This is a genomic window from Rhodanobacter sp. MP7CTX1 (assembly GCF_014205795.1).
Classification (GTDB): domain Bacteria; phylum Pseudomonadota; class Gammaproteobacteria; order Xanthomonadales; family Rhodanobacteraceae; genus Rhodanobacter.
In genome coordinates this window covers 173,015-288,357 of sequence record NZ_JACHCN010000005.1, presented here as the reverse complement: position 1 = coordinate 288,357, position 115,343 = coordinate 173,015, and the positions used below count along the sequence as shown (strand labels likewise).

At 57.2% G+C, this 115,343-nt stretch carries 84 protein-coding genes and 2 pseudogenes (2 of these 86 running past the window's edge); 43 read left to right on the top strand and 43 right to left on the bottom strand.

Translation table 11 applies throughout. The features are described from left to right. From glmS to HDE77_RS09345, 8 genes are all read left to right on the top strand, one after another. A protein-coding gene (gene glmS / locus HDE77_RS09380) for a glutamine--fructose-6-phosphate transaminase (isomerizing) (protein ID WP_184416998.1) crosses the window boundary here: on the top strand, nt 1-316 show its 3' portion. The gene continues 1,514 nt to the left of window position 1, outside the view; the window shows 316 of its 1,830 coding nt (coding positions 1,515-1,830); its start codon lies off the left edge, out of view; its stop codon occupies nt 314-316. A 608-nt stretch (nt 317-924) separates the two neighbouring features. Beyond that, entirely contained in the window at nt 925-2,034 is a 1,110-nt protein-coding gene (locus HDE77_RS09375) for a DUF262 domain-containing protein (protein ID WP_184416997.1), read from the top strand. Then, a complete protein-coding gene (locus HDE77_RS09370; RefSeq protein ID WP_184416995.1) occupies nt 2,031-2,753 on the top strand; it encodes a HEPN domain-containing protein in 723 nt (240 codons plus the stop codon). The genes HDE77_RS09375 and HDE77_RS09370 overlap by 4 nt, the downstream gene beginning before the upstream one ends. A gap of 682 nt (nt 2,754-3,435) precedes the next feature. Then, a complete protein-coding gene (locus HDE77_RS09365) occupies nt 3,436-4,920 on the top strand; it encodes an N-6 DNA methylase (RefSeq protein ID WP_221444197.1) in 1,485 nt (494 codons plus the stop codon). Nucleotides 4,921-5,237: 317 nt separating this feature from the next. Next, nucleotides 5,238-7,697 (top strand): hypothetical protein, encoded by a 2,460-nt coding sequence (locus tag HDE77_RS09360; RefSeq protein WP_184416994.1) that lies wholly within the window; start codon nt 5,238-5,240, stop codon nt 7,695-7,697. Between the two features lie 24 nt (nt 7,698-7,721). Next, nucleotides 7,722-11,924: a DEAD/DEAH box helicase gene (locus tag HDE77_RS09355; protein WP_184416992.1), complete on the top strand. Its 4,203-nt coding sequence runs from the start codon at nt 7,722-7,724 to the stop codon at nt 11,922-11,924. A 16-nt stretch (nt 11,925-11,940) separates the two neighbouring features. Next, nucleotides 11,941-14,187, top strand: a complete 2,247-nt coding sequence (locus HDE77_RS09350; RefSeq protein ID WP_184416990.1) for a hypothetical protein — start codon at nt 11,941-11,943, stop codon at nt 14,185-14,187. Then, nucleotides 14,159-15,037 (top strand): phospholipase D-like domain-containing protein, encoded by an 879-nt coding sequence (locus HDE77_RS09345; RefSeq protein ID WP_184416988.1) that lies wholly within the window; start codon nt 14,159-14,161, stop codon nt 15,035-15,037. Before HDE77_RS09350 ends, HDE77_RS09345 begins: the two co-directional genes overlap by 29 nt. Before the next feature lie 209 nt (nt 15,038-15,246). Here HDE77_RS09345 and HDE77_RS09340 read toward each other — a convergent pair whose 3' ends face one another. The 3 genes from HDE77_RS09340 to HDE77_RS09330 are packed head-to-tail and all read right to left on the bottom strand — an operon-like array spanning nt 15,247 to nt 18,583. Next, nucleotides 15,247-16,164, bottom strand: coding sequence for a plasmid partitioning protein RepB C-terminal domain-containing protein (locus HDE77_RS09340; protein ID WP_184417056.1), 918 nt, complete (start codon nt 16,162-16,164; stop codon nt 15,247-15,249). 2 nt (nt 16,165-16,166) lie between these two features. Then, nucleotides 16,167-17,048 (bottom strand): plasmid partitioning protein RepB C-terminal domain-containing protein, encoded by an 882-nt coding sequence (locus HDE77_RS09335; RefSeq protein WP_221444195.1) that lies wholly within the window; start codon nt 17,046-17,048, stop codon nt 16,167-16,169. Nucleotides 17,049-17,062: 14 nt separating this feature from the next. Continuing rightward, the gene (locus tag HDE77_RS09330) at nt 17,063-18,583 is read right to left on the bottom strand and encodes a recombinase family protein (RefSeq protein ID WP_221444194.1); all 1,521 of its coding nucleotides are present in this window, start codon (nt 18,581-18,583) and stop codon (nt 17,063-17,065) included. Between the two features lie 1,459 nt (nt 18,584-20,042). Here HDE77_RS09330 and HDE77_RS09320 point away from each other — a divergent pair. Genes HDE77_RS09320 through HDE77_RS09310 form a run of 3 tightly spaced genes read left to right on the top strand, consistent with a single transcriptional unit; the run spans nt 20,043 to nt 24,669 of the window. Then, nucleotides 20,043-20,951: a hypothetical protein gene (locus HDE77_RS09320; protein ID WP_184416983.1), complete on the top strand. Its 909-nt coding sequence runs from the start codon at nt 20,043-20,045 to the stop codon at nt 20,949-20,951. Continuing rightward, entirely contained in the window at nt 20,948-23,188 is a 2,241-nt protein-coding gene (locus HDE77_RS09315; RefSeq protein WP_184416981.1) for a hypothetical protein, read from the top strand. Before HDE77_RS09320 ends, HDE77_RS09315 begins: the two co-directional genes overlap by 4 nt. After that, nucleotides 23,185-24,669 (top strand): TniB family NTP-binding protein, encoded by a 1,485-nt coding sequence (locus HDE77_RS09310; protein WP_184416978.1) that lies wholly within the window; start codon nt 23,185-23,187, stop codon nt 24,667-24,669. The genes HDE77_RS09315 and HDE77_RS09310 overlap by 4 nt, the downstream gene beginning before the upstream one ends. A gap of 24 nt (nt 24,670-24,693) precedes the next feature. On the opposite strand, the gene HDE77_RS09305 is transcribed toward HDE77_RS09310, so the two are convergent. The 4 genes from HDE77_RS09305 to HDE77_RS09290 form a co-directional block, all read right to left on the bottom strand. After that, a complete protein-coding gene (locus HDE77_RS09305) occupies nt 24,694-25,368 on the bottom strand; it encodes a hypothetical protein (RefSeq protein WP_184416976.1) in 675 nt (224 codons plus the stop codon). Between the two features lie 581 nt (nt 25,369-25,949). Beyond that, a complete protein-coding gene (locus tag HDE77_RS09300; protein ID WP_184416974.1) occupies nt 25,950-27,440 on the bottom strand; it encodes a TnsD family Tn7-like transposition protein in 1,491 nt (496 codons plus the stop codon). A 426-nt stretch (nt 27,441-27,866) separates the two neighbouring features. Further along, complete coding sequence (locus tag HDE77_RS09295) at nt 27,867-28,184, bottom strand: hypothetical protein (protein WP_184416972.1); 318 nt, start codon at nt 28,182-28,184, stop codon at nt 27,867-27,869. An 86-nt stretch (nt 28,185-28,270) separates the two neighbouring features. Beyond that, nucleotides 28,271-28,798: a hypothetical protein gene (locus HDE77_RS09290; protein WP_184416971.1), complete on the bottom strand. Its 528-nt coding sequence runs from the start codon at nt 28,796-28,798 to the stop codon at nt 28,271-28,273. An 829-nt stretch (nt 28,799-29,627) separates the two neighbouring features. Here HDE77_RS09290 and HDE77_RS09285 point away from each other — a divergent pair. Then, nucleotides 29,628-30,356, top strand: a complete 729-nt coding sequence (locus HDE77_RS09285; RefSeq protein ID WP_184416970.1) for a hypothetical protein — start codon at nt 29,628-29,630, stop codon at nt 30,354-30,356. Between the two features lie 292 nt (nt 30,357-30,648). Beyond that, nucleotides 30,649-35,109, top strand: a complete 4,461-nt coding sequence (locus tag HDE77_RS09280) for an AAA family ATPase (protein WP_184416969.1) — start codon at nt 30,649-30,651, stop codon at nt 35,107-35,109. Between the two features lie 328 nt (nt 35,110-35,437). Here HDE77_RS09280 and HDE77_RS09275 read toward each other — a convergent pair whose 3' ends face one another. Then, on the bottom strand, nt 35,438-36,637 hold the full coding sequence (locus HDE77_RS09275) for a hypothetical protein (RefSeq protein ID WP_184416968.1): 1,200 nt from the start codon (nt 36,635-36,637) through the stop codon (nt 35,438-35,440). Nucleotides 36,638-36,947: 310 nt separating this feature from the next. On the opposite strand from HDE77_RS09275, the gene HDE77_RS09270 reads away from it, so the two are divergent. Continuing rightward, nucleotides 36,948-37,802 (top strand): hypothetical protein, encoded by an 855-nt coding sequence (locus HDE77_RS09270; RefSeq protein WP_184416966.1) that lies wholly within the window; start codon nt 36,948-36,950, stop codon nt 37,800-37,802. A gap of 74 nt (nt 37,803-37,876) precedes the next feature. Here HDE77_RS09270 and HDE77_RS09265 read toward each other — a convergent pair whose 3' ends face one another. From HDE77_RS09265 to HDE77_RS09255, 3 genes are all read right to left on the bottom strand, one after another. After that, entirely contained in the window at nt 37,877-39,112 is a 1,236-nt protein-coding gene (locus HDE77_RS09265; RefSeq protein WP_184416964.1) for a hypothetical protein, read from the bottom strand. A 272-nt stretch (nt 39,113-39,384) separates the two neighbouring features. Beyond that, nucleotides 39,385-39,909 (bottom strand): hypothetical protein, encoded by a 525-nt coding sequence (locus HDE77_RS09260; RefSeq protein WP_184416961.1) that lies wholly within the window; start codon nt 39,907-39,909, stop codon nt 39,385-39,387. Between the two features lie 147 nt (nt 39,910-40,056). Further along, on the bottom strand, nt 40,057-40,827 hold the full coding sequence (locus HDE77_RS09255; protein ID WP_184416959.1) for a hypothetical protein: 771 nt from the start codon (nt 40,825-40,827) through the stop codon (nt 40,057-40,059). 574 nt (nt 40,828-41,401) lie between these two features. Here HDE77_RS09255 and HDE77_RS09250 point away from each other — a divergent pair. The 3 genes from HDE77_RS09250 (at nt 41,402) to HDE77_RS09240 (ending at nt 45,163) form a co-directional block, all read left to right on the top strand. Beyond that, a complete protein-coding gene (locus tag HDE77_RS09250; RefSeq protein WP_184416957.1) occupies nt 41,402-42,028 on the top strand; it encodes a DUF2278 family protein in 627 nt (208 codons plus the stop codon). 341 nt (nt 42,029-42,369) lie between these two features. Then, complete coding sequence (locus HDE77_RS09245) at nt 42,370-43,698, top strand: hypothetical protein (protein WP_184416955.1); 1,329 nt, start codon at nt 42,370-42,372, stop codon at nt 43,696-43,698. A 347-nt stretch (nt 43,699-44,045) separates the two neighbouring features. Continuing rightward, nucleotides 44,046-45,163, top strand: a protein-coding gene (locus tag HDE77_RS09240; RefSeq protein WP_184416953.1) for an IS3 family transposase whose coding sequence is annotated in 2 segments (ribosomal slippage) — nt 44,046-44,298 and nt 44,298-45,163 — 1,119 coding nt in all. Because the reading frame shifts where the segments join, the coding sequence is not laid out codon by codon here. Between the two features lie 342 nt (nt 45,164-45,505). Here HDE77_RS09240 and HDE77_RS09235 read toward each other — a convergent pair. Genes HDE77_RS09235 through HDE77_RS09225 form a run of 3 tightly spaced genes read right to left on the bottom strand, consistent with a single transcriptional unit; the run spans nt 45,506 to nt 46,463 of the window. Beyond that, on the bottom strand, nt 45,506-45,868 hold the full coding sequence (locus tag HDE77_RS09235) for a hypothetical protein (protein ID WP_184416951.1): 363 nt from the start codon (nt 45,866-45,868) through the stop codon (nt 45,506-45,508). Beyond that, entirely contained in the window at nt 45,865-46,086 is a 222-nt protein-coding gene (locus tag HDE77_RS09230; RefSeq protein ID WP_184416949.1) for a hypothetical protein, read from the bottom strand. The genes HDE77_RS09235 and HDE77_RS09230 overlap by 4 nt, the downstream gene beginning before the upstream one ends. Further along, on the bottom strand, nt 46,086-46,463 hold the full coding sequence (locus HDE77_RS09225) for an SOS response-associated peptidase family protein (RefSeq protein WP_184416947.1): 378 nt from the start codon (nt 46,461-46,463) through the stop codon (nt 46,086-46,088). The genes HDE77_RS09230 and HDE77_RS09225 overlap by 1 nt, the downstream gene beginning before the upstream one ends. 319 nt (nt 46,464-46,782) lie before the next feature. Here HDE77_RS09225 and HDE77_RS09220 point away from each other — a divergent pair, with 319 nt between their 5' ends. After that, a complete protein-coding gene (locus HDE77_RS09220; RefSeq protein ID WP_184416945.1) occupies nt 46,783-46,995 on the top strand; it encodes a hypothetical protein in 213 nt (70 codons plus the stop codon). Between the two features lie 357 nt (nt 46,996-47,352). Then, a complete protein-coding gene (locus HDE77_RS09215; RefSeq protein ID WP_184416943.1) occupies nt 47,353-49,194 on the top strand; it encodes a hypothetical protein in 1,842 nt (613 codons plus the stop codon). Nucleotides 49,195-49,409: 215 nt separating this feature from the next. On the opposite strand, the gene HDE77_RS09210 is transcribed toward HDE77_RS09215, so the two are convergent. Beyond that, complete coding sequence (locus tag HDE77_RS09210; RefSeq protein WP_184416941.1) at nt 49,410-50,162, bottom strand: LytTR family DNA-binding domain-containing protein; 753 nt, start codon at nt 50,160-50,162, stop codon at nt 49,410-49,412. Continuing rightward, nucleotides 50,159-51,358, bottom strand: a complete 1,200-nt coding sequence (locus HDE77_RS09205) for a histidine kinase (RefSeq protein ID WP_184416939.1) — start codon at nt 51,356-51,358, stop codon at nt 50,159-50,161. Before HDE77_RS09205 ends, HDE77_RS09210 begins: the two co-directional genes overlap by 4 nt. A gap of 51 nt (nt 51,359-51,409) precedes the next feature. On the opposite strand from HDE77_RS09205, the gene HDE77_RS09200 reads away from it, so the two are divergent. The 8 genes from HDE77_RS09200 (at nt 51,410) to HDE77_RS09165 (ending at nt 60,296) form a co-directional block, all read left to right on the top strand. Then, entirely contained in the window at nt 51,410-52,423 is a 1,014-nt protein-coding gene (locus HDE77_RS09200; RefSeq protein ID WP_184416937.1) for a rhodanese-like domain-containing protein, read from the top strand. A gap of 2 nt (nt 52,424-52,425) precedes the next feature. Then, a complete protein-coding gene (locus tag HDE77_RS09195; RefSeq protein ID WP_184416935.1) occupies nt 52,426-52,935 on the top strand; it encodes a YeeE/YedE thiosulfate transporter family protein in 510 nt (169 codons plus the stop codon). Then, the gene (locus HDE77_RS09190; protein WP_184416933.1) at nt 52,932-53,471 is read left to right on the top strand and encodes a YeeE/YedE thiosulfate transporter family protein; all 540 of its coding nucleotides are present in this window, start codon (nt 52,932-52,934) and stop codon (nt 53,469-53,471) included. The genes HDE77_RS09195 and HDE77_RS09190 overlap by 4 nt, the downstream gene beginning before the upstream one ends. Further along, complete coding sequence (locus HDE77_RS09185; protein WP_184416931.1) at nt 53,468-54,052, top strand: rhodanese-like domain-containing protein; 585 nt, start codon at nt 53,468-53,470, stop codon at nt 54,050-54,052. The genes HDE77_RS09190 and HDE77_RS09185 overlap by 4 nt, the downstream gene beginning before the upstream one ends. 8 nt (nt 54,053-54,060) lie before the next feature. Beyond that, nucleotides 54,061-55,422 (top strand): aminotransferase class V-fold PLP-dependent enzyme, encoded by a 1,362-nt coding sequence (locus HDE77_RS09180; RefSeq protein ID WP_184416930.1) that lies wholly within the window; start codon nt 54,061-54,063, stop codon nt 55,420-55,422. A gap of 1,273 nt (nt 55,423-56,695) precedes the next feature. Continuing rightward, complete coding sequence (locus HDE77_RS09175; protein WP_184416928.1) at nt 56,696-59,116, top strand: class I SAM-dependent DNA methyltransferase; 2,421 nt, start codon at nt 56,696-56,698, stop codon at nt 59,114-59,116. A gap of 258 nt (nt 59,117-59,374) precedes the next feature. Further along, nucleotides 59,375-59,719 carry a hypothetical protein gene (locus HDE77_RS09170; RefSeq protein WP_184416926.1) on the top strand — a complete coding sequence of 115 codons (345 nt, stop codon included), beginning with the start codon at nt 59,375-59,377 and terminating at the stop codon, nt 59,717-59,719. Continuing rightward, nucleotides 59,712-60,296, top strand: coding sequence for a hypothetical protein (locus tag HDE77_RS09165; RefSeq protein WP_184416924.1), 585 nt, complete (start codon nt 59,712-59,714; stop codon nt 60,294-60,296). The genes HDE77_RS09170 and HDE77_RS09165 overlap by 8 nt, the downstream gene beginning before the upstream one ends. Before the next feature lie 1,198 nt (nt 60,297-61,494). Here the strand turns inward: HDE77_RS09165 and HDE77_RS20475 are convergent. The 8 genes and pseudogenes from HDE77_RS20475 to HDE77_RS09130 all read right to left on the bottom strand — a co-directional run. Beyond that, a pseudogene (locus tag HDE77_RS20475) lies at nt 61,495-61,644 on the bottom strand (DNA-formamidopyrimidine glycosylase family protein); the annotation flags it as partial. Nucleotides 61,645-61,650: 6 nt separating this feature from the next. After that, nucleotides 61,651-63,198, bottom strand: coding sequence for an NADP-dependent phosphogluconate dehydrogenase (gene gndA, locus HDE77_RS09155; protein WP_184416920.1), 1,548 nt, complete (start codon nt 63,196-63,198; stop codon nt 61,651-61,653). Between the two features lie 381 nt (nt 63,199-63,579). Continuing rightward, nucleotides 63,580-64,275 carry a dienelactone hydrolase family protein gene (locus HDE77_RS09150; protein ID WP_184416918.1) on the bottom strand — a complete coding sequence of 232 codons (696 nt, stop codon included), beginning with the start codon at nt 64,273-64,275 and terminating at the stop codon, nt 63,580-63,582. Between the two features lie 167 nt (nt 64,276-64,442). Then, nucleotides 64,443-65,189, bottom strand: a complete 747-nt coding sequence (locus HDE77_RS09145) for a glucose 1-dehydrogenase (protein ID WP_184416916.1) — start codon at nt 65,187-65,189, stop codon at nt 64,443-64,445. Nucleotides 65,190-65,313: 124 nt separating this feature from the next. After that, nucleotides 65,314-65,745, bottom strand: a complete 432-nt coding sequence (locus tag HDE77_RS09140) for an SDR family oxidoreductase (RefSeq protein ID WP_221444193.1) — start codon at nt 65,743-65,745, stop codon at nt 65,314-65,316. Between the two features lie 407 nt (nt 65,746-66,152). After that, entirely contained in the window at nt 66,153-67,103 is a 951-nt protein-coding gene (egtD, locus tag HDE77_RS20470; protein ID WP_343206085.1) for an L-histidine N(alpha)-methyltransferase, read from the bottom strand. Between the two features lie 3 nt (nt 67,104-67,106). Next, nucleotides 67,107-68,312: pseudogene (gene egtB, locus HDE77_RS20465) on the bottom strand (ergothioneine biosynthesis protein EgtB); the annotation flags it as partial. A 59-nt stretch (nt 68,313-68,371) separates the two neighbouring features. Continuing rightward, a complete protein-coding gene (locus HDE77_RS09130; RefSeq protein ID WP_221444191.1) occupies nt 68,372-69,034 on the bottom strand; it encodes a glutathione S-transferase in 663 nt (220 codons plus the stop codon). A gap of 208 nt (nt 69,035-69,242) precedes the next feature. Between HDE77_RS09130 and HDE77_RS09125 the strand changes: the two genes are divergently transcribed. The 4 genes from HDE77_RS09125 (at nt 69,243) to HDE77_RS09110 (ending at nt 74,691) form a co-directional block, all read left to right on the top strand. Beyond that, entirely contained in the window at nt 69,243-71,339 is a 2,097-nt protein-coding gene (locus HDE77_RS09125) for an efflux RND transporter permease subunit (protein WP_184416912.1), read from the top strand. A gap of 12 nt (nt 71,340-71,351) precedes the next feature. Then, nucleotides 71,352-72,890: an efflux transporter outer membrane subunit gene (locus tag HDE77_RS09120; protein WP_184416910.1), complete on the top strand. Its 1,539-nt coding sequence runs from the start codon at nt 71,352-71,354 to the stop codon at nt 72,888-72,890. A 491-nt stretch (nt 72,891-73,381) separates the two neighbouring features. After that, on the top strand, nt 73,382-73,684 hold the full coding sequence (locus HDE77_RS09115) for a DUF2384 domain-containing protein (protein WP_184416908.1): 303 nt from the start codon (nt 73,382-73,384) through the stop codon (nt 73,682-73,684). Nucleotides 73,685-74,061: 377 nt separating this feature from the next. Next, nucleotides 74,062-74,691 carry a response regulator transcription factor gene (locus HDE77_RS09110; protein WP_184416905.1) on the top strand — a complete coding sequence of 210 codons (630 nt, stop codon included), beginning with the start codon at nt 74,062-74,064 and terminating at the stop codon, nt 74,689-74,691. Between the two features lie 106 nt (nt 74,692-74,797). On the opposite strand, the gene HDE77_RS09105 is transcribed toward HDE77_RS09110, so the two are convergent. The 4 genes from HDE77_RS09105 to HDE77_RS09090 all read right to left on the bottom strand — a co-directional run bounded on the left by HDE77_RS09105 (nt 74,798) and on the right by HDE77_RS09090 (nt 82,419). Beyond that, the gene (locus HDE77_RS09105) at nt 74,798-76,795 is read right to left on the bottom strand and encodes a M13-type metalloendopeptidase (protein WP_184416903.1); all 1,998 of its coding nucleotides are present in this window, start codon (nt 76,793-76,795) and stop codon (nt 74,798-74,800) included. 1,740 nt (nt 76,796-78,535) lie between these two features. After that, nucleotides 78,536-78,994: a DoxX family protein gene (locus HDE77_RS09100; protein ID WP_184416902.1), complete on the bottom strand. Its 459-nt coding sequence runs from the start codon at nt 78,992-78,994 to the stop codon at nt 78,536-78,538. 556 nt (nt 78,995-79,550) lie between these two features. Beyond that, a complete protein-coding gene (locus HDE77_RS09095; RefSeq protein ID WP_184416901.1) occupies nt 79,551-81,239 on the bottom strand; it encodes a thiamine pyrophosphate-binding protein in 1,689 nt (562 codons plus the stop codon). A gap of 286 nt (nt 81,240-81,525) precedes the next feature. Further along, nucleotides 81,526-82,419, bottom strand: a complete 894-nt coding sequence (locus HDE77_RS09090) for a LysR family transcriptional regulator (protein ID WP_184416900.1) — start codon at nt 82,417-82,419, stop codon at nt 81,526-81,528. A gap of 114 nt (nt 82,420-82,533) precedes the next feature. Here HDE77_RS09090 and HDE77_RS09085 point away from each other — a divergent pair, with 114 nt between their 5' ends. From HDE77_RS09085 to HDE77_RS09075, 3 genes are read left to right on the top strand one after another with little or no spacing between them, the layout of a single operon-like run. Beyond that, nucleotides 82,534-83,676, top strand: coding sequence for an HlyD family secretion protein (locus HDE77_RS09085; protein WP_221444190.1), 1,143 nt, complete (start codon nt 82,534-82,536; stop codon nt 83,674-83,676). Nucleotides 83,677-83,707: 31 nt separating this feature from the next. Further along, the gene (locus HDE77_RS09080) at nt 83,708-85,366 is read left to right on the top strand and encodes an MDR family MFS transporter (protein ID WP_221444189.1); all 1,659 of its coding nucleotides are present in this window, start codon (nt 83,708-83,710) and stop codon (nt 85,364-85,366) included. Between the two features lie 39 nt (nt 85,367-85,405). Then, nucleotides 85,406-86,944 (top strand): efflux transporter outer membrane subunit, encoded by a 1,539-nt coding sequence (locus HDE77_RS09075; protein WP_184416899.1) that lies wholly within the window; start codon nt 85,406-85,408, stop codon nt 86,942-86,944. Nucleotides 86,945-87,257: 313 nt separating this feature from the next. On the opposite strand, the gene HDE77_RS09070 is transcribed toward HDE77_RS09075, so the two are convergent. Together HDE77_RS09070 and HDE77_RS09065 are read right to left on the bottom strand one after the other, a co-directional pair. Next, nucleotides 87,258-87,734, bottom strand: a complete 477-nt coding sequence (locus tag HDE77_RS09070) for a cytochrome P460 family protein (protein ID WP_221444188.1) — start codon at nt 87,732-87,734, stop codon at nt 87,258-87,260. 560 nt (nt 87,735-88,294) lie between these two features. Continuing rightward, nucleotides 88,295-89,266 carry an enoyl-CoA hydratase/isomerase family protein gene (locus HDE77_RS09065; protein ID WP_184416897.1) on the bottom strand — a complete coding sequence of 324 codons (972 nt, stop codon included), beginning with the start codon at nt 89,264-89,266 and terminating at the stop codon, nt 88,295-88,297. A gap of 987 nt (nt 89,267-90,253) precedes the next feature. On the opposite strand from HDE77_RS09065, the gene HDE77_RS09060 reads away from it, so the two are divergent. Next, nucleotides 90,254-90,784 carry a DUF3455 domain-containing protein gene (locus tag HDE77_RS09060; protein ID WP_184416895.1) on the top strand — a complete coding sequence of 177 codons (531 nt, stop codon included), beginning with the start codon at nt 90,254-90,256 and terminating at the stop codon, nt 90,782-90,784. Between the two features lie 206 nt (nt 90,785-90,990). On the opposite strand, the gene HDE77_RS09055 is transcribed toward HDE77_RS09060, so the two are convergent. From HDE77_RS09055 to rfbB, 5 genes are read right to left on the bottom strand one after another with little or no spacing between them, the layout of a single operon-like run. Then, nucleotides 90,991-92,412, bottom strand: coding sequence for a mannose-1-phosphate guanylyltransferase/mannose-6-phosphate isomerase (locus HDE77_RS09055; protein WP_343206084.1), 1,422 nt, complete (start codon nt 92,410-92,412; stop codon nt 90,991-90,993). Next, nucleotides 92,408-93,343 (bottom strand): dTDP-4-dehydrorhamnose reductase, encoded by a 936-nt coding sequence (rfbD, locus tag HDE77_RS09050; protein WP_184416891.1) that lies wholly within the window; start codon nt 93,341-93,343, stop codon nt 92,408-92,410. The genes HDE77_RS09055 and rfbD overlap by 5 nt, the downstream gene beginning before the upstream one ends. Then, nucleotides 93,340-93,897, bottom strand: a complete 558-nt coding sequence (gene rfbC / locus HDE77_RS09045) for a dTDP-4-dehydrorhamnose 3,5-epimerase (RefSeq protein ID WP_184416890.1) — start codon at nt 93,895-93,897, stop codon at nt 93,340-93,342. The genes rfbD and rfbC overlap by 4 nt, the downstream gene beginning before the upstream one ends. Then, entirely contained in the window at nt 93,894-94,784 is an 891-nt protein-coding gene (gene rfbA / locus HDE77_RS09040) for a glucose-1-phosphate thymidylyltransferase RfbA (RefSeq protein WP_184416887.1), read from the bottom strand. Before rfbA ends, rfbC begins: the two co-directional genes overlap by 4 nt. A gap of 11 nt (nt 94,785-94,795) precedes the next feature. Further along, entirely contained in the window at nt 94,796-95,866 is a 1,071-nt protein-coding gene (rfbB, locus tag HDE77_RS09035) for a dTDP-glucose 4,6-dehydratase (RefSeq protein WP_343206083.1), read from the bottom strand. A gap of 272 nt (nt 95,867-96,138) precedes the next feature. Between rfbB and HDE77_RS09030 the strand changes: the two genes are divergently transcribed. The 8 genes from HDE77_RS09030 to HDE77_RS08995 all read left to right on the top strand — a co-directional run bounded on the left by HDE77_RS09030 (nt 96,139) and on the right by HDE77_RS08995 (nt 106,667). Continuing rightward, nucleotides 96,139-97,305 (top strand): PLP-dependent aspartate aminotransferase family protein, encoded by a 1,167-nt coding sequence (locus tag HDE77_RS09030; RefSeq protein ID WP_184417042.1) that lies wholly within the window; start codon nt 96,139-96,141, stop codon nt 97,303-97,305. Beyond that, nucleotides 97,262-98,167: an ABC transporter permease gene (locus HDE77_RS09025; RefSeq protein ID WP_343206082.1), complete on the top strand. Its 906-nt coding sequence runs from the start codon at nt 97,262-97,264 to the stop codon at nt 98,165-98,167. The genes HDE77_RS09030 and HDE77_RS09025 overlap by 44 nt, the downstream gene beginning before the upstream one ends. Next, the gene (locus tag HDE77_RS09020; protein ID WP_184416884.1) at nt 98,157-99,569 is read left to right on the top strand and encodes an ABC transporter ATP-binding protein; all 1,413 of its coding nucleotides are present in this window, start codon (nt 98,157-98,159) and stop codon (nt 99,567-99,569) included. The genes HDE77_RS09025 and HDE77_RS09020 overlap by 11 nt, the downstream gene beginning before the upstream one ends. Before the next feature lie 35 nt (nt 99,570-99,604). Beyond that, nucleotides 99,605-100,876: a hypothetical protein gene (locus tag HDE77_RS09015; protein ID WP_184416882.1), complete on the top strand. Its 1,272-nt coding sequence runs from the start codon at nt 99,605-99,607 to the stop codon at nt 100,874-100,876. A gap of 68 nt (nt 100,877-100,944) precedes the next feature. Then, nucleotides 100,945-102,264: a glycoside hydrolase family 99-like domain-containing protein gene (locus tag HDE77_RS09010; protein WP_184416880.1), complete on the top strand. Its 1,320-nt coding sequence runs from the start codon at nt 100,945-100,947 to the stop codon at nt 102,262-102,264. Further along, nucleotides 102,252-103,937: a rhamnan synthesis F family protein gene (locus tag HDE77_RS09005; protein ID WP_184416879.1), complete on the top strand. Its 1,686-nt coding sequence runs from the start codon at nt 102,252-102,254 to the stop codon at nt 103,935-103,937. The genes HDE77_RS09010 and HDE77_RS09005 overlap by 13 nt, the downstream gene beginning before the upstream one ends. Before the next feature lie 42 nt (nt 103,938-103,979). Continuing rightward, entirely contained in the window at nt 103,980-104,831 is an 852-nt protein-coding gene (locus HDE77_RS09000; protein ID WP_255482618.1) for a class I SAM-dependent methyltransferase, read from the top strand. Nucleotides 104,832-104,906: 75 nt separating this feature from the next. Continuing rightward, nucleotides 104,907-106,667 carry a hypothetical protein gene (locus HDE77_RS08995; RefSeq protein ID WP_184416877.1) on the top strand — a complete coding sequence of 587 codons (1,761 nt, stop codon included), beginning with the start codon at nt 104,907-104,909 and terminating at the stop codon, nt 106,665-106,667. Between the two features lie 165 nt (nt 106,668-106,832). Here HDE77_RS08995 and HDE77_RS08990 read toward each other — a convergent pair whose 3' ends face one another. The 8 genes from HDE77_RS08990 to HDE77_RS08955 all read right to left on the bottom strand — a co-directional run. After that, complete coding sequence (locus HDE77_RS08990) at nt 106,833-109,163, bottom strand: hypothetical protein (RefSeq protein ID WP_184416875.1); 2,331 nt, start codon at nt 109,161-109,163, stop codon at nt 106,833-106,835. Nucleotides 109,164-109,678: 515 nt separating this feature from the next. Then, the gene (locus HDE77_RS08985; RefSeq protein WP_184416873.1) at nt 109,679-110,341 is read right to left on the bottom strand and encodes a class I SAM-dependent methyltransferase; all 663 of its coding nucleotides are present in this window, start codon (nt 110,339-110,341) and stop codon (nt 109,679-109,681) included. A gap of 96 nt (nt 110,342-110,437) precedes the next feature. Next, nucleotides 110,438-110,842: a GtrA family protein gene (locus HDE77_RS08980; RefSeq protein WP_255482617.1), complete on the bottom strand. Its 405-nt coding sequence runs from the start codon at nt 110,840-110,842 to the stop codon at nt 110,438-110,440. 30 nt (nt 110,843-110,872) lie between these two features. After that, entirely contained in the window at nt 110,873-112,177 is a 1,305-nt protein-coding gene (locus tag HDE77_RS08975; protein WP_184416871.1) for an NAD(P)/FAD-dependent oxidoreductase, read from the bottom strand. Further along, nucleotides 112,174-113,475: a hypothetical protein gene (locus HDE77_RS08970; protein WP_184416869.1), complete on the bottom strand. Its 1,302-nt coding sequence runs from the start codon at nt 113,473-113,475 to the stop codon at nt 112,174-112,176. The genes HDE77_RS08975 and HDE77_RS08970 overlap by 4 nt, the downstream gene beginning before the upstream one ends. Nucleotides 113,476-113,484: 9 nt before the next feature. Then, entirely contained in the window at nt 113,485-114,435 is a 951-nt protein-coding gene (locus HDE77_RS08965) for an NAD-dependent epimerase/dehydratase family protein (protein ID WP_184416867.1), read from the bottom strand. A gap of 7 nt (nt 114,436-114,442) precedes the next feature. After that, nucleotides 114,443-115,180 carry an SDR family oxidoreductase gene (locus HDE77_RS08960; protein ID WP_184416865.1) on the bottom strand — a complete coding sequence of 246 codons (738 nt, stop codon included), beginning with the start codon at nt 115,178-115,180 and terminating at the stop codon, nt 114,443-114,445. A gap of 2 nt (nt 115,181-115,182) precedes the next feature. Continuing rightward, nucleotides 115,183-115,343: the end of an FAD-binding oxidoreductase gene (locus HDE77_RS08955; protein ID WP_184416862.1), read on the bottom strand. 1,144 nt of this gene lie beyond the right edge of the window; only the last 161 of its 1,305 coding nucleotides appear in the window; its start codon lies beyond the right edge, outside the window — the gene reads right to left on this strand; its stop codon occupies nt 115,183-115,185.

Genomic DNA, 115,343 nt, shown 5'->3' with positions numbered 1-115,343 from the left:
GCCGCTGGCGTTGGTCGATGAAGACATGCCCGTCGTGGCAGTAGCCCCGAACGGCCCGCTGCTGGACAAGCTCAAATCCAATCTGCAGGAAGTTCGCGCCCGCGGCGGTCGCCTCATCGTGTTCGCAGACGGTGCCGCCGGCATGGATGACATGGCCCACTACGGCACCATGCTGCGAGTGGAGTCCGGCGGCAGTTTCATCGCCCCGGCCGTGTTCACCGTGCCGCTGCAGTTGCTCGCCTACCACGTCGCCGTGCTGCGCGGCACCGACGTCGACCAGCCACGCAATCTCGCCAAATCGGTGACGGTGGAGTGACCCCGACCAAATGAAAGCGTAGTTGGTGGTGAGACCTAATAGAGATGCCAACTCCGTAATAGAAGTTCCAACTGGCCTAGAAATTTGTCTAGGTCGCAAATAATAGTGATCCCAACTGCACCGTTACTCTCAACTGGATTCCAGTGGTGGGCTTTTCATGACTTTGGCCGCGAAGGCTGCCCGAATAGTTCATTAGGGTCCAACTAAGGCGTTTTCACTGTATCGGCCCGCAGATAGCGCTCCTTCTTGGGGGGATTCATTTCTGTGCATCCGTGCACGCACCTGCGTGCGCACGTCACCTGGTGCGGTCAGTGGGGCAGATCTAGTGTCACCATCTATCACGTCGGCTCGTTAGCCGTGAAATGCACCTACTGAGCAGTCTCCGCTGCATCGATGCGGAAAAAGCAAACCAACAAGCGCCTTGTGCACTTCGGCGGAGACCCGCCCTGGAGTCGTGCTAAATTGCAGCTTTGCTGAAAGCGACGCGTATTGCTCATTCGGAGCTATTGCGTTTGGTGGCATGTTCAGGCGAACCGGGATTTTTAGCTGTGCGCTAATCTGCTTAGGTTTGAGATATTTCCGTCACACTGCACGGCGAGAGGAGTGGTATGGCCACCAAGAAGATTTTGAGTCAAGATCAAGAGTCCCTTGCAGACGCATTGTTCCCTGTCGAACTTGAGGATGAGTTTGAAGAGGCCATTCTTTCAATTCCTCCCGAAAGGCGCATCCTACGCACTGAGCAGTACGATTTTTCGGTGTCGACACTGGTTGGTATGATGGATAAAAAAGAGGTCACCATCCCTGAGTTTCAGCGGCGCTACGTTTGGAGCGACCGTCAAGCTTCAAGGCTTGTTGAATCTCTCATTATCCAATGCCCTATTCCCGTCATCTATATGAACCAAGAGCGCGATGAGACGTTCTCAGTCATCGACGGCAACCAGAGGCTCAACAGCCTTAAGCGGTTTGTTGAAGATGCATTTCCTCTGTCCGGTCTCACAAGTTATCCAGAACTAGCCGGGCTCAAATACTCTCAGCTCGACAAGCGATTTCAGCGGCATATTGGTAATAGAGCTCTGCGCTGCACTGTCATCCTCAAGGAGACCCACCCTCAGGTCAAATTCGACGTGTTCGAACGTTTGAACTCTGGCGCGGTTGCATTGACACGGCAAGAGCTAAGGCATGGTCTCTATTATGGGACCCTCCTTAAAGCAGCTTCTGCCGTTGCTAAGGAACTCAAGCTCGATGGTCACTTCAGTGCCCGCAAGGACAAGCGCATGAAGGCTGAGGAGCTAGTCGTCCGTTACTGGGCCTTGAGCGAGAGCATCGGGGCGTACGAGAAGCCGCTCGCTTCCTTCATTTCGAACTATGCGGAAACGAACCGGAATCCCGATGAGGCTGATCTTAAAGAGCTGAGCGAAAACATTCGACGCGCTCACAAGCGCGCCGTTCAACTCTTTGGTCCTTATACGTTCACGTTCTCAAGAGACGGCAGGTCGCGTTTCAACGCCGCAGTTTTCGACGCGCAGATGGTGGCGTGCTCCAAACTCACGCCAACGAGGTTCAACACACTCCTCGCCAACAAGGAAAAAGTTCGAGCCAAGTATGAAGAGCTGCAGGAAAACGCCGAATTCGGGAGAAGTGTCACATTGGCAACTAGCGATAAAGCAGCTCTTCAGGGGCGCATCCATAAGGTTGCCAGTCTTCTTAAAAGCATATGACCTACCAGCGCAGCCGTGCTCGCCGAGAATTTGAATTACAGATCGACCAAGCACTTAAAGAGCTTGTACCTCTGTACAAATTTGCTAAAAAAAATGGTGGTGCAGGTGGTACGCGCTTACTGGGCGCTTACTATGTATTTGCCTTCAGCCAACTTGAGGTCTATATCAAGAGTTTCGTGGAAGATTCACTCTCTGCAGTAAACGCATCAAGTCCGACGTTCGATAAATGGCCAGACCTCATGTTGGCCTATCTTCTGCACAAAGGTGAAAATTTAGGTGCTGATTATCGGAAGTTCAGCACTAGCGAGGATGAGGGGGCCATCTTAGAGAGGGTTGCACAAACGGCACGAAAGATTGCTGCTTGGGGTGCTGGTGGTCCGATAACAACAGTCGTTGACACCGCTGATTTCCTTGAGAAGAAAAAGTATCCTTCCCCCAAGAATCTGCCACAACTCTTTAAAAGGCTAGGCGTGAAGAAAATTTGGGCAGTGGTGAGTGCCGCCGGCAAGATGAATAGTGAATTGATTCTCACGTCATTGAACGACCTTCGGACGAACATAGCGCATGAAGGTAAGGTGCCGCCCGGCTTCAGTGTTGCGGATCTCCGGGACCGGTTAGACCAGATGCTTCGCTTTGTCGCGGCCCTAGACCGTGGAGTGTCAAAATACTTCTGCACGGACGTGATGACCCGCTCTACTTGGAACGGATCTATGGTTTAGGAAAGCTAAAGATAGTTACAGCCGAAAATGGGGCAATCTGCCTTTCGGCGTCTCAGTCGGGCGACCCTTTAGAGTCTCGCGCAATCTACAAACTCTGGACAGATCCAGCCGCTTGAGGTGATCTGGCGAAGTTCGTCTTTCTAGCGAGGATTTAGGAATGGAGTTCTGTAACGTCCGCAGGCGAAAGGACGTGCTGTTTGCGATGGCGGCACTTCTTCCTGTCCGCACGCAGGTCGTGAATGCGTGCCCTCAGCCCAAAGGCAAACAATGCTGGGCTAGAGTTCGAGAAGTCGATAGAAATAGCTTAGGATGGCACCCACTGCTCCCGCAGAGGCCCACCAGGAAGGCGCCCGATGGTCGAAGAATGGATATCAGCTATCTATGTGCCGTCCGAGCCGGGTAGCGATCGAGCGGCGTCTTGACAACATCGCACTCAAAACTTGCGATCAAGCGGCGCATTCGGATGCTCGGGGAAGCAGCTAGGCGCCGAAAGTGCAGTGCATCTTGTGCTGTAGGAACGCTGTTAAAAGCGTGGTGTGACATTGCTTACTCATCAGTTCGACCTCTTAGTCTGCCCTTCTCTAAAGCGTTCGCCGCAGATCCCGAGGCCATAGCCTTCGTCAAGCTACTTTGTCAGCTTGATTTTCTAGAGGCAACTTATTGGCTCAGCTCAGTCTACGCAATGTTGTCGGAAGATGCGTATCGCAAAGAGCTGGCGATGTTCTTCACACCAACATCTCTGACCAAGGGATTGCTGGATGACTTAGGTGAACAGGGCGTCGATTTCGGAAGCCAGTCCTTCTTTGATCCAGCGTGTGGGGGCGCAGCTTTTCTTGCGCCTATCGCGTTGCGCATGCGGAGCGCGCTGCTGGCCAAAGGTGCAACGCCTATCCGATTGCTGAAGCACATCGAGGCGAACCTCTACGGCACGGATTTGAATAAGACGCTATGTGAGCTATCCCGGCATTTCCTGTGCATGGCATTAAACGATGAAATCAAGAAGACGGGCTACGCGCCAACCTTCAAGATTCAACATGTCAATTCTCTGACAAACCTTGGGTCTCGGCTGGGCAAGATTGACGTGGTCGTCTGTAATCCTCCCTACCGAAAGATGTCAGCTGAAGAGCTTCGGCCGCTTCGTGTTGCCTACGGAGAAGTGATTGATGCCCAGCCGAATCTTTACGGTCTCTTCATCGCACTTTGCGTCAACCTGCTTCGCATTGGTGGCTACGCAGCGATGGTTACGCCCACAAGCTTCTTGTCCGGAAAGCAATTCGGTCGGTTACGTAGGTTTCTTATGCGCCACACCGATATCGCCCACGTCGGAATGGTAAGTGACCGATTTGGCGTCTTCATAGACGTCGAGCAGGAGACGGCGCTAACGATATTGCGGCGACGTGTCGAAGAGGACCGCGCCACTACGCGTGCCAACGTCTCCGTCGTCTCGGGGACTGGCAAGTACAAGAATGTAGGGGAATGTGTTCTTCCCAATGCAGGTAAAGTCTGGCCCATCCCACGATCTGTGGGCGACGTTGAGCTCCTTAAGGTCGCCACACTCTCAGAATTCAGGCTTTCGGACTACGGTTACAGAGTACGAATTGGTGCATACGTCTGGAACAGAGACAGGCGGCCAAAGTACGAATCTTTAAAGAAAGCCAAGAAGGCCAAAGCGCACGCTCCGATCCCTTTACTATGGTCGCGGGATATTTCCGTCGCTCGTACCGTGCAACTGGGGGGGGCGAATGCAACTCAGGGAGAGCCGAGCTTCATCGACGTTGGCCAGAAAACGCATTCCTCGGTGGTGACTGCTCCAAGTGTGGTCATACAGCGGGTCACTTCAAACGACCAGCCCCGCAGATTGGTCGCAGCGGCTGTCTCCCCGAGCGTTCTTGCAACGTTTGGAGGGTTCATCGGAGAAAACCATGTCGTTATAGTCGAGCAAGTGGTCGACAATCCCGAGCTATCACCTAGCAAGCTTGCCAAGCTCCTCAGTACGCATGCAATTGATCGCTATTTCAGATGCATCTCGGGCGCGACGAACGTTTCGGTCTTCGAGCTCAATCAATTGGCACTGCCAAACCCGCGCGATCTGAAAGTGGCCCTGGCCAAGGGCAATTCTATGGAAGAAGCTGCAGCCCAGTCTTTTGGCGTTGCTAACGGACGTTGAACTCAGGAGGCGGCCCAGCTCGGGCTTGACAGATGCGACCATTCAAATCGTTCACCGATCGTCAAGCCGACCAAGCGAAATCTCGTGAAAAGCTTGTTGAGCGAGCCCGGAAGCTCGCGGCCCGCCCAGTCAATTCGACGCAATTGCCCGCCAAGAAAAAGGCGGCAAAAGTTGTGTCCGCACCGCCGGCTCCGCCCGAACCAACAATACGAATGAGGCGTCCGTGGGCGTTGGTCCGGGCCGGGAGTGCACAGCTCGAACTCAACTCACGAACGACAAACGAGAAAGTATTTCTCCAGCCCTGGACGAAAAGTCTAGTGAGCACACTACTGGAGGCGGCGGACCTTGGGGGTGTGACTCTCTGCCTCGTTTGGCCGGCAAAGTTGACCTCACTGACACTACTGCACGCGATGGCAAACCTAGAGCGCATTTTTGCCAAGGACCTTCGGGGCATGCGGACTCTCTTATGGCCAGGTACACATTCGTCCAAAGCTGCGTTAAACGGTGTGCTGGCAGATAGGGTGCAATTGAGTGTCTTTTTTCGCTCCCTTTGGGCTCGGCAAAACGGGCAAACCGAGTCTACTGCGTGCACTTCGTCGCCCGCATTTTTGGCGGCCCTTGAAGCTCTGAACGACCTCCACTTTCAGCATCCAGAATTACCCAATCCGTCCCTCGCGGAATTGGTTCCAACTTTCGTCTTCGACCCAAGGAAGCAGCTCTGGACCACGACAGTCGAGCATCCACTTGAGCGCACGTTGCGCAAGGTGGACGGTCCTTCAAATCGACGAAACCTGAAGCAAAAGGTTGGTCAAGAGTGGGGTACGCCCGAAAGGGCACCCGGAGCACTCATGGTGCTTCACCACACGGCGAATAAAGAGGCTTGGCAAACCGCCCTCGGCGCGCCGGGCCTACGTAATTCAGGTCGCCCAGAAATACTGCTGTTGGACGCGACTCACACTGCATTGCAAACTAATTACAACGCTGTCAGCCGCATTCCTGATTTTTTGCAGGCTTCGTTCCAGAACGGCCTTAGCGACGTTGGCGCAGTGATTGTGACAGATGACCCAAAGACATTTTTCGTGCTGCGAGCACGATTGCTTGGCCTCAAACTGCCCCCCGTTACCAAGGTATGGCTTGCGGAAGCACAAGATTCGCTTCTGTCCGCAAATCCTGTAGACGAAGCCTGGAGGGCTGACCAACGTAGCAATTCGAATTTCAAAGTCAGCATTGTAGACAGGGATGCTTCCCAGGTCGCCCTCGCGTTCCAAGGGTTGACGGCGTTGACCGGCGGCGAGGAAAGTCCCGCGTACCAGGCATTGATCGACGCATGCAGGTATATCCTTCGGTTATCAAACATGCCAGCAGGTTATTCGGATCTCACAGCGGCTTCGACCGAAGCCGGTGGTGCCGACTTCAGCAGTCAGTTGAACGCCTGGACCCCGGTCAGCCTGGCTCTGAAGCAAGTCCTTGCTACCGGCGAGCTCAACAATGCGCGCGCCCAATTAGAGAAAGGGATACGTCGGGCCGAGGAGCTTATTGATGACTGGAGTGATGCAACACCCATGGCCTCTCGATTGCTCGCAGAGATACAAAAACATGCGGTGGTCAGGCGCCAGTCGATATCTCTCGTCCTGCCTGGTAAAAACTACGTATTGTTGGTGCACCGCTTCCTACAGCGGAAGCTTGGCGCTGACTGGCCTGTAGTGGAGGCGAGTTTGGAATGGCATACCTTGTCGTCGGTGGCCGAGACCTTAACCGAGGACCAGAAGGGGAAACACTTCATTTTTATTGGCATGAGTCCCGACGTGCTGCGAGTTCTTCTTACACATCCAGACGCGCCGCACGGTACAGCAATTCTAGTTGCCTATCGTCAAGCTGAGTCGACATTGAAGACCCTCGAAGATATGAAGGGGCTCGAGGCATTCAAGCCTTATCGAGGACGCATTGGCCTGTTAGCTCAGGAGTTAGAACGTCGGCTCAAAGACGTCCCGAATCCGATTGCCATCGGGAAACTCTATGAGATGTCGATGACATTTAAATTCCATAGTGACGGACAACTTAGCGCGGGTAGTGAGCAGACCTACTACAAGTATGAGTTGGAAAACGGTGGCCACGCTTATGCATCGGGGTGGGTTTACCGCTTCGATCTTGATGAGGACCCTCCATTCCGACGAGCTCCGGCCGGTGCTATTCATTCCGGCGATTTCATATTCGATATGAGTGATGAGCTTCGGGCGAAGATCGAATCTTCTCTGAGACTCAATGGTGATGGCTTCAGTTCAGTTGTGGACCCCGTGCGCATGCTGCTCAAGCTCTATCACGATGATGTCCAAACGCGCTGTGACCTTCTGTTCAAGGAGACAAAACGCTCATTTCTCGCACGTGCTATCCACGCGAAGATGATAGAAATTGATCCGTGGGCTGCAAATTGCAGTCCAGCACGCGTGTACTACTGGCTGGCGTTGAAACCAGAAGGTGACACGCGGCCTCATGCATCGAAGGATGAAAAGTCTTTCAAAGTATTTTGCAAGGCTCTAGATATCAGCGATGAGAGCGCCAAGCGCCACTGGGGGTTCATTCGCAACGCCCGCCGTATTAGCCAATATATGGGTCGGGAGCTGGTGGCGCGCTACGCTGAAATCTTGTTCCAGCCCGAGAGTGCTGCGACTTACCGTAAGGTGCCTGAGGAAGTCATTCGGCAGTTGCAACAGGACGCTTTGTATTGCGTGTATCGCGTAGAGAAGGTCGGTCCGCCTGCCGGGCACGTCTTGGCCTGACTCCAAACATCTAGGATAATGAACATGCCCGTCCTGAGTAGGAATCCGCGCGAAATCCATCCAGCCTATAAAGAGGCTGTGGTTGACAGCCTCTTAAACGGCTTATCCGCGCGACTTGCTGGTCGAGGAGATTTCTACAAGGTTATATACGGCGCAAAACCAAGCGCTACTCTTATGTCGGAGTTCGTCGTCCCGATGCCTTTCGAGGAGCGTGAAGGGGATGAGGAGGCAGACCCGATTCGCATTAGTGCGCATGGGCTGGATTTTCAGATTTGTTCAAGTGCGGGGTACACGGAGCTAGAAGTCTCGGTAACTGGCACGGTCTATGTGCGAATCCTGCCCACGCAAGATGAAGTGATGCCTGGTGGGCGCCTTGAGGCTACATTTCCGCTCACTCGAGAGGCGCGAGTAGAAATCCGTGGAAAGGTTCGTGAGGCGCTAGCGAAACTCGCATCCGCTTTGCCAGGGGGTAAATCGCATCCCGAGTGGCAGACCAAAAGTTACGAGGCTCGTAAGTACGTCTACGAAGGGATGAAACTTCCTTTCGACAATCACCTTGATCGAACTTCTAGCGCAGACGAAGACGTAGCCACGGATGAACACGACGAGAATGCGTTTGATGGTGAAGGTGAATCACGCGCTACCCAAGAGGTCCCCGTGGACACGGGGACTCCGGATGCCTTAGCTGAACACATCCCCCCGCCTGCCAAATGGCTTCGACTGGAACTCAGCCTTCCTTCGTTTCGATTCACCCCGGCTAATGCCGAAAGGGATGCTAGGGCGGCAACAGATGCTCTTAACGCAGCAATCGCGCAACAGCTCCAAGAATGGGCTGCTAGTAGTGAGCCAAACTTTGGCGGCCAGTCGTGGGGTTATCGTCGCGGTCGCCCAGTACGGCCATCGGACATACGCAATTGGCAGCAATACCTCGAGTCGATTCGCGCATCGAACCTTGCAGTAGTAGTTCCGAATATCGAAATGCGGTGGGTCATCCAAGCGCTGCCAGATCCCGTCGATCTTGGTCGCCTGACGATTCACGTGGCCCTGGAAAATTGGACGCCGCCGCTGACCCAATCGAATTTCAAAGAGCTCGAGCCAGCCCTATTTCACGTGTCGGTCACCACCACAGTTCCGGCAGACCTACATCGATTTTTGCGCCTCGACCGTGTTAAGCCTTCCTATCGCTATAACGATCACCTCAAGTACCCGGCGATTGGCTTCAACGGTGGAGTGATCCTTAGGCGGGAGGGCAACACGAATCGTCTCACCACCACTTGGTCGCCTCGGTACGTACTCCCCCGAATTGTTCCCACTGAGGGCGCCGTCGAGAGCAACATTGAGAAGCTTGCTCAACCGGACTGCCTCTTGGGGTTGCAGCCGCTCATTGGCGCCTATGAGGCATGGCTGGCCGCACTCGAGAAGTCACCTATCGATCGAGGCCCGGATGGACCAAATGCCAGTGTTGAGGAGGCGGCAGAGAGAGGCAAGTTCCTTAAGGACTTAACGGCTTGGAGAGCTGAGCTATCTTCCATTCGCTGTGGCATCGAGATCCTCACGGTGTCACGCGCGCATTGGAGCGGACCAGGAATTCAGAAATCCCCCATGGGAATTCCATTCGAGGCTTGGATCTCAATGAACACTGCCATGGCGAGGGTTGCGAAAGCCAAAGGATACGACGAATGGCGATTGTTCCAGCTCGCGTTTATCCTGGCATCTATCCCAGCGTTCGCAACAAGAATTCCCGACTTCCACGACTTTTACACTGCAGAGGTCGCGCAGTACGCCAACTCAGTCACCCTGCTGTATTTTGCGACTGGCGGCGGCAAATCGGAAGCCTTCTTAGGTCTTCTTTCGTTCGTCCTCTTTCTCGATCGCTTGCGCGGTAAGCACCGGGGCGTTTCTGCCTTGATGCGATACCCTTTGCGCCTTCTGACCCTGCAGCAAGCACGACGCACTTTTTCTGTCATGGGGGCCGCTGAGGAAGTACGCCATGCCCGAGGACATCCGGGCGATGCCTTTTCACTTGGCTTCTGGGTAGGAGGAAGCAACACTCCAAATTGGCATTCCGAAGACGGGTACAAGGAGGTTCCCACTGAGTCTGAGGTTCCTCCCGGCGCTGAGGCGCAGCATAAGAATATACAGCCCTATAAAAGCGCCAGGGAGCGCTGGCTAAAACTTTCTGCGTGCCCGTTCTGCGGAAACAAGGACGGTAGCCAGCTCGCGCTAAGGCGACATTCTGGATCCGGTGCGAATGCATTAGGTCATTTCTGCACAGCTCTTAAGGAGCAGTGTTCATGGAATGCCCGCTTTGCGACACCCATGCCACTGCCGTTCTACATAGTAGACGAGGATATATACGACCTTGCGCCCTCTGTCCTCCTGGGTACCGTAGACAAGCTCGCAGCAATTGGGCAGTCGCAGGGCACAATTCGGAAATTTTTCGGCATGTTCGGCTTTGCACCACTGATCGAAAATGGTAGTGAGCGTCTACTGGTACCCGTGAAATTCCGGGATTGGGACAATCATCCAGGGGCCGACTCACGTGCGCTCTTCCCGTCATTTGCTTCCGGTGAGAAGAGATTCTTTGACCCGTTTCCAGCGTTGTTGATTCAAGACGAGGCTCACCTACTCGATGAATCTCTAGGCACATTCTCCGGTCTGTTCGAGTCTGCTCTGGAGGCTGCGCTCGACCAACTTGCCCCGCTGTTGAAGGGCTATCTATCCTATGAGCCGGACTCGATTGTGCGCCGAAAAATCAAGGTCATCGCCGCATCGGCAACGGTCAGCGAACCGCAACGGCAGATGCGAAACCTCTATCAAAGGGATAACACTGTTCAATTTCCCTATCCCGGCCCGTCCCTTTACGAGTCGTTCTATGCGACGCCCATGAAGCCTGACGACTCGTTGGATGATCTTGAGCGGGCGAGCATGCAACCGAGTGACGCAGATCTGCGAAGTCACTGGGCACGTGTCTATGCATCGGTTCTCACGAACGGACACCGCCATACCGTGGCAATGGCGTCCGTTCTTGGCCACTACCACCTGATGATAACTGGACTCTATGAAGGCCTCAGAAGCGGAGATCCCATCCAAGTGGAGGCTATGCGCAGTGAGCTAGTCCGCTGGACCTCTCCGGGCCCCACGCAGGCGCAGTTCATACGCCTTCTCAATCAAGCCGATGCGGCGACATTGCTAACTCTCGTAGACTTGCATCGAATATCACTGACTTACGTAACAAATAAGAAGGGCGGTGACCAAGTCATTGATACAGAGAAGATGCAGTTCGAGAAACTCCATCAGGCTGAGGGCTATGTAGGACATGTACTAAATTCGGAGCTTCTATCGGGAGCGGTGTCCGCAGCGGAAATTCAAGACATCGTTCGCCGCGCGGAAGCACGTGTTGGTGTTCAAAAGCCGTTTCCTGATCTTAGCGAAACACTTCGATCGATTATTGCGACATCGGCGATTTCGCACGGTGTCGATGTCGAAGAGTTTAACGCGATGTTCTTTGCAGGCATTCCATCGGACATCGCCGAATACATTCAGGCCTCGTCACGAGTTGGCCGCACGCACGTTGGGTTTTCGCTCCTTGTTCCAGTGCCGCAGCGATATCGAGATCGCTTTGTACTCGAAATCCACGACATATTTCACCGATTCCTGGAGCGGATGATCCTTCCTGCTGCCGTCGATCGGTGGGCCGAAAAGGCGCTAGCACGGGTGATGCCGAGCTTTTTCCAAGAGTACGTCTGCGGAATGCATGCTATCGAGGCGTTGTGCGCAGCTAACGATGACCAGAAGCGCAATTGTCCAATGCTTTCTATGGCTGCCGATGTTCGTGATTTTTTGGCCTTTCCAGTCAACCTAAAGGCAACGGATGCATTTATGCAAAAGGCGCTCGGTTTAGCTTTTTCGCCGTCTCCTGAGGGGAAAAATTACTATCGATCCTTACTAAAAGATCAACTGACGCTATACCAACAAGACCTTGGAGTTGACCGACTGGTGAACGCTACTCGCCTAGTCCAGTTTTTTGCGGCCCGCAACAGCTCGCTGCGCCCTATGACATCGCTTCGGGATGTCGATCAACCTGGATTAATTCGCGAATCGGGCGTTGATGCGTCATTCAAGCGAGTCAGCGAGGGTGTGACCGCAAGGACAATGACATTCATTCGCAGAGGATCAGGTGCTGATATCGATTCAACGGACGCAGCGACTGAAGCGCGAGACTGACTAGGGGATTGGAAAGATGGCAAAGGCTAAGATCATGAATCGCTCTCGCAATCAACTTGCGACAGCATACGCGCCCGAAAGCTTTTTCACCTTTGAAGGCGGTTTGGGTGCTTGCATAGCGCGCTCGTCAGTGGGTGAGTCCTTACAGCTTTCCGAATCGACGAAGGATCTAATATTCGAGCGAATGAACGAGCTAGGGCGCGCTTGGTTCGGTGCTGCCATGTCGGCAAGAGACGGCGACCCCAACAGGCCACGTATAGTTCCAGCCCAGTGTCTGGATCAAGTCTTACTCGACTCAACGCGAACCGAGTTTCAGCTGCCCGGCCAAGACCGCATTTATCTTTGTCGTCCATCGCACATGGAGTACACGCCCGCGCCGTTGACCTTCGTATGCCGTACTTGCGGTATTTTTAGGGACTACGAAACTCTAAGCGAGCTAGACAGAAACCTGGACAGACTTTCTTCAGCGAATTGCCTGAATCCGAAACAGGTGGGCCGATGCGATTGGGAGCAACTGGACGTAATTTTTGTTCACTGGTCGGGTCATTGGGAAGCCGCGTTTCCCGGTCAGTGGCACTGGAGTGATCGTGATAACAAAGTTGTCAAACGTCGCGATAGCTGCGTATGTGGCAGTCAGCTGTTCAAGCTGAACCGGCGCTCGGCTGGAATTGGTGATTGGTTTTTTGAATGTGCGGAATGCGACAAGCCCTTGTCTCCGAAGTGGCTCCAAAACGACCGAGACACACTTCGTATTCTTGGTCCAGAGATGAGACCAGACCGGTTGACGGAAGTACGTATGCAAGCGTCCCCCTATCGAGCATCGAGCGCTTACTACGTCAAGTCTGATCTCTTCATCGATTTTAAAGATGGGGGCCAACAACTACTGCTGCGCTTACGCCCGGGTCGCGAAGATGAACTCAAAGACTTTGTTTCCAAGCAGTATGGTTTCGATGTGCAGCCGATTTCGGACGAAGACGTGCGGAACGCATGCGATGGAAAGTCCGAATGCGCAAGGGATCTGGCAGATTACTTGGCCGCCATAAATCAGATTCATGTTGCTGAGTCGCAGCTAGTCAATGTACCCGAAGCATTCTTGTCGGCGTTTAAGGGACTCTTGGATCAGGCGTATGGAAATCGCGGGCGCATCATCGATGATCTTCGTCAGCGCAGAATACTAATCCCTAAAGTCGATTTACCCGTCGCCGTTGTCTCCAACATTCGTGACCGGCAGTCGAAATTCGCTTCGAAATTTGACCCGTTTCGACTGTCTATTGAACACGCGACACTCAGAAGTAGTCGGCTCGATGTAGAGAATACGACCAACGGCAAGAGACCCTATGTGTCCTTTACACGGTTGGACGAGGACCTGGCCCCCGAAGATCGGGAGCAGACCGATCAGGCGCAGGTGAATACTCGGGGCCTACTAGACAAACTTGGCATCGAGGATATGGGGCTCATCCGCGAGTTTGATTTATGTCGATTTAGCTTCGGCTACTCTCGCATGGAGTCATCGCCCATCCTTCGCGACAAGCGAGGAATGGATATGCCCGTTCGTTTGAACCTCTTCCCGCCAGTTCGACAAAACGACAGCACGAAGTACCCCGTTTACGTTGTACAGCAGGGCAATGAGGCGATCTACGTTCGACTCAATGAAGAGCTGGTGCTGAGTTGGATGAAGGAGTTGGGATGCCAAGATATGTTCTCGCTAAATCCCGGCGAAAGGGTAGGTGCTGGCCTGCTAGGCGCTGCTCAGTCGATGGACCCATTTTTGAATAAGCTTCCTGAGACGACCAACCCTCCTGCTTACTTCTACTTGTACACACTTCTCCATAGCTACTCCCATCTTTTGATGAAGCATCTATCGGAATATTCTGGCCTTGATCTTGGCTCCTTGGGCGAATATATCTTTCCGGCGGATTTGGCTTTCGTCGTCTACAGAAACGGTACCACGATGGATTTGGGCAACCTATCTGCCCTTTGGCGCAACTCAGGTACCGCCATGTTGACCGCGATGTTGGGCTCGAAAGCGACTCTGTGCGGGACCGGATCGCTCTGCACTCATCGTGGCGCAGCCTGTCCGGATTGCATCATGATGCCGGAAACGGCATGCATTGCAGGCAACAAATTGCTCAGTCGCGCAGTGCTTCGTTCCATTGGTGGGCGCCCGCGCCTGGACAAGCGTGTGGGGCCGATATCAGGTTACCTGGACACGATCAACTGCTTGGAGCACGCTGATGTCCGAGCAAAAGCTGACGGCGTTTGAGCGTAAAATCGTGGCTGGTCTTGCTTGCAAGGCTGGCCTGGCGGCTGCGCTGTTCGATGCTTGGGCCAACGTGCCACATGATTCGGTGCAATCCGTTCGATCCTTGATTGACGATGCACAGCTTGGCATCACAGAAGAAAGTGCAACAAGGGAGCTGCTCGATCTCTCTGTTGGTCTTGGTCTTGTTGACGCTGTGCCGACGGGATTTCAGGCTCGGGGAAATAGTCACAGTAGGTTTCGACGACTGGCATTTGCGCTAAACGCCATCGATTACTACGTCTGCGATGTGCATCGCGATGCCACGCTGGCCAAGATCGTGCTAACGAAGCCGCCGCGGCCGAGCATTCTGGAGCAAAAGCTGTCCGCATTGGGCTGGAGAACTGCAGATCTTGAGCCAACGGATCACGCCTTCCAGGGGATGGTTCGGTCAGCGCGGCGCCGGGTGGTGGTCATGACGCCATTTTTTGACACCAGGGGAGCATCGTGGCTACAAGAACTTCTCTCATATGTAGCACCAGGGGTTGAACGCATCCTGATTCTCAGAAGCCTGGAAGATTCCGCTCGAAAGGACTACCCAACTGGATTCGATGCCATCGGTCCCTGGCTTAAGACTGAAGAATTCCGAGTATTCAACTACTCGATTCCGCGGGTGGTTGGTGGTGGTCGCGAAACCTTCCATGCAAAGGTTGTGCTTTGTGACAGAGATGCCGCTTATCTTGGATCATCGAACGTCACTGCTGGCTCGCTCGAGTATTCAATGGAGATGGGGGTGGTTTTGCAAGGGCGCGCGGCTGCCAGCGTTGCTGAAGTCGTTGACGCGGTACTCGCGTCTGCCACACAAATGTTGTGATCATTGCTTCCTACAATTTTCCGTTCTTGAGAAAAATATGTGTGCAGTTCCGCGTGAGCAATGTATGTGGCGTTACGGCCCCAAATCCACGACGAAGCCAGTGGAAATGTAGGTGGCCAGGAAGGTCAATCGATCGTTCCGTTTGACGTTTCAAGATGTGTATGAATTGCGATCACGCGGTGATACTGCCCCGTTCCGTTTGCCGAAATTTAGGACGTCATTTTTTCATCATTCGCAACCAACGAGACGATCTCTGCAATCTCCTGAAATTCGGCCAGGTACTCCGGCTGATGGACCTCCAGCCAGCGCACAATGGCTTGCTTCTTCAATAGCTTCGCAAGATAGGTCTTGGCGATCGTCAGCTGTAAGTTGTCTTCGCCGTATGTGTCCTCGACATACTTTGTACGACTCTGGGCCACCGCCAGTTCGCGTTCGAGTCGGGCGATCTGCTCGCGTGAAACATCCCGGTCTTTCTTTCCCAATCGGGGCGCGACCAATAGTTCATCCGGTGTCGCTGCCAGAATGGTTCTGATGAAGGGCGATGAATAGTTCTTCTGCCCCACCATCAGCTCGGTTGCTTCCATCTGACGCATGGGCTTCATGCGCTTGAGCAACTCGAACATTAATTTGGGGCATGGTTTATCCGCCAATTGCTCAACCGCTTCCTTGCAAATGCCGTCGAGCAGCCGGAAACGACGACGAATGGCGCCCACTTCCAGGTCCAGTGCCTCTGCGATCTTTTCTTCCGGAACGCCGTGCTCCACGGCGCGAACAATCATCCGATGCTCCTGCACGGAAGCGAGACGGCTGATGCGCTTGTTGTAGGTATAGGCCTCGTCATCGGTTGAGATAAGACATTCGACCTCTGACCAGCCGAGCTCCGTGATCGCCTCTAGCCGCATCAGGCCATCCAGCAAAAGGTATGTGTCACGTTTCTTGGTGTTGGGTACGACTACCAGGCATTCCACTAATCCAATCGCACGAATCGAGGCTACGATTTGTCTGTACTTCTGGCTCTGCTTTGTTGTTGGTCGAAGGACTTTCAACGGAAGAATTGCGGATATAGGAATAACACGCGTCTCGGACTCGAATCCGGCCCGTGTTCCCTTGGTTGGCTTTCTTGGCATGTTCACTGAGCAGTACCTCGCGTCATCCTGTGCTCCAGCGGGCCGGGGATGGTTTCCATCCCTTCTTTGCGCAGAAGCGAGACGAAATCTGCGTTTTGGAGGAGCGTCTGAAGTGCCTGAATGACAAATAGCAGGCGCTTCTGGGTGAAGTCAGCCTTTTTTATGAGCAACTGTTGTTTGCCGACTTCCCGCTGGAAAATGCGCCGAAGGTTTTCGGCGTTGAGCCTTCGACTACCCTTCCGGCCAAAAACCGAAGGCCGTTCAATTTTTCCACGCACCGCCCGTTGCTCCAGTAACCGACGCAGCAACGTGAGCTTCTTTCCCTTGACCACGCCTTGGGTATAAGCGTCGGCAAGGGCCTCTTGAATACCCGCATCGTCACTACGGGCGATAGTTACCGCCAAGTAAATCGGAATCAGCCCCGTCTCGACGGCGGCGACGAGCCGTTCCTCGCCATGTTCAAGTAGCCCGAGCAGCATACCGACCCACGAGTTTGTGACGCCCAGCTTCAGTCCGATCTCGGTTTCGTTGTATCCACGCTTATGCAGACTTTCGATCTCCCGCATTAGCTCAATCGCAGGATGTTGTCGTCTGGCAATGTTCTCCACCAAGCTCATCACCAGGCAGTCTTCTTCCCTGGCTGAAACGACGATCGCTGGGATGCTTTCCCAGCCAAGCGTTCGGTAGGCCTCAAGTCGCCCTTGCCCACAGACCAGGTCAAACTCCATATCTCCTTCCGGCTTTTCCCGGCGGCTGACGGTGATGGGCCGCTTCAATCCGATCGTGTCAATGTTATCCACGATCTCCCGATACTGGCGCTGGTTGCGGGCCCGCGGATTGAGCACCTGGATCCGGTCAATCGGAATCATTTCGATGGGTCGCATAGCATGCCTCCACACTAGGCCACGTTGCTCAGGGGCCGCCGAGCGGCCAGTTGGTAAAGCGCATCGAGTACATCGAACCGATAGGCATCGAGGGTGACTTCGTTGTTTTCCTCGGCCAGACGGAGCGGTCGCAATGGCAGATCGATTTGTGGAAACAGGTAGTAGTCGAGGACGGTGTGCTGATCGGCAGCCATGCGAACCACCACGGTGATGTCCGGTGCGAGGCTGGTATCAAAGCGCAGTCGCCACCGGAAGGTTCCGCTAGGCAATTGCAGACACCGTGCGATGACAACGGAAAGCGTGAATTCGTCATTGACTAAGAGAAGGCCAGTTCCCTCATCAAGAGATACAGACGCGTCCAAACCCTTCAGCCCCGTGACGACTTCCGCGATGATGTTCGGCACCATGGCCCGCAGCGCTTGGTTGATCTCCAGGTAGCGATAGTCGCGGCGCGGCCGGAAGCCAATCAGTGAGTAGGCGCGGACCAGTCCGCCGAAACGCGCTCGATAGGCGCTGCTCGATGGCATCCCTTCCTGTTCATCAATCAACAGTCCCGACAGGACGCCGGTTTGCGCATAGAGCGATTGAAGGAGCTGCAGCATGGAAGCGTCGTCCATGCGCTGTGATCTGGCCGCAATCGCTTCCTGCGCCCGGGCAAACCATTCCACTGGGATTACGGGGTCGAACGCGCCGTCCCGCCGAATCCACATGTCCGGGTTGTTGCGTACCCGGCGCTGCTTGAGCTTGAACGAGGTGCGGTTGTAGACGTTGTTGCCAATATATTTTTCGTTGGTCAGGATTTGGTGAACCGTGCCCCGTGTCCAGGCACGCTCCTGGTTCGTCTGCTGGCCGGCTGCGTTCAACGCGTCGGCAATGGTCCGCTCCGGTTTTCCCGACTCCAGGAACTCTCTGTAGATGTATCGGACGGTAGCCACTTCGTCCTCAGGGCCAGGGACAAGCACTACACGATCGGTTTGCAGGCTCTTCTTCTCGCCATGCCGCAATGCGCCTTTTGGCATCCGGTATTCATCCAACAACATGCGACGGAGCCCAAAACCCGGCGCACCCCCTTGCCGGAAGCCCAGTTCAATGAGACGACACTGCCCCTGGAAGACCTTGTTGGAGAGCTCACGGCTGTATTCGCCGGCCATTGCCCGCTTGACGCTCTTCATGATGGTCGCCATGGGGCTTCCATCGTTTTCGAAGGGCTCGGTGCAGTAACGCACTTGGATGCCGGAGCGACGGCATAAGTATTCGTAGTAAGCGCTCTCGTCGGCGTCCTGGAATCGCCCCCAGCGACTGATGTCATAGACCAGGATGGCGTCGAAGTTGGGACGGCCCGACTGAACATCCTGAATCAATTGCTTCAGGGCAGCGCGTCCCTCGAGGCTGAGTCCGCTCTTGCCCTCATCAGCGTAGGTCTGGACGATGACCATTCCGCGCTGAGCCGCGTATTTACCGATGGTTTCGCGCTGGTTCTCGGTTGAGTAGCGCTGGTGATCGGTAGACATACGGACGTACTGGGCAACGCGCATTGGTTGTCCATCGTTGCTCTGACGCGGAGTGCTTCCTCGCCGGCCCATTTTGGTGCCTGGGACGGATCCCATTGCCGTAGTGGACTGCGATGATTAGGCAATCTGTTGGATATTGTCAAGCTATTCCAACATTTGTAGAAGTTGCTACTTAGATGGGGCGGTCTTGCGACGACGAGGAGCGGATGTCGACAGCGTCTCCAAGAATTGCAGTAGCGCGTCTTGCTGGTGCTCTCCCAGCCCTCGAAACCGATCCAGTAAACGGATATCTCGTGGGCGCAGGGGTTCGGGCAGATTTCCGGCGACCAACTCCCAAGGGTGGCAAGCCAGCGCCTTTGAAAGGCGAATCAACCATTCGACCGTTAGACGACGCTTCCCGTTCTCAAGGAGGCTAATTTGCTGGTTGGTGGTGCCGGTTCCGGCAGCCAGCTCGTCAAGCGATAAGCCCCGCGCTTCGCGGAGCACTCTAATAAGATTGTCCACGCTTTGAGGAAGTCCTGTTGAGATCCGCCATTGTTCACCAAGGTATCAGTTCATCAATTCCGATATTGCCTGGACCGCTGAATATCAGCATTCAATTGCCCAGGCTAGTTCCCCAAGAGCGCTCGTAGCGCCATTCGAACTACTGCACGGGAGCCTCCGTCGAACGGCATGGTCCACCTATTAGACGATGGCTGGCATACAGCCAAGTTGGGAAGGGCTGGTTAGCCGCGGAATGCGTGGCGCACGCACCACGGGGTTATGGCTATCAATGCAGAGTGATCCGGATTTGCGGGAAACTTACTAGGAAGCGCAACAAAATCAATGGGTTGACTGACGTTGTTTGAGAGAGTACGGTCGACGCAGACCCTCCCCGGGACGTACGAAACGTGACAGACCGCAACGTCGACCATGATTCATCCACGGCGCGATGGCTGATGCAAATGCACGGCCCGCTCTTGCCCGCTGCCGTCGCTGCGAGGATCTTGGGGTTCAGCGGCACCGACGCACTGCGGCAGGCGAGAATACGTCACCGTTTGCCCATTCCGATGTTCCCTATCAAGGGCCGACGTGGCTGGTTCGCCTCGACGGCCGCAGTGGCCGCTTGGCTCGAGCAGACCGTAGGTCCAAACGTCATCGACCCATTTGCAACTGAGGAAGCCGTCTCTGAGGCAGCTTTGCAGCGTGGGGAGGGTGTGGCCGAGAGGTGAACTCGGCGTAACGACAATTTCCGGGAAAAAGAAAAGCCACCCTGTGGCGGGGTGGCTTTCTGGCGTGACTTGATTGCTCAAGCTTGAGTCGCCTGAGCGGCAGTGTGTTCCCTGCCCATATTCGAAGTCAAGCCTCCGGTCTATCAGACATTCAGCGCCGCAACGAGGCGGCGGGAGGCGTGTGTGCGAACGAAGCATGCAGGTTGGCTGTGGATTGCTGGGTGGCGGCTAGCGCGGCCCACAGGGACAGAGCGTGGGCGATGGGGGGCAGCATGAAGATGACTTTCAAAAAGCTAGAGGAGATGATTCTGGAAGGGCGTGGGCTGGGGGTGGGCGACAAGTACCAGCCTTGGGAGCAAATCACTCGGCGCCGCTCATCGCCCCGCTCAAACCTCAATCTCATTCCGGTGCCTCATCTCATTCGGCTAACTCACTTTCTGTCGCGGGGCGAGCGTGAGTTTGGATTGCTTCTCTGGTGGATTGGTGCCGAGGATGTGCGTGAGCAGTATCCGCTCTGGCCATGGGCTCATCGGCAGCCCCTCGATCAGATCAGTGGCGTAGAGCCAAAGATGGCTAAGCATCCAGGAATGGCCTGGGTGGCAAAAGAGGCCGGAATAAAGCTGAACAATTATCTCGGACTGCGTGTCCCCGTCGTCCTATCCATTGATCTCATCGCTACTGTCCCCCCTGCTTTGGGACCAAGCCGGTTGGTGGGTTTCAGTTGCAAACCGTTGGATTTGTTCAGGAGCGCCGGGCCAAGGGATTGGTTGCGAGAACGCTTAGAACTGGATCGGCGCTACTGCATTGCTGCTCATATGCGGCATCACCTCATCCACCCCGAACAGATCTCCAAGACATTGGTAGTTCAGTTGCACTGGCTCGCTCCCATCGAGCCATGGCCACAACTCAAGCAATTCATTGGTTCCGAAAGCTATCAGATCTATTTGGAAATGATGGGAGCGACGGCATATGCAATGCCTGCTTGTGCGGCCTCGCGAAGCGCAGGGATGGCAGCGGGGTGGTCTGAGGGAGAAGACAGACGTGCGCTGGAGATCGCGATTTGGTACCAACATCTGGATGTTGACCTCCTACAGCCAGTGCACACAACACGTCCCCTGAGACCGGGCGGTATCGCGCTGAGAGAGCAGCTTCAACGCAAATGGCTTGGAGAGCATTCATGACTCTTCTCCTTGGCTACATCATTCGCGCGGGCGTGGGAGAGTCATTGCTCTCGGGGGCTCAGCGCGTGCTGGCGGTATCCGTGCCTGGCGACGCTGTCTGGCTTATTTGCCTCCCGCGAGAATTAGCAATCGAAGGCGTCAAGAAGCACCACGTGCTCGCTCCTCGACGATATCGCCTCTCAGCAATATCCGACGCGATCGAGCAGGGAATGCTCGTCATGGAGGATGTTCCCCTGCCGGGAATTTGGCAGATGACCGACACGGACTACGCGCAAGAGGCGGCCAGTGAAAGCGAGAGAAAACTTAGAGAGAGACGACTCCAAAAGAGGGACGCGCGCTGGAACGTGATCGAGCCCATTGTAGGGACGCAAAGGGCTCAGGATATCGTGCCCGTGGTATACCTTCTTCGAAGGGAGATCGAAGCTCAAGCCAAAGCTCATCACGTAAGCATCCCCACAATATATAGCTGGATTCATCGATTCTGGGCGGGGGGCAGTTGTCTCAACAGCCTACTTCCCAACACCAATTACTGCGGAAATCCCGGGAAGAGAAAGAAGCAGTCGGTGCGCCGACTGGGGCGCAAGTCACGGCTCTTTAAGGCAGGTCTCATAGCAACCGAAGGCTACGTCCTGAAGAGTGGCGACGGTGAGCGTCTCGCTTGCGGATACGCGCTGGTGAAGCCCTCACTGACGGTTCACGACGCGTATCTGCATACCATGGATGCCTTTTGGTCCACGACGAACCAGAACGAGCATGGGTATCTTCGGCGCGAAATGCTGCCTGAACTTCAACGCCCCACACAAGTACAGTTCGAGTACTGGGGTAGGCAGCTTTACGGCGACCCGCTACGCCGCCAGCTCATGGGTTCAGATCGGTGGGCCACATCCACACTGGCCGTCGCGGGAAGTGCGCAAGACCAGGTCCATGTCATCGGGCAGATGGGCATGATCGATTCGACATCTACGGATGTCTACCTCACCTCGGTACTGTCGCGGCTCAAAGTTCTGCCGCCGATGCACCGGACCATCATCGTCGATGTGAGATCGACGATGATGGTGGGGTTCTATCTTGGGTGGGAAGATCCCAGTTCGGCGACATCCCTGCAGGCCATTTTCTGCGCCGCTAGCGACAAGCGAGAGATCGCGGCGAGATTCGGGATCGACCTCGAAGATGATGAGTGGCCAGGAATGTTGCATCGCCTCTACCTGGCTGACAACGGAGAGATGAAGTCGGCCGCCCTGATGGAGGCAGAACGACAATTCCGATTCGGAGTGGAGTACGTCCGAGCCTATAGCGGCCAAAGTAAGAGCCAGGTCGAGAATCAGCATCACACCGATCACAAAGCCCTGGACCACAAGCTTCCCGGAACCACCCGTGGCAGGCAGCGCAAGCGTGGCGAAACCCCGCCCTCGAAACTGGCACTGTGGAACTATCAGGAGTACATGCATGAGTTCATTCTTGCTGCCCTCCACCATAGCAAACAGGAAGTTCCTGACCGCGCGCCAACAGATATGAAGCTCGCGGGTGTGCCGCCGACTCGGGCGAACGTCTTTCGGTGGCTGCGTGATCACCACGCGCGTGCTGACATTCCATGCAGTCTTGACCAGTTGAGGGCTTTCACCCTTCCCGATCGCTGTGCAGTAATTCGTAGGGAAGGCATTTACTTGCTAATGGACGATGGGATAAGACAACTGTCCGGTCATCGTTATTTCACCGAAGCACTGACTCGCGACGTTCGCTGGCAGAAGGCAGCCGCGAGCCATAGTGTCGTTAAGTTGACCGTAAAGCTCGATGCGCAGGACCTAAGTCACATTTGGCTACCTACGGCAGCCGGACTCTTGCGAATTGCCAATGTGCAGGCAGAGCAAATCCTTCTGGAGGGCATAACCCTCACGGACTGGGTTCAACATATAGAAGATGAAGATCTTCGAAAAGACCAAGGACGAGACGCTCGTGATCAGGGTGATTTGGACACGCTGAATCGGAGGGGGCAGACCTCACGCAAGGCTGCGACCGAAAAGCGCGCAGAGGAAGCGCAGCTTCCGAAAAAGCCCAGCAGAAAAAATCAAGCGACAGGGCTGCGGCAAAATAAGGCTGACGAAATGGCGCATATGAATCCCTCCGTCTTCCATAAGACCAACGAAACCGCGTTGCATGAAGGCGTCAGCTTGAGTCAAGAAGCGGCGGAGGCTGCAAATCGAGCCATGGATACTTTCCACGAAGGAAGCGAACGATGAGTGCGCTAAACCTTGTTCATCCTGAGCTGATCAATGGTCCCAACCCCCTCCTAGAGGCAGCGGCGCCTTTTCTGACATTCGCCAAGTTACCAGCCGCTCTGAAGCATGAGCCCTTGAAGGCCATAGATTGGCGTTCGCTCCCTCCGGAGTACCGTACCACTTTGCTCAGTCAAGCCGATCAACACTACTGCCCAAGCCGACTCATTCTCGACTTCGCCGATAGCGTTCAAAGCATGCTTCGAGGTGGACTGATGGCCCGCAATCCGCTATCGGTGGCCGAGCAGTGTCGGATTAACGCTCTGGCTTTGGCAGATAATATGGAAAAGGTGCACCTTCAGTCGCTCCGTAAGCGGGCCGGCGGTGGGATTCTCTCGGCTATCACGGGCATGGGAAAGTCAGTCGGGTCGGAAAGAATATTAGAAGCCATTGCTCCCCAGCAGGTGGTCGTTCACAGCAAAAGCGAAGTATGCGGATGGTCATCCCTGACACAAGTTCTCTATTTGGTCATCGACGCGCCTTTCAACGGTACCCCGGGAGGGTTGCTTGCGCGCATCGTCGAGGGCTTGGATGCGCTGCTGGGAACGGACTACTCCGAAACGCTTCGCAAGCTCCGTAACCTGGATGCGGCGCTCTTGCTTGTTCACAAGACCCTCTCGAATCATCGTGTCGGGATGTTGGTCATCGATGAGAACCAGCAGGATAACTTTGATCAAAGTGTGTGGCAGCGCAGCTTTATCCTATTTTTTCTAAGCGTCATGAATCTAGGTATTCCTGTAATGCTTCTGGGAAACCCGCAGGCATTCGTTCGGCTGGAAACGGTGTCCCAAAACGTGCGACGTTTCTCCACAGTCGGTTACTACGAGCTGATACCTGCGGCCTCTTCCGGCGAAGACTGGTGGTCCAAAGACTATGTTCCTAAGATGTGTCAGTTCATGCTTTGTGACGAAGCCCCGCCGATGACTGAAATTATCGAGGCCACTTTCGGGATGTCGGCCGGTGTTCCAGGGCTATTTGGTCCGATATGGGTCGAAGCTCAGCGCATCGCTCTGCGTCGGGGAGGCGATCGTACGTGCGTGACTCATGCCGATTTGTTGGCGGCAGGCACGACGTCGCGAGGTAAAGGGCTTCTCGCTATTGCTTCCCAGATTTCTGGCGCGACATCGCTTCAACGCTTCATCGACATTCCCGCGAAAGTGGCCGTTTGCCGATCTGAGTCAGGCGAGCCTAACGCGGCGGGGCCAAAGGCTTCGGCTGAGGGTGAGAGGGGGGTGTCGGAGCAAATGGATCCGATACGGGCAAAACTTGAGAGAGACATGAAAGCGAAGGAGAAGGCTGCGGCGAAAAGAATGGAAAAGGCAAACCACTTAAACCCTGACGACCTGAGAGCCTACGAACTTAAAATGGAGATATACGCTGGATTTGAGGGGGCGCAAGAGCCCCTTCTAACGAGTGGTGGGCGCGCTCCGCCGAAGCTGCGCTGATTCGGTCGAGGGTCCCCCTGGAGTTCATTGCCGCTCACTAAGCGACCAAGCCACTTCCCGGCGCCGGATCTCTTTTTTTAGCCACGACGATCGGTCCCAACTCTGCTCCTTGGACATCCGGTCGAGAAGTTCATCAGGGAGGGTCTGAAAGAACTTTCCGAGGACTAAATGATTCAGATGCAATCGCTCGTCAACTTCGTGGATGTCCAAATCTTCAGTCATCGTTCGAAACAGCGCCGGTGGAAAGTTGGCATCTATAACGAGCCTGCGCAATTCGGCTTGTGTTTGAGGCGTCAGCCAAGAGCCAAATGGCGCAACCGGCGCCAGTTCTAAGGGAGAGTGCCAGGGCGAGCTATCGCATCTCGGCGGACTGATTTTCAGTTCATCAAGGGCTCCGCAGATAACAAGGCGAGAGGCGACATAGCTCGCCTGAACTCGTTGCTCCAGCTCGGCCTGAACGAAAAGTGGGCCATCAGCAATCCCCAGGGCGCTGGCGACCTCAACGAGCGGCACGCCCCACGACTTCTGGATGGTTCCAGATATTTTCTCAGAAGCATGAGCGATGGTGCCGAAGCGACGGACGACGGCGTCCATGACCAGCATCCACAGATCAGGAGCTATGCCTGTCAGATTTCCCTCGAAGGCTTCGATCCAGAGCCGCAAGTAGGCGGCGTATCCATCCGAAACCGGAAGGTTCATCGCCTCAATGCTGGTTACCGTTGAGGGTCGCTCTCCCGGGAGAGATAAAGGCAAAAGTCCACCAGCGCGCTCTCTCTTGGCTTCATCACGAAGCGGCTCGCCATGATAGGGGCAGTGTCCTATGGATGGCAGTAAATGAAGCACGTGCCATGACGCAAAGCCTTGCAGGCTAATGTCTTCTGCAATGCATTTTTCGCACGATCGCATGCACGTGGTCGCGAGTCTCGGGATCTGCCGTCCCCTATGGCCGCGGAAGGCCGAGCGGAATTTCCCACCGTTGCCCGCGATTAGCTGTCCAGCCAAGGTGCTTGCGACCTGAGGCGCCATTGCGCGCGAGTAGGCACCAAAAAGAGTGTGCTGTTCGAGCACCTGCCGCTGGGAAGCCGTAGGCCCGAATATACGTTTAGCGGCCTCGCCAACTCCAGATCCAAGAAGACTCATTGCGTGGTTCTTTATATCCTGGCCATATATCGCGTGAAGGGAAGAGGTAAAGCTGGATGATTGAAACATCCGACTATGGATCACTACCGCACTGTATAGAGTCGCGCCTGCCTTCAGCAGGGGCATGTAACCGATAGCGGTCATGAGCGGGCAGCGCAGGCGATGTTCATGGGGCTCTCTCGCCAGATCGCCGGCAGCTGCTCGCGTAACCAGTCCCGATCGTTCCGGTACAGCCACATATAGCAGTTGTCAGGTAGCCGCCGGATCTGCCCGGTCACGAGCCCTGGGTTCTGTTTTACGACCTGTTTGAATCGGCGTCGGGCTGCTTTGCGGCGAGCGACGAAGCGAGCGACTTTCCATGCGTAGAGAAGATCGCTTTCAGAGGTAAGCAATCGATCGATCGTGGCGCGTGATAGACCCAATGCTTCGCACACGACGATCGCATCGTTTCCGGCGCGCAGCATTTTTCTGGCCGTGGCTTTCTTATCCTCGGAGAAAGTTTTAGTACGGGTCACATACTGGAGGCCGAGTCGCTGCGCCCACTTCACTCCCGTCGAAGTGTCGATACCCAGTTCGGTCGAAGCACAGCGGATGGACTTCCCATTCGAAACGAGTTTGTAGAACGCTTCAGTCCGGGATGGGTCGGGCTCTTCGGCGGCGGGGCTGGCAGGCGGTTCGGTAGAGGTCCTGCTTTCATCGTAGGCGGAAAGAAAGTCATCCCAGCTTTCGAACAGCATAGAAATCAACAATAGATGCTTGAGCGGGTGACCTGGCCGCGGCTTGCGCCGTGTGAGTGCCCCGGCCAAGCCGGGCCAGTCGGGAGTTACCGCCTGAAGCGCCTCAAATCCCGGTACGGTCTCGACGCCAGAGTAGTGCGATCGTGTTAGTTGGATCAGTGCAGAGAGCCTGAGGCTGCCGTTTGCAGTTGCTATACCTCTCCCGCGCAAAGCGCCTTGGTAGGTTTTTGCCAAGAGAGCGCTCTCAATGGAGCCCGGAGGCAGCGTGCTGAAGGCGCCCGAGAATGCGGCCAAACGCATCAGGCGCTCCATTTGCATACTGCCGTCGACAGGGATATCGATCCAATGTCTGGCCAGTCCTCCTCTCGGCAGGAGCCAGCCACGCCGGTGTACGGGAGTGACCGGATCCCAAGCAATCACCAGAGGACGTTGGTGTCTTTGGCAAACCATCACCGAAGGGAATTGGTGTGGCACATGCCAATAGGCAAAGCCAGTGGCTGCCTCGTCTTCATCGAAGCAGGCAGGGCATCCCTTGAGGGGATGATGCCCGCCTATGCGGCTGGCAGTAATTCCCAGCTTCATCTTCAGTTCTGGCATCGCTCCTTCACGGGTGCGCCTCAGTACTGCCGCTGCCAGGTCAACGTGAACGAGCGGCAAAAAATAGCCGAGAAGCGTGTGGTTCAGAGCAAGTCTGCGCGGAGATCCTAGGTGCCCTCCTGTACGCGTGTTGAGCGCTGCGAGGTTAGCCGGGAAGTCGTGCATGAGGGCCGCGAAGCTCGAACCAAACAGCTCTTGGCTGGTGGCTATTGCGCTCAACCCATTCCACGCGTGCACCAGTCCGCACCAGCTATACAACGTCTGGTCGTGAGCGAGGTTTGGCAGGTTGTGTAGCATGCATCCAACCTAGGAGTTCGCGCATTTCGCGATCTAAATAAGATACCGGGCTACTAGTAAACCACGATTTGAGCGTGACATTGTGTTGGATTTTCTATTGCTAGAATCAGCCAAGCGATCTTTAGTGGTAAATCGAACTGGTGGTCGGCCACGTACGAAGAAAAGGCCTCTCACTCGGCGATCTCAATGGCACCACCCCTTACCGCCCCTGGCTATGGCCATGGCATCGTCTGCATCCGCTGCGACCACCCGTGTCCAGTAAGAGTAAGCATGCGTCGGTTCATGCAGAAAACCCGTGGGACACTAATCCGAACGTGAAAAAATTGGCGAGGGACTTAACGGCGCAGGTGGAAGAGATCTATCAGCTGATCGACCTGTATCAATCCGCGTCTGGGTCAGATCCAAGGCGTTCGCACTGAGCCTGTATCACGATAAGTTGTAGTAAAACTCCGAGAAATAGTGCCCCGCGCCACGAGGCATTAGCCGTAGAGAGTCTTTCACATCGTCGGGAACACGGGCGAGCATTCTACGGGCGTCCTCATCCATTTCCCGATCGATGGGCGCTGTTTCTACCCCTCGATGGAAGTATTCGTCTATGCGCTTCTTGAGCACGACTTCCGCGTGCCTGCGAGAACTTCCCACGGCGACGCACGATGTGGCTCCTTCGCCCGTCGCGAAGTAGTTCATGTAGCTGATGTACAAGCCGCAGTCGAGCAGGTCCAGTTTTGGAGGGTCGGAGGTCATCGGCATAGCTCCTGGAAAGATTTAAGGTCATTACGGGGTGCTGGGCAGCACCGAAGGCATCTGTTATCTAACGGTTGGCAAAGGGATCAGGCCCTACATTGCTCCCTGAGCGAGTCAGCAAGCTGCTGCCGAATGTTCGGATAGGACAGCGATCCACAGACCAAATGCCTCATCTCCTCATTCGGCCAATCATCCAGCTGACGTCCCATGTCAAGGGCGAGCCAGTCATGCCTGCGGTTAGGTCGACGACGAGCCAGCCACAATTGGATGCACGCATAGCGCGTGGCGAGCGCAGAGTGATAGTCACTCCAGGAGGAGTCGGTTAACTCTTCCAGATAAAGAGAATCGACAACCCGTGCCGCGACGGACTCGGGAAGGCGTCGGCAGAAATCCGCCAGCGGCGAGTGCACCGCAGCCCAATCGGTGATCACGATCTCCATGCGATCAGAGTAAGGCGCGATGATCTCGGCGAACACTTCTGCGTTGGAGAATACGGCGCTCTTCCCGAAAGAAGGCGCGGACTCTCGCTCATGTGCGTCGATCCGGCGTAACCCAAGGTCGCTATAGACCACGCATTCGAGCTCTAGAAATAGAATGATGGGCTGAGTATTCATCTGCGTACCCGCGTTGCAGTTGGTCGCCGTCTCGCAGCAGCATTCGTCTAGCGAGCGCTGTCTGTAGCCCAGGTATGCAGCGCGCGTGAGTTCCGGCCGGCAAGCGATCACCTAGGCGCGGAAAGTTAACCACGGCGGGGTCTCAAGGATTAAGACAGCCCTAACGAACGGCATCTCACCGTTTGGTTGATGCTCGGTACGGCATCACTCTCGGCGTGAGAGCACCGAGGCGTGCCAGCAAAAGCTCTGGGGGACAGTTGGCATGCTGACTGATTCGTCACTCGAGATAGCTGTGGGCGGCATCGGCGGCATCTGTACTTGTTCGACGGTTTCAGAATGCCACTGCAAATAATGTTGCAATAGTCCGCGCTGTTCCAGCTGCGAGGCTCTCACTCGTCTGCACGTCGGTTTCACCCATGTGCACCGGTAGCTTTCTCTGGTGCCAAGGCAATCGGTAGATCTCCCACGAACCAATCCGACCTGCGACGCCCGAAAGCTCAACGTGCACGCTACGGATGCGAACCAAGCAGTTGCCAACTGCGGCCTTTTGAAGATCATCAAACTTCATCTATCTCCCCCCGGCTTCGACTAACGGTACGCGGCGGACCCCGAATTGGACGAGCTGTCGATCAAATAGGGCCCCTCCGTGTGCTCAGCACCATAGACATTAGGCGTTGCTTTGGTATATTTCGTTCAGGCGGGATCGGCGCCTGCTGCTCACCCTGGCAAACCCTCGCGGGACGATATACATCCTGACTTCGTCTGATTCCCTCCCTGTGGCGAATCTGGGCAGTGAGCACCTGGCGTTTGCCCGCAGAAGGAGTCAGTCATGAAGTTCATCCCGACCTACCCATCCAAAGTCAAAACCCTTAAGAAGCAAGCTAAGCGCCTTCAGCGTGAGGGTGCCGGGTCCCATGTTGCGCTACTCGATCGTATTGCTCAGAGTGCGGGCTATGACCATTGGAACCATGTCATCCAGTGTCTGGACGAGACCGAGAAAACCGTGTCCGTTCGGGGAATCATCGCCGAGATCGAAGCGATCGTTATAGCCGAGTTAGCCGGCGAAGTGCGGATCGTTCGCACGGGCCCAGAAGCAACGAGGACCCAGCCTTTTGTATTGTTCTCAACGGGCATTGGCGATGCGTGGATGCTCGAACCCCTACATGACCGGGCCGTCTGTTTGGTCTGGCGAGGCAAGCGCCAGTCCCCACAGGTCCGGGATCTCCCGTCGCGCATCGAAATCATGTGGGACGGAACTTTCGAACTGCGCGGGCAATTTTTCGTCGTCGAAACCGAGCACCCGGAAATTGGTTCGCGAGCCATCGCCGGGTTTCCGCTAGATCAGCTGCGTCCGTTTTTGGAGGCATTGAGACCGATCGCACGCAAAATCGGGGATGTGTTCGGTCAGGAAGATGCAGTAGCGCTCACCCCCGATGTCATCGCACAGCTCTCCAAATCCGGTTGGGAACGAGAACAACTCGAACTTGCCGCACGGCAAGGCGCCCTCTACTCACCGACGAGAAATACCGTGCTGTTTTCACCAGCGGTGGAAGACTAGCGCGGGGTAAATGAGTGGGTGTTCCCGTTTACGAAGTATCAAAAGGCCTGCACCGAATGCTCATGGGTCATCGGTAGGGAGGGCGGTGTCGCGTGCGACAGCCAGGCCCGGCTCGGTGCCGGGCCTACCAGGAGAGACCGAAAGACCATTTCACTGTCCATTTTTGCCTTGATCTTTATCAAGGAGTTCTGGCAGGTACGGACAAAATTTACGCCAAATGCAGGACGGAATTGGTTGCGCTTCCTTCTCGTTGCCTTAAATTGAACGTTCACTAGAGTCGAAAAGCCAGGCAATGTCCCTACCAAACATCGACTTCAAAAACATCCGTCTCCATGGTTCGCAAGCGGACGCATTCGAGGAACTGTGTTGCCAGCTGGCGTCCGACGAGCCTTCGGTAAATCGGGTGGGATTCGACCGCAAGGGTCGCGGCGGCGACGCGGGCGCCGAATGTTTCGAGACACTGAGGGACGGCTCGGAGACCGGCTGGCAGGTCAAATACTACTGGGACGTCGACAGCATGTTGCGCTCGTTAGACGGATCTCTTGACATCGCGCTCGCGAAGCACCCGAACATGACGCGCTTCGTAGCGTGTTTTCCATTCGATTTAGCCGACGCTCGCAAGAAAAAAACGGCGTCCGCGCTGACCAAGTGGAACGAGTGGTGTCAGAAATGGACAGACAAGGCGGCCGGCGAAGGTCGCACGATCGAGATTGAGCGCTGGGGGGCGCACGAGCTCAAGCAGAGGCTCACGACCGACAAACCGCGCGCGGCAGGTCGGATCGCGTTCTGGTTCGACTGCGAACTTCTGACACCAGCGTGGTTCGAGGCCGCGTTCGAACGGACGAAGGCGGCCCTGGGCAACCGATACGATCCGGAAACACATGTAGATCTTCCGATCCGGCGCGCGATTCTGGCGACAACGCTGGAGCCGGCGTTTTTCGAAGAGTTGGGCCAATTTGCCAATGCGATTGCGGAGGCTGTTCCCGCCAACGTCTCAGACGACATGGGCACCCGACAGGCTTGCGCAACTGCGGCGCAGGCATTAAGAGCCGCCGCAGCGAGCCCGATGCCGCTCCGAGCCGAGACGCTGCGTCGTGCCGTTGAGATAGCAGCGACAGCAGCACTTAACTGGCACGGAATTTTGCGCGAAGCTGACGGAACTCGCGAGCCGAGCGGCAACTCGCGCGTCGTTTCGAACCTGCTTGGCCGGTTGCGCGAAGTTCTTGGCAGGTTGCGGCAGCCGCACTGGGATCTGCTCGGCGCCAAGTCATTGCTGATTTCCGGAGATGCGGGTAGCGGTAAGTCGCATCTTCTCGCCGACGCCTGTGCCTACCAACTGGCGCGCGACAGGCCGGCTCTGATGGTACTCGGCGGCAAGCTCGCTGATGCGGAGCCCTGGGGCCAAATTCTGAACGACCTCGATTTGCCGCGGCATCTGCAGATTAAGCAGTTCTTGGGTGCGCTCAATGCAGCGGGAGAGGCGGCGCGCGTGTGCATTTTGATCGCCATAGACGCCCTCAACGAGAAGAACGGCCAGACGATCTGGCCGGATCGCCTGGCGGAGGTGCTCCACGACACCGAGCAGTTTCCGTGGATTGCTGTCGTTCTTTCCTGCCGTACTACCTATCTCGAGGTCGTCATCCCCCAATCGCTCGACGCGACGAAGCTGCCGAGAATCGAGCATCGCGGCTTTTCGATTGGTGCGGTGCGCAGCTACCTAAAGCAACGCGGCGTCACTTTGCCCGAAGCACCCCTCCAAGCTGACGAGCTCCGGACCCCCTTGTTTCTGCGCATTTACTGCGACGCTCTTGAGATCGAGGGTGAGGCACTCCTCGCGCGGGGATTGGGCAGCGTTACCGATATCTTTCGGGCCTACTCGGACGCCGTTGTGCGCAAGGTTCATCGCGAAATGGGCGTCGCGCCAAACCGCCGGCTCGCACATAACGCGCTTGCCGCGCTGGCGGGCGAGATGGCGGACACCGGGCGCGCCGAGATTCCTTACGAGCGCGCCGATGAAATAGTCCGCGCAATCCACGATGGTCCCGAACTTGTGCACGACCTGCTATTTCAGCTGGAAAGCGAAGGTCTACTGGCGACCGAGCCCATGTACGGCGAGACCGTGCAGGCGGTCCGCTTCACCTTCGAGCGGATCGGGGATCATGCGATCGCACAGAATCTGATTGACCGCAGCTTTTCGCACGATCCCAGCGGGTTGTGCATACCCGAAACGCCCCTGCACGCCGCACTCTATATGGACGACAGCCAAATTTTATTTGGCCTGCTGGAGGCGCTTGCAATTCAATTGCCCGAGCGCTTTGGCTTGGAACTTCCCGACTTGTCGGGAGTTCCGTCTGACGTTCCGATCGAGCGCGCTTTTAGAGAAAGTCTGCAGACACGCCGCATCGAGGCGATCGGCGAGCGCACCTGGGAGCTAGTCAACGAGGTCGGCGGTAGCGACCTGCGATACGGCACGTTGATCGCGCTCGCGACCGAGCCCAATCACCCGTTTAATGTCCGTCATCTAGACGCTGAGCTTCGCGGTTTGGGCATGCCCGAGCGGGATGCTGTTTGGTCGACGTACCTCGCGCGCAAGCGCGAAGAGCCTTCTCTATTGATCGACTGGGTCCGCTCGGCGGACCAGGCAGCGGTCCCACTGCAGCGGGCGGAGCTGACCGCAATCCAGCTTGCCTGGTTCCTCACCTCGACTAACCGCGTGCTACGCGATAAGGCCACCAAGGCGCTGGTTACGCTATTGGCTGATCGGCCGGCGCTCGCGCAGAAAATTTGGCTCCACTTCAGCACCATCGATGATGGATACGTGACCGAACGGATCGCCGCCGCGCTGTATGGCGCAGCGCTGCAGGGACGCTGGAGCGACGCTGACTTGCATGCCGCCTCGCAGATGCTGCGCTCGACGCTCTTCGCCGCGGGCGCGCCGCCCACTAACGTCCTGCTGCGCGATCACGCCGCTGGCCTTATCCGTTGTGCGGCGATGCGCGGCGTGCTGCCCGCCGAGTTCGACATTTCGAGCACGCAGCCGCCATATGCGAGCCCTTGGCCGATCGAATATGTTTCGGACGATACGGTCGCTACGTTCACGCGCATGTATGGAAACGACGGCGCGCTCTACCCCGACGAAATCGCGAGTTCATGCGACGACGGCGACTTCGCGCGCTACGTGCTCGACTACGCCGTTCAAAAGTGGAGCCCGGCCCTACGGGGGACCCAGCCATTGCCAACTTACGCGGACTTGCGAAACGCATGGTATGCGGATTTCACCAATGTCGCCTCGGTCGAAGCGCTGGAAGCATACGATACGTTGGTCGCCGCCGTAGCCGCTATCCATGGCGCCCGGCCGATATACGGCGAGGCAAAGGACAAACTGCAGGTAGCGAAGGATGTCTTTGGTGAGGTGGTTGGATCGGAAATCTTCGAAGACTGGCGCGCCCGCGCTGAATATTGGCGCGACGACGGCATGTATCAGTCGATGGCGCGGCGGGGTCCGGCCGAGTTCAATCTGGCTTGGGCACGGCGATGGGTCGCGTGGCGTGCGCATGACCTCGGCTGGTCGCAGACACTGCATGGTGAGTTTGACCGCGGTCTGCGCAGCGGCCGTACCGACCACGGTATCGAACGTATCGGGAAAAAGTACCAGTGGCTGGCGCTATACGAGTTGGTGGCACGGATGGGCGACAATCTCGAGCCGCTTCTGGACGAGCGGGAAGACGGCCCCGAGCGACTGCGCAACATAGACCCGTCGATGCTGCGCGAGCGTACCGAGGACGATGGTTGGCGGCAATTCAATGAGGCAAGTTTCTGGATTGCGCCGAGCCCTAAGCTCGAAGCGCAATCTCCCGCGGAAACGCTGGCCTGGCTTCATTCGAGCGATGCGATCCTCGACGGCGTGGAGAATGTCGAAGTCACTAACGGCGACGACGGGCAACGATGGCTGGTGCTGACTGGCTTCGAGAACTGGCGGGGTGGCCCCGAACACGCGCGATGTGACGCGTGGCGCAGGGTCGGATGCGTAGTTGTTCGTGCAACCGATCGCGACTCGCTGCTATCGCTGCTGGGCGGACTTCAGATGATAGAGCATCACGCCATGCCAATCGCGGCCGGTGGCGGATTCCACATGCATTTGGGCGAGCATCCTTGGGCATGGCCAGACCCGGAGGAGACAGACGGGTGGATCGTCAATTGGCGGCCGCGCGGGCTGCTTTGGGACACGCCGGGAATACCCGTGCGTCCACCAACCGCTGAGTACATGGCCGAAACAGGCGGATACGACTATTCGATCGAACGGACCATCAACCTAAACCTGCCCGCTGGGTGGTTAATGAAGGCGCTCGGACTCCGACTTTCCGATGGCCGTTCGATCGAATATCGCAACGACGCCGACGAAGTTGTGTTCATGGATCCTTCCGTCGCTCGCGCCGGCCGAAGCGCGGCGTTGATCGAGCGGGCTGCCTTTCTCGACTTGCTGGCGCGTGAAGGGCTGGTCGCAATCTGGGCGGTAGCAGGCGAAAAGAACGCCTATGGAAAGCCGCAGGGCGAAGGGTTTGGCGGTCGTCATACATATACGCGGGTCTTCTACTCCAAAGGCGCCGAAATTCAGGCGCTTTCGCGTGCCAATCATTTCGACGAGCCGACCACGCACCAGCTGGCGGCCTTTCTCGAGATGAGCGACACCGAGCATGAAGATGATGATGACGACTTCGAGGTGGATACGATACGAACTTCAGCAGACGATTAAAGCACGTCAGCAGCCACACCAATTAGGCCCCACGGCGCAGGGTTTGCGATAGAAATCCACTGACCCTGGCTATCTCGCTACACCGTTAAGGCCAATGTTTACGAGGGCGGTCTCTCCTTTGCCCGTTCAGGCAACAGTGGCGTGCGCTCGTCGAGATACCAACCACCGCCTCCCCGTTGAGCCGCTTCCCGATACGGTTTCAATTTGAACGAGTTGGTGCTGCATCGACTTCCGGCAGGCTCCCTGGACCCATGAAGCTGCTGCGGGCTGCGGCTGGTTGCGCACCGACCGCAGACGGCCAGCCCGGGCTCGAAGACACCCTCATCGCCTATGTCATCTCGGCTGCCCGGAGCCGGCTCCTCACATGCAGCGCCCCATGCCCGACACACACCTTCGCGCGTTCCATCAGCATGTAATCAAGGCGCGACGCACTACCTCGACCAATCTTCAGGAGCGTCACGAGTTCACGAAAGTCGAGAACATGAACGAAGCATTCAAGCTCAGCAGCCAATTGGCAAAGTTCAGCGAATTCGTCATCCCATTCGGCATCCTCGATGAACTCTGTGACCAAGACAATGCAGTGGAGAGGGTGGCCGAGGTTCAGTGCGATGACCTGGCCGTCGCGGGTGCGGACTTGCGTTCCCTGCATTACGGCCTTCGCCGCGCCCCGGAGCTGCCCGAATGCCTTTCCGATATGGGATTTTAGCGTGGATATGCGCCTCTCATGGGATCTCTGGGGCTTTGCCCTAAGCACTGAAAGATCCTTCGCCTCGATGAGGAAGCTGCCGTACTCGTGCGTAGAGACGACATCAATGAGCTCCCGGTCCTTCAGTCCCTCAGTGACGACGGGACTATGGTGCAGCGTCAGCGGAAAAACCGACTCGAGCGCTGACCAGGTCAGTGCCTCAAGGACAGATCCTTCGTCCACATTGCTGATGTCGATGTGCTTGTGGTCATTGACGCCGGTGACTGCGATTTTCGCCGCCGTCCAGGCTCCGACAGTAACCTTCAATTCGCCGGCGGATCCCGCCGCAACCTCACCTTCCCCCAATTCTCCGTTGAGGATGCGGTCAAAGTCATCAAGGGCAAGCGAGGTAGGCTTGTCGAAAGGACCAACCGCCGGCGCGGGATGTCCTTGGAGCATTCCGCGAACCGCCGCTGCGTCGGACAAATCAAAACTCGCATCTGTCCACGCCACGCAAAACTCCATCTCATTGTAAAGAAACAGTGGCGCAGAGCCTTTTGCAAGAACCCGGTCCAGCGCCTGATGTTCGTCGTGGTGGCGGATGACGCCCGAGATCGTCAGCGCTCTCTCTGGCACATCGAAGATTCGCGCGCCCCAGCACACGTGATCGCCTACCCGGCGCACCACTATGTGCAGCTCGCAGCCTTGCATGATCGCCTTGATGGCCGTAGTAGGCGCCTTAAGAAGGATCGCTTCCGCGGCCCCATCGTTGGCCAGGGTGAACCATAGAGACGCGTCCTCCGAATACATTTCGCGGTGGATCCTCTCATTTGGCAGGTGCATCGACATTCCTTTGTTGAGGTGGCGCGGCTGAAGGAGGTGAGCGTTTTAGTTGCGCGCATGATCTACTGTCATCAAGCCCGTAGGGGCCGTGACCGAGGGACATCCGGGACGGATCAGAATGCGGTCGCCATCATGCGGGCCGAGCGGCCGCTATCGTTACTTCGCGTTGAAGGTTTAGTTCTTTCTGGTTTGCGCTAAAAGTCGCGTGCCGCCTTTTCTTCCTAGTTCATGTTGAGAAGCCGAGGTTGATGATGACGGCGCAATCGCCAAATTGGTGACGGGACTTTCTTTTATTTCAGGGGAGTGGTGGATGTTTGGTCTAAGGGTGCTTCGCGCTGGCACGTGCTTTTTGGTCTGGGCGCTGATTGATTTACTGCGTCATCGAATCGGTGGCCAAGGAGTTTCTGACTTTCTGGCCTTCCTGTGCATCGTAACTGTGGTGGCCTTCGTTTACCTCGTGTACTACATCATTTCCGAGAAATTGTACGACGAGATCCTAGGGTCCCTGGTCATTTCACTGGTGCTGATGGGGATGACCGCGATCCTTCCGATCTTGGGAATACTTTTGCTGCTCTGGGTTCTCTACAACGTTGTTGCCACGGTTCAATCGATCGTCTCGCTAATACCTTCGGCGCTGCTGAGTGGCGTGGCATTTGTTCTCCTATTTCCAATGGCGTGGGGCACGGCTTTAGGTCCCCAAGTGTTTGCCATCCTCCGTCCCTTGCTAGTGGTGGGACCCAGCTTGGGGGACAAATACGAAGGGGCTGTGTCGCTCCTTGATGTTGGATTCCTTGGCATTGCTGCCATCCATTCTTGGGTCATTTCCGCCTCGCCGCTCAAGGAGGCTTTGGCGCGCTTAGCGCTCCTAGGTGGATCGATTGGCCTAATCATCCTGTCGCTCTGCGCCATTATCGAAGGCGTGCGTAGCGTATTTCAAACGAACTGGGTCGCAAGCACCAGCAAGGTAAAAGTGACGCAGCAAGTATCTGAACACGTACGATCTGGCATTTACGTACGAGACTACGAGCGTCAGGTCACCCGGTCCGTAGTGAGTTCCGTGGTGGTTAAGTCAGTCGGTAGTGGTGGGCTGACGGTAGGTGCCGTTGGCGGATCCATGCACGTTGTCAAATCCACAGCGGACAAGCCGAAAGACGAAGACACGTAGGCTTGGTGCGACAACCAGAAGAAGGAAGCGAAGATGCAGTTTCAGATCATTCCCAATGGAACTGTTCCTCGCCATCAAGCAGGAAGATGGAGTGGGCGATGAGCAATGGTCGATAGCGTCCGCGCGCTCAACCAAAGTGACAAAATGCCGCCCTGAAAATGCAGGGTGGCATCCGGCGCTCCGTGCTCGTGAGTAGTAAAGCGCCTAGCTTTACTTCGCCCACCCACAATCGCTATTACCCTCACGCGATGCACAGGGTGCTTTCGGGAGAACAGCTCCTGAAGCATCTCGGGGTAGATGGGGCCTGCTAGATGCACGCGGTCGCTCTCTGGAGCGTCGTAGCTACGCAGTGTCGATGGAGCGAGAACGCCGTGAATGTTTGAGAGCTTGATCGCACAGCCGGACTCACGCAAATCGCTCACATCTATTTCGTATGGCTCAAGAAGAAGGTTCATGACGCAGATCGGAAACTCCCTAGCGTCACTGTGACTTAGCCCCTCGTGGCGCTTTTCCAACTGCTCGATATAGTAGGCGCGTGTGATGGTGACGCGATCGTTGTGAAACTGGACATTGATGTCGACTCTGGGTGACATCGAGCGAATCCCGGCGGATCCGACTCCGTACCACTCATAGAATCCACCACTGAAGTGCGAAAGAGGTGAATTGGATACAGTGCCATTTCGGCTATCGCTGTCTAGGTAAAGCATGCCTGAACTGATGTGCTCAGCGAGGTCTTCGGTGGCAGATGTCGAATAGGTTGAACGCCAGCCTCCATTCAAGCTGAGCGCAGCATCAGAGTCTTTGATGACCTTCGCGACAAGATGGGTGCCCGACCCGCTTACGTAGCAAGTCCCGAAATTTTTCGTTGATATACGTATGTGTTGATTGTGGGTGTACGCGGTCCTTCTTCCTGTGGCGTCGATGAACATGCCGAGCAGAGAGAACGAAGCCCTGGATGGGCCTGTCTGATGAACTGCTTGGTCGACAAATGCATTGTCGATTCGAAAGGAAGGCTCGTAAGCAACCCTCGCCAGAAACTTTGCAGATAGCTCAGCCCAAAATTCGAATGCTGCGTGGCAATCTCCTGCGAAGGCTAGAATCCCGGCGTTGTTGGGTAGGAAGAAAGTCTTCCGTCCAAGCCTGGATATATGCCAACACCCTTCTGGAGATGCATATTCCGAAGGAACGTGCCCCAATGCGGGCAACCAGACCCGTCTCGGGGATTTTGGGTCTTTCCCCTGCGCTGACAAAAGTGTATCTGCGACAAGATGTGGGTCATTGTCGATGTCTAGTAGGGCTATAGCCGTCATTGCAGGCCTCCGCGAGCGGGAATCAGGAAAGTGCAATGATGGAATCGTCCCCTTAGTCGCAAACTTGAGGCATAAGATTGAAGGTCAGTCACCAGGCTTCGTGCGCGCGGCCGGAAGGTTGCCTAGCCGTGCACAATAAGCGTTAGGTCGGACTGGATAGTGGTCCGTTTGCATCGGAGATCAGGCCCAGTCTTGCCGCTGCTGCGGACACAAACTCGACAGTCCGCGGGTGTGTTCACATCGATCGGGGAACTCGCAAAACGTTCTCAGTTCTAAGGGTCTGCTGTTGGCGGAGAGATGTTTAATCTCCATGCAAGGTTTCCGGCATCGGCGCTCACTGCCAAGTTGTCGCAGCTGCCATTAAAGTGTTCACTCAGAAAGCCAGTTCTGGGGCGTGGCTGGCCACCTCTGGTGAGCCTTGTGTCTTCCAGGTCGACCTTCACAAACATGCCTCCTATCGAGTGAATGGTCATTCGTGCTTCGATCTTTGACACGCCATAGATTCCGAAAGCCTTGCTGAACCTTGCTACACCAAACCACTCTTGGGTTTCCCCAAAGGGCTCAAGCTGAGGAAAGAGCGGAGTTACGCGGGATAGTTGAGCGCTACCGAAGGTCACCAGCATCGACTTCGTACTGGAAAGGGCATGCGGTGAAAGCGACCTTGCTGAGATGATATATTCCTGAAGCGTCACCGATACCTCTCTGCCCTTAAAAAGAGAATCGCAGTTGCCAAGTGGCATAGCGGCCGCAATTGAGCTGCACATGAGTCCAATGGCTACAGTTGGGAGCTTGGTCATGATGTTAGCAACCTCTGTGCAGGATCCAGCCTCATCACAGAGGCAACGATCGTCTGCGCATGTCCTGTCCCGTAGTTGCTTTTTGGCGTGAGCTTCAGAGCAAATCTTGTGTAGCCCACAATTAGCAGAGCTTAGTAATATTTTGCTCTATTGATATCGGAGTAACTCGGAATCGGAAGTAAAAGGAACTTTCAAATCAAAGTCTTGGACGGCGTCAGACTTGTTTGCCAGAGACACATTCGCATTCCAAATGATTGATTTGAAAGATGGGTCAAGTTGACTCGACGCTTGAACTTCAAATCCTTGATGGATCTCTAAGGCCGTCGGGTAGACGCAGGGAGGAGCGTGACTTGAATCTAACATCGCGCGAAGTGCATGGACCAACGCCGAGTTGAGGTCATGCACGCCGGAGATACCCGGATCAGGCGGGAGCTCCTTTCCAGGCGAAGTAGGTAGGACTCCAGTATTGGTTGCGGTCCAAGTGCCGCTGCCTCCTTTTTTTGTGAAAGTCGACCAAGTGCCCGAGAGTGGCGAGTCAACCTTGATTGGCTTGGCCTGCCACGTGATCCCCAATTGATTGGTGTCGCCTCGGTTGTAGTCATAAGTGTAGTCGAGGCTCGCGACCCCGATGCTGGGCCCCACTACCGCCTTTACCTCATTTGAACCGGTTACTTTGAGGGTAATCGTAATGGTCGCAGGCTGCGTAACTAGGTGCACAGGACATGACATGCCAGCAGATCCAGCTGAGGCAGGCGCGCCAATCTCGTAGGTCTGGATGTCGTTGAACTGTTGTCTCGCCGCATTGAGCACGTCTTCAATGTGTACTTGGGGCGGCGGTCGCGTCGGCTGCTCGCAGCATCCTCCGAGCAGAAGACAAGTGGCGCAGACTAGGAACCAATTTCGCTTTGCTGAAACCATGGGGCTCTCCTGCATGGTTAAAACGATGCCTATCAAGTGGGCTAGTTGGGGCACGCAACGACACTTCCGAAAAAAGCTCGCGTCGCTATTCCGAACTGCGCCCACGATTCCCCACGACAAACAATCACGCGGAACATGACGTTCCGCGGCGAAACTTTTGCCGATCCACGTCTTACTCGATATTCGGCATCACGGTAACTGTAAAAAGTTACAGTTACCTCAGTATGGGATGCCCTCTCCATTGCCGACATTCCAGAACGGAGGATAATGCTCGGTGAATTGGCTATATGACGGAGGTGCATAAACTGATGTTTCTCGCCGTTCGAAGCTGTTCCGTCGGTGACTTTAAGCTCAACTGTTGGGCGAACTGTATGGCTGACATAAATCCTGGGTTAGGCTAGGGAAAGAAGCATCTGCTTTCCGTCCAAAACGGATATTGCGGTCACTAAAAACAGGGCGCAGACAGCTAAATGGCGCATGGGTGGGGTTTGCGTACCCTCGTCCAGCTTGTCGTGACTGGTGTGGAGGCGGCGGCCCGCGCGGACGATGAAAAGACTTAGTTGTGGAGGTGCCTATGTTACCGAGCTATGGGGTTGTAATCGGGACCTATCAGAACTACACGAAGAATCAGGGGCAGTGGCTGCACGTCGACCTGAATATCAATGCGGCAAAGAGCGTGTATCAAGCTGCGGTCGATGTTAACGAGCCTAATGGGCTGTTCCAGTACCAAGTGTTCAATAAACTTGATAGCTCCCTCTTTACCGCAATATCGAGCCTGCCTGATGGGTATCATCATCTTGCCTCGAACGCGATGTCCGGCGCGATTGACTATGCTCGAAGCCCAATTCTCCAGAGGCCCCTTGGCTGTCTCTCAGTATTTTTTGTAATCTTCGACGCAATTTTTCGCTCCAACCTCCAGACTTGGACGAATGTGACAGGGGACGAGGCTGGCAATGCACTGGTGAGCTTGCTTGGCAATTCGACCAAGTTGTACGCCTTCGGCGCGCCCTATACGAGCGGAAATGGTGTGCACGATGTCCACTGCAATCAAGGCGATCCACCGGGAGACAAACAGTCCTTGGACGGTATCTGGCAAGATGGCGCGGTCTTCGCTCTGCTACAAGACGGCACGCTTTCGGCATACTTGGGGAAGTTCTCTACCCAGTCTCTAAACACTGACGGCAATGGATTGCCCATTTGAGGAATGCCCCCTTTCACGGAGCCGAGACGGCGGACATGCGCCGCGCTGAGAGAAGAGTTGTTTAAGTCGTCAGGCTTTGACTCCCTGTCCCGAGTTCTTCAAAGATGCGATCTGGAAGGTGGAATCTCTTAATCTTAAAGAGTGTAGTTAGCAAAGAAGGGGTCATTTCGGTGAGTTCGCGCTGAAGAGCGTCTGACAGAAGTAGCGAAGCGCCCGGGCATCCCGGGCGCTTTTTTGTGCCGGGAATTTGGTGTGATGTGGGCCTCCCAATCGCCAGGCATGTTGCGCGCGTCGCGTGCCGTGGACAGACTGTCCACCGACCAACTGAGGACTGACCAGGCATGCCGGTTATTACAACAGGGTACCGCGCGATCTTCGGCGCACCGTTCTGGGAGGAAAGGAAGGCGCTAGATGTCCATGCCTTCGTATCCGACGTGTCGATCGCCAACCAACAGGCGACATTGCGCATCGAGGTTGCCGAGAGCGCCGCCGACTGGTCGTTGGCGGGCCGCTCTGGGCGAGAGCAAGTTGACTTCTTCGGGGGACTAGCCTGCTCGTACGCGTACCAGGTGGCTCAGATCCCGGATGTGTTGGATCTCTGGGGCGTTGGCACGGTCGACGAACTCGAGGGTGCGCAGCGGACCTTCGCCTTGAGTCGTGGGGCTGGTGCGGGTCCTGCCATCAGTCTGTTGCGGGACCTTGGGGACGCGGAAGGCGCGACGTACCAAGTGCAGGGCCGACAGGAGTTACCTGGCGACGTCCGGGCGGCACTGCTGCAGCCCGTCGGAGAGACCGCGACCGCCGATCTTATCGCGCAAGTTCTGGACCGAGCTGGCCGGTCTGATCTTGAAGTGGCAGTGCTCGATGTGGGCCAGGGCGCAGCAGCATGTCTGAATCCATCAGGCGCTCGTTGGCCATTGCTATATTTCGACATTGGCGGCGGGGAGTCGGGCAACCAACACACGTGGCCTGCCGACGGTGTTCGGTGGTGTTTCACCCAATCCCCACCGATCATTCTGTCCCACTGGCACCGTGATCACTACGCTGGAGCAATCTACGGGACGGAAGCCGAAGTGCGCGCCGCACTTAGGCAAACGTGGATTGCCCCGGACCAGCAGGTTGGTGCAAAAAGTAAACAGCTCCAAGCCAGAATCGTCGCCGGCGGCGGCCGACTCATAATATGGCCGAGCGGGTTACCGACCGTGAGTACGGGCTGTATTAGCCTTGGACGCGCCTCAGGGGTAGAGCACAACGACAGCGGGCTCGTGTTGTTGCTCGAGTCCGCCGACGGACGGCTCTCGCTGCTACCTGGCGATGCCGGCTACAAGTTCATTGATCCCTCTGTCGTGGCTCGGTACCAAGAGCAGGGCCTGAAGACTCTCGTCGTTGCGCACCACGGTGGTCTACTCGCGCGCAAGGCGCCAAGCAATGTGCCAGCACCCGACCGTATGCAAGGGGGCGCCGCGGTTTACTCGGCGGGGCGGAGCAACAGCCACGGTCACCCATCAAGCCTTGCGCCCTATAAGCAGGCCGGCTGGGGGACCATCGTTGGTACAGACGGGAGGTCGGTGGGTGCTGCTGCCAAACACCTCGGTGAGCCAATGTGGGGCAGCGACGTTCGCGTGGCGAGGTGTAACGGTGTGCAGTGTTCGCTGGCGATTTGGCGGTGACACGGGTGGGGTAGCAGCTTGCGTTCCGATCAGCGCGGGCGGGCCCAGAAGCGCGATAACATTGCCAACGTTATCGTGCAAAATGATGTTAATAACGTCAACCTGCGGCAACGAGCGCTACCGAATCAACCGCTGGCTTGCCAGGTAAGTTGTTGGAATCTTTATTGTTTCACCAGCTGCCTTCTTCGCACACACGATGCGCCTGTTGGAATCTATTTGGCGAGTTTTTCGTGAAGTTTGCCAACTGGGGTCGCACACCTCCGCGGCTGACCTCCTCCCTGCCAGTTGTAGCGTTTGGAAGTAGAGTTTTTCGGTAAAACCGCCCCTCCCGAGGAGACTGTTTTGCCATGAAGAAAACCAAGTACACCGAAGAACAGATTGCCTTTGCCCTGCGCCAAGCCGAGAGCGGTACGAGTGTCGCTGACGTTTGCCGAAAAATGGGTATCTGTGAAGCGACCTATTTCAACTGGAAGAAGAAGTGCGGTGGCCTCGGCGTGTCCGAGCTCCGACGCCTCCGGCAGCTGGATGAGGAAAATCGGAAGCTTAAACAGCTGGTCGCGGATCTCAGCCTAGATAAAGCCATGTTGCAGGATGTTCTGCAAAAAAAGCTCTGAGGCCGGCCCAGCGCAAAGCGCTGGCCGGCAAGCTTCAGCACACCTACGGCATAAGCATTCGTGGCTCGTGTTCGCTCATGCGGCTGTCGTTGACGTGTTGGTACTACCGACACACTCGTCTGCTTCTCGACGCTCCGCTACTCACACGAATGCGCGAGATCGCTGAGGTTCGCGTTCGCTACGGAGCGCGCCGCATACACATCTTGCTTCGTCGCGAGGGATGGGCTGTGAATCACAAACGGGTACATCGAATTTACGTGCAAGCAGGGCTTAGCCTGCGTTCCAAGAGACCCCGCCGGCGTAAAGCGGCAGCGACACGGCTTGATCGGCCCGTGCTGACGGGGCCCAACCAGTTATGGAGCATGGACTTTGTTTCCGATGCACTGTTCGACAGTCGCCGCTTTCGCGCACTGACGATCGTCGACAACTTCACACGAGAATGCCTGGCTATCGACGTCGCTCCCAGTCTGCGCGGCGAGGACGTGGTGACCGCGCTGGAAGGCCTGCGGCAATGTCGCGACCTGCCGTGTCGTATACAGGTCGACAACGGTCCTGAATTTATCTCGATGGCATTGGACCGCTATGCGTACGAGCACGGCATCACGCTCGACTACTCTCGCCCTGGCAAGCCAACGGACAACCCTTTCATCGAGTCTTTCAATGGCTCGTTTCGCGACGAATGTCTGAACACGCACTGGTTTTTGACACTTGCAGATGCCAAGGAAAAGATTGAATCTTGGAGGGCGGACTATAATGATTTCCGCCCACATTCATCGCTGGCAGATATCCCCCCAGCTCAGTTCGCGAAGGCCTTTTGCAAGACTCCCAAACTACCGATAGCTCTACTTTAAGGCGCTACGTATTTGGGGATGGGGTCACGAATTCCCCTTCCTGCAGTGCTTTGATGCATCATCGTGGGGATTCTTGAACAGCGCAAGCGGTCTCAGGGTGCATGTCGTTCAGCTTATTAGCATTGATGTATCGAGTGACGATCTACATGGAACCTAACAAAACTTAACTTCGTCCGGGCCGGGCAGGCTAGTAAGCCGCTTGAATCGGGGACAGGGGCGCACTGCGCGCGCCGCCGTTGCCGTCACCCTCAATGTAGCTAAATGTTTCCGCGGCGCAGATGTCGTGGATACCCGATGGCAGGCACCCGCGCGTGCATCGGGTCGATGCATGCACACATCAGGCTACGTCGCGGGCTTACCAGCCTCACTGGGCATCGGCGCCTTCTCATCCGCGCGCAGGGACACCAGGCGCTCGAGCATCGGCCAGTTCACGCGTGCCCAGGCCTCCAAATGTTTTTTTGCGGTCTTGGGGTGCACGTAGCGCACCTTCTTGGTCCTGAGCCCTGGTCGCCTTTGCGCTGACCAAGGGGGAAACACGATCAACCACCACTCGCCGTCGACGCGTTCGATCTGAGCAAATCCCTCTGTCTCTCGCGGCTGGCACACGCTTGCGAACCATCGATCGATCGGCTGGCCATAACCGATCGCGCGCGTCCATCGCACCATCACCCGTTCATGCGGCGTGGCTCGTAGCACCGGAATCACAGCTCGAAGTCCTTCAGATCATGACGCGCTAGCATCTCTTCGAGTTGACCCTTCACCCAGTCGCGGTCTGCCTCGCTCGCTTCAGGCATCAACAGTCGAACGAGCGTACGCAGCGTTGTGTGGAAGTCGTCTTCATCCGGTGGGCATCTCACCGCGCTGGCGATCGCAGCGTCCACGCTGGCCAGCATTCGCTTCAGGTGGTCGCGATCGGGAAGCATTAGGCATCCTGCTTGGCGAGCTGGTGTTCGTAAAACGGCCGCACGCGATCATCGAGAATCGCATACTCGGCGGCCAGGTTGCCGGGATCTGGATTTAGCCAAGCGTCGATGTTCTCCTCCTTGATCGGAATGGGACACCGGTCATGGCCCGCCTCAACGACTTCCAGCGGCGGATCATCGGTGATCGCCGCAAATGTGTAGAAGCCAGGATCGTCGCCGGCAGGTTCGACGTACGTCCAGAGACAGGCAACGAAGAGATATTGACCAGTCTGCGGCGTGAACATGATCTCGACGCTCTGCTCGCGCTCGCCGGGAACCAGTGGTCGCTGCTGCAAGTCGTGGAGATAGACGCTTTCGTAGAATCGGTCGACGACCATGGGGGTGCCTTGCGCCCCTTGGAGAGGACATCGAGCATCGCGGGAGCTGTAATTTTTTACAGTTACCAGGACCCGCAATTTCAAGTAAAACGTTCACCGACCAAATGTCCATTGTGGAACGCCGATGGCGACGATACAGATACTGGTCGAGAGCGACGAACTATTCGAAAACAGATCGATTGTTGGTAGGGAACCTGGCTCGCTGCCGGGAGCGATGCATGAGGGTCGGTCGCGCGAGTTGGTTCGAGGAAATGCGAAATCCGATTTCCTTCTCACTTGATTGACTTCCCCACATCGAAACGCTTCCTTGGCGGAGTGTGTGTACCCGCGCAAGATTTTCGTGATCCAGGAGCAAAGTAGCGATCTTCTAGTCTACGTCGTGGTAATTGATGGCGACTGGTTGATTGGTGATCCAAAGAGCTGCGTCGGCTTGACCGAAAGAGTCGATCCCATGGCGGAATACGGCATCGAGAAAGTTGACGCAGACGCAATGGCTGAATTCCACAATCGGTTGCTGAAAGTGCAAGGCTGAAAATGTAACTTCACTGCCAAGAAGTGAAAGGCCCCGAATCACCTGAGCCTTTTTTTGTCCCCTCATCGGTCGCAAACGCTACAAGAGCCGCGTTGTTCTGAAAATGAATTTGATGGTTGCACAGCCTTCAGGATGTGCGAACGATCCGGGTTCTCTGGGGCGACGGGAGGAGGCAGCTGCAAAAGAAGGGTCCGGGTTTTCGGATCCGGATCGCTGCCAATGATGAATGCCGGCATATAGTACCCAAGCGGGTTCTGCGGCATGACCTTGCGAGGAGGCTATATGTCACTTCGATCATTAGGTTTGTCTCCCCCCCGGATCCCCCTCCGACACGTCTGCAGTCGCGTTGGAATCCTCTTGGCACTCGCCATAGTCCTAGCGCTAAAACTACTCAGCGCGCCGGCTCTGGCAGCGCCCTTACCCGTACCTGCCAATATCATCATTACAAAGACTTCAGGTACGCCGACGGCCGGCGTGCCCATCAGCATCTCCTGGAAGCTAGTCAACAACGCGAAAGTGCAGCTAAGCGGCGCCATCGTCTACTATCTGAATGGCTATCCCCTTACGCCCTTGAACTCCAGCAACGGTGCGCAAGCGCAGCCGCCCCCGCCCGAAAGCGGGACGTTTACATTCGACCCCGTCCCCGGAATCAATCAGTTCAGCGTGGTACTTCTTGACACACATGGTGCCGCATTTCCTACATCCACTGCGCCCAAGCTCAAGCCAACCGAGTTCGGCCAGCAGCCGACAGAAACCGTCCCATCCACGGGGCACGGTGAATCGTCCCCCGTATCGATTGCCGCAAGTGGTAACGTCAGCTGGACTGTAATGGCTCACACCAGCCGCTTGGACAATGGACTCACCGCCGCCGTCCGCCGTCAACTTATGACGGACTACGCTCCACTCCTGCTGTTCTCCTACGATCACTCCAGCGATGAGTTATACCGGCCGAGTGATGTCTTACCGTACGTAAAAGGCTCTAGCCTCACCGGTAACTTCAGGCAGCCGAACTCGGCTCTCGCCTCGAACCCACAGGTCATACTGGATCCCTCGCCCGCATCCAATCCCCTGGCCGGCACGATCACAGCTGCGCAGCCAATGATGCCGGTGGCACTCTACGTCTCCCCGTCATCTGCAGCTGAAAGCGGTGCCGACTGGGGCACCGTTATGAAGCAGAGTCCAAACGTCGGCCTGTATGGTCACGTCACACTCATCGATCCGATCAGCTTCGCTACGACCATCGCCGACGACAAGCGTCCGCCAGACACCGACAACCTCCCACAACGGCTCGCCTCGCGCTATGGCTGCACCGTCTCGAAAGCCTGCGCGGCACAGATCGTCAAAATCGAATACTGGCAATTTTTCGGTTACAGCCACGACTACGAAGGCCCGGCGCAGGCAGGCGTCGATTCAGAAACAGATCACAGCGGTGATTGGTGTTCAGTACAACTCTACGTCGACGCAGGTTGGTGGGCGTCACCACGCCCAGACAAAGCCATCCTCGCCGTCTATCACTACCTGCACGGCATACAAGTTGGCTTTGACATGGGCACTGTGGTTGCCCCTGCGACGAAGATCACCGTTCCGACTCGGCTCCCGAACGTCAAAGGCGACGTCTACTTCGCAGAAGAATTCCTCGGACCCGGTTCAGGCGTAAAGATCGAGTTTCCCGTCACCGTGGCAGGCGTGTTGTATCCAAGCAACGGACTCGGCATGGCGATCGAAGTCGGCGCCGCGCAGAACTCCGTAGTCCAGCTAGCCGCCCAAGGAATTCCTAAGCTGGGCCGGGCTGGGGCTATTCCCCAAGGTACAGGCACCGTCTCCTATCAGCACCCCGTCGTATACGTCGAATGGGGCGGCCACGAGTTCTGGCCCACAGCCGATTGGGCGTACTACGGAGCGAACAAGCATAACGGCAGCGGTCAATATTCCTACTTCGGCAGCGCACCCACTGATCTCGTCATCGATCATCAGGTCAGTATTCGAGGCGTCACAAATCTCATAACCCCACCCGATGTCGCGCTAGTTACCACCTTCGCCGGCTACTGGGGCGCCAGCGGAGGAGGAGGGCCTCCGCAAGGCCCACCGTTGCACACGCACTGGTACTGGGACTACGGCTCCACACCGCAGCCTCTCTGGGACAAGATTGAAACCATTGAGAACTCAAAGGGAGAACTAGTCACCCACAGAACCGACTGACGCTGCGACGTCAACCAGGCCTCTTTGCCCTGCTCACGGGCAAGAGGCCCGGAGCGTGGGTGGGACGCCATACCGTGCAGACCCTATGCGAGAACAGCATTGCTCGGGACTTTCAGGCGCAAGCCCCTGGCGCGGTGTTTGCTGCTCCAGTGGGGTCGACATCGCCATCCAACCACCAATCCAGCGGACTGCCGATCACAGTTCTGCATTCCACATCACATGGCGCGGAAACGATGGCGGAACGCGTCGCTCACGCGAAGCGGCTCGGCAATGCCATGTAGCCAGACCAGCAAGCGACCATCCCCGTCCGGCTTGACCTGCCGGATCGCCGACACGCGAACGATGGCATTGCGATGAACCCTCCAGAACACTTCCGGATCGAGCTTGAGCATCAGATCCTTCAGCGGCGTCCGGATGAATGCGGCATCGTTGGCGGTCGCTACGCGGGTGTATTTTTCCTCGGACTGGAAAAAAACGACGTCTTCTATGGGAATCATCCGGACGGTATCGCCGATGCTGGCAGTGATCCAGGTGATCGTCTCCGCTCGCGTCAGCCGGCCGGCGAGGCCGTCGATCAATGCCGTCAGATCGACTTGCGTTGCGGGCTGGCGGCTGCGCAAACGTGCCACCGTCTCGGTGAGGCGATCGGTGCGGATCGGTTTCAGTAGGTAGTCGATGGCGCCAGCGTCGAAGGCCTTCACCGCGAATTCGTCGTGAGCGGTGATGAAGACGACCTGGGCTGGACTTCCTGCCTGTTGTGCCACCTCGAGGCCACCAAGTCCCGGCATGCGGATGTCGAGGAAGGCAACGTCCGGTTTCTTCGATGTCCACGCATCAAGCGCGCTGATGCCATCATCGCATTCCGCGACGACGATCAGTTCCGGCCACAGGGTTGCCAGCATGCCGCGCAGCTCCGTTCGCTGCGGTTCCTCGTCTTCGGCGATGAGGGCCGTTATGGGTGCGGTCATGGGACCGTGAGCGGAATGTGGATGCGTGCGGTCACTCCGCCTGCGGCTCGTGATGCGATGTCGAAACGCGCGCGCGTTCCGAAACGATCGTGGAGCTGGGCGCGAACATTCGCGAGGCCCAGGCCGGGCGTGGTGCCGGGCTGCAATCCCCGGCCATCGTCCTCGACGCTCACGCTCAGGAATCCATCCGCGGTGCCGGCGATGATCGCGATCACGCCGAGGCCCGGCTTCGGCTCGATGCCGTGGGTCATCGCGTTCTCTACCAGCGTTAGCAGGATCAATGGGGGGAACGGCAGCGCCCGGACATCGTCGCTAGCATCGACGTGAACCTCGATGCGGCCGGCCGTACGGACATTCATGATCTCGAGATAGCCCAGGCAGAGATCGATCTGGCGACCGAGTGTGGCTTCCTCGATGCCGGTTGTGCGGATGCGTGGCAACGCGACGCGCAGATACGCCGCAAGCGCGTCGATGGTTCTTGCAGCGCGCTCGGGTTCGCTGGCGATCAGTGACCGTACCGAAGCCAGCGTATTGAAGAGGAAATGGGGTTCGACCTGCGCCTGCAGGATGGCCAATCGCATGTCGGCTGCGTTTCGTTCCGCGCGCAGGCTTTCGATCTGGCGACCCGCTGCGTACTGGGCAAGGCGTCGCTGTTCGCCGAGATAATAGATTGCTGAGAAGCCTCCGCCCGCGACGATCAGTACAAAGACGGACGCGTTGATGGTGGCAGCGAGAAAGTTTGAAACGGCTTGGCCGAGCAGGTTGGGTCCCATGGGGCGCCCGGCATAGGCCTGCATGAGATGTGCGTGATAGGTGCCCGCCCAGTCCAGGGCGATGACGCCGATCCAGAGCCCGAACAGGATAGCCAACAGTACCAGCGCGCGCTCCAACACCAGCGGCAGATGCCAGTGCCGAATCAATGTGGCGAGCAAGGGGCCCGTCGAGACTGCGATCAGCGACGCGAGGCAAGCCCGGAGCGCGAGCCCCGGCCAGTCCCCCCATGCATCCATCCCCGACGCGTGCCAGGTGGCATACGTGCAACCGGCGAGGACCGCCAGCGGCCACAACACGATTCCCCGGCGCAGCAACCAGGACCAGGTGAAGGTGCGAAAGCTCTGGTAGAGCGTCCAGCTGCCGAGATCCGACAACACGCTTCGCGGCAGTCGGGCATGCAAGTCGTCGTTGGGAAAATCCATGCGTGACACGTTAGCAAAGCACGCGCGATCACGCACACGAACCATCCGCGCATGAACCGTTTCGTCACATTGCCGACCGGTTCCGTCGCATGCCCATCCCGCTGCGCTCCCGCGTGTCCTATATCTGTCGCACACACGACATCGGGAGAAACCATGCAGATCAAGATTCTGGCGAAGGCGGCCGTTGCGTTTGGGATCCTCGTCGGGTCCGCGACGATGCCGTACCGCACGAATGCCCAGGCCACAGCGCAAGCCGAGCCATGGGTATCCACAGCGTGGCTGGAAAGTCACCTGCACGACCCGAACCTCGTGCTGCTGCAGGTCGGCGAAGAGTCGCAGTACAAGTCCGCGCACATTCCCGGCGCGCGTTTCGTCCGTCTTGCCGACGTCGCCGCCACGTCGGGCGAGCTTTCGCTGGAAATGCCGACAGCGTCGGAACTGCGCCAGCGACTGCAGCGCCTCGGCATCTCCGACGGTTCCCGCGTCGTGGTGTACTTCGGAAACGATCAGGTCTCCGTGGCGACGCGGATATTGTTCACGCTGCAATCGGCCGGGCTGGGAGCGCATGCCGACCTGCTCGACGGCGGTATGCCGAAGTGGCGCCGCGAGGGCCGCGCCGTGACTGACCGGGCCATCGCCGCCACACAGCCGGGAACGCTGACGCCCTTCAACCTTCAGCCAACCATCGTCGATGTCGGGTTCGTGCGCGCGCACGCCCGGCAACCGGATTACGTGCTCATTGATGCGCGTGCCGCGATGTACTACGACGGCCTCGAAGAGAGCGGCGCGGATGGTCACCCCCGCCGCGGCCATATTCCCGATGCGCACAGCCTGCCCTTCACCGCCATCACCAACGACGATCTGACCCTGAAGAATCCAACCGAACTGCTGGCCTTGTTTCGCAAGGCCGGCGTCAAGCCGGGCGATCGGGTGATCGCCTACTGCCACATCGGCCAGCAGGCAACGGCGGTGCTGTTCGCGGCGCGTGCCGTGGGGATCGGTGCCGTGCTGTACGACGGTTCATTCGAAGACTGGACGATGCGCAATCTGCCGGTCGAGCTCTGACGATGCGCCCACTCCGTTCCTATGCCGAACCTCATGCGACCGGCGTTTGCCTGGGCCTGGTGCTGCTCGCCTGCTTCGCGCTGACCGGGCAGGGGCTGGGAGCATCCGGTGCTTTCGCGAGCGTGGCGAGTGGTGTCATCGCCGCAGTTTCGCCGGAAACTGCCGCGCACAGCGCCTACTTCCGGAGCTATCTCCAGGACGGTTCGCCGTGGACTGCCTGGCTCGTCGTCGAAATCATGGGCGTGCTGGTCGGCGCCGCCGCGTCGGCTGCTCTGGCAGGACGAACACGACTGACGTTCGTCCGCGCCGTCCGTCCGTCCGGCGGCAGGCTGTTCGCTGGTCTCGCAGGCGGCATATTGATGGGCGTCGGGGCAGCACTGGCGCGCGGCTGCACCAGCGGCCTCGCATTGAGTGGTGGTGCTCTGCTCAGCGTCGGCGCCTGGATCTTCATGGTGGCACTGTTCCTCGCCGGCTTCCTCGCCGCGCCGCTCCTGCGCAGGCTCTGGCCATGAACGATCTGCTAATCGCGGGAGGCATCGGCGTGGCGTTCGGCTGGGCACTCGAATGCGCCGGCTTGGGCGATCCACCAAAGCTCGCCGGCCAGTTCTACCTGCGGGATTTCACCGTTCTCAAGGTGATGTTGAGCGCGATGCTGACCGCGATGCTCGGTGTCTTCTGGGGCGGGCGACTGGGCATGCTTGATCCCAATGCGCTCTATGTGCCCGAAACGTATCTGCTTCCGCAACTTGTCGGCGGTCTGGTCTTCGGACTTGGTTTCGTGCTGAGCGGCCTGTGTCCGGGCACATCCTGTGTGGCGCTGGCCAGCGGCCGCGTCGAAGGTGCCGCGACGATGCTCGGGCTTTTCGTTGGCGTGCTGCTCGTCGGCTTGGCCTTCCCCGAGATCGAACCTTTCTACCGGTCGACGCCACATGGCACGCTGACACTCCAACGCCTCACGGGCCTGCCTTACGGGATCGTGGTCGCGTTGGTCACGGTAATCGGCGTTTCGATGTTGGCGTGGATCGCGAAGCGGGAGGCCGCACGATGAGACTTGTGCGTGGGCTGGGCATCGGCGCGCTTGCATTGGGCCTGGTGGCGCCTTTCACAGGCAGCCCCACTCGCACGCAGCAGCGGGGGCTTGATCTAGATTCGATCGCCCGTGCGATCGACGAGGGTTCCGACCATGTCAGCGCGCGCCAGCTTGCGGAGTGGATACGCGATCGCCGACCGGGACTGCGCGTCATCGACGTGCGCTCGCCTGCCGAGTTCCACGACGACGCCATCCCGACGGCGGAGAACATGCCAATCGACCAGTTGGCGAAGTCGCGCTTTGCCCCCGACCAGAACATCGTCCTTTATTCCCAGGAAGGGGCGCATGCCGGCCAGGCCTGGGTCATGCTGCGCTCGCTCGGTGTGACCCAGGCGGTGTTCGTGCCGGGGGGCCTCGCCGACTGGCGCGAGGAGGTCCTGAGTCCGCTGCTGCCGGCGAATGCCTCGCCCGCGGAGCGGGCGCGGATCGCGGATTTGAGCCACTACTTCGGCGGCGCTCCCCGTGTCGAGGGAACGCAGGACGGCGAAATTGCGGGTGCCGCCCAGACTGGGCAACGCTCACGGAGGCGTGGATGTTAGGGCGTGCAATGGAGCCCACCGATGCGACCGATGGATTCGACTTCGCCGCTCTTCGCGCTAGCGAATTCGCGCGTCTCGATACCGCCGGCATCGCCTATCTCGATTACGCGGCGAGCGCGCTGTACGGCGCCTCGCAGGCACGAGCGCATGGTGACCGGCTGGCGCACGGGATTTTCGGCAATCCCCACTCGGAGCATCTAGCGTCCCGCCATAGCGCGGCCGCGCAGGCCGCCGCCCGTGCCGCGACGCTCGCTTTCTTCGATGCCGATCCGGACATCCATGATGTCTGCTTCACCGCCAACGCGACGGCAGCCATCAAGCTCGTCGCCGAGAGCTACCGATTTTCGTTGCACCGCGGACTCATTCTTTCGGCCGACAACCACAATTCTGTCAACGGCATTCGGGAGTTTGCCAGGCGAGCACAGGCGCCCGTCAGCGTGCTGCCACTGGATACGGAACTCCGGCTCGATCAGGGATCTGCGAGCCTGCGGGCGAGCGTCGAGCAACAGGGCGGGGGTTTGTTCGCCTTCCCGCAGCAGTCCAACTTTTCCGGAGTACGTCACGATCTGTCGCTCATCGAAGAAGCCAGGGCCCTCGGATACGATGTCCTGGTCGATGCAGCAGCGGCCGGCCCATCCGGCGGGCTCAGCCTGAGGGAGCACTCCGCAGACTTCGTCGTGTGTTCGTTCTACAAGCTATTCGGCTTGCCGACCGGCGTCGGGGCATTGATAGCGAAAAAGTCGGCCTTGGGCCGCCTTCGAAGGCCTTGGTTTTCGGGCGGAACCGTGGAGTTCGTGTCCGTTGCGCACGGGCGGCACGCCCTCAGGACGGGCCACGAGGGATTCGAGGACGGAACCCCCAACTTTCTCGACCTCGCCGCCATCGAGTCCGGATTTGCCTTCCTCGCCCGCATGCCGCGTACTGGCCTGCTGGCCCATATTCAGTCCCATACGCAGCATTTCCTGGCACTGGCAGCGAAACTGCGACATCGCAATGGAGCGCCGCTGGTGCGTTTGCATGGCCCTCGGGATATGGAGCGGCGGGGCGGTGTCGTCGCCTTCAACGTGCTGAAGAACGATGGTTGTGTCCTACCCTACGAGCGTGTCGAGTGGCTGGCGCGCGAGCATGGTGTCGCCATCCGAGGTGGTTGCTTCTGCAATCCCGGAGCCGCCGAAAAGGCATTCGGATTCGATGCCCTAGGAGTGGAACACTGCTTCGACAAACTCGAAGTCAGCTTCAGCATCGAGGCGTTCCGGAGTTGCGTGGGGCGTACCGCCACCGTGGGTGCGCTACGTTTGTCCGTCGGCGCCCCCACGACGCACAACGACATCGAACGTGCCGTAGCATTGATCGCTACCTGCGGCGAATAGGTTCAGCGCGGCGGGGCCTGTGTCACGGATCAAACCTCAGCAATTCGCAGACTTGCCAATAGATGTCGCTGTTGGCGAGCGACGCTTTGAACGCCGACGATCTAAGGCCAATTGGCTTCACTAAATCGCTCTCGTTTACGACGGTACCCTCGATGAAGCTCAGTAGGGTTACAACATCGGTGTACAGTGCAGAACTCCGGCTGTTCTTGCTGGCAAGCCGCTGCCAAATCAAGCTCTTGGGTTCCATGCAAGCTGTTGGAATTTATATTGTTTCGTCGACCGTCTTTTTCGCACGCACGATGTGCTTGTTGGAATCTATTTGGCGAGTTTTTGCTGATGTTTGCCAGCCGGGACCGCGCAGCTATGCGGCCCCGGTTGGCAGTTGTATTAGGTCTTACCAGTTGGTAAGACCTAATAGAGATTCCAACTCCGTAATAGAGCTTCCAACTTTTTAGGAAACTGCGCTGGTCTCGAACTAATAAAGATCCCAACTGCGCTCTTGGGCCGTGTGTGCGTAAAGCCATAATTTGGCCATGTCGGTCCGATCGTGGCCTCTGTTTAGCCATCTGATGAAAAGTGTGCGCTTGAGATTCGACTCCAGACTCTCGTCCACTCAATTCGTAGGATGTGCCGCGGACACACCACACGCGGGCTCATGTAGAGAGGTTGTGCCATGACACGTCAAGCCGTGCGGCGGACCACCACACGGGGTAGAGATCGATGACTTTCTGATCGAGATGAATAAAGTCTGTAACACGAAATAAAGTCTGTAATGCCACGCGGACTCTAAAGTCGACTGCTAGTAAGAGCGGGAGTGCCGCAGCCACACGCATCGGGTCGACACAATGTGTCGGCCCGATTGCGTTTAGTGGCGACCATAACGTTTAGCGCCAACCGATCCAGTAGCTTGCACCACTCCGCCTCTGGGTGGTTTTGAATCCCGTACATATTCCGAAGACGGGCCCGACCGAATCCGGGACCGGACGGGTATCATGGGGTGCGACAGTTCGGCTGCACACTGCGCCACGGGCCGGCAGCTGGCGCTGATAGTGCTGGCTGGGACGTAAGGTGGGCGAAGCAGGTGTCTTGAGTTGAAGGGAATAATAAATTCAAGAAATTTCAGTTAGTTGTCAAGAATCACCGTATCGCTGAGTACATCTCGTCAAAGTTTACGCATCGAAAGCTTCCATTCACTGAACGACTTGAGTGTTGTCGTGCCGAGAGTGCATCTGATATCCGAAGTATTTTGAAATCCAGGTAATCCACAGAACACATGGCCATCAAGAAATCCGACCTCTACTCTTCGCTTTGGGCCTCGTGTGATGAACTTCGTGGCGGCATGGACGCCAGTCAGTACAAGGACTACGTCTTGTTCATGCTGTTCATCAAATACATCACCGACAAGTATGGTGATAGCGATGACTTCGCCCCCCCGGTCACAATCCCAAAGGGCGCCAGCTTCAAGGACATGATTGCGCTGAAGGGCAAGCCCGATATCGGCGATAAGATCAACACCCAAATCATCCAGCCGCTGATCGACGCCAACACGCGCCTCGCCCGCAGCGACTTTCCCGACTTTAACGACCCGAACAAGCTCGGCGAAGGTCAAGCGATGGTCGAGCGCCTGACCAATCTCGTCGGCATCTTCCAAAAGCCCGAGCTGGATTTCTCGCAGAATCGCGCCGAGCATGACGACATCCTCGGCGACGCCTACGAATACCTGATGCGGCACTTCGCAACCGAAAGCGGAAAGAGCAAAGGCCAGTTCTATACCCCGTCAGAAGTCAGTCGTATTATCGCCAAGGTGATCGACATTTCTCCGAGGAACGCGAAAGCCTCCACTACGGCGTATGACCCTACATGCGGTTCGGGATCGCTACTTCTGAAGGTGGCCGCCCAAGCTGGCAAGCACATCACGTTGGAAGGGCAAGAGATGGACGTGACCACTGCGGGCCTGGCCCGCATGAACATGATCCTGCATAACTTTCCCACGGCCAGCATCCTGCAGGGTAATACGTTGGCTGCGCCCAAGTTCAAGGATGGTGAACAACTGCGCACCTACGATTACGTGGTTGCCAATCCGCCCTTCTCCGATAAGACCTGGAGTACCGGCCTCACGCCGTCGAACGACCCCCATCAGCGCTTCGCCTGGGGAGAGCCACCAACTAAGCAGGGTGACTACGCCTATCTCCTTCATATCATTCGTTCGATGAAGAGCAAAGGCAAAGGCGCCTGTATCCTGCCTCATGGTGTGTTGTTTCGAGGTAACGCGGAGGCCGTGATCCGTCAGCAGCTGATCCGTTCCGGCATGTTGAAGGGCATCATCGGCCTGCCGGTCAATCTGTTTTACGGCACTGGCATTCCTGCCTGCATTCTGGTGCTAGACAAGGAAAACGCCGCCTCGCGTAAAGGTGTCTTCATGCTCGATGCCAGCAAAGACTTCACCAAAGACGGCAACAAGAACCGATTGCGCGAGCGCGATATCCACAAGATCGTGGACACCTTTACCAGACAGATCGGCATACCGCGTTACGCCCGCATGGTGCCGTTCGCCGAGATCGCCGATCCGAAGAATGACTTCAACCTCAATCTGCCGCGCTACATCGATAGTAATGAGCCAGAAGACTTGCAGGACATCGACGGCCACCTCCGAGGCGGCATTCCAGAGCGCGACCTCGATGCATTCGCCGCCGACTGGCAAATACTTCCCGGCGTGCGCGCCATCTTGTTCGAGTCTGCCGGTCGCGTAGGCTACGCGCGGCTCAGGTTGCCCATCGCCGAAGTAAAGTCCGCCATTCTCGGCCACGCGGAGTTCACAACATTCAACCAGATGGTCACGAAGCTATTTGCCAAATGGCGCAAAGCCATCACTCCTCGCCTCACTGGATTCGACCGGGGTGGTCATCCCAAGGCGTTGATCGAAACCGTTTCCGAGGTGTTGCTCGCAGCTTTCCAGGCGGCGCCGTTGGTAGATGCCTACGAAATCTACCAACGCCTGATGGACTATTGGGCCGAGACCATGCAGGACGACATCTATCTGATCGCCGCCGACGGCTGGGTGGCTAGGCCAACACGAATCATGGAGATAGACAAAAAGGGCAGAGCCAAGGACAAGGGCTGGAGCTGCGACCTGATCCCCAAACCCTTCATCGTTACCCGCTACTTCGCAAGCGAACAATCTGCTATCGGGGCGGCACACGACGAGCTCCAAGCCGCCAGCGCTAGCCTCGCTGAACTAGAGGAGGAGCACGGTGGTGATGACGCGGCGTTCTCTGGCTTTGACGTCATCAACGCCGCTGCCGTAAAGGAACGCATTCGCGAAATCGGCAACGATGCCGATAACTTGGACGAGCTAGAGGTGCTGACACGGTGGCAGAAGAACAGCCAGCAAATCACTGTGCTGAAGAAGTATGTCAAGGAAGCCGAGGCAGCACTCGACCAACAGGCCCATGACCGCTACGTCATGCTTAGCAAGTCAGAGATCCAGAGCATGGTGATAGACGACAGGTGGATGGCCCACCTTGAGGCGGCCGTTCAGGGCGAACTGGAACGCGTCTCGCAGACCTTAACTGGGCGCATCCGTGAGCTCGCCGTTCGTTATGCCACGCCGCTGCCGCAGCTCACCGATGAGGTGGCGGTGCTCGCTGCTCGTGTAGAGAATCACCTCAAGCGGATGGGCGCTTCATGGACGTGAGGCCAGGATACAAGCAGACGGACGTTGGAGTTATTCCCGAAGATTGGAATGTAGTCCCGCTCTCGAAAACTGCGCAACGGATTTCGCGTGGAGCGAGTCCGCGTCCCATCGATAGCCCAATGTGGTTCGATGAGCGGTCCGGGATCGGTTGGGTTCGAATTTCCGATGTGACTAAATCGCATCGATATCTTACTGAAACGGTCCAGCATCTTTCCGAAGCGGGTGTCAGCAGCAGTCGATTTGTTCCGTCAGGTACCGATGGATGGCACAGACCACTCAGGACGACCGACGCTGCTCAATGCAAAGGCTGTGACGCAAGGAACGGTGGACCAATTCAACGATGCCGCTTTGCCGCTCGAAACTGCGATCCAACAGGCCGGAGGGTGGGTCTTCGGTCTCGGTGTGGAAGCCCAAAACTTTTCCCGCGCTGAATATGCAGACAGAACAGTTCCCCGTCGAAAGCCCACCAATCCCAAGTTCTTTGCTGTGACCGTGGACATTGCAGATCGCCAGGAACTCCAAGCGAGGTTCGATAGCACGGAATACGGTCGATGGCAGGTGGCTGCACTGGTCTCTCCCCCTGGTGGTTATGCCCGTGGATAAGACAGAAGTGCTCAACGTATGGATCCCCTATCGGCTTCAAGGGATCGAGACAATGCTGTGGGCATACAATCAGCTGTATGACCTGGCTTCGCCAAGGAGGATGGAAGTCTTTGTCAATGGAACAAAAATCTTACAGGGTGACGCCAGCGCGATACTGAATCCCATGCTCGAAGTGGGGTTTATTTATGCACGCTCTCTGTTGGAGTTTCTGGGCCTTGCAGCCAAGGATGGAAGGCTTGTCGAGAGGTCGGGCCGGTTTCAAGATGACATCACCATTGAACACTTCGACGTAAGCGGGGTGCACCTCAAAAAAGTGTCACCGTCCTCGGCGCTCGACGCATATACGGGTGGACCAAGGGAGCGCGGCGAGCATGCCCTGGTGGCAATGTTCGAGCTCGCCAACAAAGGAACGGCCCATCTGTCTAGCCGCTTTCCCGACGGATATACGAATGTCGATCTCGAAATCGCGTGCAAAGGCGTTCGAGCGCTAGTCGAGGACAACCTTTACGCTAAATTGGGCATGCAGATACCAGAACCACCCAAGCAGGATTCGAAACGTGGGGCTTCGCATGGCTGAAATCGCACCCGGAAGGGTTTATGGAAGGCCCTATCTACTCTCGTCGGAGGCCACCTGGCATGTCCGTTGCGAAATGCGGTGCCAGCTCTTTGCCTGGCGGGTTTTCGAACCCAATGATGGCCTGCAGCCGGATGCGTTCCCACAGCGGGAATTCGTACACCGGCGCTGAGCCGACGGCCAGCCCATCTCCAGCGCCCCTCCACGCGAAAGCACCGGTAACGCCGTTGTACGTGACCGTGCCGAAGTAGCGCATTCGTGGCCACCCTGCTGCGCCGGACGCTCTTCTGCAACATGCAATTTCTCCGCATTTGGTACTAGTCTCTGTTTTCGCAGAAACGCATTGAGAGAGCTTTAACGATGGCCATACGTCAAAATATGGAGGCGTTCTGGAGCGGCGCCATGGAGGGCCTCCGGGAGGCCCCGCGAAGCTTCTTTGCTCCGCTGATAACCCTCTTTAGATGGATGTATCGTGTATCGGAAGAGGGCATGGGAGCGCCCAACGCCACGTTCACGATATCGCCGATAGCCAAGAAGTCGTTGCAAGCGACAAGCAGATATCTTGGCACCTCGCCGGCGGTTGTCCTCGAGCTTGCTATACGACAGCTTCATGCCGATGCCGTTCCAAACCTCAAGGGACGATACCGTCCGCTGAGTCATCTTCGAGATGGAGCGAAGAACCGCGAGGATTGAGAAAGAACCTCGGGGAGGCATCGGGTAAATCCAACCCTATGATGAACGAGACTACTCCACGATGAGCGTCAGCACATGGCTTGACCAAGGTCACGCAGATCCTCTATGCCTCCACTTACCTCAAGCTTCAGTAGCCTGCTCGATATCTATAGCGAACCGGGTCATGCCTACCTGTCTCCTCAACTCATTGCTGACGCATTGGGTGTGCAGATCGAAAGTGTGGCCAAGCGAGCGCGAGTGAGTCCTCGGGTAGCGCGGCGACGGCCGCAGGACGAATGCCTCCAGCGCTATCTTCACGTCGTCGTAAAGATTCTGGCAGCGGCCGAGGACGTGGCACAGGGCGATCGAAACCGAGCCATCCTTTGGTTCATGAATGAACCACTCGGTGACTTTGACTGGCAGACGCCGGATGCGCTCGTGATGAGCTCGAAGGCTCAAGCGGTAATCGACTATCGAGTCCGTTGCCGGCGGTGCCACAGGGTAACGGTACGCGGCGGATCCCGAATTGGACGAGCTGCCCGAGAGGCAGCTCGCTGACTTCCCAGGGAATCGGCCAGCGCAGGTCGGCTCTGCGCAAGATCACTACCGCGATGCGTCGGCCGGCCAGGTGCGGCTTGATACCGCGTCGGGTGGTTTCGACTTCGGGCAGTTCAGGCATGTGTCGTCAGTTCCAGTTGGCGTGGAAGCTGCCCAGCTTGTCGATACGTTCGAAGGTATGCGCACCAAACAGATCACGTTGCGCCTGGATCAAGTTGGCCGGCAGACGCTCGGAACGGTAGCCATCGTAATAGGCGATCGCGGAGCTGAAACCGGGTACCGGCACGCCGAGGCGCACCGCCGTGGCCACCACCTCACGCAGCGCCTCCTGGTACTTCTGCGCGACTTTGCCGAAGATCGGTGCCAGCAGCAGGTTGGCCAGCTTGTCGTCGTGCTTGTAAGCGTCGGTGATGTCCTGCAGGAAGCGTGCGCGGATGATGCAGCCGCCGCGCCAGATCTTGGCGATGGTGCCGTAGTCCAGCTTCCACTGGTATTCCTCGGCAGCAGCGCGCAGCTGCGCGAAGCCCTGCGCGTACGAGACGATCTTGCTCAGGTACAAGGCGCGGCGCACGGATTCGATGAACGCCTTGCGATCGCCTTTGAACACCTTGGTCTTCGGTCCGTGCAGATAGCGGCTGGCGGCGACACGTTCGTCTTTCAGCGAGGACAGCACTCGCGCGAAAACTGCCTCAGTGATGAGGGGTAGCGGCACACCGAGATCGAGTGCACTCTGACTGGTCCACTTGCCTGTGCCCTTCTGCGCGGCGCGGTCGAGAATCACGTCGACCAGATCCTTGCCGGTTTCCTCATCCTTCTTCTGGAAAATGGTGGTGGTGATCTCGATCAGGTAGCTGTCGAGTTCGCCCTCGTTCCATTTGCGGTAGACCCTGGTCAGTTCCTTGTTGGTAAGGCCAAGAACATGCTTCAGTACCGAGTAGCTTTCGGCGATCAGCTGCATGTCGCCGTATTCGATACCGTTGTGCACCATCTTGACGTAGTGACCGGCACCGTCATCGCCCATATAGGCCACGCAAGGTTCGCCGTCAGGCGCTTTCGCGGCGATCTCCGTAAGGATCGGTTCGACCAGGTCATACGCATCGCGCGGGCCACCGGGCATGATCGACGGACCATGCAGGGCACCTTCCTCACCCCCGGATACGCCAGTGCCGATGAAGTGCAGGCCAGCCTTAGCCAGCTCTTGGTTGCGCCGGATGGTGTCCTTGAAATGGGTATTGCCGCCGTCGATCAGGACATCGCCCTTGCTCAGCAGCGGCTTGAGCTCCGCAATCACTGCATCGGTGCCGGCGCCCGCTTGCACCATCAGCAGGATGCGTCGCGGCTTTTCCAGCGAGGCGACAAACTTTTCGATGGTATAGCTGGGTACGAACTTGGCAGTGGGGTTGTCCTTGATGACCTCATCGGTCTTCTCACGGCTGCGGTTGAAGATCGACACTACATGGCCACGGCTTTCGATGTTCAGCGCCAGGTTTCGGCCCATCACGGCCATGCCGACGACACCAATCACGCCCTTGCCGTTCGTCGCCGCGCCTTTCTTGGTGGCGCTTTTCCTGGCGATGACTTTCTTGGCTGGTCTTTTTGGGGCGGCAACTTTCTTTGCCGGTTTGGCAGCGACTTCTTTGCTCGCTGTCGGCTTGCGTTTGACTTGCGTGGCCATGGGTCGGGCTCCTGCTGTCGATGCATGAAAGATGGGGCGGAGACTGCGCTGCGCAAGGTGAAGCTAAGGTAGCTTGATTGCCTCTGCGCGCGGAGCTCTTGGCGTATAGCGGGTCGATACTAATGCCACCCGCCCGCAACAATGAGCCCCGCGGTCCAGTTGGCCGGTTCCCCGGGGCAGGTGGTGAACATCGGATTGAGCAGTGCGTTTATGATGTATCGGAACCAGCAGCCCAAGACGCCTCCCTCCCCACGGAAGCGACGTTTCGCCAAGTGACCTCTTTCACATGGCTCCGGCGCTGGTTCATTGCCGAACTTCAACCCAACGCACGGTGAGCCTGTCGCACCAGCGGTAAGCTCTGGTGAGGTTTGCGATCAACGATTATCCGAGTTGTTGATGCAAAAATTTGTAGGTCCGCTCATGGGCCAATGCTGCTGACGCGGCGTCGTAGTGCGCTCCGCCGTGCCGGGAGAAGGCGTGCCTTTGCCCCGGATAGCTGTAGACCGTCGCGTTCGGTTTCTTGGCGAGGGCCTCTTTGATCGCGGCCTGCGCAGTCTTTGGAATGAACTCGTCTTCTTCGCCCAGATGCATGAGAAGGGGGGCATGGAGCTTGGCGGTCTCACCCAGATATTTTTCTGTGTCGCTACCATGATAAGCGACCGCCGCATCAACGTCAGTGCGCACGGCTGTCATGAAAGCCATGAGCGCGCCAAGGCAATAGCCAAGCACAGCGACCTTGCCATTGGACCCAGACATCGTGCTCGCGTACGTGATGGTGTCCTCAATATCTCGGACGCCATCGTCGCGATCGTAGGCTTGATAGAGGCGAAGGCCGTGGTTCCAGTCTTCTTCAGACTTAACACTGAGGTCGACACCCGGTTCCAGTCGCCAAAACAGGTCAGGGGCTACCGCAATGAAACCTTCTTCGGCCAATTCCTCGCAGGTTCTGCGGATGTCCTGATTGACCCCGAATAACTCCTGCAAAACGACGACCGTAGACGCGGGCTCAACCTTTGGGCGTGCGACATACGCACCAAATACGCCATCCCTACCTTTGATTGAGACGTAATCGTTCATCATGTTCTCCACGTTAGCTGTGACTTGTCGAAATGGTGCAAAACAGGTCAGCACGGATAGAGGGAGAGGTCTTTCTCCAGTCGACCGCTCAACCATAGATGTCCACCAGCAGGGTTCGGTACGGATGCCCTGAGGGGCACGGTCTCACGACCGTGCCCCGAATCGAATCAGCGCATGCCGCCGCCTGCCAACAGTTGTTCACCCGTCAACCAGTGCGAATCGTCGGACGCCAGGAAAACGGCAATCGACGCGATATCCTCGGGCTGGCCAAGGCGGCCAAGCGGGGTCTGTGCGACGAGTTCGTTGTGGAAGTCGGAACCAATGAATCCGGCCGACTGTGCGCCTTCGGTTTCCGTCAGGCTCGGATTGATAGAGTTGACACGAATCTTGCGCGGTCCGAGCTCGCGCGACAGCACGCCGGTGATCGCGTCTACTGCGCCCTTAGATGCCGTATAGATAGCGCTGCCCGGCGGGGTTACGCGCGTTACGAGCGAGCCGATATTGATAATGCTGCCACCTTCGCCCAGGTGCTTCGCAGCGGCCTGCGTCGTCAACAGAAGCCCCAGCACGTTCACGTTGAAATGCTTGTGGAAGCTCTCTTCGGTAACACTTTCGAGCGGACCGAACTCGTAGACTCCTGAGTTATTGACCAGTACGTCGAGACGTCCATATGCCTTGACTGCTGCGTCAATGATCCCTTGGGCACCAGACGCCTTAGAGACATCACCACCCACGGCGACTGCCTTGCCGCCAGCCTTCGTGATCTCGGCTACGACCGCATCAGCGCCGGCCTTGCTGGTAGCGTAGTTGACGACAACGGAGGCACCATCGGCGGCGAGAGCCTTGGCGATAGCGGCGCCGATACCCTTGGATGCGCCGGTAACGACGGCGACCTTACCTTTTAGCTTGCTCATGATTTTGTCCTGCTTGTTGGGGGTTAAAACTATGGATTGAAACTTCGGTAGTACGTCACTTATGCCCGATGGGGACGGGAATCAAGTGACTGATATTGCATGCCATTAATGTTTCAGCGGCATCTCACATCGCGGTTTTACCGCCATTAACTGACAGGATGGCGCCCGTGATAAATGCAGCTTTATTTGACGCGATAAAAACAATGCTTTCCGCAATTTCCGCTGGCGTACCTAGCCGCTTCATGGGCACGCCGGCCGTCAATGCAGCCTTTCGTTCAGCGGTTCCACTGAATTGATCCAATAGGTCGGTATCTACGGGACCAGGTGCGACCACATTCACGCGCACACCAGATGCCGCAGTCTCGAGCGCCGCCGCCTTGGACATGCCCTCGACAGCGTGTTTGCTGGCGGCATAAATGGACGCCCCTATGCCTCCACGCTGACCGAACGTCGATGACACATTGACGATGCTTCCAGACCCTTGGGCGAGCATGATCCGAAGTTCATGTTTCATGCTGAGCAAGACGCCAAGAACATTGGTGTCGAAGGTACCCATTTCATCCACTCGCTCGCTGCCGCCTTCCATTCTGATTTAAGAAATCAAACGAGGCGACAACTATCCTGACGTGGAGGGGCAATCTGAAAAATAACCAAAGCAATAAGGCGACGGCAACGGCGCATCCGATCCGAAACCACCAGGTTTGATAGTAGGCGGGTGCAATGCTGAAAGAAACGCGGGCCTCATGGTCGCTTGACACGCCGTCCTCGTTATTGGCTATGACGTGAAACATGAAGTCCCCGGGAGGGAGGTTTGCAAAGAAGACGCGCCACCAAACTAGCCGCAGCGCGCTGAAGTAGGCCTACTACGTCGTCCTTGAATCAGTGTGTAAATCGTTGTCCATCCGGTCGAAATCAAAAATCCGAAGGTGCGTGTCGGCAAGGACAGCCGATCGCGAGCGACCACTATGCATCCGCCACCAGCCTGAAAACTCCGAAGGGCTGGACGTCACTGGTCCATGCCTTGGTCACGAGCCAGCCCGTTCCATGCACCAGCGAGCCAAAGGAGGCCGGCGTGAACTTATGGGAGTTCTCCGTATGAATCGACTCACCTGCGCGAAAGTGGAATGTCGTGCCCGCCACGGTTACATCCTGATCAATCAGGCTCACCAAATGCATCTCGATGCGCTCCTTAGCCGTGTTCCACACGGCTCGATGTTCGAACAGGTCCAGGTCGATATCTGCATCCAGCTCGCGGTTGAAGCGTACAAGTAGGTTTTTGTTGAAACGTGCGGTTACTCCGCTGGCATCGTCATAGGCTTTCAGCAGGGTACTGGTGTCTTTGACGAGGTCGACGCCCACGATCAGTTGTGAATTGTCCCCCAGCTCCAATCGGAGCTTTCGAAGGAGCTGGGTGGCCTCGTCTGGCTCGAAGTTCCCAATGGTCGAGCCCGGGAAAAAGCCAACGACCGGAGCGCCCTTGGTCTGCCTCGGCAATACTAGGGACTTGGTGAAATCCGCCACCAGCGGCAAGATCTCTAGACGCTCGTAATCCACCGCTAACCGCAGGCGAGCCTGCTCCAACGCGTCAGAACTAATGTCAACTGGCACATAAGAAGAAATTTGTGGCGCGCTATCGAGCAGTAGGCGCGTTTTTTCGCTGGCACCGCTTCCAAGTTCGACCAACGTCGCAGCTTCAGGAATACCGTCAGCCAAAGAGGGCGCAATCATCGCAAGTAACGCCAACTCAGTACGGGTTGGGTAGTACTCCGGCGTCAGACAGATTTGTTCAAACAGCTCTGAGCCTGCTGCGTCGTAGAAGTATTTCGGCGAGATGACCTTTGTGTGGGCCCCAAGGCCCGCAATTGCGTCCTTCGCAAACTCCCGCTCATGGTCCGTCGCCTTCTTTGAAGCCACGTTGTCGCGCGCTAACCGCACCCCCGAAAACATCCAACGCTTCTCGGGACGATAGAAGTTTCGGTACGACGCGCGAACGTGATCCGCCGGTGTGGCTTGTGAGGCGCCGCGCAGCACCATTTGACCAGACATGAACTTGCCGTTGTATTCACCCAAGACGTCGGCAGCCGCTACGTAACCGGGATAGGCGTCGTAGCTGCTGCTAGTCCACTGCCACGCGACATCGTAAAGCTGTTCTAGATGTCCTTCGCGTGCCGCATGCTCCCATTCGGCCTCGGTCGGCAAGCGAGCTCCTCTCCAGCGAGCGAAGGCGTCAGCTTCGTAGTAGCTGACGTGTTTGACGGGCGCGCTCATTTCTATGCGCCGCATGCCCTGGAGGGTCATGTATCGCCACTCGCGGCCATCGTGCTCCCAGTAGAGTGGCGCGCGCCATTCTTCGTTTTGCGCCATATCCCAGCCGTCAGACAGCCACCACTGTGACTGTTCGTAGCCACCGGCACCGATAAACTCAAGCCACTCTCCGTTTGTCACCAGACGATCGGCGATCCCGTAGGGTTCAAGCCACACGCGGTGTGCCGGGCTCTCGTTGTCATACGAGAAGTCCTTGCCCTGCATCCCCGTCGTCACCAGTCCACCCGGCACAGCTTGAAAGCGTCCAACGCGCGAAGCTTTGTCTTTGAAACGAGCACTTCGATCGTAGGCTGGCCGCAACGGTGATTGGGCGAACAGATGGAGGATGTCCATGACCAGGAGCTCTTGGTGCTGCTGCTCGTGCGCGATACCCAGCTCAACGATGGATGCTGCCGACTCTGTCAGCGGCAACTGCAGCAGCTCGAGCATGTGGTCGTCCACATGTTGCCGATAAGCCAGAACGCCGTCGAGCGTTGGGCGACTGATAAGGCCGCGCTGCGGTCGAGGATGGCGCGGTCCGGCGGCCTGATAGTAGGAGTTGAATAGATATGCGTAACCAGGGTCGAAACTTCGATACCCGGGCTTGAACGCCGAGAGTACAAATGTTTCAAAGAACCATGTGGTATGGGCTAGATGCCACTTTGCCGGACTGGCGTCTGGCATCGACTGCAACGCCATATCCTCCGCGTTCAAAGGAGCGATCAGGATTTCCGTGTCATTGCGGACCGCTTGGAAGCGCTCCAGAATAGCGCGCGCGTCCGGATCCAGCTGCAGCACGAAATGGTTGACCGGAGCCATCTCCAGTCGGTTGGATCGTTGCGAACCAAGCATGTTGGTCTCCTCGGTGTTTGCCGGCTCTAGGCTACGGCGCCAGGTCGTGAAGACACGGCGCCGTGCCAGCGTTTGAGAGCCGTGAAGTCTTCACTGATCGTCATTCCCAGTGCCCGCTTGGCAAAGTCCAGCGTTACCAGGCATGTGATGTCTGCTGCAGAGTAGTAGTCGCCCGCCACATATTCTTGTTGTGCAAGGCGTGCATTGATGTCGGCGTAGAAGTTTTCAACCCGCTCCCGGCTGCGGATCGCCAGCGCCGGGATCCGCAAGTAGTCGTGAGGGCCGGCGAGCGCGCGGCCGGGCGCGCCGGTTACAACGTTGCGGATAGCCTCAACCGCCGGTAACAATCCATCGAGTTCGGCGCGCCGCTCCCACATGGTGACCATGGCTGCTTCCCGGATCGACGCCCCAAGCATCGGGGTTTCCGGATACCGCCCCTCGAGGTAACGCCAGATCGCGGTAACCTCTGCAATAGAGGTGCCGTCAGCGAGAACTAGCGCAGGCACAACGCGTCGTGGGTTGATGCGGCGATAGGCCTCTTCGTGTTGCTCTCCGCGCGCGAGGTCAACCTCAATGTGTTTGACCTCAAGGCCTTTCTCGGCAATGAATATTCGTCCTCGCCGCGAGTGCGGCGAGTACGGCGAGTGGTAAAGAGTCAGTCCCGTGGATAACATGTTCGCACGCGACATCAGGCCCATTCGAAGCGAACGCCATTCGCTTCGACGGACCGGATTGGTGCAGTGAGTTGAGTGTGGGTTGTCATAGCAATGATCTCCCTGATAGATAGGCCGAAACAGCTGGCTGTGACAGCCATCGCTCGGGGATCGCCGTTTGCGCCGGGGAGCCAAATTTACGGATTCTTGGCAGGTTTGCAAAAGACTTTGTAAGCTTGGCCCCATGCCTTTGAGGCATGCCCGTAGCAACTACCATGGCGCTTCCAAATTTCTGCGGTACCGCGTCGCCGTGGCGCAAATCGGAAGCTGCTGGCTGCGGAGCACATGCTCTAGACGTCCCGGCCATATCGTCGTAGACGACGCCATCGTCGTGGTGGAAAATGTGGAGCGAAACATTCAGTCTGGTCTGCCCGCAAGGGATGCCACGCATCAGGCAATGCGCGAGGTGAGTGGTCCGATCGTCGCTATCGCGCTGACACTGGTTGCCGTGTTCGTTCCTCTCGCTTTCATGTCGGGGCTGACGGGACAGTTCTATAAGCAATTTGCCATGACTATCGCGATATCCACGGTGATTTCCGCGTTCAACTCTCTCACGTTGTCGCCGGCTCTCGCCGCGTTACTCCTAAAGGGCCACAACGATCCGAAAGACTGGCTCACGCTATGGATGGATCGTTGGCTAGGTCCGTTCTTCAATCGTTTTAATCGGGTATTTCATCACGGATCGGAAGCTTATGGTCACGGTGTGGAGCGGGTTATCGCGCACAAAGGGCGAATGATTCTTCTGTACCTGGTTTTGCTCGGGGCTGCCGTACTTATGGCTCGGATCGTACCCAGTGGATTTATCCCTTCACAGGACAAGGAATACCTCATTTCGGTGGTGCAGCTTCCGAACGGTTCATCGCTGGACCGAACCGAGAAGGTCGTACGTGAATTGGGCGCCCTCGCGATGAAGCAGCCCGGCGTCGAGGCTGCCGTGCAACACCCCGGGCTGTCCATCAACGGTTTCAACAACTCGTCGAGCGCAGCCGTCGTCTTCATCAAGCTTCTGCCATTTGAGATGCGCCACGGCAAAGAGCAAACGGCGGCTGCTATCGCCAAGACGCTCAACGAGAAATACTCGGCCATCAAAGGCGCGTATGTGGCCGTATTTCCGCCACCGCCCATCCTCGGTCTGGGGAATCTCGGTGGCTTTAAGTTTGAGATAGAGGATCAAGCCGCAAGAGGCTACGCCGCTCTCGACGACGTGCTTCAGGCCTTTCTGAAAAAAGCCGCGCAGGCACCTGAACTTGGTCCCGCGTTCTCCGCGTACCAGATCAATGTTCCTCAGATCCAGGTCGACCTGGATCGGCTCAAAGCGAAGCAACTTGGTGTATCCGTGACCGACGTCTTCAGCACACTGCAGATCTATCTGGGATCGCAATACGTCAATGACTTCAACCGCTTCGGGCGCGTGTACCAGGTGCGGGTGCAGGCGGACTCACCTTTCCGGGCGCACATCGAGGATATCGGTCTTCTCAAAACGCGAAATGCCTCGGGAGAGATGATCCCGCTGTCTTCCCTGGTGCAGGTTGCACAGACCTACGGGCCGGAAACCGTGGTTCGATACAACGGCTTCACTGCGGCGGATGTTAGCGGAGGCCCGGCGCCTGGCTATTCGACGGGGCAGGCACAAGCAGCGGTTGAGCGTATTGCCGCAGAGACACTGCCGCGGGGATTCAAGCTGGAGTGGACTGACCTTGCATATCAGCAAATGCTGGTCGGCAATGCGTCGCTGGTGGTCTTCCCTATCAGCGTGCTACTTGTCTTTCTGACTCTTGCCGCCCTGTACGAAAGCCTCGTGCTCCCTCTTGCGGTCATCCTGATCGTTCCCATGAGCCTGTTGTGTGCGCTGCTCGGCGTTTGGCTGACCCAGGGGGACAACAATATCTTTACCCAGGTCGGCCTGATGATTCTCGTAGGCCTGGCCTCCAAGAACGCCATTCTGATTGTCGAATTTGCGCGTGAACTGGAAATCCAGGGGCGCAGCATCGTGGCCGCGGCGGTTGAGGCCAGTCGCTTGCGTCTGCGCCCGATCTTGATGACATCGATAGCGTTTGTCATGGGTGTGCTGCCCCTCGTCCTCTCCTCTGGAGCGGGCGCCGAGACACGAAGGGCGATGGGCGTGGCCGTGTTCTTCGGCATGCTCGGCGTGACCTTGTTTGGGCTGATGTTGACGCCAGTCTTCTACGTGCTACTTCGCACGCTCGCCGGGAGCAAACAGATGGTGGATAGGCATGGGCACAATCCACGAGTGCTGGGTATCGAAGAAGCTGGCCTATAGAGGGCGAATGACATGGCGACCTTTACCTTGCGCAACACGATCCTGGCCGGAGCATGCCTTACGGGCGCCTGTTCCATGGAGCCTGCTTACAAGGTGCCGGAGACACCGTCGTTCTCTGCCTATGAGGAAGTCACCGCCAAAACACAGGAAGAACTGGGCAACTGGCGCGCAGCCCTGCCGGCCGAAGGCCAGCCGCGCGGCGAGTGGTGGGTGGTATTCGGCGATAAGCGACTGAATGAACTGGAGGCCCAGGCGGCGACCGCCAACCAAGATATCAAGGCAGCCGCCGCGCGTGTTGAGGAGGCCCGAGCTCTGCAGCGGGTGGCGCATTCGGAGTGGCTTCCTCAAGTCGGTGCGGGCTTTGGCCCGTCCCGACAATTAAACGCCCCGGAGTCTCTCGGCATCACGCCTGGAACGAACCCGACACCACAAACGGTATGGAGGGCGCAGCTCTCGGTTTCCTACGAGCTGGATCTCTTTGGCAGGATCGCGGCGACTAATCATGCTGCAGCAGCTGATACCCAACAAAGTGAGGCGCTCTACAAATCCGCGCAACTTGCTCTACAGGCGGATGTCGCGCAGACGTATTTCTTGCTTCGCGAGTCGGATGCTGAGCTCGGCGTACTCAAACGAACGGTGGAGTTGCGCCACGCGCAGCTGGATTTCATCCAACATCGTTTCGACGCTGGCGACGTGAGCGAGCTGGACGTCGCGCAGGCGCGTACCGAAGTCCAAACTGCGCTGTCCGATGCCATGACCCTTGATCGGGAGCGCGCGACTAGCGAACACGCTTTGGCCGTGCTGCTTGGCGAGGCACCCGCGCAAGTGCCGATGCCGACGAATCCGATAGCGCCTGTCTCCATCAACATTCCCGCGGACATGCCGTCCGCGCTGTTGGAACGGCGGCCAGACATCGCAGCAGCGGAACGTGCCATGGCGGCAGCCAACGCGCGTGTCGGCATCGCTCGGTCGGCCTTTTTCCCGTCGCTGACGCTGACCGGGACGGGCGGTTACGAATCAAGCTCTTTAAGTGACTTGTTCAAATGGTCCAATCGTGCGTTTCTTCTTGGGCCGCTGGTCGGTACGCCTCTAGTTGCTCCAATATTTGACGGCGGTCAGCGTCGAGGTAACCTCGCTCGCGCAACGGCCGAGTATCGGGAAGACGTCGCTGTCTATCGCCAGACAGTACTCGTGGCGTTTCGTGAGGTCGAAGATGGATTGGTCAACGTGCGCATTCTTCGCGATCAAACACAGGTTGAGGACGCTGCCGTCCAAGCATCGGCGCGGGCGGCACAATTGTCACGGACCCAGTACGAAGATGGGCAGGTAAATTACCTGGACGTGATCGAGACGGAACGCACTCTACTCGAGACGAGGCGTCGCGCCATTCAGCTCCAGGGCGAACAGGCCACGTTCACCGTGCAGTTGATCCGAGCACTGGGCGGGGGATGGGGCATACCCAATCCGCAAAGCCAGGCGAAACAGCAGGTGCCGCAGATACGCATGACGAACGATCAGACTTCTCTTTCGACCGCCATTTCGAAGAACTGACCACTGCTAACAGGAGATGCCACATGCGTAGCCCGTCACTCGGAGAGTCGCTTGCCCTGTTGGAAGCTGGAACCGGATCAGAGGGTGCGTCTGAGCTGCACCGGCTCGCTACAGTGAAGGGGCCTTGCGCAGTAGAAGACTTCACTCTGGTCGAACTTTTCTTTCGCGACGCAGCCCTTGCTTTCGCCACCGCGATAGCGGCGGACATACTTCCTCGGCCCGTCGTCATCGGGCGAGGATGTCACGAACGCGTTGCGACGACGCTGCAGACGTTTCGATGGAAGGGCGGGTTTGATATCCGCTCGCCTGAGCATCCATATCACGCGGTTTGGTCAGATTTCGCTGCGTGGTGCCGGCGCCATGGCCTCGAGGCCACGTTGGAGGGAGCACAGAGTGCCAAAGAGGCTATGTTTTACGTTTCCGTACGGCCGCTCTGACACCATGGGCGCTGACGGTAGTCCGCGGTGTGCGGGTTCAACCAGGAATGCGCCATGAGGCGTAATAATTCAGTTTTTGCCGCTGTCGCCCAGAACTTGACGCGTATTGATGAGATTCGGAAAGCGGCCGTTGCGGAAGCATTTTCCGTTCTCGAACAGCATGATCCCGAGGTCGCTGACATCCTCTTGACCCAGTTCGGTGACCGGAAGCGCGCGGCGAGCTGGATGTGCGCATCTCAGCGCTGCCTTGACGGACGAACAGCCTATCAGGCTCTTGCTGACGGCGATATCGATGGCCTATGGGATCTCATTGCAGGCGATAGCGTGAGAGACGGCATATCGCCAGATCGCGTGTAGCTCGCCCCATCGCTTGTGCTGGCGCGCTGCGACAGGCGTCGCCAACGCAAAAGGCCCAATAGCCGTAACTCCGGCCTCTCGGGGGGCATGACGGCCCAACATCGGACCGCCTGAAGAATCGGAGTGAACGCAGCCGTTGTCATGACAAGCGTTATTCAACGGGAGCCTGCACCACAAAAGGCGATCACTGATCCCGAGAGCGGCCCGCATGGTCATTTGACCAGCCCGGGTAAGCGCGTACTACGATGTGTGCGCGCAGTCGTGGACGACATGCAATATCCCCCAGAAGGGTGATTGCAATTGAATGGAGGGGCAAGCCAAATGGTTACCAGCGAAACCGATGGGCCACTGTCATGACCATTTCAAAGTAGGCAGTCATGGGAAGGGACAATCCCATTCGGGTGCTTGTGGTCGACGATCATCCCATTGTGCGGGATGGCCTACGTTCAACTATTGAGCTTGAAACGGACATGGGAGTGGTTGGCGAGGCCGCCGACGGAGCACAGGCCATCGAGTTGTTCGAGACCTTGTGCCCTGACGTGACGCTGCTTGATCTCCAAATGCCCCATGTAGACGGGCTTCAAGCGCTGACAGGCATCCGCAAGGTAAAACCAGACGCGCGTGTAGTGGTTTTTACGAGCTACCCAGGGGATGTAAGGGTAACGCAGGCCCTGACGCTTGGCGCCACCTCTTATCTGCTCAAATCCGCGAGCCGCGAAGAAATCATCGACGCAATTCGTTCCGCATCTTTCGGGCACCAAGTCATTGCCTCGGAAATCAGCGATGAATTGGCCGCCCATCAGGGCATGGCTGTGCTCACGGTGCGCGAGTTAGGCATCCTTCGTCTCGTGAAAGAAGGCATGTCTAATCGGCTTATCGCTGAGTCCCTGTTTATTTCCGATGAGACGGTGAAGACCCACATGAAGAGCATCCTCGTAAAGCTCGGAGCGTCGGATCGAACTCATGCGGTGACCATTGCGCAGCGGCGTGGCTTCATAGACTCGTAAAATCTACAGCTTGCGCGACTTGTCGATAGCTCGACGCGTGTGTTTTGCGATTGCCTTTAAGGCGACCCAGACAGGCTTTCTGGATTGTCGATTCCTGCCGGCCTCCCTACCAGATATTCACTCGGTCGATCGGTCGCAGATAGAGTTTCTGCCCAGGATTCACCGAGAACGCCGAATACCACGCATCGATGTTCCGCATGCTGTATACGCGAAGTGGATCAATGGAATGTTCGTCGCCAAGGATTTGCTGGCGAAGCGCGTCATCATGACCCTTCGATCGCGACATCTGCGCATAGCTAAGGAAGAATCGCTGCTCACCCGTAAGGCCACCAATGAGAGGTGCAGGTTTGCCGGCGAGTGACTGGATATAGGCGTCATGGCTGATCACCAGACCGCCCAGATCGGCAATGTTTTCATTGAGGGTGGCGCGGCCCTTGGCATGCACACCAGGCAGCGGCTCATAATGGTCATACTGCGCCACCAGCCGGTCTGCTGCTGCGTTGAATCGCAATGAATCGTCCTTTGTCCACCAGTCGGCGAGTTTCCCGTTGGCGTCGTAGTGCCGTCCGTTGTCATCGAATTGATGGGAGAACTCATGTCCCATGATGACCCCGAGCGCACCGTAATTGACGGCGGGATCTGCATCGGGATCGAAGATCGGCTGCTGCAACGAGGCGGCCGGAAAAACGATGACTCGCGACACCGGATTTGCCCATCCACCGGGGGTGGTTGGCGGAAGCATCCATTCACCGCGGTCGACTATCGTCCCCAGTTTGGCGAGCTCGTGGTCGTAGTCGAAGCTCTCTGCCCGATCGACGTTGCCGGTCAGATCACCGCGTTTAACGACTAGCCCCGAGTAGTCACGCCATTTGTCGGGATAGCCGACCATGGGCTTGAGTGATGAGAGCTTTTGAAGTGCCTTCGCTTTCGTGTCTGGAGCCATCCAAACGTTCTTCTCAATCCGCACCCGATATGCTGCAAGAATCGACGCGGCCAACTGCTCGCCTTCGGCCTTAGCCGATGGCGGAAAATAGCGAGCTACATAGACCTTCCCGAGCGCATCACCCATGCGATGCGAAATCAACGACACGCCACGTTGCCAGCGGGGACGAAGCTCTTGTGCGCCGCTAAGCGCCCTTCCTGAGAAATCGAATTGAGCGTCGACAAACGGACTGGAGAGGAAAGGTGCGTAATGGTCCAGCGTGTGGACATAGAGCCAGTCCTTGAGGATCGGAAGTGGTGCGCTATTCCAAAGCTTGGCCATGGCGGCAACAGGCGCAGGATGACGAACCACGAACCGTGTCTCGGCCCCCACACCTAGTGCGTCCAAATAAACACGCCAATCCATTCCCGGCGCGTTTTGGGGGAGCTGTGCCGGTGTGACCGGATGATAGATTGCTGTCGCTTCATGAGCAGCTGCTCGATCCAGCTCGGGCGACGCCATCGACTTTTCCAGCTCGAATACCGATTGCGCTCGGGGCTGAGCATTCGGTTGGCCCGCGAGGACAAGCAGCCGTGAGAGATATGCGCGGTAGGCATCGCGTGTCTGCTTCAGACGAGCATCCGGGAGCAAGTAGTAATCCTTGCTAGGAAGGCCAAGAGCCGGCTGTGCCAGCGTTACGGTATAGGCTTTAGGATGGGCATCATCTATCTCGATGCCAAGATTGATGAGGCCGTCAACGCCCAGGTGCTGAAGCCCAGCCATAACCACTGCTAGCTCTCGCTTGTCCTTTGCCTGGAGAATTGCGTTGAGCGTCGGCTGTATAGGCTTGATCCCGTTGGCATTAGCCGCAGCCTCGTCCATGAAGCTTGCATAGAAGGCTCCGATCTTCGAGGAAGGATCCCTCTTCGCTTGCTCGAGGATGTCGTAGTTGCGCCTGCTAATTACGTCATGAACCTGATCGAAAACACCGATATCCGTCTTGTCCCGGGGGATAGATGCCGTGTCGAGCCATCGCCCGTTGGCAAAACGGTAGAAGTCATTGCCGGGAGCGACGCTTCGATCCATGCCACTTTCGTCAATGCCGGAGGTACCGGCCGACGGAGCTGTTAGCGCGGCGGCAGGTGCGGAAAGTACAGCAACACCTGGGCCGACAAAGGACATTATTAGACCCAGAGCAATGCGGTTCCATACCTTCCTGAGCACGGGCGACCCATCGTTACAAGAGAGCATCATTTCGCTTTTCCATACGTATCTTGGTTAGGGATCGGGTCATCTCACAAGGCGGAGATTCAATAGGAATCTCCCGCCATGGCCGATCTGTCGAGACGAGTGATTCCCCCCCGACCCATTCGATTTCGACCGGTTCAATAAATCGCTAGAGGTCACGCGGAAGCCAGACTCATCACAGCGATTTTTGCGTCGGTGTGTTCTCGCCGTGCAACCGCAAGCGCAGCGTGGACGGAACAATACGTTTCCCCATCCGTACTCACCTCGCCACGAAGCACCACGTAAATCATCCAAACGTCTGGGGCTGACTCTCTCACCTCAACGCTTTTCATGGACGATCCGAAAGAAGGTCCCGTTGACGATTCAGGCTCAATCAGTATTGCTGCCATGCATCCCTCAACTTCACTGCTTTTGAGATGTATGGTCCAGCTTTCCCGTGGTCTGGAGAAATACCTTTCAGGCCTGCGCCCATGCCTGAAAAGTATGATCAGCGGGCTAGTGTTGTTGCTCGAGTCCGCCGACGGACGGCTCTCGCTGCTACTTGGCGATGCCGGCTACAAGTTCATTGATCCCTCTGTCGTGGCTCGGTACCAAGAGCAGGCCCTGAAGACTCTCGTCGTTGCGCACCACGGTGGTCTACTCGCGCGCAAGGCGCCAAGCAATGTGCCAGCACCCGACCGTGTGCAAGGGGGGCGCCGCGGTTTACTCGGCGGGGCGGAGCAACAGCCACGGTCACCCATCAAGCCTTGCGCCCTATAAGCAGGCCGGCTGGGGGACCATCGTTGGTACAGACGGGAGGTCGGTGGATGCTGCTGCCAAACACCTCGGTGAGCCAATGTGGGGCAGCGACGTTCGCGTGGCGAGGTGTAACGGTGTGCAGTGTTCGCTGGCGATTTGGCGGTGACACGGGTGGGGTAGCAGCTTGCGTTCCGATCAGCGCGGGCGGGCCCAGAAGCGCGATAACATTGCCAACGTTATCGTGCAAAATGATGTTAATAACGTCAACCTGCGGCAACGATCGCTACCGAATCAATCGCTGGCTTGCCAGGTAAGTTGTTGGAATCTTTATTGTTTCACCAGCTGCCTTCTTCGCACGCACGATGCGCCTGTTGGAATCTATTTGGCGAGTTTTCGCGAAGTTTGCCAACTGGGGTCGCACACCTGCGCGGCCCCAGTTGGAAGTTCTTTTAGGTCATACCAGTAGTTGGTAAGACCTAATAGAAGTTCCAACTCCGTAATTGAGTTTCCTATTTTTACGGCAGCTCGATTGGTTTCAAAGTAATAGAGGTTCCAACTCCGTCGTAGACCGCTATCTGTTGTGCCTTGTGGGTACCCACCCTCGGCTGAATCGCGATATCGACGGCGTGCTGCTTCTCGCTTAGCGTGGAATGTTCGCTCCACATCCTCATGTGAAATTGAAGGCCGATGGTCATTAATTGACCTCTTCACTTCAGCGGCAAACCATTGCTCGTAATCATAGGGCCGAAGTGTCTAGGAGAGCCGGGCAAGTCCATTTGGATCAAGGATGTTGGTGAGCTGTCTTTCAGTGCCACTCGCGTGCTCGCATGGCAACTTCGGCGAAGAGGACGTGGCTGTGTCAACGAGCTCGACCCGAGGTTCGGCGGATATAGGGAGCCGCATGAGCCTTCTCCCACGTTATGCACCCAGCCCGTGTTACAGCAGCGAATCGACTGCCAGCGCTCCGGGACCAGCGAGCACGACAAGCAGCAGCGCTAGCAGATAAGGCGCTTCCGGCAAGTAGAGCAGATCGTCGAGCCAGTCGATGCGGTCGAGTGGCTTCCAGGCGGCGATGCGTTTGATGCCGTCAAGGCAAAGTGCGCCGCCCATAATGACCATGAGTCCGAGCGCGGCGATCACGGATAGCGTGCCCGACACGAGTGCCAGTCCACCCGCAAACTCGGCGGAGGGAATGAGCCATTGCATGATGCGGATTTGGTGCACGTCGTCAGCGTGTAGTGTGCTCACCAGTTCATCGTGCCGACTGCGTTTGAATAGCTTTTGATAGCCGGAAAGGGTGAAGAACGTGCCGACGGTGGCCCGGTTGATCGCGAGGGCGACCGGCACGAAGCCAAGCCCATGTTGTAGCAGCTGCGTGGCGTGAACAATTTCCATTTAATGATCTGGCTTAAAAAATGCCTGTACCTCCTCGTCCTTGAGGTCGCTTACCTGAGATTTTCGGAAATCTGATCCAGGCAGAGCTCGCATGAGGATAGGAGCGGGATCTGGAAAAAGTGTACTGACTGAGCATCAACGTTTCAATTGGACGAAGGTGTCGAATGGGAAGCAAAGGCCCTGCAGCGCCGTGGCTCGCCCTTGCTCGCCAGTCAGGCTTCGTCACATAGTTGACTGAACGGCTCAGGGCGTGAAGCTGACATCAGCTTCAAGAAAGTCACTGCGTTTGGGGAGGCAAATGGGTAGCAACGGCATTGTCATGCGAGCGGATCGGGACGCCGAATCGTTGGGTAAAGACTGGGCGCCGCTTCCACTCGGTCCACGGCAAGTCGTGGGGGGCCTCTTGACGGAGTTTATGGAGGGTGCGGTAGAGCTTCGATTTACAGCCAGCTTGGAAAGTGTGGACGAGAGCCCCGAGCCACGCACAATCACGTTCAGTGCCGACTCCGCCGTGGCGCCGACGGCGCGGATGGAGCCCGCCAGCTAATCCGATGCCTCAGCGTCGCACCGGCGGCCGCGCATTGGCTGTGGCGACACGGCGACCCCAGGTGATCAGCTGATGCGTGCAATCGTCGCGCTCGATGTTGCATTCGATCAGTGTCGGGCCCTTGCGGTTCTGAGCAGCCTTGATGATGGCCTCGGCCAGCTCCCTGGTGGTACCAACCTGCAGTCCAAGGCCAGCGCCATCCTCCGCGTTGAATGCTTGCATCAGCGCTGCGTAGTTCCAGTTCTTGATGTTGTTGTAGGGGCCGTCGTGGATCTCGACCTCGATGGTGTAGCCGCGATTGTTGATGAGGAAGATCAGCACTGGCAGGCCACGACGGATCATCTGGGCGACTTCCTGCGCGGTCAGCTGGAACGATCCGTCGCCGACCATGGCGATCAGCTTGCGCTGCGGCGCACCCACGGCGTAACCGAACGCGGCCGGGATGGACCAGCCGATGCTGCCCCACTGCATTTCGATCTCGAAGCGTGCGCCTTCCGGGAGATCCAGATACATGCCGTTGAACCAGGCATCGCCGGTCTCCACCAGCAAGGTGGAATCGGCGCTCAGCAGCTGCTGCACCTGACGAGCAATCTCAGCACGATCCAGCGGCGTATCGGCCGACGGGGCCTGGGTCGGCTTCAACGATGGTTTGATGCGCTGGAATTCATGCAGGGTCGTTGGGTTTGCCTTGACCTTCGCGGCCAACGCGATCAGGAATTCCGAGAGCACGATGCCACTGAAATCGAAGCCCGGTCCCTGCACGCGATCGGGCCCGGCCTGTACCGACTGCAGTGCGTCCGGCTGTGCGGTCCAGCCGACGGTGCTGTAATCGGTGAATAGCGTGCCGACGCAAAACGTGCCATCGGCCCAATTGAGGATATCGTTGCAGCCAGGACTGCTGACCTCGCCCAGCGCGATGCCGGCAAAGCCGGCGTGGGTTTCCGGAAACATGCCCTTTGCTGCCGGCTGCAGGGATACCGCGCAGCCCAGTGCATCGGCCAGCTTTCGGAAAGCGCCCTCGGCGTCCGCCGAACGCAGCATGCTGCCACCCAGCAATATCGGCTTCTTGCGCGCTCCGAGGAACTGGATCGTTGCATCGACAGCCGCCTGCAGTGTGGCCGGGTCGCTCATCTCGGGCCGAGTCAGCGCACTGACCGGCCCGGGTGCCGCGCAGGGTGCGTCTGCAAGATTGCAGGGGATTTCGATATAGACCGGCTTCTTCTGCAGCAGCGCGGCGCGGATCGCTTTGTCGATCAGGTACGGCGCCTCTTCGGCGTCGTCGATGGCGACTGCGCAGCAGGTGACGTGCTCAGCCATCTGCCGGACATAGCTGAAATCGTAGGTCCCCGTCGTATGGTGCAGCAGGTGGTGCGAGCCTGGGTCATTGCTATTGGGGGAGCCCGACACCAGGATCACCGGAAGGCTTTCTGCATAGGCGCCGCCGATCCCGTTGAGTGCTGATAGCGCGCCGACGCTGAAAGTCACCACACAGGCGCCGACGCCGTGGGCGCGCGCGTATCCTTCGGCCGAAAACGAAGCATTCAGCTCGTTGCATGAGCCCACCTGCTCCATTTCCTTCTGCTCGAGCAACTTGTCGAGAAGCACCAAGTTGTAATCGCCTGGCACCACGAAGTGATGCTTAAGTCCGATCTGCGCCAGACGCGCAGCCAGATAACTTCCAACGCTGTAGGCAGACATCGAAGCGGCCCAAGGAGAAGAATGGCTTGGGAGCGTAGTCAAACTCGCGTGTACTTCGAGTGATGCGCGGTGCTCCCGGAACTTCAGGCGTTCCGTGACGGGCGTCTGCCTTGTCTACGACGGCTCCAGGCCAGGAGCCACATGCCCAGATCGCTGTCTGGCCGTCAGGTGCGCAAGGACCGCTTTCAAGCAAACCAGACATAAGCCGCGCAAATTGAGATCACATGGAGACCCCTGTTGCATGTTCGTGCGACGCGCTGCTTCCTGACGCCAGGCAAGATGGTTCCTAGCGCGGATTCAAATTCTCAGCGATGAAATCAAGGAAGACTCTCATGCGCGACGGCACATAGCGCCGGAATGCGTAGCTCGCATAAAGATCGCTCACGTCGCACGCGTACGCGGCCAAGCACTCGAGCAGGCGGCCTTGCCGTAGATCTTCTTCAATATCCCAGAGAACCTTCAGTCCCAGTCCATGACCTGCCAGCATCCACGCATAGATCACGTCACTGCTCGTCGTGGACATATTTCCCTGCACACGGATCTCGCGAGGCTCTCCGTTTTCCACAAACTGCCAGTCATCATGCTTACGCCTGCCGCGAATCAGGGTGAGGCAGTTGTGATCATGCAGATCTTCCGGGCGCTTTGGTTCGCCGTGACGCGCCAAATAGGCCGGCGATGCGCAGACCACGCGGCGCCCTGAAAGAATTTTTCGCACAACCACATTCGGAGCCCTGGGCATCCGCAAGCGAAGCATGATGTCGAGATCTTCTTCGAATACATCCATGTCAGCGTCCGTCAGGATGAGATCGATGTGCACCTTGGGGTGCGTGAGCGCAAATTGGGCGATCAATGGTGCGATCCGCTCCCGGCCAATTTGAAGAGGGGCACCGATGCGCAGTGTTCCGGCGGCCTCGCTGGAACTGGAACTGGCTTCCGCCTCGGCTTCATCCACGTCGGCGACAATCCGAAGTGCTCGATCGTGGAGCAGTCCCCCTTCTTCCGTTAATTGGAACTTCCTGGCATGTCGATCGATAAGGCGTACCCCCAGACGCCTCTCCAGGCTGGCGAGCCGACGGCTGACCGCCGGGAGTGAGCTCTCCAAGCGCTCCGCGGCCGCGGTCAGGGACCCCGCGGCGACAATCTGGGTTAGGAGACGCAGGTCGCTGATGTCGTCGGCCATCGCATGATTCCTAAAAGTGGAAGCATACATCTCCCGCAGGCGTCTGGTTGAACACCGAGGGCGATGGTGGAATGCGCCGGTCGCAACTGGGCGATGGGACCCTTCGAGAACGATATGTCCAGCTCCATGAATTCCGCCGGTGAAGCAACCTCTCCGGCCTTGATCCAAAGTCGCAGAATTCGCACCGCCCTGATTTACGCCGCCATAGCTGCCGCAGTTGCCGTGGTTGTAGCGGGAACAGCGCACTACTACACCGTCGGCCGCTTCATGGAGTCGACCGACGATGCGTATCTAAAAGCCGATTCGACCACCATCGCACCCAAGGTGTCCGGCTATGTCTCGCAACTGTTGGTTGACGACAACCAGAATGTTCAAGCGGGTCAACCGCTCGTACGGATCGATGCGCGCGACTACGAAGCCGTGCTTGAGCAGGCCAAAGCCAGCGCAAAGGCAGAGGCTGCAAATGTCAGTCACCTGGATGCACAACTTGCGGAGCAGGAAGCGGTTATCTCCCAGGCACAGGCAGCGGTTGCCGCATCCGAAGCATCGTTGGGCCTCGCGCGCCTGGATCAGGTCCGCTACACCAAGATGGCGCATGTCGGTTATGGGTCCGAGCAACAATCGCAGCAGGCGTCCTCGCATCTACGCGAAAGCGATGCCGAGGTCAGTCGCCAGCGCGCGGCTTTGCTCGCTGCTCAACGCCAGGTGAATGTTCTGGGCACTCAGCGCACTCTGGCGCAGGCGCAGCTGGAGCATGCTCAGGCCGTCGCGCATCGCGCTCAGCTCGATGTTGATGATACGACGGTCATCGCTCCGATCGACGGAACCGTTGGCGCACGCACGCTGCGTGTTGGCCAATACGTGCAGGCTGGCACGCAGATGATGGCGGTTGTGCCGCTGAAGCAGATCTACCTCGTCGCCAATTTCAAGGAAACCCAATTGGAGCGCGTGCACGCTGGCGAGCCCGTGCATCTGCACGTGGATACCTTCCCTGACGTCGACCTCCATGGCCACGTGGACAGTCTGGCTCCCGCGAGCGGTCTGGAGTTCAGTTTGCTTCCGCCCGACAACGCCACGGGCAATTTCACCAAGATCGTGCAGCGCATCCCAGTGAAGATTGTGCTCGATGCAGGCCAAGCGAAATTGGGCAACCTGCGGCCTGGCATGTCGGTCGAAGCGACGATCGACACACGTGGCGGCACGCCGCAGCAAGAGCCGTCGTCTTCCGCGCAGTCGCAAGTGGTTGCGGTTCGCTAGTCGTCCACGGCCCAATCCGGAAAGATCGATCATGAGTGCTTCAGCGTCAAGCGCATTGCCGAGTCCGCCGATCCCGAGCGAGGGAATCACGCAAACCGTTCCACCGGTCAACACAGAATCGATGTACTCCAGCCCCGTTGAGAAGGTCCCATTTCGGACATGGATCGCGGTGATCGGTTCGACACTGGGCGCCTTCCTCGCGATTCTGAATATCCAGGTAGTCGGCGCCTCACTCGCAGACATTCAGGGAGCCATCGGGACCGGCACCGATGAGGGTGGTTGGATCACCACGGCGTACCTGGTGGCCGAAATCATCATCATTCCACTCAGTGGATGGCTGGCGAAGGTGTTTTCTTTGCGGACCTATCTGCTCACCAACATCGTGCTCTTCGTCATTCTGTCCGCGGCCTGCGCCTTTGCGCAGAACCTCGATCAGATGATTGTCTTGCGCGCGCTACAAGGCATCGCCGGAGGCGTGCTAATACCGCTGGCATTCTCGATCATCATGACGCGTCTTCCTCGGTCACTGCATACGGTCGGGATGGCGATCTACTCGGTTTCGGTCGTCTTTGCGCCATCCATTGGTCCGGTATTGGGCGGCTATTTCAACGATAACTTCGGTTGGCAGTCGATCTTCTTCATCAGCGTACCGCCCGGCATTTTGATGTTTGGCATGTTGTGGTACGCGCTCGACCGCTCGCCTCGCCAGTTCGAATTGCTACGCAAGGGTGATTGGACGGGAATTGCCCTGATGGCAGTTGGACTGGGCTCACTGGAAACGGTGTTGGAGGAAGGCAACAAGGACGATTGGTTCGGCTCCAGCTTCATTCTTCGCCTGGCTATCGTGGCGGTCGTTTGTCTCGTCGGCTTCGTGATCAACGAACTGAGGACTTCGCATCCGCTGCTCCACCTTCGCCTGCTTGCGCGCCGCAATTTTGGACTTGGAACCGTCGCTAACTTCATCTTCGGCTTTTCGATGTATGGATGGATCTATTTGGTACCCCAGTATCTGTCCAGCTTGCAGGGTTACGACGCCCAGCAAATCGGTGGCGTATTGATCTGGATCGGCCTGCCTCAGTTAGTGATTATTCCGTTCACACCGAAACTGATGCGCTATTTCGATGGGCGCACGCTGGCAACCGCAGGCTTCGTCATGTTCATCGTGGGAAGCATGCTCGCTGGCTGGACCTCAGCGAATTTTTCCGGGCCGCAATTTCTAGGCTCAAGCCTGATGCGCGCAGTTGCCCAGGCCCTGGTCATGGCGCCTTTGTCGGCTGTCGCCATTGCCGGCATCGAGCATGAATTCGCGCCATCGGCATCCGCCCTTTTCAACATGATGCGAAACCTTGGCGGTGCCGTGGGTATTGCGGTTCTTCAGACGTTCCTGACGAAGCGCGAGCAGTTTCACTCGAACATGCTTACCGAGAACGCCACACTGATCAACGAGTACACGCAAAGACGCATTGATTCGCTGACCCACTACTTTCTTTCTCATGGTGTGAGTGATCTCGCGTACGCGCGGCATGAAGCGATTGTGGGCATAGGAAGGGCCATTCGCCGGCAATCGTTTTTCATGGGGTTTAGCGACACCTTCATCATGCAGAGCGTGTTGCTCGTGGCGGCGCTTTTGTTTGTCATTCTCTTAAAAAAGGCGGGAAAACCTTCAGGCGGCGTCGTCGATTCTCATTGACAGATGCTCGGCTCGTTCTCCCTTGCTTTGGACACTCACATGAACAAGATCACTGACAATTTCTGCGCGACTTACTCGTCGGGCGTTGCCCCCTCTGTGCTGCCTCGCCTTTTGGCGATGACGGTTCGCTCGGCTCTGGGTCTATCCATCGCGTTGTCGGCGGGCTGCGCGGTGGTGCCGCTTTATCAGGCGCCGCAGGCTCCCAAGTTGGAACGCTATGTTCAGCCCGAGAAAGCAGGCATCGAATCAAACACGCCGCAAACGATCTCTCTCGGGGCATCCTTGCCCACCCAATGGTGGACTGCGTTTCAGCTGCCGCAGTTAAATGGCCTTGTAAGAAAAGGTTTGCTCGGCAATCAGTCCCTGGCGTCCGCCCGAGACCGCCTGATGGCCGCCCACTCGCGTATCGCCGTTGCCCAGGCCGGCCTTAAGCCACAGGTGGATTTCTCGGCGGGCGCGCAACGGGCCCGCCTCGGCGCCACCGCATTTGGCCCGGACGCAAAAGATTTCCCAATATTTTCGGCCTACTCGGCAGGGCCAAGCGTTAGCTACGATCTGGACATCTTTGGGGGAACGCGTCATCGCATCGATGATGCCAAGGCGAAAGCGCAGTATCAGGCTGCCGAGACTTCGGCGGTTTCGTTAACTGTGAGCGGCAACATCGTGATCCAGACGATCACGGCTGCGTCCATCAAGTCGCAAATGGATGTCGTCGGAAAAATCATCAGCTCAGACGAGCGAAATCTTGATCTCGTCAAAGCGGCACGTCAGGCTGGTGGTGTATCCGACGTGGATGTGCTCAGCGCCCAGAGTCAGCTTGACCACGATCGAACCTTGCTGCCTGCGCTGCATGAGCAGTTTGATGAATCCAGGGACGAGATCGCGGCTCTCGTCGGTGAGAGTGCCGGTAACTGGCAACCGCCGGACATCAAGCTCGAGGACTTTGCGTTGCCCGCCGCGTTGCCAATTGCGGTTCCCTCCCAGCTGGTTCACAAGCGCCCAGACATTGTCGCAGCTGAGGCAAACCTACACTCGGCCAGCGCCGCTGTCGGCATCGCTACCGCAAACCTCTATCCGCATGTCACGCTCAATGCGCAACTTGGCGAGCAGGGTTTGCTAAGTCATGGCCCTTCGGAATTGGCCTGGACGCTGCTGGGCGGTATAAGCGCCCCGCTATTTCATGGCGGAGCGCTCCGTGCAGAACAAGGCGCGACCCAGCATGAATACCAGGCCAGTTTTGCCGATTACCAGCAAACGGTGATTGTGGCTTTCCGGCAAGTCGCAGACGCCATGCACGCTTTATCGAATGATGCCGATGCACTATCGACGCAAAAGCGGGCTTTGGTGTCTGCCTCGTCCTCACTGAACCTGACGCTCCAAGGTTACCGTGCCGGCAATGCGGGTTATATCCAGGTTCTGGATGCTCAGCGTCTGGAGCAGCAGGCAGAACTGGGTGTCGTGCAGGCGCAGGCGCAGCGGCTCGTCGATTCCGCCAAGTTGATGCTAGCTGCGGGTGGTGGATTTGATGAGGCAGACTTACATGTTGCTGCGCGCTCCAGCGCCGATCGTCGCTCCTAGGAGGTAAGGCGTCTGACGCAGCGCGCTGCACAACCGGAGTACGAGCTGACCGAGTAAATATCCGTCAGTGATCGCGAAGCGAGAGAGGGCACGATCATTGCCGTCAAGAAAGCGGGATGATCAAACGATCCCTGGTGAAGGTTGGTGACCGCTGGAAGATCGCCAGCGAGCTTTACACGTTTTAGCTCAAACCAGCAGGCGGACAAGGGCGCACCGCTTATATGGATCAATTCGGTCTAAATCAGCACAGCGGGGGGGGGGCATCTGTTTCCTTCTGCGCTGTCGTACGACTGCGCGATATTTCGCCCGGGGGTTAGTGCTTCAGCGGAGGATAGCCTTCTATATAGATCCACTCTGTCGCTACTGCCGGTGCATGGCAGCCCTTGCAGTTCTCCTTGTAGTCGAACGTCGGACGCACGATCCCATCCTTCATGGGGAGATTGCGTGAGGCCGCCGACGGGTTGGCGGCGTCAAACCACGACCAACCCCAGCCATCACCCCACACATCACTCGCGGGATGGTGGCCGTTGCGGTCCCTCACCATGATGAACCAGCCCCTTAGACTGTCGACATGACTGACTGTGCCGGTCGTCATCGCCCCGGTAGCTGCGCGATAGACCTCTTTCACGAGTATCGCGCCATCCGGGAAATGCCCGTCCTTGCGATAGGCCTCGATGGTGCCGGGTGATGCGTAGAGGACGTGCATCTCTTCCGATCCCGCGCCGTGGTCTTTGGCAACTGCCCAGGTCCCCAAGAACTGGTATGTCGTTCGATAGTTTATCGGGCACATGCAGCTTTCCGAAGCGGTCGACCGCGGTATCGACCTTCATCCGACCAGTGGCAGGAACTGAGTCTGAGCCCGTTGGTCCGGAGGCGGCGAACGCAAGAGCGGTCATTGCAAGAGCGACCACCGATCCGGCCATGCCGACAATCGTAGTATTGAACAGCTTCATGATTAGCTTCTCCGTCCGACCTATTGGCCACCGTACTCCCGCCGGGTCCCAGATCGCCAGCCCTGGAAAGCTTTGGCGCGGGACCGCTCTACATCCAGCATTCGGAGCAACTGACAACTATGGTGCACTCGCGCTGCAAGCCAGAGCGGCGGTTGAGAAGAAGCTCGAAGATGCTTTTCGTAAGGCAGCTTTCAGGAAGAAGGAATACCGTGTTTTCGTGGGTGCTATCGGACAGTGTGCCTAGGCGTGGCAGAATTTCGCGCGGCCACCTCGGCCACGCGAGGCCTCTGATTCAAGTTCCAAACGCGACAGCAGCAACAACATGGTTTCACCTCGATTGGGGTCATGAATTCCCTGAAATGATCTGGGGCGCTGTTATGCCCGAAAGTGGCTGGGTCTAGGGTTGCCCCTCGCCAACCAAACCCGTGTAGTGGGGGAGATGTTTCTCTACATCGGGATCCACCTGAAGGCCCAGTTTCATGAGCTTTGTGATCCGCTGTTGTGCTGCCGGACGTTGCACCGACCGAAGAAACGTAGCCCACTCTGTGCCTAGGTCCGCATCCGGAGGCAGGCTGGCAATGTCAACCTGGTGTTTGATGTCGATGATTGCCTGCTTGTCGAATGTGGCAATCCGCCGGGCAAGCGTATCCACGAATTTGTCCAGTTCCGCATCGGGAAATGAACGATTGACGTATCCGTATCGCTCGGCGAGATCGCCGTCGATATCATCACCGCTCAGCAGGACTTCAAGTGCGCGGCCGCGTCCGATCAAGCGAGGAAGACGCGCCATCGGGCCACCGCCGGGGGTGAAGCCGGCACCGATCTCGAATTGCGACAGAACAGCCTTCTCGCGGCTGGCGAAACGCATGTCGCTCGCCAGGGACAATTCGCTGCCAACGCCGGTGGCGCGGCCGCGAATCTCGACAATGGATACCGCCGGAGCGCGGCTCAGGCGGACCAGTATGTCGGGCAAGGCGGGCAGGCCGGTTCGGCCGGGCGGCAGACTTGTCGTCTCTGAAAACGGCGGAATGAAGTTGTAGTGCGTCAGGAAAAAACCTGGAACCGCACTGTCGAACACGACTACTTTGACTTTGGGATCCGTCTCAAGCTGCGTGACGACGTCGTTCAATTGTGGAATGGTTTCGGGCCCGAAGATATTGAACGGCGGATTGTCCAGGGTCACGCGCCAATATTCGGGTGTGATCCGCTTGATACGGATCTCTTGTTTCACGGGGTGGCCGCTCTTTGCGGTGGCCTGAGTCACATCCGATTTTTGCGCAGATTCTGCGGCGTTCTGGCCGGCGACGACTTGACCGGTGATGGCGATGCCCGCGGCTATCAGTGCAATGGTTAAGAAATGCAGTTTCATCGTAGATACCTCCAAGTGCTCGCGTAAACATCCGCTTGGATTCGATGCAATGCCTTTCCGTGTCTTTGGATTCCTGTCTTCTATTTTGGCAAGAGATATTCCACTGCGTTCGGAAAAATAGCCAAAACCAGGCGATCATCGCTGACGGCCGCGGACCTCTTGCGTACATGGCACAGGTCTGGATCGATATCCTCTGCCCGCTTATACGCTCCGTTGGGTCCGCTTTGCAATTGGCTCAATTCCTGTGTTTCACCTTTGAAACAGGTGGCGCTTTACGGGCACCCGGGCAGAGGCCAAGGAAGGCTTTTTTCCCCGCATCCGTGCCCATGTGATGCCGCCCTTAAGCGGCAGTATCCTCGACCACACTTCTATCGCGAGCATGAACTGGAGCTCAGGTCATCAATGCAGCGCGTGGCGGCTCAAATGTCGGCCTAGGCAGATAAATGGCTGAATAAAATCAGGGGCCCTTTACCTGACAGGCGTTTCTAGTGAAACTCTGATTTTTCCTCGTGCTCGAAGGAAAGCCGTCACCGACAGAGCGTGGAAGATACCGAGCAGCTGACCATGGCGACACAAGCGGACGGTGATTTCGAAGCCCATCGCAAGCCAACACGGCGGGATGTGTTCCTGGCCGAGATGGACAAGGTGGTGCCCTACGACGGCACCCTCGATGAAGCTCAGTAGGGTTACAACATCGGTGTAGAGTGCAGAGCTCCGGCTGTTGTTGCTGGCAAGCCGCTACCAAATCAAGCGCTCGGGTTCCATGCAAGCTGTTGGAATTTATATTGTTTCGCCGACCGTCCTTTTCGCACTCACGATGTGCTTGTTGGAATCTATTTCGCGCGCTTTTGGTGACGTTTTCCAACAGGGGCCGCGCAGCTGCGCGGCCCCTGTTGGCAGCTCTTTTAGGTCGTGCCGGTAGCGTGTGTTGTCACTCGTTTTCAGTGGAAGCGTATAGCCGTTCGTTCACCCAGCGAGGATAGATCGATGATCGGACGGAAAGTCACCACCTTGCTAGCGACCGTTGTCCTACTCGTCGCGGGCGCGAAGGTTGCGCGAGCAGCGGAGGCCGTACCGGCCGCGCTTCAGCCGCCCGCCGGATACAACGTCGCTTTCACAGCAAAGGCCGCGGGCGTCCAGATCTATACGAGCGCAGCTGATAGCGGAACAGCGCTGAAATGGGTGTTCGAGGCACCCTTGGCTGAGTTGAGCGGGCGCAAGGGCGTTATCCATCACTATGCAGGCCCCTCCTGGGAGGCTGCCGATGGAAGCAGGGTCACCCGTGATACGGATACGCCGGTGACAACGGTGCCTGCGAAACGAGCCTCTACCGACATTCCCTGGCTACTCGTAAAGGTTACGGCCGATCCTGCGGCTGGTGTATTGAACAAGGTCGTCTACGTGCAGCGGATATCCACGCAAGGTGGCGTTGCACCTGCCAAGTCGCCAACCCGGGTTGGCACGAAAGTGGGTGTGCCGTATTCAGCGACCTACGTGTTCTACACGAAATCAAACTGACCACTCGCAAAGCGTTCGGCTTACGATCCGGCTTGTTCGAGGGGTACGGGTTGGGACTTCGCCGCCGGTATGGGGTCGATGAATACCTCCAATCGGATCGGCGCGCGGTTAGTCATCCGTCACTGCAATAGCATGACGCCTCCCGGCATGCCGGGAGGCGTTCTTGTTTGATGCGATTTTTGCCAGCTATCCAACTGAGAAGCGATTCAAGCGCGGCCGTACACGTCATCGTAGCGAACGATGTCGTCCTCACCGAGATAACTACCCGATTGCACCTCGATCAATTCCAACGGCACCTTGCCGGGGTTGCGCAGTCGGTGCTGGCTGCCGAGCGGAATGAAGGTGCTCTGGTTTTCGCCAAGCAGAAACACTTTTTCGTCGCAGGTGACCTCCGCAGTGCCGGAGACCACGATCCAGTGTTCGGCGCGGTGATGATGTTTCTGCAGGCTGAGCGATGCGCCCGGTTTGACCACGATGCGCTTGACCTGGAACCGGTCGCCGGCTTCCAGCGAATCGTAGCTGCCCCACGGCCGGTGCACGACACGGTGCAGCGAGTGCTCGCTGCGGCCGGAGGCCTTGAGCTGCTCGACGATCTTCTTCACGTCCTGTGCGGCATCGCGATGGGCGACCAGGGTGGCATCCGGCGTGGTAACCACGATCAGGTCGTCGATGCCGACGGTCGCCAGCAGGTGGCGATCATGCGAACGCAGCAGTGAGTTGCGGCTGTCGATGCTGAGCGTGTCGCCCTCACGCAGGTTGCCTTCGGCATCCTTGTCGCCGGTCAGCCACAGCGCCGACCACGAACCGATGTCGCTCCAGGTGCAGTCGACCGGAATCACCGCGGCATGCTGGGTTTTCTCCATGACCGCGTAGTCAATCGAGTTGTCGGGTACCCGGGCGAAAGTGTCGTGATCGATCCGTACGAAATCCAGATCGGCCGATGCATTCGCGTGGGCCTCGCGCACGGCAGCCAGCATCGCCGGCGCGTGTACGGCCAGCTCTTCCAGATAGCGCGACGCCTTGAACAGGAACATGCCGGAATTCCAGTCGTAGCCGCCATCGGCGAGATAGGATTCGGCGGTGAGCAGGTCAGGCTTTTCGACGAACTGCTCCACTCGGTAACCTTCATTGCCAATCGCTTCCGCACGACGGATATAGCCGAAACCGGTTTCCGGCCGATCCGGGCGAATGCCAAACGTCACCAGCCAACCCTGCTCGGCCAAAGGTATTGCCTGCGTCACCGCCGCGACAAAGGCTGCCGTATCGCCGATCAAATGATCGGCCGGCAACACAAGTAACAGTGCATCAGAATCGCGTTGCTGCGCCTGCAAAGCGCCCAGCGCGATTGCTGGAGCGGTATTTCGCGCTAGCGGTTCCAGAACGATAGTGGCGTCCCGAATACCGACTTCCAGCAACTGCTCAGCGGCGAGAAAGCGGTGATCCTCGCTGGCCACCACGATTGGCGAAGCCACGCCCGGCAGCTGCCGAGTGCGGGTAATCGTTTGTTGAAACAGCGTACCTTCACCCGCCAGATTCAGAAACTGCTTGGGCAGGTTCTTGCGCGATACCGGCCATAAGCGAGTTCCGCTACCGCCGCTGAGTATGAGTGGGATCAACACGGGGTCAATGTCCGGGTGCGGCGAGCTGGTGCATGACTTCGTCCAGGCCCTGCTGCCAATCGGGCAGCGGGAATCCAAAGTGCTGCTGAAAATCGTGGTTGTCCAGCAGCGACCACGCCGGGCGTACGGCCGGTGTGGGGAAGTCGGCGCTGACAATCGGGATCACTCGAGGTATCCGCGTGATCAAACCACGTGCCGCTGCCTGCTCGAAAATGGCACTGGCAAAACCGTGCCAGGTAGTGGCGCCGCTGGCGACCAGATGATGCGTGCCGCTCAGCCGTCGACGCTGCGGGCTGTCAGCCTGCTGCCAGCGATCCAGTGCTGCGAGACTGGCGCGGACGATCAACGCAGTGTCTGTCGGTGCGCCGTGCTGGTCGGCGACTACGCGCAGCTCGTCGCGTTCGCTGCCCAGGCGCAGCATGGTGCGCAGGAAGTTCTGACCGTGCGCGGCATAGACCCACGCCGTGCGCAGGATCAGGTGATCGGCACCGCTATCTCGCAAGGCCTGTTCGCCGGCCAACTTGCTGCGGCCGTAGGCGCCCAGCGGCGCGGTCGGTGCATCAACGGCGTATGGTTGCGACTGGCCGCCATCAAAAACATAGTCAGTCGAATAATGGACCACCAGCGCCGCATGCGCTTTTGCCCAGGCGCCAAGAACGGCGACGGCCTCGCCATTGACGCGGGTAGCCAGATCAGGCTCTTGTTCGGCGCGATCGACGGCCGTATAGGCGGCAGCGTTGATGATCACATCCGGCTGTACGCGATCGAGAAGGGCGGCCAGGCTGGCCGGCGCTGCAAGGTCGGCGATTTCACCGCGGCGGCCATCCGTCAGCACACCGTCCCGGCTGGCGGCGACGAGGTCACCACGTGCGGCCAAGTCACCCTGATCGAGAAATGTGCGGCCAAGCTGACCGTTGGCGCCAAGCAGCAGGATCTTCATGGCACGAAAATCGGCAGTCGCTCGGGCGCTACGTCTTTCAGCAACGGTGTCTTGCCGTCCTTGTCGGAAAGCAGCGGGGCGCTCAGTGGCCAGTCAATCCCGAGATCGGCGTCGTTCCAGCGGATCCCGGCGTCGGCCTCCCGATCGTATAGCGCCGTGCACTGATAAGTGAACGTGGCGAATTCGGAAAGCACACAGAAACCATGCGCAAAGCCTTCCGGAACCCAGAAATGGCGGTGATTTTCCGCGGTGAGCATCACGCCGTAGGATTGCCCGAACGTGGGTGAGCCGCGGCGGATATCCACGGCGACGTCATAGACCTCGCCCTCGAGCACGCTGACCAGCTTTCCCTGTGGGTTCGGCCATTGATAGTGCAAGCCACGCAATACACCCTTGGCCGAGCGCGAGACGTTGGACTGGATGAAGTCGGCGGTGATGCCTGCTTCGCGATAGCTTGCCTTGTTGTAACTCTCATAGAAGAAGCCACGGGCGTCGCCGAACACTTGCGGTTCGAGGATCAGGGCGCCCGGTAGCGAGGTTTCGATCACTTTCATCGCGCGTGTTCCTGTCGGGTCAGTTGCTGCAGATATTGGCCGTAGCCGGTCTTGGCCAATGGAGCAGCGAGTTGCAGTACCTGCTCGGCGTCGATCCAGCCATTGAGGTAGGCGATTTCTTCCGGACAGCAAACCTTGAGGCCCTGCCGATTTTCAATAGTCTGAATGTAATTGCCCGCTTCCATCAGCGAATCGTGGGTGCCGGTATCGAGCCAGGCGAAGCCGCGTCCGAGCTGTTCCAGATGCAGCGAATCATCGTCGAGGTAGCAGCGGTTGAGGTCGGTGATTTCCAGTTCACCACGCGAAGACGGTTTTAATGCCGCCGCGTAATCGCACACCCGGCCGTCATAGAAATATAGGCCAGTGACCGCGTAGTGGGACTTCGGTTGCGCTGGCTTTTCCTCGAGCCCGATCACCCGGCCGGCAGCGTCGAATTCAGCCACGCCGTAGCGCTCGGGATCCTTCACCCAGTAGCCGAACACGGTGGCGCCGTGTTCGCGCGAGGCGGCGCGCTTGAGTCGTTCGGTCAGGCCTACACCATAGAAAATGTTGTCGCCCAGCACCAGGCAGCTACGTTTGCCGTCGACAAAATTTCGACCGATGGTGAACGCCTGCGCCAGACCATCCGGCGACGGCTGCACCGCGTACTGGATGTCGATGCCCCACTGCGAGCCGTCGCCCAGCAGACGCTGGAACATTTCCTGCTCATGCGGCGTATTGATCATCAGCACTTGGCGGATGCCGGCCAGCATCAGCGTGGCCAATGGGTAGTAGATCATAGGCTTGTCGTACACCGGCAGCAGCTGCTTGCTCACTGAGCGGGTGATCGGATACAGCCGGGTGCCGGAACCGCCGGCGAGGATGATGCCTTTCTGCGTCGTGCTCATGACCCCATCCTTCATGACCCCAGGCGCTCCATACGATAGCTGCCGTCGAGCACGCGCTGGCTCCACGGTTGATTGGCGAGGTACCAGTCCACGGTTTGCCCGATGCCGGTTTCGAATGTCTGCGACGGGCGCCAGCGCAGCTCGTTCTGAAGCTTGCTGGAGTCGATCGCATAGCGGCGATCGTGACCGGGGCGATCCTTCACATAGGTGATAAGCGACTCGCGCTTGCGGCCATCGGCCAGCGGATGGCGCTTATCGAGCAGGGCGCAGATGACCTTCACCACCGTGATGTTCTCGCGCTCTGCATTGCCACCCACGTTGTACGTCTCACCCAGGCGGCCCGCTTCGAGCACGCGCCGGATCGCAGAGCAGTGATCGCCCACGAACAACCAGTCGCGGATGTTCAGGCCATCGCCATAGACCGGCAGCGGCTCGCCGGCCAGCGCCTTCTGGATGATCAGCGGGATGAGTTTTTCCGGAAACTGATACGGGCCGTAGTTGTTCGAGCAGTTGGTGGTCAGTACTGGCAGGCCGTAGGTGTGATGGAATGCGCGCACCAGATGGTCTGATGCCGCTTTGGACGCCGAGTACGGCGAGTTCGGCGCGTACGGGGTTTCCTCCGTGAACTTGCCCTCGGCACCCAGCGAGCCGTAAACCTCGTCGGTGGATACGTGCAGGAAGCGGAAGGCCTCACGACTCGTACCTTCCAGTCCGCGCCAATAGTCGCGCGTGCATTCCAGGAGTCCAAGCGTCCCGACCACGTTGGTCTGCACGAATTCGGCGGGGCCATCGATCGAGCGGTCCACATGCGATTCGGCGGCGAAGTTCACTATCGCATCAGGCTGATAGTCAGCCAGCAGTCGCGCGACCAACGCACGGTCGCCGATATCACCATGCACAAACACGTGCTCATCGCGGTCTTTCAGCGAGGCCAACGTGTCCAGGTTGCCCGCATAGGTGAGCTTGTCGAGGTTGATCACGCGCAGCCCATCGGCGATGGCCTGCAGCACGAAATTGGCACCAATGAAACCTGCACCGCCAGTGACAAGAAGGGTCCTCGACCCTGTGGTTGGATTGTTGATCAAGTCCGTCGTCTTCCTGCTTCGGGGGATGGGGGCCAAAGATTGCCGCTGGGAGCTGTTTGGTGCCAAAGAGCCCATATAATGCCCGCACTTTGCGCGCTGACCAAGCCAAGGCCCGGGTTTATGGCGCGAAAGTGGTTCCCAAAACCACCGAAATGGCAGGCTTTCATGAACGAACACTGCAGCCCGTGTCGGAAATCCCGAACCCGAAGGGTAAGATGTCCGTTTTGAACCAGATAAAGCGGCCCGCACTGCGGGACAAGGGTGCATTGATGAAGACTGCTGCGAAACGGAACAAGCTGGGCATGGGGACATTGGCCATCCATGCCGGACAGCAACCCGATCCGACCACCGGCGCCATCATGACGCCGATCTACGCCACCTCGACCTATGTCCAGGAGAGCCCGGGCAAGCACAAAGGGTACGAATACTCGCGCACACAGAACCCTACCCGGATGGCGTATGAGCGTTGCGTGGCGGCACTGGAAGGCGGGACAGCCGGTTTTGCGTTTGCTTCGGGTCTGGCTGCGGCAGCCACGGTACTGGATCTTTTGGATTCGGGCAGCCACGTCATCGCCATGGATGACCTCTACGGTGGCAGCTATCGTCTGTTTGAGCGCGTACGCCGCCGTTCCGCTGGGCTGGACTTCACCTTTATTGATCTCAATGACGGCAATGCACTGAAAGCCGCGTTGAAGCCCAACACCCGAATGATCTGGGCCGAAACCCCGACCAACCCGATGCTCAAACTGGTGGACCTGACCAAGGTCGCCGCGTTCGCGAAGAAGCACGGCTTGATCCTGGTGGTGGACAACACATTCTGTTCGCCCATGCTGCAGCGCCCCTTGGAGTTCGGTGCGGATCTGGTGCTGCATTCGGCCACCAAGTACTTGAATGGGCACTCCGACATGGTCGGCGGTATCGTCGTCGCCGGCAGCAAGGAACTGTCTGAGCAGATGGGCTTTTTGCAGAACTCGGTCGGTGCCGTCGCCGGTCCATTTGACTCGTTCCTCGCCTTGCGGGGCCTGAAGACCCTACACCTGCGTATGAAGGCTCATTGTGAGAGCGCACTTGAACTGGCCCGTTGGCTGGAAAAGCACCCCGCCATCGAGCGGGTGATCTATCCGGGACTCAAGAGCCATCCGCAACACGCGCTGGCCAAGCGTCAGATGGATGGTTTCGGCGGCATCATCACCATCGAAGTGAAGGGCGGCCTGAAGAAGGCCAAGCGCATGCTGGAACGTTGCGAACTGTTTGCGCTGGCCGAATCACTTGGCGGCGTAGAAAGTCTGATCGAACACCCGGCGATCATGACGCATGCCTCGATCCCAGTCGTTACGCGTAAACGCCTTGGCATCAGCGATGGCCTGATCCGCCTATCGGTAGGCGTTGAGAATGTGGAAGATCTTCGCGCCGAACTTGCCCTCGCACTGGGTTGATCATGATTTACTGTCGGATATTCATTTAATGCCTACAACGCGATTGCTTCGCCTGGTCGCAGCTCCTGTAGTCGCTCCACTGGCGCACCGTTCACTGATATGGGAGCTGACCAAGCGAGAGGTGCTGGGACGCTACCGCGGCGCCAGCTTTGGTCTCCTATGGTCGTTGATCAGCCCATTCCTCTTGCTTGGCGTCTATTCGTTCGCGTTCGGTAGCGTGATGAAAGGGCGTTGGCCTCAGGGTGGGGATCAGGGTGCGGATCAGCACAGCTTTACTCTGATTCTTTTTATTGGTCTCATCGTGCATGGCTTTTTTTCTGAGGTGATCATGCGCGGCCCGATGCTCATCACGGGCAATCCAAGCTATGTTAAACGGATTATTTTTCCGCTCGACATTCTGCCTTGGCCGATGATTCTCTCAGCTCTTTTCCACCTGCTGGCAAATTTTCTTGTATTTCTAGCCCTTCGATTGGTGCTTGAGGGGCACATAGACGCCAGAGCTATCTTATTTCCAATAATCATCCTGCCTCTCGTGGTGCTGGCTTTTGGAGTGTCCTGGCTGCTGGCTGCTCTGGGAGTTTATTTTCGCGACGTTACTCAGATCACCAGCGTGCTTTCAACAGCGCTATTGTTTACCTCATCGGCGGTAATGCCGATTAGTTCTGTCAGCCCCTCGCTGCGCCCGTTGTTCATGATCAATCCGATTACTTTTATCATCGATCAAAGTCGCAACATCGCACTGTGGGATACAATGCCGAATTGGGAGGGGCTGGGGCTATACATGCTATTGGCAATGTTGGTCGCCCTTGTTGGATTTACGTGGTTCATGGCAACCCGCAGAGGGTTCGCTGATGTCATCTGAAGTCTCCATCTACGCCAATTCGATCGACAAGGTCTTTCCTGTCTATGAAAAGCCGCACCACCGGCTTCTTCAGATGATGTCGTCGCGTTCGGCAAAGCATCGTTGGTATCGCGAATTCACGGCATTGCGAGACATCAGTTTCGAAGTAAAAAAAGGTGAAACCGTTGGCATTGTTGGACGAAATGGTTCGGGCAAGTCGACCTTGCTGCAGATCATCTGCGGTACGCTCACGCCGACAGCAGGCGATCTACAGGTCAATGGCCGCATAGCCGCATTGTTGGAGCTTGGCGCGGGTTTCAACCCAGATTTCACCGGTCGCGAAAATGTATTCCTCAACGGTACAGTACTGGGCCTGACGCGCCAGCAGATTGAGGATCGCTTCGACGATATTGCAGCATTTGCCGACATCGGTGAATTCATCGAGCAGCCGGTCAAGAGCTATTCGAGCGGCATGTATGTGCGGCTGGCTTTCTCCGTCGCCATCCATGTCACGCCGGATATCTTGGTTGTTGACGAAGCACTTGCGGTAGGCGACGAGGCTTTTCAGAGAAAGTGTTTTGCCCGCATCGAGAAAATACGACGCGAGGGCGCGACGGTGTTGTTCGTCTCGCATTCGGCAGGCACGGTTTTGGAACTTTGCAATCGCGCCATCTTGCTTGATCGCGGCGAGATGCTTTATTCGGGGTCGCCGAAACGAACCATCTCGCACTACCAGAAAATGCTGTATGCGCCAGCTGAGCGTGTGGCAGCCATCCGGGAGGAAATACGCGAATCGACAGCAGCTGAGCAGTTGACGACCGTGATGAACAAGGTTGGAGGCAAAGATACGCCCGATGCCCCGGATGCCAAGGCCGCCGAATCCAGCTCGCCCAATCCATCAGAGTCGGCCAGTGCCTACGATCTGGCTTGGCATGATGATCACCTGCTTCCACAAAGCACGCTTAGATACGTGCGCAGCGGTGCCGAGATCAAGGACGCACACTTGCAGACCATCAGTGGCGAGCGCGTCAACGTGCTACGCCCGGGGGAAGAGTACGTCTACGTTTACGATGTGGATTTTGATCGCACTGCTGCTGGCGTGCAGTTCGGCATGCTGATCAAGACAGTGTCTGGTGTTGAGCTAGGTGGAGGTGTGTCGGCGCCCGCGCATGCGGCAATCGAGATCGTCGAGGCTGGCGAGCGTCGCCGGGCCAAATTTCGGTTCCGTTGTCTGCTTGCACCCGGTACCTATTTCCTCAATGCGGGCGTCCGCGGACGGATCGATCAGGAGGAAACCTTTCTCGATCGTGTGGTCGACATCGCCATGTTCCGGGTCGCTCCCGATTCCGACCGAATCGCCACCGGCATGGTGGACTTTGACATTCGCTCTTCCGTTGCCAACCTTGGTCATATGTCGGCCTGACCGGCATTTGGCGATTGGACAAGGACAAGCAGTAGATGAAAAATGCCGATGTGCGAGGGTCGACAGCCATTCTGGTGCTTGGCATGCATCGCAGCGGTACTTCCGCCTGCACGCGGGTCATCAATATGCTCGGCGCGGAACTCGGCTCGAGTTTTCTGCAACCAGCTGCCGACAATCCTGCCGGCTTTTGGGAGCATCTTGGCGCGTATGAAATCCATGAGCGCCTACTGAAGGAACTGGATCGCACCTGGTCCAGCGTCAGCGAAATGCCGGAGGGCTGGCTTGAACTCCCTGCTGCGCAGGTCGCCATCGAGGAGCTGGCTGAGCTTTGCCGTAGCGAGTTCGCTGGGGTATCCCTCTGGGCGGTCAAAGATCCGCGAATGTGTCGTCTGGTGCCGCTCTGGCTTGCTGCGCTCGATCGAGTCGACTGTCGTGCAAGAGCCCTGTTTGTCAGTCGCAGCCCCCTCGAAGTAGCCGAGTCGCTACGCAGTCGCGAAGGAATGCTGGCCGGCCATTCGCACCTGATGTGGGTACAGCACCTGCTGGAAGCGGAGCGTTTTACTCGAAGTTTGCCGCGTTCCATAGTCAGCTATGACGGCCTAGTATCCGACTGGCGTGGCTCGATGGCGCGGGTCGCCGACGAACTGAACATCGTCTGGCCGCACGCGATCTCGGATGTTTCGCTTGAGGTGGACCGATTCATCGATCCGAACAACCTGCGTCATCACCGGCACAGGGACGTGCCGGCCAACACAAGTCGACACGTCGGTTCGGTGTTTGTCGACTCACTTTACGCAACGTGCCTCAATGTGGAAGCGGGCAGGACCGATTGGAGCGTATTCCAGCAATTCCAGAACGAATACCAACGCGCCAAGGACCTGTTCGCGTTGCCGATTGCTGATAATGAAGGACTGATCGACCAGTTACATGGCGACGTGCATATCTGGGAAGCTGAAGCACGTTCTGTGCGGAAAAAGCTCGATGCTAGCGAAGGACTGGTCGACCAGTTACACAGAGATGTGAATATTTGGGAGGCTGAAGCTCGCTCTGTTCAGGCAAAGCTCCAAGAAGAAATAGCAAATGCCAACATGAAGCTTACGGCAGTAAAAACCGACTTGGCGGCCAGTCAGGCAGGCCACGCAGCGACTCGTGATGAGCTAGCAGTGAAAGAGCTGGAGCTGAACGTGATGACGGGGGAGCTGCAGGATACTTCGGAGCGTCTCAACGCAGCCGCGGCGGAGCTGGACCAGTTGCGCGCCAATACCATGCGCAAGCGATGGTTGCTGGCAAAATTGTTCGGGCGCTGACGGGCGCGCCTTGGGGGATAACCGGTGTTGTCGAATATTGATGGAAGTTGGCTTATCAAGAGGTTCCGATGTCTAGCGTGAAACCCATTGCGTTCTATCTTCCACAGTATCACCCGGTAGAGGAAAACTCCGAGTGGTGGGGCCCGGGGTTCACCGAGTGGACTAACGTTGCCAGGGGAAAGCCGAACTTTGTTGGCCATTACCAGCCACATGTTCCGCGCGAACTTGGCTTCTACGATCTTCGACTGATCGACAATATGCGTGCACAGGCGGATCTGGCGCGCCTGTATGGCATCGAGGGATTTTGCTTCTATTACTACTGGTTCAATGGACGTCGCATTCTCGAGTTGCCAATAGATAACTACCTCAAAAGCGACATCGACTTTCCGTTCTGCGTTTGTTGGGCAAACGAGAACTGGACTCGTACCTGGGACGGCCTGGAGAAGGATGTATTGCTTGAGCAGAAGCATGGTCCTGACGAGGATCGCCGTTTCCTTGAGGATTTGGTGCCGTTGCTGAAGGATCCACGCGCAATCCGTGTTGACGGCAAGCCGATTCTGCTGGTCTATCGCGCCGATTTGTTTCCCGATTCAAAGCAGACCGTCGCGCTCTGGCGCGAAGTTGCGCGTGAGCACGGTATCGGCGAGTTGCATCTTGTAGCTGTGCAGTTCTACGGCATTGTCGACCCGCGCGATTGGGGTTTCGATGCCGCGGTCGAGTTTCCACCGCATACTTTCATCGGCTCCGAGAACCGTGTGCACCGGCATTTGGAAATGACCAATCCGCACTTCCGAGGCGGCCTCGTCGACTATCGCAAGGTCATCGCTCAGTCGATTGGACGCACCAAACCTGACTATCGCTGGTATCGCGCGATCGTTCCCTCATGGGACAACACTGCCCGTCGCCAGCACACGTCGCACATCATGGTCGATTCGTCTCCTGGGTTGTATGGGTATTGGTTGAAGTGGCTGGTTCGTTACACGCGTGCAAACAACGCGCCGGAAGATCAATTGATCTTCATCAACGCGTGGAACGAATGGGGTGAGGGTTGCCATCTGGAGCCCGACCAAGAGCATGGGCTAGCCTACCTGGAAGAGACTTACGCAGCTGTGGTCAACGAGGACGCACGCCTCGAAGCGCTGCTCGCGGATTCGGATCTGCTTAGAGCGATCGGGAAGGAGCGTATAAGCCGCCTCCTTGATGAGAAGGACAATCTAGCTCGCGACGTCGTGCTGTTGTCGGCCGAGTTAAGACATAGAGCATTGAATCCGGGAATGCCTCCGGTCCCGCAACGTTCGTTGTTGCGGCGGATGGCCAAAAAGATCCTGAGGCGCTTCCCGCCGCTATATCGACTTGCCGTGCGGGTCCATCTCAAATGGACTCGCTAAAGTCACCCCGGCGCATTGCGGTCGTTGCTCACTTCGACGCGCAGGGCAAGTTGACGCCTTTCGTCCGTCGTCTGCTCGACGAACTACTGTTGAGCGTAGAGCGTATCGTGCTCGTATCCACGTGCTTGCATGCGACAGAGATTGACGCGCTGGATCAACGAATACGCGTTATCGTGCGGGAAAACGTCGGCTACGATTTCTACTCGTTTCGTACGGGCGTGTTCGCTATCGAAGACCTCTACGCGTACGACGAACTGGTGATCGCGAACGACAGTGTGCTTACCGTTGGTTCGGGGGGCATCTCGCGTGCTTTCGCCCAAATGGCGAATACCAACTGTGATGTGTGGAGCATGACGGAGTCTTGGCAGGTTACGCGTCACCTGCAATCGTACTTCATGGTTTTTCGCAAAGGCGCTTTCTTCACCAAGCATTTCCAGGACTTCTGGACTGGTGTGCGCGTGCTTCACAATAAGTGGGAAATCATCCTGTCCTACGAGGTCGGACTGACTCAGTGGCTACTGGCGCACGACGTTCGCATTGCGGCGGCGTTCGTGCCGAATGCCGCCGAGTTGAAGACAGTGTGTTCGCGTCTTAAAGCTCAATATGGCACAGTGCCGGACGCTGAGCAGGTCGTCGCTGCCAACCCCGTGCACTATCTATGGGACGCTTTGTATGCTCGTTTCGGCTTCATCAAGAGCGAAGTCCTGCGTGACGACCCCAATGGTGTGCTTGGCGAGCAGCTGAAACAGCTGGTAGTAGATCGTGTAGCGTTGGATGAGGTCGTGCACGAGGTCGAGCGCATGCGGCGCACGCGACGCCCAACTGAAAAATTGGATGCACCCATCGACGATGCAGCCAACCCTGTCTTGATGAGGGTGTTTTCACTCGCTGCGATAGATCCCCAACGTCTACGTGGCGAAGTGGCCGTCGTGTTGCACATGTTCCATGTGGACCTTCTCGACGATATTTATGCGTACATCCGCAACGTTATCTGCACCTGCGACATTTTTGTCTCGGTCAAGAGTGAAGCCGATTATCGGGTCGTCAGCGAATATTTTGCGCAACGTGGCACCGAGGTATTTGTTTACCTCCATCCCAATATCGGTCGCGACGTGGGTCCATTCATCAGCCTCCTGAACAGCGGGCTTCTGGACCGCTACGTGACTGTTTGCAAAATTCATTCGAAGAAAAGCGCCTACCATACAAAGGGAGATGCCTGGCGGGACGAACTGCTGAAGCCTCTGCTTGGATCGTCACAATCCGTTCTGAGGATCATTGAAGCTTTTCGACGATTTGAAAATTGCGGCATCGTTGGCCCGGACAGCGCCTATGTAAGTGATGCTCGATTCTGGGGTGGCAACGAGATGCGCCTGCGTACACTGGCCGATGAGGTCGGTATCGATCAGGCGTCTATCCGTCTCGGCTTCTTTGCTGGAACCATGTTCTGGGTGCGCCCGGCAGCATTGGCCTGCCTACGCAAGCGCAATTTGCGGCTTGAAGAGTTCGATCCGGAGGACGGGCAGCGCGATGCGACGCTCGCACACGTCATCGAGCGTATCGTGACACTTTGCGTGCAAGAGGCAGGATACTTTGTCGTATCCACGCGTGATCCCACTTCGGCCCTCATCCATGAGCGGTATGCGACTCAGGGTGTTACCGTGCTTCCTTCGTGACCTTGACCAACAATGACACTAACGACCGACGGACATGAACCAATGAATGATCAGCGATGGTTCGAGAGAATCCTTAGTTCGCTGCATGATCGGAATCTGGGATTGCCCGGCTTTCCTTCGACTTACCTTCAGGAAGTGTTCGTCGGCAGGTCAAATGAGAAGGCTTTGGAGGAGGCGTTCACGTTCTACAAGATCGTTAAGAACAGCAGTTTTCCATTGACGCGAAACTCGCGAGTTCTGGACTTTGGAGTGGGTTGGGGGCGGATCATTCGCTTCTTCACGCGCGAGGTAGATCCCAGCGGCTTGTATGGTGTTGACGTCGATGGCGATATCCTCAATGAAGCCAAGTCCATAGGTGTCGAAGGACAGCTCGGCCTGATCGGCAAGAGCGATCGACTCGAATTCCCCGACAATCATTTCGACGTCGTGTACGCGTTTTCGGTTTTTTCCCACATCTCCAAAGATTCGGCCAGCCACTGGCTCGGCGAGCTGATGCGCGTCCTTAAGCCCGGCGGCACGCTTGTGCTTACCACCACGACCGACAGGTTTCTTAATCTGTGCCTGGCCTGTTCGCTCAAAACTGAAGGACGCAACTCCTACGAAGAGAACTACGCTCGGATGTTTGCCGAGCCGGTTTTGGCGAGGGAGCGTTATCGTCAAGGCGAACATGTGTATGCAGCGGCATCGGGCAACGCAGCGGTACTGGATGCCGACAGCTATGGTTGGGCCGCGATGCCTCCAGCGTTTGTGAAGCGAGAGATCGGGCATGTTGCCCGATCAATACGATTCTTCGACGAGCCGGAGGTACTCGAACAAGGCTTCTTTATCGTGCGCAAAAAGCAGGCACTCCCAGCCCGTATTTTGCGTAAGCTTCGCGACGCAATATCCGGGTAGGGTCGCAGAATTGACATTGCGCGTGATTCACCCGTAGTCCGCATGGACGCGGTTGTTGCGCAAACAGGACGACGTATGGCAAGCAAGCAAGCGAATGATTCATCCATCTTCACCCGCCCAGAGCAACTCAGCGCCGAACCGCCGCAGGGGTTCTCAACGGGCCGTGTTGTATTAGCGGTTTGGTGTGTTCTGGTTGGCCTCCTCGTTGCTCTAAGCACGATTTATGGGGTTGTTCGCAATTACTCGCCCATTCCGTACATGGACCAGTGGGACGGAATAATCAGCTTTTGGCGGATGATACAAAGCGGCAATTACGGTGCATGGTGGATCCAGCATAACGAGCACCGGATCGTCATGTCTCGGGTGTTGTTTTGGATCGACATGAAATGGTTTGGCGGTGTGAATGTCTTCACTATTGCCATGAATGTCGTTCTGCACCTAGCCATTGCAGGGGTGTTCGTGCTCGCCTACACCCGCTATGCGGTCAGACGGGTGTCAGTGCCTGCAGTCGTCGGGGTTGCGTTGCTTGCCTGCATGGCCTGGATGCAAGACGACAACTTCAATTGGGGCTTCCAAAGCCAGTTCATGCTGGTGTACTTGTTCGCGATGTCGTCGTTTCTCTGCTACGCCTTGAGCAGCGCGCGGCACGGCATCTTGCGGCAGACACTGGCCTTCATTCTTGCGACAGCATCCATGTTGAGCATGGCCAACGGCCTGCTCAGCTTGCCGCTGCTCGTAGTGATCGGTCTAGTTCTGGCTTTCTCGTGGCGGCGACTGCTATTGGCCACCATTGTCACCTGCGTCGCCTGGGGTATTTATTTCACGGGTTACCAGCGTCCGGTTCTCCATTCCGATCCGATTAATGGCGCACAGCACCACTTGCCGGGGGTGCTGCACTACACGCTGGTGTTTCTCGGCTCTCCAGTGACGTTCCTGGGTTCACATATACATTTAGGTACGGAAGCGTGTTTAGGTGCGGCAGCGGTTTTTGGTGGTCTGCTTGTGATCGCGGCGGCGGTGATGCTGATACTCCTGCAGCGCGCGCGCGCTTTTTCCGCTTACCGCGCCTTTCTCGCAGCGGCGTCTGTGTTCGTAATTCTGACTGCGTTGCTTGCCGGCGTTGGACGTTTCGATCTGGGCATCGACACGGCCGCGAGCAGTCGATACACGACGCCCGCCCTTATTGCCTGGTTGTCGGTCTTTTTACTTTATGCGGACATGGTAGAGCCGAGGAATTTCTGGCGTCTCGTCGGGCTGATGGCAGTGACCATCATGCCGCTTGCCCTGTGGAGCCAGCGCGACGTGGCCGGCTATCGCTCTGCAGATTACGAGCGTGATGTTGCTGTGATCGGCGTGACGATGGGTGTGCATGACGATGCATACCTGAATAGTCTTTACCCCAAAGAGGGGCGGAGCAAGCTTCTCGATGACATGGCCTACATCCAGCGAGAGAAGCTGTCGATGTATGGGCGCAGCTGGGTCGCGGAACTCGGGTCATTGCGATTCAACCCGCATGATGTAGACCCTGCGCTTTGCCGCGGTGCCTTCGACTCGGCAGAGACTGTTCCCAATGGATACCGGCTGCGTGGTTGGGCTGTACCCACCGTGCCTGTGCGTAAGTCATTCGTCGTGTTTACAGACAGCGAGAATAGAACGGTAGGTTACGGCGTGGTCGGCGAAGCAAGGCCCGACGTACAAGCCGCCATCACCGGGGCATCGTGGCACGCCGGTTGGCGTGGCTACGTCGTTCATTCTGTCGGGACAGTTAGCGCCTACTTGTATACAGAGGGAAAATTTTGCCCGCTGGCCAATACCGTAGCCTTTGAGGCCCATTAGTGGCATGGCAAAGAGCGCGTGTCATACCGACCCGGCAAGCTGACTATTCGCTGCCGAACCCAGGTCCTCACACCTATTGCACCGTAGAGAGCAGTTGTTGGCGGACGGGATCGGCAGCGAAGGATGCCACCGCCTGGCAGATAGCCAGGTTCCGCCCCTGCAATGTCAACTAGGAGGGTTCGGGTGAGCGAAAGTTACGCGCAGGCTATTTTTCCTGCATGCCAATCGCTCGCCATGAAAGGTCTGGATAACGTAAGCGTCATACGTTCCCTCCAATGGTCGCGTGTCGACCAGCGCCTCGAATCCTGCAATGAGACCCGGTTTGCCAAAATAGTCGGCAACGTCGGGACGTTTCACTTTGCGGAGTGACTGCATTCTCACCGAACCATCTTTCCCGACCAAGGCAAGTGCGACGCTGTTGTTCTCCCTTCCAAGTGCACCCGATACAAGAGCCCAACCCCGTATCTCGAGCAAGTTTCCCGTAATGGTCATTGCACGTCCGGCGACGTCGACGTCGTTGAGTGTATCGATCATGCACTCACCGCCATCAGGCAAACTATCTATGGGGGTGCCGACTACGGATGGATTCAGCAGTACTCGATCAACGTTTTTGTCGGAAGCAACGTTCAACGTAGAAAGGGTGGCTGTAAAATCCTTCCCCCAGAGAAGACGCGAACCACTTGCGCCAACAATCTCAAAGGATTTGACATATTTTCCCGCGAGGATCTCGGGTGCAAGCGTCGATTCCAGCGCAGCGAAATCTGTGGAGCTGGCGACGGTTGGTGATAACAAAAAGCCAGTTTCGGCCATTCCTGGAATGAAGCGAAAAGTCTTCGCCGTGCCATCTAAGTAACGAACTAAGATGTCAAGCGTCGGTAACTTTAGTGCGGCCGAGACGAGCCTACCGAGCAAGGTCGGCTTTATCGCAATGAGCGCCCAGATTGGCTTCGTCGTCGGTGGCATCGAGACTTCCGCCCCAAAATTCATCTGGCGGGAAAATAGTTGCGGCCCTATGTCGATTGCTGGCTTAACAACTCTCTTATCTAGGATCAAATATTCGTCTGCGTACCCGCTAATTCTGTAGTTTGCGATCAAATCGGGCCAGCTGGTTCCGTCATCGAGTGACGGATATCGCTTGTCGACTGGATTGATCTGAAAGTAGATCCTCGAAGGCCCTCCCGCATCCAGGTGTTGGCGGTTCTCTATCGCTAACCCGGGGGTGTAAGCGAAATAGCTCTGGAAAGCCGGGCGAGGTGACCATGTCGCGGTACTCGCAAGAAGTGCGGAGAGATCCCATGGATACAGGTCGGCAGTACCATAGTAGGGCGGCAGTAGTGTCGATCGACGAATTTGGTCGTTTGCGATGGCAAAAGACCGATCAAGACGGCCGCGGTCGGTGACTCGACCCCACAAAGAATTTGAAGCCCGCTCAATGGTATTGCTGAAACTGCGGGCGATCGAAATCGGGTTGATGGGCCGATAGCTAATGGAGATGTATCCCCATGCGACCAGACTCAGAGTTAGCATGAGATAGCCGCCACGTGGTCGTTCAACCAGCAAGGCCAGACTGACCAACGCCAAGATAGCGGCTGCCAGCGTGGCATGGCCGTCGTGACGAACGAATCCAGCCTTGAAGCTTAGAAAAAAGATGACGGCGAGCCCCAATATCCTCCAGCCACGTGAGGAACGCCAAGTGTGCCACCCGGAGATCATCAGGCAAGCGGCGACCAGCAGATAAACATAAATCTCACTGGAGTTCCCGGGCTGTGACATTGCTTCGGTGTAACCGGAAATGATTGGACCCTGCGAAACAAAATAATGACCCAAATCTCCGATAGCCTGGCCGCTTGCCACCCAGGCTACCGGTACCACAAAGATCTCTATGAGAATGATCGCGATCGCGAGCATGGTAGCTCTGCGATAAAGCATGGCTACAGCCAAAATCGTGCACACGATGACCGCTAAGGTAAAGCTGGCCTTGATAAGCGGAAGCAAACCACAGGCGATCGCGAGGAGTAGAAGTGGTAATGTGCCGCGGGAGGGTCTTTCGAGTTTGACGTTGGCCACAAGGAGAATGAGCAGTGGCAGCGCTGTGAACTGTGCGTCACGACTGAATTGGCTCAGGTACAGCGGGACGGCGAGCAGCCAGATCCGGCGCTCCTTGATCGCCAGGGCAGAAAACCCCCCAAAAATCGCCGCGGCGATGATGACTGATCCGGAGAGCATGAGCTCGTCTGTAGCCGGATGAAAAAATCGCGAATAGACCGAGGCCAGCGGACCAAACGTAAAAACGATGTCCCGACCAAATCGCAGGTGCTCGGCGACCGCAATGTTCGCCGCGTAGCCCCATGACGAGTCAAGCCCAAGAGATGGCATCTTGGGACCAAATGGAACCATGAGCAGCAAGGTGGCGACAAGACTGAAGAGCCATGCCAGATTCCGCGCGGTACGAATTGCCAGATCTTTACTGATCGTCATCCTGACTAAAGAAACCACGTCGTCTCCTTCGTCCTTTGTGTGATTTGTACTGAGCAAAGTCTAGCCGAAAGCTAGTTCCGTACGGACATTGATCGAATCACCATATCAAGATGACTCCTAGTCGAGTCGGTGCTCGTTACTCAGGATGGTGCCAAAACAGTTGGCAGTGCATCTTCCCACCAGGAAAGGCATCAAGGGCGAAGATCCTTTTACTTCGCTACAGATGGAGCGGCTGCATGCGCCATTCACCGATCGAGGCTACTTACTAATTGGGCGCGCGACTCATTTCGCGTGCCTGGTAGCGAGTTGCTGCAACACAAATGTGCAGGCAGCGGATTCGAGAGTGTGGGTAGCGGCTGATGCCCTTCCGGCATAATGTGGACGGGCGACGTATGCGCGGACCGGTTTCAAAAGGACGCGATGCGAAGTTCAGAGATGCGTAATTCCGCACGAACCAAGTACCCCCAAGTCTGCCTGCCGGCTGCGATCTTATGAAATTGGCAGAGGCGAAATCATGGGCGCCGAATAGATAGCTATGACTGTGCTCTCTTTGTGGCCATAACAAAAGCCTGTTTTCCAAGAAATCGCCAGACGAAAGGAGTCGCAAGGTAAAGTCGCACAAGCCAAGGAGCTTGAGGCAAGGCGCTACGTGTCGTATAGGGGAGAAAGCGAGGTACGACTAACTGAATCCTCATGCCCGTAAGCTCAAGTGCTTCGACGAGGCTGCGGTCGGTAAGTGGCGTATGGTGATCAAAGAAATCCCAGTACTCGCCGCCAACGAATCGTATGTTGGGTTGTAAAACCATTATGCGACCGCCAGGCCGCAAGATGCGATGGGCTTCCGAGAAAGTGTCCAGAATTAACTGTTTATTTGGTAGATGTTCAAGGAAGTTGCTCATGAACACCACGTCCGCCGACTCGGAGGTCAATGATGCAATCGCCGTACAACTTTCATTGATGATACGGATGCCGGGATTAGCGAAGCGACGCACGTCGGGGTTTAAATCGACTGCGATCTTTTCTGCAGCGGATATATTATTGATGAATTCACAGTAGCCGGAGCCAATATCAACTACGGTATCCGAAGGTGCGATGAACCGGGAAAAGTAGCGATCGCAAATAACCTTCCAAATATCATTCTTCGCCTTCAGCGATGCTTCTGGAAATCGTGATTGATAGAGCGATTGCAAGTCCATAAATATGTTTCCATATAAACTGTGTGGAGATTTGTCGGGCTGCGGCTTTCAAGTGAAGCCGGCTCATGACGTCGATGCCAAGTTTAAAATATGAGTTTATTGACGAAACGAGAAAGTTTTGTGTCCGATGTAACTTGTGATCAACGGCACGCCTACACCTATCGCATGTGCCACCAATTCGGGTTCCCACTGCCAATTGATGACAGGCAAAAGCCATTTTGTCAGCACGAGACTGATTATCAAGGTTTGTGCGAGAGCAATAAGGTTAATGGCTACAAACCAGCTCAATTGGTGATGAAGTTTGTTGCTTGACTGGCGAAAAACAAATATTCGATTTAGAGCGAAGGCCGTTACGATGCCGATTAGGAACGCTACTACGATGGCCGCTGTGTAAGAGATCCACAAATTTAATAGCCACCTGGCCGCGATGTTGACAGTCGCAGCAATTCCGCCGGCCAGAATAAAACGAACGAACTGCCGTTTCCCATGTGAAAGCATCATGCCCAAGTTTTGCCCGTATATTGCATCGCGTTAATCCTGAATCTCGTGTGTGACTTGGGCTGCAAGCGATTTTGCCACGTGGATACTTTCGTTGATGGAGCGGTCTTCAGGGTAGTAGTAGGAGGTGTCGGCCATAAAGAGACCATGGACCGGTGTCCGCATCGGTGGCAGCGTGTCGAAGAAACCCGGTGGGCAAATCGTCTGCGCGTAGTCGTAACGATGACAATATCGCGAAAGCACCCAATCGGGCGAGAATTTGGGATTGATTTTGCCGAGGTAACCGATCACTTCGTCAATCAGCTCATCGTTGCTGCGCGACCATTTTGAATGTGTCTTTGGCATGTAAAACGGCGCATAAAGTACAGATGGAGACATCTTATTGAGGTTTGAATATTCAATGACACCGGGAATTTCAATGGTTGGGTCATTTATGTTCATCCAGAAGTTTTCCGACAGCGGGTGTCGCAGCTTCAGAATTACGCAGGCGACGGGAATATTTTTGATACGTTCGATTCGTGCTGCGAAGTCTGGCGGTAAGTCGGGTACCAGACGCGGGACATACTGGATCGGTGCAGTGGAAATGACGCGGCTACAGCTGATTTGCTCGCCGCCGACAACGATAGCTGTGACCCGCCCACCTTCGACAACGACACGGTCGATTTTCGACCGAAGGTGGATTCGGCCACCTTTTGCCAGGATGTATTGCTCCATGGCGTCGAGCAACACTTTTGATCCACCTTCCAGGTAGCCCATTTGTTCCTGCATCAGATTCTTGCGGGACAAGCCGACGCGCTTGATGCGCGTACCTATCCACGAAGCGGAAAGCTGGTCGGCGAATTCGAAGAACTTGAGATCAAACAGGCTGCGCCACAGCACATCGTAGGCCTTGACCCCGACCCATTTGCGTAGCCACTCGGTGGCATTGATCTTGTCCAGCGGCCGCCAGTCCTTGATGCTCTTGGTGTACATCACATGCATTGCATACCGCATCTTGCTGACGATGCCAAGGCCGTCAAACTTCAGCAGGGCGAGCGGCGTGCCCCATTTGTACAGTCGACCGTTGAAGAAGAAGCCCATTTTTGTGTCGGTCCAGCGTAGCGTGCTGGTTAGGTCAAGCTCCTTCAATAGGTCGAACAGCGGGTAATCCGTCTTGCAGATGAAGTGGTAATAACGTTCGATGTCCAGTCCGTCGAAGTCGAAGCTCGCCGACATACCACCTATGCGGTCGTCGGTTTCATAGATGTCGACCGATTTCCCCTGTTTTAGCAGCTCCATCGCGCACATCAGGCCCATAGGGCCTGCGCCAATGATCACGCAGTTGTCGTGCTGGTTCATCGCATGTTTCCATTCTTGTCGGTGTCGACTGTCATCGTCCAGGGGGAGGGGTTCACGGGTATTACATGATGTCCTGGTTGACTGAGTTCGTGAGCGTACACTTTCCAGTGGTAGTCGAGGAATGCTGGCCGACGTAACGTGGCGGGGTTGCTGACGGCGACGAGGAACAAGCTCATGAGAACAATCGCGGTTGCCTCCGTGCGCCGGATGTCCTTACGGCTGGCACAGGCACACCAAACGGTCCACCAGAAAACCACTTTGATCAGATAGAAATAGCGATCGCCAGGATAGAACTGATAGAGCAACGCCAAGGGCTTTAGCCGCACCGGCACGAACGTTTCCAGAATTGCGAGCAGCGCAAAGCTCAGAATGATGACCTTTGTTTCGCCTCGCAGTCCGTTACCGAAAACTATCGCGCCCAGACCGAAGAGATAGAAGAGTATCCAGCCGTTATCGGTCAAGAAATTGCCAACGAAGATATGCACCGGCACCAATTCGGTAAAGGTGATGCGCAGCATTTCCAGCGTGCTTTGCTGCACCTGGCTGACACTCATCGGATGCACTAGGACGCAGATCGTTTGTATGACTGCGCCTGCGGCTGTGGCGCTGAAGATAATCCAATCTCTGGTTTTCCAATGGTTGGTGACTGCATTGTGCCAGCGCGTCGAGCCTAGGCAGTCGCAAGTCCAAGAAGTGAAGATCATCACCCCAGCAACGAATGCTATGAAGATGGAGAAAGGGCCTGTCACGGCGATCACAAAGACAACACATGCGCGGAAGATGGTTGCTGGCCGGGAAGCGGCGTGGAAGCTTCCGAAGCATGCGGCGGCGAGCGCGAACTGAAGGAACCATTGCGCGTTAGCCAGTGAGCCCAGAATCTCTCCACTTAGCGGCACGAGCATGAAGGCAGCGAAGACGACGACTACCGGCAAATGGGCGCGGAGACGTCCCAGGGTATAGCTGATCGCCAATGCCATCAGTAAGAGCGCGCTGGCGTTGTAGATCATTGGCGCCTTCGCGGCCGATGTCCAAGAGGCGACCCAGGCAATGATGCGTGGCAGAACAAGAAAGTAGCCGGCGTACGGCTGAAGTACTAGCGGGTAAGCATGGCCAAGCTGCTGCTTGAAGAAAATTGTCGAGTCCTCGGCCCAGAACTGCGGGTTGGTGAGGAAGTCGTTGCACTTGTAAGCCATCACCACGATGCAGGCGAGCAGGAGTGGAAAGCTTCTCCACCCCGTATACAGTGCGGAGGGTTGGGACGTCATCGTGACGTCAGAGGGAGACTTAAACCAATGCATGGACCTGCCTTATCGTTTCAGTACAACCGACGAATAGCGAGGGTCGCAGTAACTTTCCCTCACCGCCTCGACGAATGGCGTCTGCGCGACGCCGAACACGGCGAAAGTGTCCACGCCCTTGAAGTCGTCCCCTGCGGTCAGTGCCTCGAGCTGGTCGGCGGTGAACGGAGGCTTGCCACTGAAGATCGCGTAAACGCGTAGCAGAAAGCGGAACAATCCATAAGGAATATGGACAATCATGGTACGCAGATTTTTCGCCCGTTTAATCGTCTTGATGATGTCGACGTAGTCGATACGCGTATCCCCCACGACATCGTAAACAAGGCCATCGGGCTGATTTCCGATGCACCATGCAATACAGCGGCAAAAATCGCGTTCGTATAGTGGCTGGCGCATGTAACGTCCGTCCCCGGGAATCGGGAAGACGGGCGTCTTGGCCATGAAGCGTGAGAGCCAGCCCAGATGCTTGGGGTCGAACCAGCCGAACATCAGGGTCGGGCGAAGCACGCAATGCGCGATGCCGCTCTCGACCACCATGCGCTCCTGCTCCCTCTTGGTCTTGGTGTAATCGTCATCAGCGACGGATACCACCACGGAGGAGCTGATGTGCACCAAATAAGGCACTGCATGTTTGCTGATGGCGTCCAATACTCGGCGAGTAGCGTTGATGTTGTTTCGCACGAACAGGTCGGAGAACTTTCCCGTGATCTGCGCGTGTAGCTGCACGACACACGCAACGTTCGCGAAGGCATCGGTCCAGTCACCGTCCTCGGCGAGGTCGGCGCGGATCACAGTTACATCCGGATGCAGTTGGCGAAGGATCTCCAGGTTGTACTCATGCTTGTCGATCGCGACGAGATCGGTATATCCCTGCGCCTTCAACTCCACGATCAGGTTCTGGCCAACGAGTCCGGCGGCTCCGGTGAGTACCACCCTGGCGTGCTTGTCTATCTTTGTCATGGCGCGATCACAACTTGATACGTTTGAAGATGAATTCCGGGATGTGCTTGATCACCAGCATGATCGGTAACCAGAACCAGGGCAGATAGACCACGCTGCTTCCGCGATCAGCGGCGCGGACGATACCGCGCGCCACAGCATCAGGTTTGGCCCACAGTGCACCTTTGCGGAAATTGCGCGTCATCGGGGTGTCGACGAAGCCAGGCTTGATGGTCACTACCGACACACCGGCTTTTGCCAGGCGCTGGCGCAGGCCACTGGCAAAGGTGCTGACTGCAGCCTTGGCGGCACCGTAAAGATAGTTGCTCTGACGGCCGCGATCGCCGGCGACAGAAGAGATGATCGCTAGCACGCCACGACCTTGAGCCTCCATGCCGGGAGCTAGCGCTGTCAGCAACGCGATGGTGGATGTGCCGTTGGTGGCGAACTCGGCCAAAGCCGTTTCCACCGAGCTTTCGCACGCTGACTGATCCGGGAGTGTGCCGTGGGCGATGAGTGCCACGTCAATGCCGCCCAGCTTTTGCCAGGCCTGTTCAAGTACGCCTGCGTGAGCGGGCTGATTGTTGACATCAAGCATTGCATGGTCGACGTTGGTGGCACCGCGGATTCGCAGGTCCTCGGCAATGTCTATCAGCCGGGTGGTGTCGCGCGCCACCAGGAAGATGCGTGCTCCACGGGCGGCATAGCATCGTGCGGTGGCTTCGGCGATGGCGGAGGTCGCGCCGATGATAAGTACTCTAAGCATGTCTACTCCATGACCCTGCGCCAGAAACTGGACGAGAAGCGCGGATCGATAAACTGACTGAAGGATTCCCAAGCCGGGAAGTATTGCCGGAAGCGGTGCCCGGACATACGTGCGTCCTTGGCCGGGTAAACCGCGCCGCCGGAGGCAGCCACGACGTCGTCGA

Bases quoted from the DNA above. Each gene is read 5' to 3' on its own strand.
- HDE77_RS09375 (WP_184416997.1), top strand. From the start codon at position 925: ATGGCCACCAAGAAGATTTTGAGTCAAGATCAAGAGTCCCTTGCAGAC.
- HDE77_RS09370 (WP_184416995.1), top strand. From the start codon at position 2,031: ATGACCTACCAGCGCAGCCGTGCTCGCCGAGAATTTGAATTACAGATC.
- HDE77_RS09365 (WP_221444197.1), top strand. From the start codon at position 3,436: ATGTTGTCGGAAGATGCGTATCGCAAAGAGCTGGCGATGTTCTTCACA.
- HDE77_RS09355 (WP_184416992.1), top strand. From the start codon at position 7,722: ATGCCCGTCCTGAGTAGGAATCCGCGCGAAATCCATCCAGCCTATAAA.
- HDE77_RS09350 (WP_184416990.1), top strand. From the start codon at position 11,941: ATGGCAAAGGCTAAGATCATGAATCGCTCTCGCAATCAACTTGCGACA.
- HDE77_RS09345 (WP_184416988.1), top strand. From the start codon at position 14,159: ATGTCCGAGCAAAAGCTGACGGCGTTTGAGCGTAAAATCGTGGCTGGT.
- HDE77_RS09340 (WP_184417056.1), bottom strand. From the start codon at position 16,164: ATGCCAAGAAAGCCAACCAAGGGAACACGGGCCGGATTCGAGTCCGAG.
- HDE77_RS09335 (WP_221444195.1), bottom strand. From the start codon at position 17,048: ATGCGACCCATCGAAATGATTCCGATTGACCGGATCCAGGTGCTCAAT.
- HDE77_RS09330 (WP_221444194.1), bottom strand. From the start codon at position 18,583: ATGCGCGTTGCCCAGTACGTCCGTATGTCTACCGATCACCAGCGCTAC.
- HDE77_RS09320 (WP_184416983.1), top strand. From the start codon at position 20,043: ATGAAGATGACTTTCAAAAAGCTAGAGGAGATGATTCTGGAAGGGCGT.
- HDE77_RS09315 (WP_184416981.1), top strand. From the start codon at position 20,948: ATGACTCTTCTCCTTGGCTACATCATTCGCGCGGGCGTGGGAGAGTCA.
- HDE77_RS09310 (WP_184416978.1), top strand. From the start codon at position 23,185: ATGAGTGCGCTAAACCTTGTTCATCCTGAGCTGATCAATGGTCCCAAC.
- HDE77_RS09305 (WP_184416976.1), bottom strand. From the start codon at position 25,368: ATGAACCTTCCGGTTTCGGATGGATACGCCGCCTACTTGCGGCTCTGG.
- HDE77_RS09300 (WP_184416974.1), bottom strand. From the start codon at position 27,440: ATGCTACACAACCTGCCAAACCTCGCTCACGACCAGACGTTGTATAGC.
- HDE77_RS09295 (WP_184416972.1), bottom strand. From the start codon at position 28,184: ATGACCTCCGACCCTCCAAAACTGGACCTGCTCGACTGCGGCTTGTAC.
- HDE77_RS09290 (WP_184416971.1), bottom strand. From the start codon at position 28,798: ATGAATACTCAGCCCATCATTCTATTTCTAGAGCTCGAATGCGTGGTC.
- HDE77_RS09285 (WP_184416970.1), top strand. From the start codon at position 29,628: ATGAAGTTCATCCCGACCTACCCATCCAAAGTCAAAACCCTTAAGAAG.
- HDE77_RS09280 (WP_184416969.1), top strand. From the start codon at position 30,649: ATGTCCCTACCAAACATCGACTTCAAAAACATCCGTCTCCATGGTTCG.
- HDE77_RS09275 (WP_184416968.1), bottom strand. From the start codon at position 36,637: ATGCACCTGCCAAATGAGAGGATCCACCGCGAAATGTATTCGGAGGAC.
- HDE77_RS09270 (WP_184416966.1), top strand. From the start codon at position 36,948: ATGTTTGGTCTAAGGGTGCTTCGCGCTGGCACGTGCTTTTTGGTCTGG.
- HDE77_RS09265 (WP_184416964.1), bottom strand. From the start codon at position 39,112: ATGACGGCTATAGCCCTACTAGACATCGACAATGACCCACATCTTGTC.
- HDE77_RS09260 (WP_184416961.1), bottom strand. From the start codon at position 39,909: ATGACCAAGCTCCCAACTGTAGCCATTGGACTCATGTGCAGCTCAATT.
- HDE77_RS09255 (WP_184416959.1), bottom strand. From the start codon at position 40,827: ATGGTTTCAGCAAAGCGAAATTGGTTCCTAGTCTGCGCCACTTGTCTT.
- HDE77_RS09250 (WP_184416957.1), top strand. From the start codon at position 41,402: ATGTTACCGAGCTATGGGGTTGTAATCGGGACCTATCAGAACTACACG.
- HDE77_RS09245 (WP_184416955.1), top strand. From the start codon at position 42,370: ATGCCGGTTATTACAACAGGGTACCGCGCGATCTTCGGCGCACCGTTC.
- HDE77_RS09230 (WP_184416949.1), bottom strand. From the start codon at position 46,086: ATGCTTCCCGATCGCGACCACCTGAAGCGAATGCTGGCCAGCGTGGAC.
- HDE77_RS09225 (WP_184416947.1), bottom strand. From the start codon at position 46,463: ATGGTCGTCGACCGATTCTACGAAAGCGTCTATCTCCACGACTTGCAG.
- HDE77_RS09210 (WP_184416941.1), bottom strand. From the start codon at position 50,162: ATGACCGCACCCATAACGGCCCTCATCGCCGAAGACGAGGAACCGCAG.
- HDE77_RS09205 (WP_184416939.1), bottom strand. From the start codon at position 51,358: ATGGATTTTCCCAACGACGACTTGCATGCCCGACTGCCGCGAAGCGTG.
- HDE77_RS09200 (WP_184416937.1), top strand. From the start codon at position 51,410: ATGAACCGTTTCGTCACATTGCCGACCGGTTCCGTCGCATGCCCATCC.
- HDE77_RS09195 (WP_184416935.1), top strand. From the start codon at position 52,426: ATGCGCCCACTCCGTTCCTATGCCGAACCTCATGCGACCGGCGTTTGC.
- HDE77_RS09190 (WP_184416933.1), top strand. From the start codon at position 52,932: ATGAACGATCTGCTAATCGCGGGAGGCATCGGCGTGGCGTTCGGCTGG.
- HDE77_RS09185 (WP_184416931.1), top strand. From the start codon at position 53,468: ATGAGACTTGTGCGTGGGCTGGGCATCGGCGCGCTTGCATTGGGCCTG.
- HDE77_RS09180 (WP_184416930.1), top strand. From the start codon at position 54,061: ATGGAGCCCACCGATGCGACCGATGGATTCGACTTCGCCGCTCTTCGC.
- HDE77_RS09175 (WP_184416928.1), top strand. From the start codon at position 56,696: ATGGCCATCAAGAAATCCGACCTCTACTCTTCGCTTTGGGCCTCGTGT.
- HDE77_RS09170 (WP_184416926.1), top strand. From the start codon at position 59,375: ATGGATGGCACAGACCACTCAGGACGACCGACGCTGCTCAATGCAAAG.
- gndA (WP_184416920.1), bottom strand. From the start codon at position 63,198: ATGGCCACGCAAGTCAAACGCAAGCCGACAGCGAGCAAAGAAGTCGCT.
- HDE77_RS09150 (WP_184416918.1), bottom strand. From the start codon at position 64,275: ATGAACGATTACGTCTCAATCAAAGGTAGGGATGGCGTATTTGGTGCG.
- HDE77_RS09145 (WP_184416916.1), bottom strand. From the start codon at position 65,189: ATGAGCAAGCTAAAAGGTAAGGTCGCCGTCGTTACCGGCGCATCCAAG.
- HDE77_RS09140 (WP_221444193.1), bottom strand. From the start codon at position 65,745: ATGGGTACCTTCGACACCAATGTTCTTGGCGTCTTGCTCAGCATGAAA.
- HDE77_RS09130 (WP_221444191.1), bottom strand. From the start codon at position 69,034: ATGTCGCGTGCGAACATGTTATCCACGGGACTGACTCTTTACCACTCG.
- HDE77_RS09125 (WP_184416912.1), top strand. From the start codon at position 69,243: ATGCCTTTGAGGCATGCCCGTAGCAACTACCATGGCGCTTCCAAATTT.
- HDE77_RS09120 (WP_184416910.1), top strand. From the start codon at position 71,352: ATGGCGACCTTTACCTTGCGCAACACGATCCTGGCCGGAGCATGCCTT.
- HDE77_RS09115 (WP_184416908.1), top strand. From the start codon at position 73,382: ATGAGGCGTAATAATTCAGTTTTTGCCGCTGTCGCCCAGAACTTGACG.
- HDE77_RS09110 (WP_184416905.1), top strand. From the start codon at position 74,062: ATGGGAAGGGACAATCCCATTCGGGTGCTTGTGGTCGACGATCATCCC.
- HDE77_RS09105 (WP_184416903.1), bottom strand. From the start codon at position 76,795: ATGTCCTTTGTCGGCCCAGGTGTTGCTGTACTTTCCGCACCTGCCGCC.
- HDE77_RS09100 (WP_184416902.1), bottom strand. From the start codon at position 78,994: ATGGAAATTGTTCACGCCACGCAGCTGCTACAACATGGGCTTGGCTTC.
- HDE77_RS09095 (WP_184416901.1), bottom strand. From the start codon at position 81,239: ATGTCTGCCTACAGCGTTGGAAGTTATCTGGCTGCGCGTCTGGCGCAG.
- HDE77_RS09090 (WP_184416900.1), bottom strand. From the start codon at position 82,419: ATGGCCGACGACATCAGCGACCTGCGTCTCCTAACCCAGATTGTCGCC.
- HDE77_RS09085 (WP_221444190.1), top strand. From the start codon at position 82,534: ATGTCCAGCTCCATGAATTCCGCCGGTGAAGCAACCTCTCCGGCCTTG.
- HDE77_RS09080 (WP_221444189.1), top strand. From the start codon at position 83,708: ATGAGTGCTTCAGCGTCAAGCGCATTGCCGAGTCCGCCGATCCCGAGC.
- HDE77_RS09075 (WP_184416899.1), top strand. From the start codon at position 85,406: ATGAACAAGATCACTGACAATTTCTGCGCGACTTACTCGTCGGGCGTT.
- HDE77_RS09070 (WP_221444188.1), bottom strand. From the start codon at position 87,734: ATGTGCCCGATAAACTATCGAACGACATACCAGTTCTTGGGGACCTGG.
- HDE77_RS09065 (WP_184416897.1), bottom strand. From the start codon at position 89,266: ATGAAACTGCATTTCTTAACCATTGCACTGATAGCCGCGGGCATCGCC.
- HDE77_RS09060 (WP_184416895.1), top strand. From the start codon at position 90,254: ATGATCGGACGGAAAGTCACCACCTTGCTAGCGACCGTTGTCCTACTC.
- rfbD (WP_184416891.1), bottom strand. From the start codon at position 93,343: ATGAAGATCCTGCTGCTTGGCGCCAACGGTCAGCTTGGCCGCACATTT.
- rfbC (WP_184416890.1), bottom strand. From the start codon at position 93,897: ATGAAAGTGATCGAAACCTCGCTACCGGGCGCCCTGATCCTCGAACCG.
- rfbA (WP_184416887.1), bottom strand. From the start codon at position 94,784: ATGAGCACGACGCAGAAAGGCATCATCCTCGCCGGCGGTTCCGGCACC.
- HDE77_RS09030 (WP_184417042.1), top strand. From the start codon at position 96,139: ATGAAGACTGCTGCGAAACGGAACAAGCTGGGCATGGGGACATTGGCC.
- HDE77_RS09025 (WP_343206082.1), top strand. From the start codon at position 97,262: ATGTGGAAGATCTTCGCGCCGAACTTGCCCTCGCACTGGGTTGATCAT.
- HDE77_RS09020 (WP_184416884.1), top strand. From the start codon at position 98,157: ATGTCATCTGAAGTCTCCATCTACGCCAATTCGATCGACAAGGTCTTT.
- HDE77_RS09015 (WP_184416882.1), top strand. From the start codon at position 99,605: ATGAAAAATGCCGATGTGCGAGGGTCGACAGCCATTCTGGTGCTTGGC.
- HDE77_RS09010 (WP_184416880.1), top strand. From the start codon at position 100,945: ATGTCTAGCGTGAAACCCATTGCGTTCTATCTTCCACAGTATCACCCG.
- HDE77_RS09005 (WP_184416879.1), top strand. From the start codon at position 102,252: ATGGACTCGCTAAAGTCACCCCGGCGCATTGCGGTCGTTGCTCACTTC.
- HDE77_RS09000 (WP_255482618.1), top strand. From the start codon at position 103,980: ATGAATGATCAGCGATGGTTCGAGAGAATCCTTAGTTCGCTGCATGAT.
- HDE77_RS08995 (WP_184416877.1), top strand. From the start codon at position 104,907: ATGGCAAGCAAGCAAGCGAATGATTCATCCATCTTCACCCGCCCAGAG.
- HDE77_RS08985 (WP_184416873.1), bottom strand. From the start codon at position 110,341: ATGGACTTGCAATCGCTCTATCAATCACGATTTCCAGAAGCATCGCTG.
- HDE77_RS08980 (WP_255482617.1), bottom strand. From the start codon at position 110,842: ATGATGCTTTCACATGGGAAACGGCAGTTCGTTCGTTTTATTCTGGCC.
- HDE77_RS08975 (WP_184416871.1), bottom strand. From the start codon at position 112,177: ATGAACCAGCACGACAACTGCGTGATCATTGGCGCAGGCCCTATGGGC.
- HDE77_RS08970 (WP_184416869.1), bottom strand. From the start codon at position 113,475: ATGCATTGGTTTAAGTCTCCCTCTGACGTCACGATGACGTCCCAACCC.
- HDE77_RS08965 (WP_184416867.1), bottom strand. From the start codon at position 114,435: ATGACAAAGATAGACAAGCACGCCAGGGTGGTACTCACCGGAGCCGCC.
- HDE77_RS08960 (WP_184416865.1), bottom strand. From the start codon at position 115,180: ATGCTTAGAGTACTTATCATCGGCGCGACCTCCGCCATCGCCGAAGCC.